Source organism: Pseudoalteromonas sp. APC 3893, from assembly GCF_030408095.1.
Taxonomy (GTDB): Bacteria; Pseudomonadota; Gammaproteobacteria; order Enterobacterales; family Alteromonadaceae; genus Pseudoalteromonas.
Genome location: NZ_JASDCD010000012.1, coordinates 57672 through 142780, shown reverse-complemented (window position 1 = coordinate 142780; position 85109 = coordinate 57672). Strand labels below are relative to the sequence as shown.

Below are 85109 nucleotides of genomic sequence, written 5' to 3'. Positions count from 1 at the left end.
ATCGATGCGCGGTACGGGTATAAATCACACATAATAATAAGCCAGCTCCCGCAGGAAAACTGGCATGAGATGATAGGAGAATCAACTCATGCTGACGCCATTTTAGATAGGCTAATTCATGGTTCGATTAAGTTGAATTTAAAAGGAGAATCGATACGAAAACAGTTAAATAAATTGACTGATGATGATCAGTTAAGCTAATTTAAAAACGGCTCTACAAAATGATAAATCAAGTGATCAAAGCTGATGAGAATCGGTGATCAAAGTCATGAGAATGCGCAGTCATGGTTTTCCTTATTTAATTCAATTAGCTAAGTAAAAAAGCTAAATGTTGATTTTAACTCCCTGTACATTTTGTTATTTCAACAATTATATCTAATATCTGGCTATGTAGGTCAGATAAATACATATCTTACGTTTTATTTAACGAAGAATATGTTGCAGGTCTAGTAAAGGGGCAGGTTGAATTTAAATTAATTGAAAAATATAAGTTATAGATTATTTTTGGCTGATGGCTGATGGCTGATGGCTGATGGCTGATGGCTGATGGCTGATGGCTGATGGCTGATGGCTGATGGCTGATGGCTGATGGCTGATGGCCCATAAATTGATGAACTTTATGTTGAGAAAACGCCCCGCCAAAATATCCTAATGGCGGGGCGTTTGTGGTTTTTCGTGTGGAAAATAGCGCCAGCCCACACGAACTAGAACAAAAGCCCTTTTAAGCGTAGCGGTTCTAGCCCGTAACATAATGTCATTTATGGGGGGGTATTTTGATTGCATTTTTTATCCTGGAAAGCAACCGGCTTTCACTTTAATGATTGCAAAATGTATGTTTTATCCTGGCTTTGTTATGTTGTTTTGATTGCAAAATATGCTCTGCCGGTTTATCCTGGCTGTTCATTATGATTGCAAAGGATACTAAAATGGCTATTACATACCGCCCAAATGATGAAGTTATTAATGAACTTGAGCGCCTAAAGGGTAGGCTAAATATTAATACTTCGACTAAGTTAATTGATTTTCTGATACTCGAATATCAAAAAACACAAACTGAAATTAGTAATTTAAAGGCTGATAATTACCGATTACGTAATCAACTCGATGATAAAAATGATGCCATTGATGATTTCAAAACTGCATTTAATAGGCTCATGGATTAATTTCACATGGCGACAGCCGATAGCGAAGCGGAAACCTAACCCATCTAAATCATATCGATATTGTTTTGGCTGCACTGGCTAAAGCAATATCACTAAATTAAATCGCCCCTCTGATAAACCAATCCCATATTTGAAATAAAACCGATGTACCGAAATAGGCACAGCTGTTTAAGAGTCCACATACTTTAATAGTGGACTCTAGTCTCATTTTGACATTCTTTATATCTCATTAAATATATAAAACATGCGCAATGCATTGTTTTATATATTTATTTTTGTTTTTTAAATTGGTTTTTATTTTGCTTTAAAGTAAAGACAAAATAAATACATATTCAATACAAAATAAAGTCAACGTATATACAAATATATTGACTTACTAAATCTAAGTGTTATTTTGTATATACATTGTAAGTATTAATTGGGTAGTATCCATGTCTGAAAAAACAACTTTGTGTAATTTTAGGGTTAACTCAAAGCTTAAAAACGATTTTTCTGAGCTGTGTAAAGCGAGTCATTCAAACATCAGTAATGAACTCCGGGGCTTTATCAATCGATCTGTTCTATCTGGTAGGCTTAATTATGATTCACCTTCATTATCGTCTTACGGTAAATCGGCAAATCATTCACAAAAATCTAGAGCAGTTTCTGCCTTGAGTAATATAACCCAACTCAATAAGTATCGAGGGCAAAATGAACAACCATCGGTTGAGCCTGATACTACAAATGATTTCTATCAAGAGGATTTTGAACTGGATTCTAGTTGCAATTTTAAGCTAGATTCAGAGTTAAAAGAGGGCTTTTTGATGCTTTTTCCTAACACTAAATTAAGTGCTGAGTTAAAGCGATTCATGAGTCATATTGTACGTAGTAGTAAGTAAGATTGCCCATACAGGTGCTGGAACACCTGCATAGGCTAAACACATTAAAACTTGAGGATTTAACATGTCTAATAACAATACCATTTTACCAAATACAAGCAACATAGCGCCAGCTCACGAGGACGCTATCCATAAATTAATTTCATGCGAAAATATTAAGAATTTGGCCGCTTCACACTCCGAATTGTGTAATGGCATTTATGCCGTCCTAAATGGTGGTTCTGACTTCACTGAAATAGAGCCTTTATTCCATCGCTTGATAGACCAATCATCAGAAATTGAATCGCTAATTAACGTTAAATTATCGCTTGAATCAGAACATGTAAATTAATATGGGAGGGGCCCGCGACGCGGGAGGGCCTTGTATTAATTACGTGTTTTACTATGAACCGGTATCAATATTATTTCCTGTTCATATCTGTCAAATTTGATAATAAAGTAATCCGCCAAGCGAAGCCTGAGCGTAGCGGGTTACTTTTTTAGCAGTTATTAAATTCCTTCCTAAAAAGCTTTATTCTGCCATTTTATAAATTAGCCCTTAACAGACAGCCAGAAAGGCGAGCTCCGAGCCTCTGACTGCCTGTAAGGGCTTTTAAATAAACATTTAATATCTACTACCACTAACAACCCATAAATTGATGAACTTTATGTTGAGAAAACGCCCCGCCAAAATATCCTAATGGCGGGGCGTTTGTGGTTTTTCGTGTGGAAAATAGCGCCAGCCCACACGAACTAGAACAAAAGCCCTTTTAAGCGTAGCGGTTCTAGCCCGTAACATAATGTCATTTATGGGGGGGTATTTTGATTGCATTTTTTATCCTGGAAAGCAACCGGCTTTCACTTTAATGATTGCAAAATGTATGTTTTATCCTGGCTTTGTTATGTTGTTTTGATTGCAAAATATGCTCTGCCGGTTTATCCTGGCTGTTCATTATGATTGCAAAGGATACTAAAATGGCTATTACATACCGCCCAAATGATGAAGTTATTAATGAACTTGAGCGCCTAAAGGGTAGGCTAAATATTAATACTTCGACTAAGTTAATTGATTTTCTGATACTCGAATATCAAAAAACACAAACTGAAATTAGTAATTTAAAGGCTGATAATTACCGATTACGTAATCAACTCGATGATAAAAATGATGCCATTGATGATTTCAAAACTGCATTTAATAGGCTCATGGATTAATTTCACATGGCGACAGCCGATAGCGAAGCGGAAACCTAACCCATCTAAATCATATCGATATTGTTTTGGCTGCACTGGCTAAAGCAATATCACTAAATTAAATCGCCCCTCTGATAAACCAATCCCATATTTGAAATAAAACCGATGTACCGAAATAGGCACAGCTGTTTAAGAGTCCACATACTTTAATAGTGGACTCTAGTCTCATTTTGACATTCTTTATATCTCATTAAATATATAAAACATGCGCAATGCATTGTTTTATATATTTATTTTTGTTTTTTAAATTGGTTTTTATTTTGCTTTAAAGTAAAGACAAAATAAATACATATTCAATACAAAATAAAGTCAACGTATATACAAATATATTGACTTACTAAATCTAAGTGTTATTTTGTATATACATTGTAAGTATTAATTGGGTAGTATCCATGTCTGAAAAAACAACTTTGTGTAATTTTAGGGTTAACTCAAAGCTTAAAAACGATTTTTCTGAGCTGTGTAAAGCGAGTCATTCAAACATCAGTAATGAACTCCGGGGCTTTATCAATCGATCTGTTCTATCTGGTAGGCTTAATTATGATTCACCTTCATTATCGTCTTACGGTAAATCGGCAAATCATTCACAAAAATCTAGAGCAGTTTCTGCCTTGAGTAATATAACCCAACTCAATAAGTATCGAGGGCAAAATGAACAACCATCGGTTGAGCCTGATACTACAAATGATTTCTATCAAGAGGATTTTGAACTGGATTCTAGTTGCAATTTTAAGCTAGATTCAGAGTTAAAAGAGGGCTTTTTGATGCTTTTTCCTAACACTAAATTAAGTGCTGAGTTAAAGCGATTCATGAGTCATATTGTACGTAGTAGTAAGTAAGATTGCCCATACAGGTGCTGGAACACCTGCATAGGCTAAACACATTAAAACTTGAGGATTTAACATGTCTAATAACAATACCATTTTACCAAATACAAGCAACATAGCGCCAGCTCACGAGGACGCTATCCATAAATTAATTTCATGCGAAAATATTAAGAATTTGGCCGCTTCACACTCCGAATTGTGTAATGGCATTTATGCCGTCCTAAATGGTGGTTCTGACTTCACTGAAATAGAGCCTTTATTCCATCGCTTGATAGACCAATCATCAGAAATTGAATCGCTAATTAACGTTAAATTATCGCTTGAATCAGAACATGTAAATTAATATGGGAGGGGCCCGCGACGCGGGAGGGCCTTGTATTAATTACGTGTTTTACTATGAACCGGTATCAATATTATTTCCTGTTCATATCTGTCAAATTTGATAATAAAGTAATCCGCCAAGCGAAGCCTGAGCGTAGCGGGTTACTTTTTTAGCAGTTATTAAATTCCTTCCTAAAAAGCTTTATTCTGCCATTTTATAAATTAGCCCTTAACAGACAGCCAGAAAGGCGAGCTCCGAGCCTCTGACTGCCTGTAAGGGCTTTTAAATAAACATTTAATATCTACTACCACTAACAACCCATAAATTACGTTATGTTAAATTACGTTAAGTAAATTAAAGTGGGCGTAATCCATACAAACTAGCCCACTTTTAGAAGGGTTTTAAATGTTTAGTTTAGCTCAGAATCTACCCAAAACTTAGTGCCTTTTAATACAGCTTGTAATGCCAGGCCATTTTCGGTTAATGAATAAACAGTTACTTGATCTGCAATGGCTTCTGCCACTATAGCTCCACCTTGATCTTGGTATTTCGCTGCTGCATCGGCATTTCCACCAAAGGCCCAACCATGTTCAACAAAACGGTTTAGTGCAGCTTGATCATGAAAAACCATAACTACATTAAAATCTTTTACACCTAAACCAAGCCCTAAACCGGCTTCACCCATATTCATATAGGTTGATTTACCTGTTAAGTTATTTTTTACTACACCATAACCACCACCAAAGCTGGCAAGCACAACATTTACATTCGCGTTATCGAATACAGCATAACCTGCAGAACCAGCTATTTGCTGTTTTACATCGGGCTTTTCTGTATATAATTTAGCTAACGTATCAGCACGCATATTTTGTACTAAAGTGCGTTTTTCACTTGGTGAAGCGCTACCTGTTGTAGCACACCCAGATAATACTAAAATTAGAGCAGCTAAACTTAAAACAATAAACTTTTTCATATGCTTTCCTTAAATACCGACAACAGCAAAGAGATAATTAATAATTTAGAACTGCTTAATGTCCAATACTAGACAGTATCGGACTTTAAGATTAAACTGTAACTAATTTATTTTAATAGAAATTAGCTCAATATGCTTGTTGCTTTGGTCGATACATTAAAACAATTACGGTATCAAATTGCTCATCTCGAAGATGATACTTTGCAATCTGAATACCCAGAACTTGCCACCTTTATACAGCAAGTTGGCTTGACTGTCGCTGAATCAAAAGTTGAGTTGGTATTTTTATACCAATTTTTATATGTATATGGCCGTAAATCCGAAGCAACCTATAACCGATTTAGAAATGAACTTGAACGGTTTTATTTATGGTCTTGGCTAATCGCTGAAAAATCAGTTTTCGAATTAAGACGTGAAGATATTGAAAGCTATGTAGATTTTATGGTTGAGCCAGATCCTGCTTGGTCAACTACTTCAGTGCAATGGCGCTATAAAGACGAGCAAGGAATACGCAGGTTAAACGAAAACTGGCGCCCTTTTATGCGTAAAGAATCCATTGCTAGCCAACAAACCTTAGCTGCAATGTTCACCGCCCTGAATGTATTTTATAAATTTGCAATTTTAGAAGAAAAGACATTTGCTAACTTTGTTCCTGTAGTTAAAAAAAATAGCCCTTACTTAGTTGTGCAATCGCAAATTAAAATACCAGATACGCTAAGTGACATTCAATGGGAGTATGTATTCGGTGTTACGCGCGACAAATGTGAACAGCAACCAGACTTTGAAAGAAATCTTTTTACTTTAGCCTGCTTAAAAGGATTATATTTACGGATTTCAGAATTATCAGAGCGTCCACAATGGTCACCTGTAATGTCACACTTTTGGCAAGATAACGATGGCTTCTGGTTTTTACGAATAATGGGTAAAGGTAATAAATTAAGAGACGTTACACTTAGTGAAGATTTTATTGAATATTTAAAGCGCTATCGACTTTATCGTGGTTTAACTGCCCTTCCCCGCGTTGATGAGTCAGATCCATTGGTGCATAAAATTCGTGGTCAAGGTGGGATGACTGTTAGGCAAATACGTCGGTTAGTTCAACAAAGTTTTGATTTAGCAAAGCAATCTTTATTAGAAGATGGTTTTACTGATGATGCAGAACAATTAGAGTCGGCTACTGCTCACTGGCTACGCCATACTGGTGCTACTCATGATGCTCAAACTCGGCCTTTAAAACATTTATCTGAAGATTTAGGTCATGCAAAAATAGCGACGACTGATCAAATTTATATTCAAACAAATATAAAAGAACGTGCGAAATCTGGTATTAAAAGGAAAATTTGATGGAATACTTTGTATTGGCAAGTGTCGGCTTGGCTTTTTTAGCCTATTCGATTTCTATTAGACAGCTTGAAATTGTCGAAGTAACTGGCCCTATGTTTTTTGTTTTAGTTGGAATGCTGATTGCGTTTTTTATACCTGAAGCTCCAAACGAATCAAAATACTTGAGTGCTGATCTGGATAAGTTATTACCTTTAATAGAATTAACTTTGAGCATTTTTTTATTTACTGATGCAGCAAAAACTAAACTTTCTGTTTTAAAACATAGCTTTCAATACCCTAGCCTATTATTGTTTTTAGCCTTACCTCTGACTTTATTTTCAGGGATTACGGTTGCGAGCTTTATGTTTACAGAGTTAACTTTAGTGCAAGCTGCGTTAGTTGCGATTATTTTAACACCAACAGATGCAGCATTAAGTAAGGGTTTATTAAATAGTAAACAAGTGCCAGAAAAAATACGTGAAGGAATTAATACTGAAAGCGGTTTAAATGATGGTTTGTGTGTTCCTGTATTTTTACTTTTAATGCTATTAGCACAAGAACCTGAAAAATCATTTTCAATTTTATCAGTTGCAGAGATATTTGTTCGGGAACTTGGCCTTGCACTATTTATTGCATTCACAGCCATGGCTGTGTTTATTCCTCTAATTAAGTTTGCCATGCAACGACATTATTTTTCGAATAACACCAGCCCTTTTTTGGTTATTGGTATGGCGATGGCAATTTTTTCTATTGCCCAAAGTGTTCATAGTAGTGGCTTTATAGCTGTATTTGTAGCAGGATTAATTTTTGATAGATTTACAGAGCAAGACTTAAGAGAAAAGCTTGTTGAAGACAGTGAACACATTGCCGATTTTACTGGATTACTAATTTGGTGTTTGTTTGGTTTTGTTTGTAGTTATTTAGTTTTCCCAAAACTGAATTGGCAGATAGCTTTGTTTGCAATATTAAGTGTTACTGCTTTGCGCATTATACCTGTGATGCTTAGTTTGCAATTTACAAATTTAAAAATTAAAGATCGTTTTACCTTCGCTTGGTTTGGCCCGAGAGGTTTAGCATCAATCGTATTTACTATGATGATAATTGACACGCAAATTGAAAATAAATTACAGGTTGCGACTATCGCGATGACAACAATTTTATTTAGTGTATTTATTCATGGCATGAGTACCAAGCCAATTGCTGACAGTTATAAAAAATAAATTTAATTTAAAAGCGGTAAGTAAAGTATTACCGCTTTTAAAATTACTTATAGTATTTGAGCGAGTAACTCAATGGGATGTTTTGGTTTAAACTTTTCATAACGCTTAACCTGGCTACGACACGAAAAACCGGTTGCAAGTAATTGTTCAGGTTTGTTCTTTTTGATAACAGTTTGCCAACTCATTTCATAAAGTGCCCGTGAGTTACTTTGGTTTTGTGCTTCGTGGCCATAGGTTCCTGCCATGCCACAACATCCTGTTGTAGTTGTATTTAATGACAAACGTAAATCAGAAAATATATTTTGCCAAACATTAGCTGCTTTTGGTATGGCTGTTGTTTCTGTGCAGTGGCTTAATAAAGTAAACTGTGTGTCGTTTGTGATTTTATTTGCCAATGGTTTGAATGACTGAGTTGCTAACCATTCATGAGCAAGTAAAACTTCAAAGTCACCACGTAGTTCACCTAATATAGAATTATATTCATCGCGATAGCACATAACTAAAGATGCATCTAAACCAACAAGTGGAGCGTTAATTTCAGATAATGAATTTAAAAATTGCGCAGCATTTTTTGCAGTGCGTTTAAATTCATTTAAAAAACCTTTAACGTGCTGTGGTTTACCATTTGGTTTAAACGGTAATAAAATTGGTTTTTTGCCAAGCGCTATGATCACCTTAATAAAGCTCTCTACTAATTCTGCTTCATAAAAACTGGTAAATGGATCTTGAACAATTAATACATATTCATTTTGTTCTGCACTAGAAAGTGCTGATAGTTTTTCAAAATTAAAATTATGCGCTTTACCTATACGTTTTGTTAAACGTGGCGAGCTTAGTGTTGGAGTATCTACATAGCCAACCGTTTTTTTTATTAAAGACGAAACCAATTTTGTATTTACAATTGGGTTTATAACTTTTGAAAATGATGCCATCACCGGAGCACTGTTTTCAATGTTGGCTACAAGGTAATCTTTAAGTGGCCTTGCATAATAACTATGATAATAATTTAAAAACCGTGATCTAAATGTTGGCACATCAACTTTTATTGGGCACGCGGTAGTACATGCTTTACAAGCTAAACACTCATCCATTGATTCTTTTACTTCGTGAGAAAAATCATAAACGCCTTTATTTTTATTGCGGTTATGTTGATAGCGTTCCCACCAAGTGATCACTTCACCTTCATTAAGTTGCTTTTCTACTTCGAGTAAATCAATGTCTTTAGATTCTTGTAAACGTAACCACTCGCGCATTAAACTTGCACGCCCTTTAGGCGAATTGCGACGGTCTCCAGTTACTTTGTACGATGGGCACATCGGTGATTTTTCATCGTAATTAAAGCAAATGCCATTACCGTTGCAGGTCATAGCATTGTTAAAACTGGTTTTTACATCAACCGATATTTGCTTATCGAACCACGAACGCTTTTGTCCATCAACACTGACAAGTGAGTCTTCACTTTCAATAGGAGTACATATTTTACCGGGGTTTATCCGATTATGCGGATCAAAAGCAGCTTTTATGATGCGTAATTGTTTAAACAGGTGATCACCAAAAAATTCAGGACCATATTCACTGCGGTAGCCTTTGCCGTGCTCGCCCCACATTAGCCCGCCATATTTTGCAGTGAGTTTTACTACATCATCAGATATTACACGTAATAACTGTTCTTGTTTTGGGTCACACATATCTAGCGCTGGACGTACATGCAATACCCCCGCGTCCACATGGCCAAACATACCATATTGTAAGTTATGGCTATCGAGCAACGCTCTAAATTCGACGATAAAATCAGCTAAATTTTCAGGTGGGACAGCAGTATCTTCTGCAAAGGCCAATGGTTTTTGTGAGCCTTTAACATTGCCAAGTAAGCCGACTGATTTTTTTCGCATACCGTAAATTTTTAGAATGTCGGTCTTATCACTGGTTAGTTGATATCCAATAACACCATTAGTTTGATTTTTGACACATTCATCTAGTAAACGGCACAAGGTGTCTACTTTATCTTTGATATCTTTAGGCGAGACTGCATTAAACTCAACCATGTTGAGCCCTTGCATATCTTTATTTTCAACATCTGTTATTAAGTCCGATACTGAATGCCATACAATATCTTGTCGTGCTAAGTTCAGAACTTTACTATCGACCGTTTCTACTGATGTGGCACGGGCTTCGACTAAAAAAGGAGAATGGCGTAGCGCAGAATCAAAACTATCATATTTAATATTTATTAGGGTTTTGAATTCGGCGATCGATGTGATGTTAAGTTTTGCTTCAGTAACAATACCGAGTGACCCTTCAGAACCGGTGATCAAACGACTCATATCAAAAGTTTGTAAGTCATCACTTAGCACATGCTCTAGGTCATACCCGGTTAAAAACCTATTTAAACGAGGAAATTTTTGTAATATAGAATCACGGTTATCCAAACAAACATTTAATACAGTGGCGTATAAATTACCAATGACGGTGTCTTGCTCAGCAATTAATTTTGCTTTATCAATGGCGATTGGGTTTGTAGTCATTTGTGTGCCATCGACCAAAAAGGTGGTTAAGCCTAAAACATGGTCACTTGTTTTACCATAAACGAGAGAACCTTGGCCTGACGCGTCAGTATTAACCATGCCACCTATTGTTGCGCGATTACTGGTCGATAAATCTGGGGCAAAGAAAAAACCATATGGGCGTAAAAAGTCATTAAGTTGATCTTTTATTACACCGGTTTGCACACGAACCCAGCCTTCATCTGTATTTATTTCTAAAATCTCACGCATGTAACGAGATAAATCAACAACAATGCCAGGCGTTAAAGATTGGCCATTAGTTCCTGTTCCTCCACCGCGTGGGCCGAAGGTTAATGACAGGAATGGATCTTGTGCAGCAGTTTGGAGGGCTATTTGAATATCTTTTTCAGATTTAGGAAAAATCACCCCCTGTGGAATTTGCTGATAGATACTGTTGTCGGTTGATGCAGTAAGGCGTGTACCATAAGTTGCATCCGTATCTCCGGAAAATCCCTTGTTAGTGATTGTTTCTAAATAACTTACTACTAATTCGCTGGCGCTATCTTGTTGACTTATTGTTGCTATCATGACGGTGATAAATTAAGACATTTGTTACATTATACCATGCAAATAGCGATAGAAAATTGATGTTTTTACAGTTTGTAACACTCTTTTTATCGTATTTAGCCGTGTATTAATTATACTCAATTTAGTGAATTGAATGACGAGTTATAAAATATGAAAAAATGTTTGTTAATTTTACTTGGTAGCTTTTTCATGCTGCTAGGATTGTTTTTTGCGGTTGTGCCTGGTCCATCATTAATACTTTTTATTGCGGGCTTAATGTGTTTTTCGTTTTACTACCCTAAAGCACGGCATTACCTAAGTTTATGCCAGAAAGCGTTAACAAAATCATGCGCATTTTTAGACAAAAAATTAGCTCGCTAATTTAATAAAAATAATTGAGTAAACAAAAATGCCAGCAATATAGCTGGCATTTTTTATCAATATAATGGATTAACTTGCTAGTTTTTTAGCAAGGTATAACCATGTTTCAAGCACTGTATCTGGGTTAAGAGAAACAGAATCTATACCCTGCTCTACTAACCATGCAGCAAAGTCTTCATGGTCAGATGGGCCTTGGCCACAAATACCCACGTATTTACCTTTTGCTTTGGCAGTTTGAATAGCCATAGATAAAAGCTTTTTAATAGCTGGATTACGCTCATCGAAAAGGTGTGCTATTAAGCCTGAATCTCGGTCTAGTCCAAGCGTTAACTGGGTTAAATCGTTAGAACCGATAGAAAAACCATCAAAGTGTTCTAAAAATTCTTCAGCTAAAAGTGCATTAGAAGGAAGTTCACACATCATGATTACTTTTAAGCCATTTTCGCCACGTTTAAGGCCATGCTCTTCAAGTAATTCAATTACACGTTTACCTTCTTCAAGAGTACGTACGAATGGGATCATGATTTCTATGTTTGTCATGTCCATTTGATTGCGAACACGTTTTATTGCTTCACATTCAAGAGCAAAACAGTCGCGGAAATCTTCCGAGATATAACGCGCAGCACCACGAAAACCAATCATTGGGTTTTCTTCTTCTGGCTCGTATTGTTGTCCGCCAACTAAGTTTGCGTATTCGTTTGATTTAAAATCAGACATTCGAACAATTACACGCTCTGGTGCAAAAGCACAACCTAGTGTTGAAATACCTTCAACAAGTTTAGAAATATAAAACTCTACTGGCGAATCATAGCCGGCAATCATGTCGGTAATTTCTTCTTTTAATGCATCAGTTTGAGCATCAAAATTAAGCAGTGCCTTAGGGTGAACGCCAATCATACGATTAATGATAAACTCAACACGGGCTAAACCAACACCAGCGTGCGGTAAGCGTGCAAAGTCAAATGCGCGATCTGGGTTACCAACATTCATCATAATTTTCATTGGTAATTCTGGCATTTTATCTACACGTGAAGTGAGGACTTCAAAATCTAAAATACCTTCGTAGATGAAACCGGTATCACCTTCAGCACAAGAAACAGTAACTTCTTGCCCAGCTGTGATTAGGTCGGTAGCATTACCACACCCCACTACTGCTGGAATACCAAGTTCACGTGCAATAATTGCAGCATGACATGTACGACCACCACGATTTGTAACAATCGCTGCAGCACGCTTCATGATTGGTTCCCAATCTGGATCTGTCATATCAGTGACTAAGATATCGCCTACTTGTACCTGATCCATTTCATCGATTGAATTCAATACACGAACGGTTCCTGAACCAATCTTATGGCCTATGGCGCGCCCTTCAACAACAACATTGCTGCTGCCGTTTAATTGGAAGCGCTCCATTACGTTTGTGTCTTCGTTTGAACGAACTGTTTCTGGACGCGCTTGAACGATATATAGTTTACCGTCGTTACCGTCTTTGGCCCACTCGATATCCATCGCGCGGCCGTAATGTTTTTCAATGATCACAGCTTGCTTAGCAAGTTCTTCTACTTCAGCATCTGTTATTGAGAATTTGTTAGAAAGTGCGTTATCAACATCTACAATTTCAACTTGCTTGCCATGAGCTTCATCATCTGAATAAATCATTTGAATAGCTTTAGAACCGATATTACGGCGTACAACTGAAGGCTTACCTTTAGCAAGAGTTGGTTTGTGTACATAAAATTCGTCAGGGTTAACTGCACCCTGTACAACCATTTCACCTAAACCATAGCTTGATGTTACAAAAACAACATCTTCAAAACCAGATTCAGTATCAATACTGAACATTACACCTGATGCTGATTTATCTGAACGAACCATGCGCTGGATACCCGCAGATAAAGCAACGCCACGATGATCATATCCTTGGTGTACACGGTATGAAATTGCACGATCATTAAATAAAGAAGCGAATACATGTTTAATGGCGACCATTACGGAGTCTATACCACGAACATTTAAGAAGGTTTCTTGCTGACCTGCAAATGATGCATCAGGCATATCTTCGGCAGTTGCAGATGAACGAACTGCGAATGAAACATCAGCTGCTGTATCGCCGTGGAGTTGGCTATAAGCTTCGCGGATTGCTTGGTCTAAATTAGGTTGGAATGGTGTGTCGATAATCCATTGGCGGATATCTGCACCTACTTTAGCTAGGGTGTTTACATCATCAACATCAAGTGTGTCTAAGATGTCATGGATTTTTGCATTGAGTCCTGATTGTTCTAAAAACTCATTAAAAGCGTCAGCAGTTGTTGCAAAACCACCAGGGACTTGCACACCAGCGTTAGCTAGGTTTGAAATCATTTCACCGAGTGAGGCATTTTTACCACCAACACGTGGAACATCTTGCATACCAAGCTCTTGATACCAGAGAACGTATTCTTGCACGGGATCTTTCTCCAAAAAAACAAATTGTAGTATTAACTGTGAGAGTTAAGAAAGAAAACCTTCTAAAAAGGTCACCTTCATTCTACACTGGCAACAGTCCTTACGTAAACCGTATAGGGGCTCAATTTACTACAATAGGTAATAAAAAGGTTAATATGAGAACTGCATTTTATATTTCTGATGGCACAGCCATTACTTCAGAGGTATTTGGCCATGCGACACTGTCGCTATTTCCGGTCGAATTTAATCATAAAACAATCCCGTTCGTAGAAACAGAACAAAAAGCGAACGAAGTTAGACAGTTAATAGATAAAACAGCTCAACGAGATGGCGAGCAGCCTTTTGTGTTTTATACTTTTGTAAATCATGAATTGAGTGAAATTATTAGTTCTTCGTGCGCTGTTTGTTATGATTTTTTATCAACTTACAGTGATAAAATAGGTAAAGAGTTAAATGTTGCGCCAGTCCCAAAAGTCCACCGAACACATTCAATGCATGAAAAAAGCTATGATTTCAGGATTGATGCAGTCAATTATGCATTAACAAATGATGATGGTGCCAATATAAAAAATTATGCTGAGGCAGATATTATATTAGTTGGTGTTAGTCGAAGTGGTAAAACGCCGACTAGTTTATATCTTGCGTTGCAATTCGGTATTAAAGCAGCAAATTACCCTTTAACTGAAGACGATTTAGAAACAGGCAAATTACCCGAATGTTTAACCGCTTATAAGCATAAACTATTTGGTTTAACAATTGACCCTGTTCGACTCGCCGATATAAGACAAAGGCGAATGGCTAATTCGAAATACGCTTCGTTAAAACAATGTAGAATTGAAGTACGTGAAGTTGAGATGCTGTATAAAAAACATAAACTGGCTTATTTAAACTCTACCCACCACTCTGTTGAAGAAATTTCAGCTAAGATTATATCTGATACGAACCTTGAGCGACGTAAGTACTAACTTATTTAATTTCAAGTACAGATATCGGACATAAAAAAAGCCACTTCAAAGTGGCTTTTTACTTTTGAAAAATATTATTTACGTGCGTCTTTTAGTAAGTCAGCTACTAAAAAGCCAAGCTCTAAAACTTGATCTGCGTTCAAACGTGGGTCACATTGAGTACGATAGCGTTGTGCTAAGTCATCATCAGATAGACCATAAGCACCACCGGTACATTCAGTTACGTGTTGACCTGTCATCTCTAGGTGAACACCGCCTGCATATGAACCTTCAGCTTTATGAACAGCAAAGAACTGACTGATCTCACGCAGGATATTATCAAAACTACGGGTTTTATAACCAGATGTCGCTTTTTCAGTATTGCCGTGCATTGGATCTGAGCTCCAAATTACTTTGCGACCTTCCTGTTGTACTTTACGTACAAGCGCTGGTAGTTTTTCTGGCAGTACGTCTGCACCCATACGCGTTATAAGTGTAAGGCGACCTGGAATATTATCTGGGTTTACTGCATCAATTAAACGGATAAGTTCATCTGGGTCCATACCTGGGCCAACTTTGACGCCAATTGGGTTTTTAATCCCTTTGAAGAACTCAATATGTGCGTGGTCAAGCTGACGAGTACGTTCACCAATCCAAACAAAGTGAGCAGAACAATCATACCAGTCACCTGATAGATGATCACGACGTGTAAGTGCTTCTTCATAACCTAGCAATAATGCTTCATGAGACGTATATAAGTCTGTTTCTTTTAAGCTTGGGGCGATTGATGAGTTAATACCACATACTTCCATGAACTCTAATGCATCTTGTATTTTATCAGCAAGCTGTTGGTATTTAGCTTTTAATGGATTTGCTGCAACAAAGCCCATGTTCCAACGGTTAACTTGATGTAGATCAGCTAGGCCACCTTGAGCAAACGCACGAAGTAAGTTAAGGGTTGCTGCACTGTGATGATAAGCCGTCATTAGACGTTGAGGATCTGGAATACGTGCTTGTTCAGTAAACTCGAAGTTATTAATGATATCACCACGGTACGATGGTAATGATATGCCATTAATTGTTTCCATATCGGCTGAACGCGGCTTCGCGTATTGACCCGCCATACGCGCAATTTTAACTACCGGACATTTCCCACCATACGTGAGAACAACTGCCATCTGTAAAATTGTTTTAAATGTGTCACGAATATTGGCTGCATTAAAATCACTAAAAGATTCTGCGCAATCACCACCTTGAAGTAAAAAGGCACGACCTTCACACACATCTTCTAGTTGTTTAAAAAGGCTACGTGTTTCTTCAGCAAATACTAAAGGTGGTGCACTTTTTAACTGCCCTTCAACTGTTTTAAGGGCTTCTTGATCTGGGTACTGTGGCTGCTGAAGTATAGGGAGTTCTCTCCAGCTATTTGGGTTCCACGACTGCATAAAATTTCCTCATTCCTACTATTACCTGATAAACAGAAATTAACGTATGCAGCCCCCCTGTTCAAGGACTATATTCGCGTATTATCAATTATTTAGTTATGAGATAAATTAAAAGGTAGTTTTAAACTCTTCTTAAATCGTCAATCGGGTTTAATTAGTGATTTTGATTAAGTTAAGGCTATGATATTAAACCCTTAAATTTATACTTGTAGTGCACATATGTTTCTACGGAGATGAGTTTTATTTTAACGCCCATAAAGAACACATCATACTTATACCGTGGTTGAGTGTAACCTTAACTGTACAGTTGGATTTAAATTAATTTATTAAGAAATGGAATGCGTATGATTTTTGTGGTAATGGGCTGGTTATTCGAAACGCATATAGACAAATAACGAGTGAAAAAAAGGTCTTTCAGTCGAAGTCTACGAGTTCATTTATATATGTAACACACGAGTTAATTTGAACTGCAGACTTAGGCAGCACTAAAATTGCTTATTAATTTTAAATTATGTGACATCTAACTCATATCACAAAGTAACACCTATCAACACATCTTTTAGTTGAATAAATATAGTTTCAACATTAGAGTTGCTCTAGCGTAACCTTAAAGGTTATTGGATCTCAAGAAAACTTAAAGTTGCACTCTGTTAATGATCAAATAGTTGCGCCAATAAAACATGACCAAAACAAAACTCACGTGCAGATTAACCAAATTACAAATTCTACTCCATTGTCTCGCTATCGTTTCTCTATTAAAGCTGTATTAAAAATCTTCACTTACCCACAGCTATACATGATGAATTCTCGATGGCTTTTATAGGTCGCTTTACTGCTATTAGTTCTGCTGCTATCGAGTTGCATGTTACCTTGACCTATTTAACAAACAACCTTGTTAAATAGACGTCAACTTTGATGTTGAAACTGAGCGAGCCTTTTTACCTCGCAGACAAACGTTTAAAGATACGTTATTACTTACTGACATAGAGTGCTTTGAACAAGTATCTCAAGATGGCGGGTACTTTTGTCAGAGAAAATAAAAACGTCAAGCAATCGTTTCATCTGTTTATTCCGTGGGTATAGAGCCCAAAGAAATTAAACTCAATACGTTTCTTTATAAATTCGTAAGCCAGCGAGTTGAATTAACAGTACGCTCAAAGAAGACTAGACCAGAGGTACAGACTTATCTATTTTCCAGATTTTTTTTTACTAATTTAAAAGAAGCTATCACACGAGATCCTCATATCCCCAAATTATTGGTTTGGTAGAGCATATTGCAAACACTGAACAAGCGTCATATCTTCCAAAGTGCAGTAATGATGTTTAAGTGTCTGATTTCGATATTAAGAGCGAGTAAGTCCAGTTGTCTATAGTCACCGTATACTTAAGTTGCTAGCGGTAATCCATCGAAAAAGAGAGTAATATTTACCATTTTAAATAGGCAGTTACACGAACAATATTCCTTAATAAAAATGTTGATGTAAAACATTCCACCTTAATCCCATAAGCTCTACTATATGACCATACACAACTATAACCAAGAGAAAGAACACATCATACTTATAACTAATATATATATAAACTTAGCATTAGAGTAAACTAAACATAAAATAACCAAGGAATAGACAAGAAACTAATAAATGGTAAACTATAGATATCTATTTAGTATGATGTGTTCTTATGGTTACTAAAATACAAATTCGAAGTCAGTTTGATTTATTAAATGACCTTACTAATTTATTTATAGAAGATTTAAAAAAGTGTGAGTATTCCAAAGCTGAGTTTTATCAGTTACCGGAAATAGAAAGTCATGATGAAAAGATAGTTCCTCATACTATACAAGTAACAAAGCAATCAGGTGAAATTGCACACAGGTCAATTTTAAACTCCTTTTCTGATGTATATAAAAAGTCAGGTTTTAGTTCCCGTGTTCTCAAACGTCACCCAGGATTATTAGTATTGAAAAATGCCAATAAAGAAGACCTTGTTGCACGTATCCAACAGTTAAATAAAGCTAAGGCGGCTTTTAAGGAATGTATATTATCGATCGATAATAATGATGCTCGATTTGAAGCAGTGCATAATGCCGTTCCAAATTTAATTACACTTGCAGCATATAGAAAGGTTCACTTTGAACACGAGTCCCCTTTTTCGGTTCGTTTTACTTGGATGCACAAGCATGCGACTAAAACATTAACAAAAAAAATGGCTTTAGCAATGCTCGAAAAGTCAGCCGGTTATTCGAACCCTCGGATGATCGATCAACATAGTTGGCAAGCGCTTGTTGCTCAAGAACAAGTCCGAGTTGCAAGTTTGGGTGATAAAGAAAAACTAAGAATCCGTAGGCCAACAAGAGTAAGTCCACAGGTAAATGTGAGATACACAGCGCAGAATAGATATCATGTCAGTGCAGCATTACCCTTTATTTTAATAAATCCAGAACCAGATGTTAAACTCGGCACTCTCCCAAATTATATAAAACCCGAAAATCACCCAAGAAAAAAAGAGTATGATTTTTTAGTTGATAGACTTTACTTGGAGCAAGTACCTGATTGATTAAAAGCTATTTAACGCTTATTTCATTATGTTAAATAGCGTTTTTTAGTGCTCTTTTGCTGTTACTGCTACAAGCAATAAAGCTAATTAGCTTTATTAATACAAAAAAGCCTTTAGTAAAAACTAAAGGCTTTAAAAATTAATTATCTTCGACTATTTCTTCAATTTTATCTTCATCGATCAAAACTGCATTTTCTACAATTCGTTTACCGCCTTGTATCTCAATACGTTTATTTTGTTTATTAAGAGTAAGAATTTCATCGCAGAATTGATCAGAAGGGTGCATCTCATAAGTATAATCAATAATGTTCCCCGTTTTATCATCTTTAACATTAGTAATACTGTATTCTGAAATCGCACCTTTCTCGATTAAATCTTTCATCGTGGTCGTCATATCGCGACGTAACGCTTTTAATTTATTTTCAGTAATATCATCCGTTGAATAAATCGAACCGTATTTTTCCATAATTGATAATAGTCTAAAATGATATGTCTTGCCTGGGGCAGCATAACGCCAGAGGTGGTATAAACGCAGCATCATCCAACGTGACAACCCACGCTTTAATTCTTGAGCACTATTAAAATAGTAACCTTTATATTCTAAGTTATCTATCATGTTATGAACAAATGCATTAAGGCAAGCAACACATTTGACATTACCGCCCTGCCCTTTCTTACCACTAAAGTGCAATGATGATAAAAAATTCATATTCGACTCGTAAAACGAATCATCAATATCTGTATTTTTTGTATCTGTCGCTGAATATTTAAAGGATAGTTTAGAGCCTTGTAAAGCTTCTAATGCTTCTTTAATTTGAGGATACGGCATTGATTGGCCAACAGCTTTTAATTCTTGCGCTAATTCGTTCATCGAAAAAACCACAGCATATTGAATACCGGACTTAAAATTTATTTTAACGATTTTTCCTTTTGAAGCTAACCGGATAAGTGCTCGTTCAACTTTTTCTTCACGATCAGATGGCCAAACTAAAAACTCAACATCTTCACCATCTTTTCGAGAGCTCACAACAGCCGGTGTTATTTTTATTTCACCATCATATAAAATACCATCGACTTTTTCAGAAATTTTACGCGTAATAATTGTTTTCTTAGGGGCTTCTTCTAGAGGTAACTTTTTATGACCAGAACGAACAAAACGTCCCCATAAATCATAATGGTTAAATGTATTCGAATACGCTCGCAATCCATGTGCTGCATTCTCAATTGAAATGCGGACATCTTTATTATCAGTAAATAAAGCTAAGCTTTCATTATCGATTGCACTTTCCACCCCGTGGATTTGACCCCGTAAAGTATCGGGCAAGTTATCTACCGAGATGTTAACCTTTCGGCTCATTGTTCTTATTTCCAAATTTTATTGCGACAGCTAATAACAACACATATCACGGGAAAAGTTAAATGTTTAAGTTAGTATAAATTTGATCCAAGTTTAAAATATATATTCAGATCACTATTTAACTAACTATAAGTGTGAATCACTTTATAGAGATCAGTTTTTTACTAAGTTGATAGCTTCAAACCGAGATTTTACTAACTCAGTTGTATTTTTGTCCAGCAAAAGCGTTTTTTTTATCAAAAGTACACGACAATTATAGCTGATTTTTATTCTGCCTGTGTATAAATATGATTTGAGTTAGGATAGATCTGATCTGTACTTGCTACAGATCAGATCTATACTAATTAAATACCCTATTCTAACAATTCAGCAGTGCATAACTTGTTATTTTACTTAGTAAAAAACTGATCTACGAACCACTTTGTGTGACTAACTCTGTGTTTAAGTTGTGCATAAAGTAAGTGATGAATTATTAGTTAGTAATATTGTGATCTGTTAGTTACTAAAGATCTGATCTTAACTAAGTATAAACCTGATCTAATTTTTTCGCTATTATTTATAAAAATCATACTGTTAGGTAATCTATTTTAACTCTTAACCTTTACTACCTTATATTTTAACCACTTTTAAACTTCTTTATTTATACTAAGCAATCTTAAATTTCCAAATTAAGTTTTTAATGTCTTCTATTTAAAACACATGTCGCCATAAATACTTGTTTACAGCAATTTGAATGGACATTATACTTATAACCTAACTTTGAGGAATAAAGCATGTCAATTCATAATAATGCCTTAGCCACTTATCGGCTTTTAAAAGCAACAGCAGAAGTTGCAGAAAAATCTTTAGAAGGACGTATCCAGCATTATCGTGCTCATTTAAAATCAGAAGAAAAAGAGTTACGTACTTATACTCAAAAAGCAGCCGCTGATCTTTTAGGTTGTAATAACAGGACATTGAAGCGTCGTCATGATAATGGTGATTTTGATGAATTGAACATCAAACGTGGTGCTAACGGTCATTATGCTTACACTTTAGTAAATATCTTTGCTATGGCAGATATCATGGATATTCAACCTGATCACCGTAATGCCGATGATAAATTACAAGTTATTGTTATAAACTCTCTCAAAGGTGGTTGTGGTAAAACAACAAGCATGGTTAATATTGCAGCTGCTTTAGCTACTACTAATATTAAACGGTATCGCATTGGTATCATTGATTTAGATCCGCAAGGTTCCTCTTCTAGTTTTTTTCCTCCAAGCGAACCAGATCCAATCACGGTTGGTGATTTAATGCGTGACTGCATTGAGCTAGATGAAGGTGAAACATGGCCACAACTGGTTTCTAATTCTTTTTTACCTACTCACATTCCAAACATTAGAATGCTACCCTCTGGCATGGATGACTTTTATTTTGAGCATGAAACGGCAACATTATTAAAAGACAGCTCCAGTTATGATAAAACTCGCCATTATCATAAATTACTAGAAAAAGTGATTGAACCAGTAAAAGATCAATTTGATATCATTCTAATTGATACTGCACCATCACTTAATTTCATGTTTTACAATGCTTTAATGTCATCTACAGCCATGTTAATACCAGTTCATCCAGAGGCTGTTGATTTCGATGCTAATAATAAATATCTAAAACGCTTAGGTGAAATTTATCACACTGTTGCATCATTAGGTCATGAAGGTTGGGACTTTATGCAATTCTTAGTGACTAATTACGTAAAAGGTAATCATTCACAGCGCGATATTGTAAAAGATGTGCGTAGTGCTTTTGGTCGTCAAGTAATGAGTTATCCAATTAATCATAGTTCTGCAATTACAGCTAGTTCATCATCTTTTAATACCATCTTTGATCAAAAAGCTTCAGATAGCCTCGCAAGCCGAGAATCCCTACTTCGCGCTCAAGAAAATATCAAAGATGTTGTAGATGAGTTAGAAATGTTGATCCGTTCTAATTGGAAATCTACTGAATCACAATTAAAAAATCCTAAGTAAGGTAGTTAATAAAAATGGCTAAAAAACGTAAAAATGACACCAGCTTGGATCCCTTTGCTACCTCAATTGGTAACAGTAATCTTGATGAGTTATTAGAGCAAGCAAGTGCAGGCGATGTTATAAAAATGCCTGCACCAAGTGATCCTTCACGGTTGATTACATTAATTTGTAAAGTAATCCCCCACGATGAAATCAAAAAAACAACTAAAGTTTATGGTAAAAATCGTCGTGTCCAAGCGCTATTAAACGAAAAGTCAGTCGCTGATATACTCCCTGCAATTGCACAAGATGGGCGTAACCAACATCCTGCATTATGTTGGGATAAAGGTGATGAAACTCTTGTATTAGCAGGTTCACGCCGCCGTATGGCTTGTATCCTAAGTAATGCTGATTATATGGTACTTAGCTCTGCTGATTTTACTGATTTGGATGCTAGAATTTTAGCTGTTTCTTCGGATCAATATATTGCACCGAGTCTCTGGGAATTAGGCCAAGCGTATCAATTAACGAAAGATGAGTTGATTGAGCAAGGTAAAAAGGGCTCATATCGCGAAATAGCAGCCATCGAAGGTGTATCTCATACTGCCGTTGCTGATGCAATCAAAGCTTTCGAAAAGCTCCCTGAGAGCGTTCTATCACTCTATCCTACTGCTAATCATGTTGGCCGTGAGGTTGCAAAAAAACTCATTGCAGCAAAGGAGCGTGATGAGAATACATTTAATACCTTAGTGATAGAGTTATCCAATGATACAAATCTGACTCAAATAGAGGGAGATGATAAACGCGCACTGGCTATAACTAAATTACTAACTGCAGAGCCTCATGCTGAGCAACGTAAAGAAGCCCTTCTTGAAAATGATTTTATCACTGTTCAACGCAACCTAAAAAGTGGGGATCTATCTATAAAAATAGATAATAAAGTTATGACAGACAGACGTTTAGAACAGCTAACTAAACTTCTTAAAGCATTTAATTAGTTAATAAAATACTGATCTGAGATCATGCTTTTGTTAGTAAAAATATGATCTCAATACTTAATCTAGTTGGTAAAATAATGATCTCTTCTACTACCAAGCAGCTATTTAAACCTCTTAGATCATTATTTTACTAACAAAATACACGCTATTACCATTTTAATCGTATTTTCCTCTCGTACTTAGTAAAAATTTGATCTGTACAGCCTCCTTTTTGTTATTAACTTGTATATAACTTGTGTGTTTCTTGTCTGTTATTTTTAATGTTTCCATTATTTTGCCATAAACCGATTTTTTACTAACTTATCTACTCCAACCAGTTTGAATTAGTACTTTAATGCTTTTTCTCCACTGCGATAAATCATATACTGGGAGAATTACTTTTTATTTACACTGCCCTAGGCGCTATGTCTGCTAATTTATCAAAATCTGACCTACTTGCTATTTTTGAAGAGATCAAACAAGAGCAAGCAACTTTGTTTCCTCTTTCAGAACGGTTTATTAAGCAACTATTTAAACCGCAGGTTCTTGCACAAGCAAAAGAGTATTTGGCAAATGGTCAAATCAATTGGTTAGAGCATAATAACGATTTTTCAGTTATTGATTCCTCTATGTTCGGAAACAAAGGAAGTACCTTTACCCAACATATTGAAATTAATAAGTTAGCGAATGGCTTTTCAGTTGACTGTCATTGTTCATGTAATGCAAAAACTAATTGTCGGCATTTAGCCGCTGTACTACTAAAACTTAAAATTGATAATTCTGGTGAATATGGCCAAGATTATATTATGAATGATTGGTTTGATGAGCTTAAAAAAATTAAGCTAACTCAGTCAGACATAGCAAAAAACGTTTTATTATTTGTTCTTGATGTTGATGCGTCTAAAGTTGTGTTAACACCAAAAATAGCCGCTGCTTCTAGTGATCATAATTATACTTTAGGGAGAAATCTAACTGATCAACAACTTAATAGTTTTGTTACTCCCACAGATCTCCTTGAAAGTGATTTTAGACTTTATAGTTGGATCCGCTCACAAAATGCGCTCGGAAGCCTCGAGCTCAAAGGTCAGTGGGGGTTCGCTGCGTTGCAACAACTTATTGCAACCCAAAGATTGTTTTTTGGTCGTACGCGAAACTCAATCAAGCCCGATGCGGCTGTTGATTTAAATTTTGCTTGGTCTGAATCATCAGAACTTATGCAACTGATAGTAAATATTCATAATAAAGATTCATGGCTGCTATTAAAAACGACACCACCTACTTATCTTGATACTGACACATTAAAGATTGGTCGTATTCGCACACCTCTCAGCGGTGAGGAAGTTGCTCATATTCAGTCTATCCCTGCCATACATAAAGATAATTTGGCCCGTGTTTATAAACAATTAACTTCTAATTTTGGTGATGGTGTTATTCCGGATTATCAGCGCTCAGCCCAGAAAAAGCTAAAACGCCATACAGAAACCCAAGCTGTAATTGAAGTTGAAAACAGCAGCAATCAGTTTAACTTGTATCTGCAATTTAATTATCAGGGCAAATGCTACCCCCCCAATTCTGCACCTAGTAATGTTTTAAATACTGCTGTCGAAAACACGGTCGTTACTGAATTAATTAACTTAGGTTTTGAGTACTGTAAAGGGCCTTTACAAAGTAAGTTTATATTTAATAAGCAAAGTCTTATATATCAGCACTGGTTTAAATACGAGGTTATTCCTAGTTTAAAGTTACGAGGGTGGAAGGTAGTTGATCAAAAGCTAGTGATAAAAAAGTCACGTATCCCTGTCTCACTTGATCTTAAACGTGGAAAAGGGCATCAAGTAGTTAGTAAAATTTTGATCTCTAAATCTAAAGCGGCTACTGTCCTTGCGAATGAAAACCCTGATTTTCAATCTTTAAACAGACAAAGTGATCAGTTTTTCTATTTTTCTAGTGGTAAAAGTTTTGCTGTTATAGATAAGAATACGTTTAACACCCTCAAAGACTTCATTAAACGCTTTGAGTTTATTAAAACACGGGATGAACTACTAATACCATTGTCTTTTTTGCCTCAATTAATGGCGTTAGATTGTTTAACCGTAAATTTAGTGGATGATAATTTAGAATCTTATCTTAGTGAACTTGAACACTCAAATAGCATAAAAAACAAGCCTCTCTCAGGCCTCAATGACGGGGTTATATTACGCGACTATCAGCAGCAAGGGGTTGATTGGCTAGAGTTTTTGAAACGGCATAAATTAGGCGGCATTCTTGCTGACGATATGGGGCTTGGCAAAACATTGCAAGTTATTGCTTTCTTAGCTAATTCAAAGAAAAAAGTGCAAGCTGGACCTACACTTATTGTTTGTCCTACAAGTCTAGTAAGTAACTGGCAAAATGAAATCGAAAAATTTACCAGTAGTTTAAAAATTACCACAATCTTTGGTGCTTCACGTATAGAGCAATTACAGCATCTCGCACAGTCAGATTGCATATTAACGACTTACCCTTTATTAAAGAGGGATATAGCGTATTACACCCCATTATATTTTGAAAATATCATTCTTGATGAAGCGCAATACATTAAAAATGACAGTGCTCAAGTTTCTCGTTTAGTAAAGCGATTGAACGCTGATTTTAAATTGTGCTTAAGTGGGACACCTATTGAGAATAATTTATTTGAACTTAAATCGTTACTCGATTTTGCCATGAGTTCTTTACTTGGCTCTGTAAACCATTTTAAGCAGCACTTTCAAGTCCCTATTGAGCGTGATGGCGATAACGATAGAGCTAATGAGTTAAAATCTCTTATAATGCCTTTTATCTTACGCCGAACTAAAGCTGAGGTTGCCCAAGAGTTACCTCTTAAAACTGAGCTAGTAAAAGAGTTTGAGTTTGAAGCACAACAAAAATCAATGTATGAAGGGATCACTAATTCATTAGAAGAGAAAATGATAAACTTATTTGCTGTTCAAGGTGTGCAAAAGAGCAAGCTAGCATTCTTAGAAGCACTATTAAAGCTTAGGCAAGTATGCTGTCATCCCAGACTAGTAGAACCTCAAACGCAAGCTGGTAGTGCTAAGCTGGAATGGCTAAGTAAACATCTGCCAATTATGTTAGCGCAGGGACGTAAGGTCATTATTTTTAGTCAGTTCACATCTGTACTAGATATAGTTGCTGAGCAACTTAACTATTTAGAGATTAAATATAGTTTACTGACTGGTCAAACACGTCACAGAGAAAAAGTTATTGATGAGTTTACACAAGGTAATACATCTGTATTTCTCATCAGCCTGAAAGCAGGCGGTACAGGTCTTAATCTTACTCAAGCCGATACAGTTATACATTTTGATCCCTGGTGGAACCCAGCTGTTGAAAAGCAAGCAACAGATCGAGCATATCGTATTGGTCAAACGAACCCTGTATTTGTTTATAAGTTAATAATGGCTAATTCAATTGAGCAAAAAGTGTTTAGAATGCAGCAAGAAAAGCAAGCATTAGTTGATGCACTATTTACTGATAAATCAATGAGTTTTACTAGTTTTGATGAAAGCCAAATGTTGTCACTAATTAAACAATAAAGTTTTTTGTTTATTTTTTTGAACTAAATAAGGATTTGATCGTCTACTATGATGCGTGTGGTTAAATTGCAGTTTACCCATGCATCATGTTGATTTCCCTATTTCGTTACTAATTTAGTAATATTGAGCCAGCTCACTTTGAGCTGGCTTTTTTTATGCCTGGGTAAAATAAGCGCGCTAGTGTGTTAATTTGATCTTTTATCAATTTTTTTTGAACTAACTTAAATTGTGGGCGTCTACTATAATGCGTGTGGTTAAATTGCAGTTTACCTATGCATCATGTTGATTTCCCCGTTTAGTTACTTATTTTAGTAATATTGAGCCAGCTCACTTTGAGCTGGCTTTTTTTATGCCTGGGTAAAATAAGCGCGCTAGTGTGTTAATTTGATCTTTTATAAATTTTTTTTGAACTAACTTAAATTGTGGGCGTCTACTTTATTGTGCGTGGTTAAATTGCAGTTTACACAGGCATCATGTTGATTTCCCCATTTAGTTACTTATTTTAGTAATATTGAGCCAGCTCACTTTGAGCTGGCTTTTTTTATGCCTGGGTAAAATAAGCGCGCTAGTGTGTTAATTTGATCTTTTATCAATTTTTTTTGAACTAACTTAAATTGTGGGCGTCTACTTTATTGTGCGTGGTTAAATTGCAGTTTACTCAGGCATCATGTTGATTTCCCCATTTAGTTACTTTTTTAGTAATATTGAGCCAGCTCACTTTGAGCTGGTTTTTTTATGCTTATGGAAAATAAGCCTCTACTTAAGAGGCTTGGTCTTTAGCAAAGTTAATTACCTTTTTTACTTATCCCTTTCACATACGTTTGCTGTAATAGCACGTAATATTTATTTGCTATTTTTCTTTCTAAAATATTGTTATCTAACCGCAGTTTTATGCGAAGAAAACCGCAAATGCAATTATATGTTAATTTTTTGTGTTTTATTTTTGTTGGGTTGTGTCTATTCTTGGTAATTCATTGTAATATCAATAGTTAGATATATACCTCATCATTTGATTTAAGGTATTGATAATGGCTTATTTAATTAATAAAAATACAAGTGAATATTGTTTTTTATACGCACATCATAGTTTTGGGCGTTTCCAATATTCTGTCGATACACTTGTGAATGACTTAAGCGTGTCAAAAATCCACGCTATCATAGAGTGGTTAAACGGTAAGTGGTATATCAAAGATTTGAGCCTTAACGGCACTTGGTTAAACCATAAGCGTTTGGCCAAAGATGAAAGTGAAGAGTTAAGCGTAGGTGACAAAATTTACTTCGCAGGTAACTCTGACACGACTTACATTGTAAAAGATTTAAGTGCTCCTGCAGATCAGTTAATAAAATTAGATGATGAGCAAAATAAAACCGCTGAATCAATTAAGCTTAAACACTATCATCTGCTACCTGAATCACAACCAGACAGCGCTGTGATTTATCAAAAAGAGACAGGGCAATGGTTGCTGGAATCGTTAGAAAACTCACTACATGATAGCCAAAAGGTATTAGAAGATAAGAGTATTATTTCATTAGGGCATAACAATTGGATGTTTTTATCTAGTCACTTAGAAGTGACAACTCAAATGAGTTCAGTACCACAGTTGTATATTAGTGACTTAGATTTTATTTTTAACCTTAGTTTGGATGAAGAAACATCAGAATTAAAAATTCAGCATCATACAAATAATAAAGATTATGACCTGCATGTACGCTGTCATCACTATCTAACCTTAAATTTAGCGCGGTATAGAGCGCAAGATGCTAAAAAAGGGGTATTGCCTGCAAACCAGGGGTGGGTTAATACGGAGCAATTAGTGAAAGATTTAGGCGTCGACATGCGCTATTTAAATATACAGATACATCGTGCTCGCAAACAATTTTCAGAAGTTTTAACAAATGTTCATGACGCTGAAAATATAATAGAAAGACAACTGCGAAAAGTACGGTTTGCTGGTGCATCCTTTACAATTTATAAAGGGTGCGAATTAGAGAGTACCTCGGATGTCGTTAGAGCATGAAACAGTATTAAAATTTAATAAGGTCATCACTAACTATAAATTAATAAAATTACTTAACCAAGGAGGAATGGGAAGTGTGTATCTTGCGGAAGATACACGTTTAAAGCGCTATGTTGCGATCAAATTGTTAAAACCAACGGAGCATTTAATAAATCATAGCGACCCACTTATAGAGGCACAGCTTCTAGCTCGCTTGAACCATCCAAATATAGTACAAGTGCACGATGTACTGTTGTATGAGCAGCAAATATGTATTGTTATGGAGTACCTCAAAGGTAAAACTTTACTTCAATTTCAGCATCAGCATATTACAACGCTCGACGAAAAGCTTAACTTATTACAGCAGCTGTGCGCGGGGTTAGTTCATGCGCATAGTCAGGGCGTAATGCATTGTGATCTGAAGCCCGGCAATATACTAATCGACAATCATGAATTAAAAATAACTGACTTTGGTATTGCTACGTTACAGAATAACCCTCTAAAAGAGCAAAGTTTAGAATCTAGCTTTGGTAGCGCGAGTGCGATGTCGCCTGAGCAATTAAATAAACAGCCCTTAGATTTTCGCAGTGACTTATTTTCGTTTGGCATGCTGGCATTTTTGTTTGTTAGTGGCCGACATCCATTCGGAGAAGGTGCTGCACAAACACTTGCTAATAATATAGCTAATGGGGAAGCGCTAAATGCACATGAAATTATTCCTAAGCTACCAAATGAGTTATGTGATTTATTAAACCAACTTTTACAACGAAAAAAAGAGCTTCGCCCCGTCGATGCCAAACAGGTTGCACGCAAGTTGCAAGATGTTGTTATTGCGATTAAACAACAAGAAATCCTAGCACAAGATACTGTTCCAATAGAGCAGTTCGCTATACAAAAAAAATCTTTTTTAACCCCCGCTTTTTGGTTTGCCGTATCTGTGATTGCCTTGGTAGCGGTTGGATTAACTTATAAACTCAATGAGCCACCAAATGAACATTATGTTGCATTTTTACCGCCTGTAATAAAAGCACAATCAATGCTTAATGCGGATCTTGATATGGTAAAAGCGACAATTGATGATGCTGTAAGGCAAGGTATAATAAATAGTAAGCACTTACATTTAATTTCTCGAGATGAAGTTGACACAATTGTAACGGGTGAAAATAAACAGCTTAATTTAACTGCTCAGCTTAATAAACTAAGTCAAGCTACAGGTTTGCAAGAAGCTATTAGTTCAGAACTTAACTGCACTCAGCTGCAGTGTTACTTAACGCTTGTTCGTTTAGAGGCACCAAACTGGACAGTAAAAGCGCGTAAACAATGGCCTATTATTGTGGACAACTACAGCCAAATGTATCAATCAAGTAGACAGCAGTTAACCGCGCTTTTTCCTGATTTTGATAGTAAATATTTAACCTTATCTGAGCTAAGTGATACCGTACAAATTGAGCATATTGCGCTCTTTCAAAAGGTTCAGCAAGTTGAGCTACACTCAGAACAGTTATTTATACGTATTACCGAAGCGATTGAACTTACCCCGCAACTGTATGCTAATTATGAGCTATTGCGGGAAGTTGCACTGAGTTTGTATCAACTCTCGCAGCAAAAGCGATATTTAGATATTGCTAGTAAGCTGCTGTTTAATGCGCCTTCTGAATATCAAAACACCCCTGCATTTGCTAAAAATGCCATGCTTATTGCGATAGCAAAGCAGGATTGGGTAGCTGCGGAGCAGTATTTAACTAAAGCAAAACAAGTAGGTGCTAGCACATTAACGCTTTACGAATTAAAAGGGATGTTATATCTACAACAAGACCAACTGCTTGAGGCACAGCAAGTATTTGAACTGGCGTTAAAAATACGGCCTAACCTTATAATAAAACAAAATTTGGCGCTTGTGTTGTGGTGGCAAGGTAAAATAGCTGAGGCTAAGCAATTACTCGACGAAGTAATAATCATAAGTCCAAATAATTACATGGCAAACCAACTGCTCGCAGATATTGCACTCACCGAAGGAGCATTGAGCATTGCAATAGATCAATATAATCAGGCAATTGCCATTAAGCCCGAAAGCACTGATTTAAGTAATTTAAGCATTGCTTATTCATTAAAAGGAGAGTTCGAACAAGCGTTACAGGTCGCGCAGCATGCCGTTGATATTAACCCTGAGCATATAGGTTTTAGGCTAAATTTAGCTGATATTGAAAAAGCACTCGGACTTAGTGAATCTTACCCTGCTAATTATTTAAAGGTGATAGAACTTACTCAGAGTCAGCAAACATTGGATAGCTATTTAGAATCCGCCCAAGCGTATAGCCAGTTGGGCGAAGCAAAACGTGCATTACAGGCATTAAATAAAGCCATTAGTATTGCATCTGATCATTATGAATATGTATTTACGGCTGCGTTAGTGTACAGCGTAATAGGTGAGTACCAATCTGCGTTAATGTATATAGAAAAATCATTAGAGATAGGTTATCACCCAATGTGGTTCAAGCTACCTTGGTTTAAACCATGGTGCCAAAAAGAAGGGTTTATCAGCTTGATGCAGCAATATGACCCTTCTTTTAATTGTGGTAGCGGCTTAAATTAAAGTGTAGCACCGGGTCTACGTACTATAATTTTAGGATCCTGCGACATATAAATTTTATTTGTCGGCAGATGTTTAGCAGTATACCTAAATGAGATAGGTAAATATTGAGTATGTTCACCTTCGGTGACTTCAACAACTTTATCTAAGTTGTCTTTATCTACACCATTAAATTCGTAAGTTGGTACTACTTGGGTTACGCGTAAAATCAACGTGTCTCCATCCGTAATTTCTGTTGATATATTATATTGGCAGTTACTATCAGCACCACAATATTCAACGCCATTACCATAAAATTCCCAATCAGTGGCAACAGAAGGGTCTAGTTGAATAATTAATTCAACATATTGTTTGCCTTCAGTACTTTTTGATACACCTTGTTTTGCGTTATCAAATAAAACACTTAACTCCTCCGTTGGGTTTGTTTCATTATCAAAAAACGTTAGCCAGTTCTCATTAACGTGAGGTAACACTGTTAGGGTTTTAACTGAAAAGTAATTATCTGGTTGGCATTGAACTTCAATATTTGGAGTTTGAATATCATTCATGTGATCGGTCCTTGTATAAGGGAGTCATTGTAATTACAGCAGCTAACTTTATGTTTGTTAACTTACATTATTTGCTACATAACCTAGGATTAGGTTTATTTGCTTTAGTGTAGAAGATATTTTTTATAAAACGAAACTAAAAACATTATTTGTAATGCTGTGTAATATTTTTTCGCTGCAATAAAATAGTAAAAATACCTATCTTGGCATTTTCAGATTCGCTATGATGAATTGTCTTTTGGTTAATGAAGTTTATTTATGTATTTACAGATACTTACAAATTTTGATTGGGTTAGTGTTGGCGTAGGTTTTACAGCCAGTGCTATGCTTTTCAGTGTAATTGGGGCTGCGCGACGCAAACGTCTTTACACCGAGCTTAACGAGCAACAGCAACAGCTTGCCTTATTACAAACTCAATATAATGAAAAGCAGCAACAATATGCGGCATTAGTTGATGAGCAAAATTTACTTGAGCAAAGCTACCAAGAGCAAAGAGATGAAGCGCAGCATTTTAAAACCCGCTTTAGTGAACAAGAGAAACAAAGTCAGCAATATAATCATTATTGGCGTAAAGCTGAAGCTGATTTAACCTCATTACGTAGTGAGTTTAATGCTCGAGATGTAGAGCTTAATTCTTTACGGACTGTGCTTGAACAAAAACAAACTCATTTTGAGCAGCAGCTACAACATATAAAAGACAGTAAAGAACAGCTCAAAAAAGAATTCGAGAATTTGGCTAATCAAATCCTTGAAGACAAATCGCAAAAATTTAAAACCCTCAATCAAGAGAGTATTGAACAACTATTAAAGCCTGTGCAAGGTGAGCTTAAAGGTTTTCGCGATAAGCTTGAATCTATTCATGTTGAAGACTCAAAGCAACGTGAAGCACTTAAAATTGAGCTACTGCATTTACAAGCTAAAAGCCAAGCAGTTACCGAGCAAGCAGATAAGCTCAGTAATGCGCTACAAGGGCAAAAGAAAACCCAAGGTAATTGGGGCGAGTTAATGCTTGAAAACGTGTTAGACAGCGCGGGGCTGCGAGCCGGAACCGATTATGAACGAGAGGTTTCGTTTAATACTGAAGACGGTCGTTTGCGCCCAGATGTAGTAGTGTATTTACCCCAAGGGCGCCACTTAGTTATTGATGCTAAAACATCGTTAAATGCCTATACACGCTTTGTTAATGCAGATGATGATATACAAGCTCAGCAAGCGATTAAAGAGCATGTGGAGGCGGTTAAAGCCCGTATTAATGAACTAGCAAGTAAATCATATGACCGTTTACCTGGGCTTAACTCTCCAGAGGTGGTGATCATGTTTGTGCCGATAGAGTCCGCCTTTGTTGAAGCACTAAAATATCAAAGTGATATTTACCAACAAGCTATTGAACAAAATATCTTGGTTGCGACACCCACTACCCTTCTAACTAGTTTAAATATAGTTAAACAACTTTGGCGTTTTGAAGAGCAAACTAAATACTCAAAAGAGCTGGCAAACCGCGCGGAACGTTTTTACAGCAAACTTAATGGCTTTTTAACCAGTATGGAAGGCGTTGGTAAACAGTTAGATAAAGCCAAAGAAAGCTATGATAAAGCGTTTTCTCAGTTATATCGTGGTAAAGGAAACTTAATTAAGCAAGCCTCTGAGTTTAAAGAACTTGGTGTTTCAGTGCAAAAAGAACTCCCTAAAGAAAGTGTTGAACGGGCGCAATTAGAGCTGGATTGATCTAAAGTTTTCATTAAAAGGGCTCAAAATGAACATAGGGATATATATTTACGATGATGCTGAAGTGTTGGATTTTTCAGGCCCATTTGAAGTATTTAGTACTGCTAAACGCTTGGCAAATAATAACTGGCAGGTGTTTTTTGTGGCTGAGAAAAACAAACCAGTACTTGCGCGTGCAGGCTTCAGTGTAAACCCCCATTACAGTTTTGCAGATCACCCCGCTATTGATTTGTTAATCGTTGTTGGTGGTGTGCATACTCATGAGCTTGAAAAACCAGCTGTAATAAGCTGGATACGAAAAAACGCAGGCACTGCTACTAAAGTTGCTTCTGTGTGTACGGGAGCATTTTTATTAGCCAGAGCTGATTTACTCAATGGTCTAACGGTTACTACGCATTGGGAAGATCAAACTGATCTTGCCAATATGTTCCCAAATCTAAATATGATCGCAAATAAGCGTTGGGTGTCACAAGGTAAATTTACCACCTCTGGCGGAATTTCTGCAGGTATTGATATGAGCTTACAATTGGTTGCTGAGTTAGTAAGCCCTGAACATGCAGAGCTTACAGCAAGGCAAATGGACTACCAGTGGCATAAAAACACTTAGCCCTCTGGTAGCTGCTGTTGAATAAAAGCGTTTAGGTAATCACGTAAACAAACCGATTTTTTACTAAGTAAACGCCCACTTGGCCAAATAGCAAAAATCTCCCTTGGTAGACTTTGCCAAGCTGGTAAAACTCTGACTAACTCGCCCGTTTTAAGCTCGTTTATAATTTCAAATCGCGGTAGTAACCCTACACCTTGATGATCACATAGTTGATATTTCACAAACCCTGTATCGTTATAAATGCTACTAAAGCGGCACATATGCGTATAACTGGCGCGTGTTTGGTTATTGGTGAGTGGCCAACTATTTCTTAGTGTTGTACCAATTAAACGATGTTGTTTAAGATCACTCGGTTCTTTGAGTGCTTGTGAATTAGCTAAATAGCTTGGCGTAGCCACTAAAATAGAATCTGCTTGTCCGAGCTTTTTTTGTTGTAATAATGAATCCGCTTGTGGACCTATCCGTAGGGCTAAATCGGCTTGGCTTTTTATTATATCTTCAAGCTGATTACTCAAAATTAGCTCTAATTGAATATCAGGGTACGCTTTAGTGAACGCCAACCACATTGGCCTTAAAAAACCATGGCAAATATTAAGTGGCGCAAGTACTTTGAGCTTACCGCTTAGTTGCTCTTTTTGTTGATTGAGTTGATGACTGGTTTGTTCAAACTGCTCAACTAAACTTGCGTAGCTTTGGTAATAAACCTGCCCTTGTTGAGTTAGTGTGCATTGGCGCGCAGAGCGATGCAGCAGCTTTTGCCCAAGCCGAGATTCAAGGCGTTGTAAACGCCGTGTAACGGTTGCCGCAGGGAGCGATAAGTACTCCCCTGCTTGCGACAACCCACCCTGTTGCACTATGTGCACAAACAACACAATATCGTCTAACATGATTCCACTTTTGCAATTTAAGTTTGATTTATTTGCTATATCTAACATTTTTGCAAGTGATTATCATGGTTTATATTATAAATTTGCTTATTTAAGCTTTAATATGAGGAATCAAAATGGACGCAAATCATTGGCATGAACGTTGGGAAAAAAATGAAATCGGTTTTCACGAAGGTGAAGTAAACCAGTATTTAGATCGTTATTTTACTAAGTTAAATTTACAGCAAGGTGATACTGTTTTTGTTCCTCTGTGTGGTAAAACTTACGATATTCATTATTTGTTAAACAAGGGAATAAAAGTAGTTGGTGCTGAATTAAGTGAAATTGCTATTTCACAGCTATTTAGTGATTTATCGCTTACCCCCACAATTACCAAGCATAATGAGCTTCTATGTTATAACGCAGCAGAGCTTACTGTTTGGGTTGGTGATATTTTTAACGTTACCAAGTCGCTATTATCTAAAGTTGATGCGATATATGATCGCGCAGCGCTTGTTGCCCTCCCCCATGAAATGAGAGATAACTACAGCCAACACCTTATTGAAATAACAGGCAATGCGCCGCAGCTTCTAGCAGTATTTGAATACGATCAAAACGAAGTAGCAGGTCCTCCATTTAGTGTTGTAGCGAGTGAAATACAAGCACTTTATGCAGCGTATTATAAGCTTAACTTACTGTGTGAAGAGCCTGTTGCAGGTGGATTAAAGGGGAAAGTGAGTGCTAATAATGTAATTTGGTACTTAACCTAATGCAATGATCAACTTTTCAGTTGTGAGATAATTAAAGTTCATCGCTTTTGAGCTTAATCTTATTTATATTGCGACAAACGTTCAGATCTTAAACGTATTTTTTGTTAAAGTAAGCTTATTGCAAGACATCTTTAACAATAACAAAAGCATTACCTTACTTTAGGATCTCCACATGAAACTACTTAAATCCTCGGCTTTAGTACTGTCGGTACTCGCCGGGCTTTCGTTATCAGGCTGCTCTGTAACGCAAAATACCACAGGGAGTACAGCAATGAGCCAAGTTAGTAATCCACTTACCCTTGAGCAAATCTATAAAGATAAATACTTCAAAGCACAGCGTAATACTTACTTTAAATGGTTAGACGATGGCACCGGTTACACAGTGCTTGAAGAGCGTGAAAGCGAAAAAGATAAAAATAACGACGCTGAGAATGCCAAAGCTGATGACGAAAAAGAACACGGCGTAAAAGGTAACGATATCGTATTTTACAATGCCGATGGCACGGGTCGTAAAGTTCTAGTTGAGTTTGAAAGGCTACTGCCAGAAGGCGCAGACGAGCCATTTGCAATCGAAAGCTACCAATGGTCAAAAGACGGTAAATGGCTCATGGTATTTACCAATAGTGAGCAAGTTTGGCGTTCACGCAGCCGCGGGGATTTTTGGTTACTCAACCTTGAAACCAATCAATTACAGCAATTAGGTGGCGCAGACGTTGAACCAACTAAGCTCATGTTTGCTAAGTTCTCGCCAGATAGCTCAAAAGTAGCGTACGTGCGTGATAACAATATTTATATGCAAGCGGTTGGCAGTAATGACGTAACAGCACTGACAACAGATGGCAGCGCCACCATTGTTAATGGCAACTTTGATTGGGTTTACGAAGAAGAGTTCACCATTGCTGATGGCTTTCGTTGGAGCCCAGATAATAAATCAATAGCTTATTGGCAGCTTGATACCAGTGATGTTAAATTTTTCACTATGATCAACAACACCGATGAGCTCTACCCTACTCTAAAAGAATTCCCTTATCCTAAAGCCGGTGAAACTAACTCAGCAGTACGTGTTGGTGTGGTAAGTCTTGCTGACAAACAAACGCGCTGGGCAAATCTCGAAGGTGATAATCGCGATCGCTATATTCCGCGTATTAGCTGGGCAGGCACAGGCGATGAATTAATGATCCAAGATTTAAATCGTCCACAAAGTCACAACAAGGTATGGTTATTTGACTGGCAAAATCAGCAATTGACTAAAATTTTAGAAGACAAAGACGATGCCTTTATTGAGTGGTTTTATAAAGCTAACTGGTCAAAAGACGGCAAATTCTTTATTTGGCACAGCGAACGTGACGGCTGGCGTCATCTTTATCGTGTATCGCGAGACGGCAAAACCATTATTGACCTAACCCCTGGCGATTACGATATTGTTGATATGCTTACTATCAATGAAGAAAAAAATGTCATGTATTTTATTGCCTCGCCAGAGAACCCTGGCCAGCGCTATTTATATCGCACGCCACTTGATGGTAGCAGCAAACCTGTGCGTGTAACCCCTACTGAGTTTGAAGGCTCTAACAGCTATTACATGTCTAGAGATGCCTCATGGGCTATGCACAGCTATTCTAAATTTGGCACCCCACCGACGAAAGAAATCATTAAAGTGAGCAATCACAGTAATGTAAAAACCTTAGTTGAAAATAACGAGCTAAAAGAAAAGCTCGCTGAGCAAAGCTTACCAAGTCACGAATTTTTCAAAGTGAATGCGCAGGATGGCACCGAGCTTGACGGCTATATAATGTTCCCAGAGAACATGGATAAAAGTAAAAAGTACCCGATTGTTTTTTACGTATACGGTGAACCGTGGGGCTCAACAGTGCAAGACCGCTATGAAGGCAATAGTTACTTGTATAAATCACTATTAACGCAAAAAGGTTTTATTGTCGCATCGGTTGATAACCGCGGTACGCGTGCACCAAAAGGCCGTGATTGGCGCAAATCGATTTATAAAAAAATCGGCTCAATTACCGTGCAAGACCAAGTTGATGCGCTAGATGTCATGGCCAAACGTTGGGATGTAATAGACACCGACCGTGTTGGCGTGTGGGGACACTCAGGGGGCGGCAGTTCAACCCTTAACTTATTGTTCCGCCATGGCGATAAATTTAAAGTGGGTATAGCCTCAGCGCCAGTGCCAGACATTCGTTTATACGACACTATTTACCAAGAGCGTTACGCGGGTAACCCAAATACCGACCCAGAGAGCTACGATAACACCTCGCCAATTACGTTCGCGAAAAACCTAACTGGTAAGCTATTGCTTATTCACGGCACAGGCGATGACAACGTGCATTACCAAGGCTCAGAGCGTTTAATTGACGAACTTGTTAAGCACAACAAACAGTTTGAGTTTTTCTCATACCCTAACCGCTCACACAGCCTACGTGAAGGTAAAGGCACCACTTTGCATTATCACACCATGATGGCCGAGTTTTTTGAAAAGAACTTATTGGATAAGTGATTAGATTAGTTAGTTTAGAGACTAAAAAGCCAGCATAACTATGCTGGCTCTACTATTTTTTGCTGGGGTTGATCTTAATTACTTGAACCACCACCGATACAGTTAATTTTTCTATTCATTATTACTCCCCCTTTCATGTTTAGTGTTTTATTACTCTATTGATACCTATACTAGCGTGACTTTTCTTTAAATGCTAGCTAGTTTTTCTTGACCACCAAAATATGACAGATTGATATGGAAATATTCCATTCGCATGATCCCAGTGATAAGTACCTGAATCTGGATCATTGGAAATGACTTCTAAGGGCTGTGAATTATTAATTTTTGCATCAATATCTAAGTTATCAATAGCACTTGTAACTCTTAGAGTCATACCATCAGAAGGTATTAATGATGCCCACAATTCAGAGTCTGTATCTCTTTTAACTAGCTGACCCTGCATATTTACTCTAATTCGGTCTCCAGCTTTAAGTTTTACTTTTACTTCGATATAGACTTGGTGTTCATCATCTCTGTTTTCACATTCATATTTTTGCCCATCGCACTGGAAGGAAGTAATTTTTGTATATCTGCTGTATTTTTTGTCTACAGAGGCTTCTAAGCCAAAATGTACTTTCTGGTGAATCGCTCTATTTGAGATGTTTTCTAATTCATAAGAAGATGACACCATACAAAGAAAGTGATCATTAGAATCTTCAAGCTCCTTAATTATGTAATCTACAGTATACCTGCGTCTAATTACATCTGATTTTAGTAAGGACTCCTCAACTTCGTTAAAAATTACACTAGGAAGAGATCTACCATATATTGCCTTGAATAAGTTTTCTTTTATTTCTGATACAGCTTGTTTTGTTTGTGACTCTCTATGCTCAGATGATATTTTTTCAACAGTTATTGATAAAATTACACCAGCTATCATTGCTGAGCCAATACTAGTTAATATAGAGTACCAAACATTATTGTTATCTAAAATCTGGTTAGTTAGTACTAACATTAACAATGAGATTAAAGTGAGGATGATGATTAGTCCATGATCGTTTAAAGTTTTCCTCATTGCTTTCCCTAGAAATGTTTCGAATTACTTTATTTTATGAGTTAGTTTTGATTTGGGCAAATTTTAAATCTCATAATTATTGCTTAATCATTTAGTTTCTTCACTGATTCCATAGTCCTATTTTGAAAGATCAAAAACCATTATTATCTTGAAGCTGCTCCATAAGTTGCCTACCAGCATAAACATCGAGTGATCTATTATTCATGGCCAGCCACCATGTTTTGGATTTGCGTTATTAATTTACTTTTAGCCTTTTCATCGTGTTGAGGTATGACAACGTCTATTTTTACCTCTAAACCTAACGCTTCCATTAAATCGAACGCGCGGCCAATTGATAACGAACCTGTGCCATTTTCAAAGTCACTTACCGTATTGATACTAATACCGGAGAAGTCCCCCGCTGTTCTTTGATCAAGTTTTTGGCTTTTTCTCACTATACTCGCCAATTTACCTAATTGTTTTGCTGACTTTATTGTGACTTCCATTACCAACTCTATTATTCACAGTGTTTTGTGAATAATAGATAAAAATGTAAAAGAAAGCTAATAATTCACAATTTTTTGTGAATTATAGCGGGAAACAACTAAACATAGAGAAAATTCACACTATTCTGTGAATTACTATAGGGATAATCATGGAGTGGCCTAAATTCACAATAAACTGTGAATTTATCTCACTACAAGCTAACAGCTCTTTATCTACCCAACAACCCTTCTACCCATTCTAAAACTAGGCGGGTATCTCGGGTTTGAAAACGGTGTTTATTCGGTATGTAGTAACAAAACTCAGATTCAACTGCATGAGTATTAAAGTGTTTAAGTAACTCGGTATTTAATAATCGTTGTACTAGCGTGGTTGAACAAAATACCAGTCCTGAGCCTGTCATAGCTTCTTGAATGCCAAACAGCTCTTGGTCAAAGGTTTTAATAATAAATAACGTAGGGTCTAAGTTGTTTTGAGTAAACCAATGTTTAAGTGGTGGCTCGCTTAGAGCATTGTTTTTCCATTTTGTGGTATAGAGCGTAATGGGGCCATTTTGCCAAGGCACATCGGTGGCTTTGTATGAGCCAAATACGTTAAATTGCTCGGTTTTTATAATGTCGTCGGCGTTAATATTGTGCCGTTCGCTAAAACGAATAGGTAAGGTGTGGGATTGTTTATCAACGGCTTCACTGGTTGATATATCTACTTCAAGGTCTGGATGGTTAATCGATAATTCCTGTAATGCGGGAATTAAGCGCAGTGCGGCCAGTGATGAGGTGGTGGTTACTTTAACGGCTCTGCCTGTGGCTTGCACAGTTGCCAGCGCTTGCTTGATGCGGTTAAAGCCGTCACTCGTGGCCGCACTTAAATATTCCCCGGTTGGTGTGAGGGCTACCTTTCTAACTTGGCGGTAAAATAGATCCACATTTAAACGACTTTCAAGGTTATTTACATGATGTGAAATCGCGGTTGGCGTGATGGATAGTTCATCCGCGGCGGCTTTGAAACTGCCTAAACGTGCCGCAGCTTCAAAGGCTTTAAGCGCTTGTAGTGAAACTTGCATAAGTGATATTCACAAATAATGAAATTAATTATAGATGAGTATAACTTACTTATGGCTGAGGTTAACTCGTTTGTGAAAAAACACTATTAGTTAGATGATTGTTGCACACTTACTAACAGGATAAACTGTATGACTACCCTACTTCACATTGATGCAAGCGTAAGAGCTGCTAAAAACGACAACCCAAGCCACGATTCAATCTCTAAAAATATTGCTAAGTGTTTTACAGATAACTTTGCAGAGCACCAAGCTATAGATGAGTATATTTATCGTGATGTGGGTGTGAACCCGCCGCCTTTTATTACTCAAGACTGGATCGGCGCGGTATTTACCCCAGAGAATAAAAAGACAGCTGAGCAACTACAGTTATTGGCGTTGTCAGACACATTAATCGCTGAAATTGCAGCCGCTGATATTATTGTGATTTCCTCGCCTATGTATAACTACGGTATGCCAGCGCAGCTAAAGGCGTGGTTTGATCAAGTTGTGAGGATCAATAAAACCTTTGATTTTGATCTTTCCCGTGGCGACTTCCCGCTACAGCCTTTGTTAGGTGGTAAAACATTAGTTGTGATCACTTCAACCGGTGAGTTTGGTTTTGAGCAAGGCGGCATACGTGAGCATATGAGTCACTTAGTGCCGCACTTACGGACGTTGAGCAAATATTTAGGCGTGAGCACTATTTATGAAATTGCCTCAGAGTATCAAGAATTTGCCGATGAGCGTCATCAACAATCGTTGAGTAACGCTTATAGTCAAGCAATAGCACTTGCGCAGAATATTAGTTATGGAATGACTTAATCGAGCAAATACCACACTTGTTAGTGTGGTATTTATAAGCAAAATGTAATGGGGGTTTACAAATATAGGCCTACCTGTGGCAAATTTAAATTTTTAGTGACAGGCTTACGACAAAACGGCGGCCAAATTCTTCCACTTTCATTAATGAGCTGGTGTTGTCAGTTTTGGCGCTGCGAGTAAGAGTTTCGTTGGTGGCATTAAATACATCTAAGCGAAGACTCGCACTGGTTGAGTAAAACCAACTAAAACTTAAGTCGGTGCTGATGTAATCTTCAACATAGATATCAGCGTTATTACTGATGTCTCGCTGCTCTAAAAAGTCACTACGATAGTTTATATTGATTGCGGCTTGCCACTTATCATCACTGACCAAAAAGCGCAGGTTACCAGTCCAATCCGAGACCCCTTCAACATCAAAATTATTTTCATCAGGAGTTATAACATCAGCATTTGTTATATAAGTAAGGTTTGCTGATAATTGGCTTTGTAAAAACCATGGACTGTATAGGGGGAGTTGCCATTGTGAACTAGCCTGTAAACCATTTACAGTCGCTTTGCCATCGTTAGTCTGTTGTAGGGAAATATAATCTAGCCCTTGATAGTTAATCGTTTTAGTTTGTTCAACTATAAAATTATCCATATTATGGTTAAAAGCTAGTAGCTGTAAGTTTAAATCCTCTGGTAACCAATTAACTGAAAGTGTGCTGGTATTAGCAATAACAGGCTCTAAATTTGGGTTACCCAGCTCGGCATAAGGTAAACCACCGGAGTTAACATGTAGTTTGGGGTTAAGATCCGAGTAATTCGGCCGGTTAACAGAGCGGCTATAACTTGTTCGCCACTGCCAATATGTTGATGGTTGCCATTTAATATTGATTGAAGGTAACCAAGAGTTATGATGATGATTTTTATTTAAAGGTGTTAATTCACCATCAGTTGTAAGTTGAGCACCTTGTGTTTCATTTAATGTATCACTGTAACGTAGCCCTGCGTTTAAAGTAACGTTTGCTAATTGCCACTGTGAAGATAAATACCCTTCATTTGATTCAAAACTAACTTGATAGCTATTAAGGTAGTCGCTATCAGTAATATTATTAAACGGTAAATTGATATCATAGAGCTGCAATAAATCGCTTTTTGGGATCAACCACGACTGCACTTTTGAATTAATAAAACTAGCGCTAAAGCCATGTTGAATTGGCTCCAGCCAGCGGCCATCTAATTTAGGTAGATCGTTTAAAGACTGGGCGCCTAAACTAATATCTCTGCGAGTATAACTATACTGTTGTGTTGAACTTAAAAAGCCAAATTGTAAATGCTGAAAACCAGAGTCAGTTGAACTTTCCCAGCTGCCATCAATTCCCCATTCACTCACTTGATTAAGTACATTGATAGTACGTTTACTCATTTGATTGATATGTGAATAGCTATTAACAAGACCTAAATTACGGCTAAAGCTATAGTCATTTACAGAATCAGTTTGTAAATCAACGTAGGCATCCATAGGGGAAAGTGCAGCATGCACTCTCGTGATGGGCTCTTTGGTTTCGCTTTTTGCTTCGCTACGGCTATAAAAAGGAGAAAGAGTTAATGGTATCTGCTCATTTGGTTGCCAGTGTGCATCTACTTGCAGCGTTTGATTAGCATAATATAACTTAGACTCTTCACGGCTGGTTTTAGCATTTACATTACTAAAAAAGAACTCATTTATACTATTTAATGGTGTTGAAACCTCTGCAATTGCATTTTGACTTTGAGGGTTGATCCCTAGTCTATGCTCATCAAACGAAAAGTCAGTATCGGACCTAAACCAAAGTGTATTGAGTGTTAAATGATCTGAAGCTTGCCATGCTAAAGCGCCGTAATAAGTGGCGCGAGTGCGATCTTCGTTTTCGATGGTTATTGCTAAACCGTCTGTCGGTACTAAAGTGTTATCGTCTAATTCTGACCACTGGTATTTACTCGGAGCACCACTATTATCACCCCAGTGCCAGCTTTCAAACTGATATTGGCGCTGTAAGCGATTTTCGTAGTTCATTTTGAAAATAACACCTATGTTGTCGCTTTTGCCATTTGCGGTTAAACCGAAGCTCGGTTGAAAATTACGATCGCCTTCTAAAGTTGCTGCGGTTAACATGACTTGTAAGTTATTTTCTTCATATGCCAGCGGATCATCGCTCAATAAGTTTACAGTTGCCCCAATAGCACCACTTGGCAAGCTCGACTCTGCTGTTTTATACACGGTAATATTTGAGAATAGCCCTGCGCTGAAAATATCAAATCGATGTTGTTGCCCATACTGATTTGAGTTGCGCACGTTTTCAGTATTAGCTAGGCGGCGACCATTAAAAAGCGTTAATTGATATTCAGCGCCTAGCCCCATAGCATTGATGTTAAGTGCTTCACCGCGATCACGAGTAATGCTTAATCCCGGTACAGCTTGTAATGCTTCGGCTAGGTTTTCAGCGGGTAATTGTGTCAGCATAGCGCCAATAGCAACTTCACTCTCCCCAGCATAATCACTTTTTACTTGTTGCGCATAACTCACTGCCTGCTGGTAATTAGTATTGTAGGTGTCTGCAGAGGAAGCTTTGGGTAATTGCTCGGTCACTGTAACTTCTTCTAGAAACTTAGCTTTTGTCGCTGACGAAGGTGCTTTATTTACTACTACTGTTGTTTTGAAAATAACGATACCCGCGGGTGTTTTTTCCCAGTTTAATTGGTGAGGTTTCAGTAGTTGATTTAGTGTACTTTCGAGAGTTGTAACTTGGATTGGTTTTTGCGCTAGCCCTTTGAGTAATTGGCTATCGTAGATTAATGCTGTATTAGATTGCTCAGATAAAAGGGTAAGTTGCTCTATTAAACTTGAGCCCGTTGTTGCCTTTGTTGTAAAACTAAGACCCAAAAGTGCTACACATAATAAACTGCTTATACGTAACATCTATGAACGGCCTTTCAATTTCATTAAACCCTAAGTGTGAAGAATTTAGATGAACAATTTATGACAGCACCCATAATTTGAGGGTAAATAGAACCAGCTGATTACTCTATGGGGCTCAAAACTACACTGTCGTCAAAACTATTGATTTTGAGTTGATTTAATTGCGCTATTAATGTCGCTGCGCCCACAACATCTGCGGTTTTAAAACGCCCGCTAACACGCAGTTGGGCATCAACATTATTTAACACTAAAGGTTTGTCGGTATAACGATTGAGCTGAAAAATAGCATCGTTGATAGTTACATTCTCTAAATCTAGCCAGCCAAGTTGCCAGTCAGGTTGGGTTGCATTAAATGTAGTAACAACAATATTATTATCGATGACGCGTGCACGCTGGCCTTTAACTAATTCTACTTGTTTTGAATTATTTTCAGTATTAACCGCGACTTTGCCGTGAAAGACATCTATGGTTGTTTCTCGTAGGGTTTTATCAACATTAAAAGCAGTACCCAATACACTAATTGTTGCGTTTCCTGTTTTAATCGTAAATGGACGTTGTTCATCACGCTTTACTGAAAAGTATGCTTCACCTTTGCTCAAAGTAGCTTGTCTGGTTTTATCGTTCTCATTAAACTGTAAATCAGTTTGCGTATTTAATGCGACCTCTGTGCCATCCGATAAAGTAATGTCAGACGCTTTTGTTGCAAAAAACTGCTGCGCTGCAACAAGTGTTGATGCTTGTGGTGTTGCTGGATCACTTAAGTGAGTTAAGCCAATAAATGCCATAATTAAAGATGCAGCAACCGCACTACCCCACACTAATAAGGGGCTCTTTTTACGCGGTGTTATTGCCGTAGGCTCATTCAACTTTTGCTGTGAATCTGCTTTTTGTAATGCTTGAATGAGTGCCGTATCTTGCCAAATTGCTTTTTCAAGCTGCTCATTACTTTCATCGTCAGGTTTGAATGGGGTATGCATTAAATTTCTCTATCTGTCTTTATTACTAATATAACGACTTAACATGCTCTAAGGGGACAATTAGTCGGCGATAAATGCGCTGATAGCATCTTTAAGCATATCCATAGCGCGTGAGATATGCTTTTTTACCGCTTCTTCAGATAGACCTAAGCTTTGCGATATTTGCTGGCGGCTCTCTCCATGTAAGCGTCTACGAATAAACACATCTCGGCGCAGCGCAGGCATTTGCGCCAATACTTGCTGATAAACCTGAAGTCGCTGCTCATGTTCCAGTAAGCTTTCTAGGGAAAGATCATTACTTTGAGGTTCATGCTCTAGGCTCTCAGGAGATTTTTTTTGTTCACGATGATGGTCAACGACTAAGTGATGTGCCATGCGATAGCCATAAGCTAATGGGTTATCTATATGCGCAGTACATTCAATTTTTAATGCTTTCATTAGCAGTTTTTGAAATAAGTCATCAGCATCGGCATCTTCACCAACGCCACGACGAAAAAAACTTTTCAATGCATCTTGGTTGGCAATAAAGCATTTTACAAGTGGTCGATTTTGTTGGCCTTGTTCGCTTATTAGTGATGGCGATGTCTGTGTTTGCAACATTGTTTTTATCGTTATCTATAAGATTAGTTTTTTAATAGACGCTAATACTAGAGCAAAGGTGACACCATTTTTATGATGTTTTAATTACACTTTTATGATGCTGGTGTCGTAAAAGCGACACAAAAACTTCATCGAATAAATACGTCCCCTATTAATTTTAAGCTACGTCATTAGGAGCGAAATCAATTTAAAGTCGTAACACATATAACAGGAACAACATGATGACTAAGCGAGTTTTTACATTATCACCTTTAGCACTAGCATTAAGCGCATTGTTTGTCGCACCTGCATTTGCACAAGATACTGAAAATGAAGAACAAGCGATGGAGCAAATCGTCGTAACGGGTAGCTATATTAAAAGTTTAGAAAAAGCGATAGATTTAAAGCGCGAGAATATCGGTTTTTCAGATTCAATCGTGGCGTCAGATATTGCTGATTTCCCAGAGCAAAATTTAGCTGAAGCATTACAACGTATGCCAGGTGTAACCATTGAGCGTAACAAGGGATTAGGCCAAAAAGTTAATGTACGTAGCTTACCGAGCGAGTTTACCTTTGTATCAATTAATAATCTTGCTACCGCCTCTGGTAGTGGTGGCCGAGATGTTGAGTTTGATATGTTCGCTTCTGAGATTATTCAAAGTGTTACGGTGAAAAAATCGCCGACGGCTGTTGATGAAGAAGGCGGTATTGCGGGCTCTGTTGCAATTACAACGGCACGGCCATTTGATTATGAAGGACGCAAATTAGTGGCATCCGTTGAAGGTGCTTATAATGAAATCTCAGAACAAACAGATCCTAAATTTTCATTTCTAGCCAGTGATACGTTTGGTGATTGGGGGGCGCTTGCTTCGATAGCTTACTCAGAGCGAACAAACAGAACAGATAGTAACTCAGGTATCGATTTTCGTCCGCTTTCACGCTGGTTAGAAAAATCAGGTTCATCGCAATGGCAATCAGATCAAGCAGCTGATGTACTTGAGCGAGATACGGGAATTACGATTAATGATCGTTTCGACAGCGATGAAACCAGTCGAGTGGTGTTTTTAAACAAAGTAGGCGATCGTTCCTATTTAACCGAGCAAGAAAAGTGGGGCGCAACGCTTTCATTACAATATAAACCAAGTAGTGAATTTAGCTTAACTTTTGATGGCCTCCTGGGTAATTTTGACGATCATGAGGATGAATACGATGCTGCTGCCTATGCGGCTTCAAGTATTAGTTCTTTAGAACGTGTTAATCAATATGATAGTTCAACCTCAAGTGATTATGGCATTACTGTTTTAACCGATGTTGATTATGCAGCGACTCAACATGAATTTTTAAGTAAAGAAAACAGCAGTGATACAGACTACCAACAATTTAGCATTGCTATGGATTGGTTAGTCGGCGAGTGGGATATTAATGGCTTATTTGGCTACAGTGGTGCAGATAAATCAATTGAGTCGACAAACTTAAAGCACACAGCCTATCGAGCAACTCGTTCGCGTTATACGAGTACCGGTGCAGAGACTATTCCAAGTAATAGCGCAGATACTTTTGATATGTATAATTCTCCAGAAGCTTATTTATTTGATTACAATGAAGTTAATCGTGAGGCTATTTCAGATGATAAATATGCTGCGCAACTAGACTTTACTCGCCAGTTAAATTTAGAGTTTTTCCCTGCGTTAACCAAAGTGCAATTTGGTGCACGGTACACTGATAAATCAAAAGAGCGTAATTACGGTTCTAATCGAGTAACCGGTCCATCAGCAGGTGATTCTTCTTGGGTTGGTACGCGTACCTTAGCTGATAGTGAACTGACAAGTATTACAGATCTGGTAAATGGTGGTGAGTACTTATCTGAAGTGCCATCAAAGCAAGGTTGGAGTCAGGTTTCAAACAGTTATGCCCGCGAGCAACTTAGATACGAAGGTTTTGGGGTAGATTTTGAGCCAGACCAATACTATCAAGTAGAAGAGAAAACAACGGCAATTTACGCAATGGCTGACTTTGCTTTTGATATAGGTGATATGCCGGCAACGCTTAATACAGGCGTGCGCTATATTGATACCGATGTAAATTCATCAGGTTATCATCAGGTTCAAAATGATGACGGTACAACAAATTATACCTCAGAGCCTGTTTCAAAAAGTGGTAACTACACCGACTTACTGCCAAGTATTAACTTTACCCTTGAACTTAATGATGACCTAGTTCTGCGAGCCGCGGCATCTGAAACACTTATGCGCCCTGCTCTCACTGATATTGCCTATAAACGCACTGTGAGTTTGAGTGAATTTAAATACCGTGATGGTAATCCTGACCTACAACCAACTTATGCCGACCAATGGGAAGTGGGCCTTGAATGGTATTTAGAAGAAGGAGGATTACTTGCTGTTTCATATTTTGAAAAAGAAATTGAAGGTGTTGTTCGTGAATCTCTCACCGGTGTAGTTGAAGGTGTGACTAAGTACAATGATAACGGTACTGTTGATGGTGTTTATGACTTTGATGTCTATCAAAAAGTGAATGCTGAGGGCTCGTATGATGTTAGCGGTATTGAGTTTATCGCGCAAATTCCATTTGTTCGTTTTCACAACATGTTAGATGGATTTGGTATTAACGCAAACTACACGACATTAGATAATTCATTAACGGGTGCATCTGATTTAGGTATTCCAACACCGCCAGAAGGCCTCGCTGATGAAACCTATAACCTGACTTTTTATTATGAGAATGAGAGCTTTGATGCGCGTATTTCATATAACTACAAAGACAAGTATGTTGAGTATATTGAGCGTGATATGTACCCAGTTTATCGTGATGCTTACGGGCAAACAGATATTTCATTAGGTTACAATATTAATGACTCTATGAAGGTAACGCTTGAAGGGATTAATATCACTGACGAAGAAACCACAGGTTATACTCTTGATCCTGCTTTCCCGACTATGTATGAGTTCTCTGGTCGACGTGTATCGTTAGGCTTTAGAGCTATTTTTTAATTATAAAAACTTATATTGCTGGGAGTCTGTACGCTCTCGGCTTTTTTGTTTTAAATATGATAGCAGGGCATTTTTATGAAGTTATTGCTACCTTTAATACTGTGCATAGTTACTACAACATTACATGCTACTCCACTAAGTAATACGCAAATAGCCTTTGTGCCGGATATTCATTTTCATGATATTTATGGTGATTTTTCAACAGAAGGGTTTGAAGGCATTGAATTAGGTAAAGCAGAAAAGCCTGTAAGTATTCGTAGTATGCAGGCGCAGATCCATTCAACCCGTTTATTTAATGAAAACTACTTTGCACTAATTGCCACATTAGATGACATTGCGGCTAAGGGAGTAAAGTTGGTCGCCTTACCAGGGGATTTTACTGATGACGGTCAACCAGTACATTTACAGGGCTTAAAAACTATTCTTGATGGCTACGCCAAAAAACATGGTATGCGTTTTTTTGCTATTCCAGGTAATCATGATCCCGTTAAACCGTTTAAAAGCGCAGGCGGTAAAGCTGACTTTTTGGGATTGGAAGGTCAGCAAGTGGGTATTTACTCAACGGATCACCCGCGTTGTGAACATACCTCCATAGATAACAACTCTCTAGTGTGCAGCGATAAAATAGCCCATGCAGGGTATAAAGAAATCGTTGAAATAATGGGAGCATTTGGCTTGTTACCTGATAACCGTGACTTACTGTGGGAAACCCCTTTTGGTAAAGTAGCTTCCCTAGACGAACGTCGTTACACACAATGCGTAAAAAACGACAAAACCAGTTGCAAGCAAGTTCCCGATACGAGTTATTTAGTTGAGCCTGTGAAGGGACTTTGGTTGCTTGCTATAGATGCTAATGTCTATATCCCGCAGTTTAAAAATGGCACTATGGTTTTTCAAGGTTCAGGTAATGCAGGTTATAACAAGGTACTGACTGAGAAACCTTTTTTATTAGATTGGATCACGAAAGTGGTTAAGCGTGCTAAGCAGCAAAATAAAACCTTGATAGCTTTTAGCCACTTTCCGATGGGGGAGTTTTATGATGGCCAAACGCAGTCGATTAAATCATTATTTGGTGATTCGGCTTTTCAGTTAGCTAGAGAGCCTAGTATTGATACCCGAAAATTACTTGCCGAAACAGGTTTAAAACTGCACATCGGCGGGCATATGCATATGAATGACACGTTCGTTATTGAAAGCGAACATAACACCTTATTTAATATTCAAGCACCCTCTATCGCGGCGTACCGCCCTGCTTATAAGTTAGTTACACTTAATAATCAGTTGGCAAAGGTCGATACTATTACGATTGATAATGTTGCACAGTTTGATTTGTTGTTTAGTGCTTATCATAAAGAACATGATTATCTGCTGAAAAACGCCCCAGAACAGCAGTGGAATAACCGAATTTTGACAGCCAAAAGTTACCATAGTTACAGCAAAATGCACTTACAAGCTTTGGCAAAATGGCGGTTTATTCCTAGGGAGTGGCCGCAAGGTTTTCGTGAGCAAGTGCTGAATATGTCGTTGTTAGAGATTACAGCTTTGTTTAATATTGATATTCAACTACCAAAAGCACAACGACAAGGCTTGCAGACTAAAAGCGTACTCGATTTCATCATTGATTTTTATTTGGTGCGAAATGCTGGCACCCTCGCTTTTACTGATATATCGCAAGCTACGCAGCACATCTACCAAACAATGACCAATATATTAAATAACAATACAGGGTGTAATGTTAGCAGCGATACTAAAGGTGAAAACATTTGTCAGCTAAAATCAGCCCTAACTCAAGCATTCAGTATTTACGATAATCTTAATCATGCGCTACCAGATAAATGCTTAATTATTGATATGTCTGAAAATAAACCATTGCAAAACTGTGCTGTGGATACTGTAACGCCATAACTGCGGCTTAATTATCGGGATTATGTAATGGGGGTTTACAGTTTTCGGTATATGTTGTTATAAATAAAAAAGCGCGAGAGTGTTAACTCTCGCACAGTTCTTAAAACTAGCTTAGTGCTTTAATTAAATATCAAAGCGGTCAGCGTTCATTACTTTAACCCACGCTTGAACAAAGTCTTTTACAAAGCGCTCTTTGTTATCGTCTTGGGCGTAAAACTCGGCAAGCGCTCGTAAAATAGAGTTTGAACCAAACACTAAGTCAATGCGGCTTGCTGTCCACTTAGTGTTACCTGAGCTACGATCTACAATGTTAAAAGTAGTTTTGCTTGCAGGCTCCCAGCGATTATCCATGTCGGTGAGATTTACAAAAAAGTCATTGCTTAATGTACCCACATTATCTGTGAATACACCGTGCTGAGTGCCACCGTAGTTAGTGCCAAGCATACGCATACCGCCAATAAGTACAGTCACTTCTGGTGCGGTTAAACCCATTAGTTGGCTGCGCTCTAGTAGTAGCTCCTCAGCTGATACAACATAGTCTTGTTTTTGCCAATTTCTAAAACCATCGTGAATTGGTTCAAGCACATCGAACGACTCTGCATCGGTTATTTCGTCTGTTGCATCACCACGGCCAGGGGCAAATGGTACGGTAATATCAACGCCCGCTGCTTTTGCCGCTTGTTCAACGGCGGCAGTACCACCGAGTACGATTAAATCTGCTAAACTAACTGGTTTGCTTAAGCCTGCTTGCACTGTTTCAAGTGCGCTTAATACTTTTGCCAAGCGCTCAGGCTCATTACCTTGCCAATCTTTTTGTGGGGCTAGGCGAATGCGTGCGCCATTGGCGCCACCACGATGATCTGAACCACGATAAGTACGTGCGCTGTCCCATGCGGTGCTGATCAAGTCACTGGCACTGATACCACAATTCAAAAGTTTAGATTTTAGTTCACTCACTTCGCTATCAGATAAAGTGTAATCGACACTTGGGATCGGATCTTGCCAAATAAGATCTTCGCTTGGCACATCAGCACCAAGGTAGCGTGATTTAGGGCCTAAGTCACGATGGGTTAGTTTAAACCACGCTCGTGCAAATACGTCGCTAAAATACTCAAAATCATCGTTAAAGCGCTCAATGATTTTGCGATAAGCCGGATCCATTTTCATTGCCATATCGGCATCAGTCATAATTGGATTTAAGCGAATTGATGGGTCTTCAACATCAACAGGTCTATCTTCTTCTTTAATATTTACAGGTTCCCATTGCCATGCTCCAGCAGGGCTTTTGGTGAGCTCCCAATCATAGTTTAATAGCAAGTAACAAAAGCCATTATCCCACTTAGTTGGATGTGTAGTCCACGCACCTTCGATACCTGAAGTCATGGTATCGCGGCCAATACCGCGTGAGTTATGATTGTTCCAGCCAAGACCTTGTTCAAATACATCGGCGGCTTCTGGCTCTGGGCCCACATTTTCTTCACTGCCGTTACCATGAGTTTTACCTACGGTATGACCGCCGACCGTGAGCGCTGCGGTTTCTTCGTCATCCATTGCCATGCGGGCAAAGGTTTCGCGAACTTGCTGTGCTGTTTTAAGTGGATCGGGTTGACCGTTTACACCCTCAGGGTTTACGTAAATTAAGCCCATTTGCACGGCCGCTAATGGGTTTTCCATAGAGTCTGGTTTTGCTACGTTGTCATAACGTTCATCACTCGGGGCAAGCCATTCTTTTTCAGCGCCCCAATAAACGTCTTTTTCAGGGTGCCAAATATCTTCGCGACCACCGGCAAAACCAAAGGTTTTTAAGCCCATTGATTCATAGGCCATGTTACCGGCTAAAATAATTAAATCAGCCCAGGATAATTTATTACCGTATTTTTTCTTGATAGGCCATAGTAAGCGGCGGGCTTTATCAAGATTGGCGTTATCAGGCCATGAGTTTAATGGCGCAAAACGCTGGTTTGCAGTGCCACCGCCGCCACGGCCATCAGCTAAACGATAAGATCCCGCTGAGTGCCACGCCATGCGGATCATTAAACCACCATAGTGGCCCCAATCAGCTGGCCACCATGCTTGGCTTTGAGTCATCAGGTTTTTTAAATCGTTTTTTACCGCTTCAAGGTCTAACTTTTTAAACTCTTCGGCATAATTAAAATCATCGTCGTATGGATTGGTCTTTGTGTCGTGTTGATGAAGAATGTCTAAATTTAACGCGTTTGGCCACCAATCAGTATTGGAATTAGACGCTTGTGTATTGCTACCGTGCATGATTGGGCATTTACCCGCACCTGAATTGCTCATTTTTAGCTCCTGTATCGGAATAAAAAACTCTACTTATTTAAACCATATCAAAAAAGCTTAGTTAGAAGTCTTAAACCTACTATCTAAGTTAATGTGTGATTAGCTTGTTTTAATAAAGTTTAGTTAATAGTTTCAATATAGAGTATAGATGGATAAAAACTAGCTTCAGAACAGGGTTTAAAGCGATTGAAGCCATCTATAAATTAGATGCTGTTGTTTATAAATCTTTAATATTAATCCAATTGTTTAAAGAAAAATGTTACTTTCTATACAGCTGTTAAAATAAGGTGGAAAATGCATGATTGACTTTATTGCTGTTTTTATTACTTTTTTTGCTGTTATTGACCCCATAGGCACGGTGCCTGTATTTGTTGCTGTGACCGAAAAATACGATGCGAAAACCAAGCGACGTATTGCACTTTTGGCGACATTAGCTTCGGCTGCAGTGCTAATCTTTTTTGTTGTTATTGGCGAAATAATCTTAAAAGCCTTATCTATTCCTTTACCTGCGTTTCAAATCTCAGGGGGAATTGTTTTATTTCTATTTGCATTGAGTATGATATTTGGTGATAGCAAACCCGAGGAGGAGCTCAAGCTGTTTGTTAAATCGGATAAACAAACCGCTATTTACCCTATTGCTGTTCCCTCAATTGCCAGTCCTGGCGCCATTTTAACCGCTGTATTGTTAACCGAAAACGCTATTTTTAGTATTTGGGAGCAATTGCAAACAGCATTAGTTATGTTGTTGGTTTTGACCGTGGTTTATGTATTAATGCTGCTTTCTGGCTATATCAGTAAAGTAATTGGCAGCAGTGGCGCCAGCGTGATTAGCCGTGTGATGGGGCTAATTTTGTCAGCGATTGCTACAACAAATATACTTACGGGGTTTACCGAATACTTTAAATTAGTTTCAATGTAGCTCAAGAAGAGAGTATCTACAGATTCTAAGTTATTTTATAAAAGACTACATTTTAAGGATTGTTGTGATTACAAAATTACCCCGTTGGGTGGAATATGGCTCTTTCATATTAGCGTTAGTTGCAGGTCTGGTTAATGCAATTGGCTTGTTAGGGTTTAAACACCAATCAGTCTCACATTTATCTGGAACTGCGACTTCATTGGGTACAGGGGTTATTAATGTAAGTTTCAGTGATGTGTCACAGCTTGCTTTTATTTTATTAAGCTTTGTTTGTGGCTCAATGATTTCAGGATTCTTTATCCGTAGTGGCTCGCTTAAACTAGGTCATAATTACAGTGGTCTATTAGCGTTTGAAGCATTATTGTTATTTGTTTCTGTTTATTTCCTCGCAAATAATTTGATATACGGACATTACTTGGCATCGGCTGCATGTGGTTTACAAAATGCTTTAGCGACAACCTTTAGTGGTGCCATTGTTAGAACAACCCATGTAACGGGGATTTTTACTGACTTAGGCATAATGATTGGCGCAAGATTACGTGGTGAGGCATTCGATAAAAGAAAAGCGCTGCTCTTTATATTGATAATTACAGGGTTTATTTTGGGCGGAACAGTAGGCGCGTATTTTTTTAATATGCTTGGATTTAATGCGTTATTTATCCCTGCGAGTATTTGTGTATTTTTAGCTTTATCTTATTCAATTTATAGTGCCAGGTTTAAACACTCAATAAACAAGGGCTAATGTGAAACGTTTTCTTTCGCTTTTATTATTGCTTATTAGTTTTAGCATAAGTGCAGAACACGCTTATCAAATTCCTCGAAGTTCAGTGCTTGAGGTGACTGATCACACTATAAAGCTTAAATACTCCTTATCTATTAAGTTACCGCGTAGTTACAGTAACAAGCCAAACCGCACCTATCCTGTTATTTACTTACTTGATGCACCTTATGCCTTTGAGCTAGCCTCAGGTGCTACACGCTTTCCCATGAACAGCGCTAAAATGGATGAAGCGATACTGGTGGGGATTGGTTATTCACATGGTTCAAAAGGTGCATCTAGCCGAATTAGAGATTACACGCCAAGCAAAGCAAAGGATTGGCGGCTAGAGACAGGTAAAGCCGCACAACATATTACTTTTATTGCTGATGTGGTGTTTGAGCATATCAACGCTAACTATCGAGTTAAGCCAAACCACCGTACTTTAGTCGGAAATTCATTGGGAGGTTTATTTGCCACTCATGTGCTTTTTACGCAGCCAGACTTATTTAGCAGCTATATTATTGGGAGTCCGTCGGTGTGGTTTGATGATGAGGCGATCTTATCTCAGCTAATTACTGCGCCAAAGCAACCAACTAAAGTATATATATCGGTTGGTAGTAAAGAAACGCAAGAGTTTGGCGAAGGTCAAAATATGGTTGCAGGAGCTAACAAGCTTGCGGCTAAAATACGTCAAAGAGACAGTAAGCATATTCAGTTGAAGATAAATATTATTGATGGGGCTAAACATAGTACGGCATTTCCAACAACGCTAATTCAAGGACTAGGGTCTGTTTATCTTTGCGGATTAAAATTTGTTCAAACTAGGGGCGGTTTAATCGCGGCGCGAGGTTTGTAACCTAGTGGGCTAAGTCAAAACCGAGCAACAAAGAGTAAATCGCCCCTAGGCAGAACCCGAAGGGCAGCGCCTGTTTGGTATTGATGCTGCGTTATCGCCTATTTATGGGGAATAACCACACCACATAGGCGCTGCCTTGCCTAAACACCAAACAGGCTGCTGCAAATTTAACCTTGAAAGGTAAACAGACCCTAGATTGGTTGTATGGAAAATAATTAAAGCAGCTAAGTACAGCTGCTTTGAATCGTTATTATCCTTTTATGGCGATCGCTATTTCGACCTCTGAGTCATTTTTATAATATTCAAAGTCGCTAGTATAGGTGCGTTGGTGTGCACAATCTTCACTACTAAAATATTGCCAAATTTCACCCCATAAGTCGATAACAGCATCAGGCATTTCGCCTTTCCCATTGAATACTAAATAACGGCTTTCTTTAGTGGCAACGTTTATTGAATCCGCTACTTTAATATTTTTATCATCACAACAGGCTATGACATCAAAGTCACCTGTCATATCCGTTTCATAATTTGTATAAACACCATAAACCTTTGTATCAGCGGTGAGTTTTGGACCATACTTTTGGCCAAATGTTTGCCATAAATTTGCTATTTTTGCCGTGTCGGTATTCATTTCATTAGCATTACATGTGCGCACTTTTAACCCTGTTAGGCTCATACTTTTAAGTTGCTTTATTTGCATACCGGCTATCCTTTTATGTGAGTTCACATATCAACTTAACAGAAATAACAGCAAAGGTTTAATTTATCGGTTTAGTATTTATGGTTTTAATAGCATCAATTACAGTGTGCATACGTTTAGCTAGTGGCCGATTTCGATGGTGGCACACGAAAATAGATTCGCTAATTGGGTTGGCAAGGTGGTGAACCTTAATGAGGTCCGATTTATTAAAAGCACCAACAGCATGAGCGGGTAAGACCGTGAAGCCAAAGCCGAGGCTAACAGGTTCTAAAATTAAGCTGATTTGGTTTGAAAACCCAGTACGCTTAATTTGACCAATATGTTCAAACTCTGGGTAGTTTTCGCTTAGCAATAGTTGGGCGTGGTGTTTTGCATCTGGGTGGCTAATAAATCCGAGGTCGCATAAAGCTTGCCAGGTCGGCGATTCGCAAGTGACTGGAGTTATTAACAAAAGTGCTTCTTGACCAATTTTGTGGCTGGTGACTTCGCTCAAAGTCGGGGCTTGGGTTAAAAAGCCTATATCTGCAATGTGGTTTGCAACAGCCTGCTCAACACTTTCATTTGGGGCGAAGCGATAATCTATCGTTAAATCTTTGTGCTTAGCTTGCAAACTAAGTAACTGAGCATAAAATTTCAATCCACAACTGCCAGGAGACTGGACCTTAACATCGCCACTGTAAGGGGAGTCGTTATGCAACTCGCGCTCTAAAAATTGCCACTCTTTAAGTAGCTGGCTACCTTTTTTATACAGACTTTGTCCTTGAGCGGTCAAGCTGAATTGTTTACCGTGACGCTCTAGCAGTTCGCAGTCAAGTTGTTGCTCAAGCTTTTTAATATGTTGGCTCACACCTGACTGAGTCATATATAAGCGCTCGCTAGTACGCGTAAAGTGATTTACTTCAACAAGTGTGCAAAAAGTGTGTAGCCAAACAGGATTTATCATTACATTTTGTACTTATAATTATGTTAAATGATAATTTTACTTAATGACTGGGTGTTCGTAAAGTGGCCTTTCTGGTATTTTACATGCAATAGGAGCACAACTTATGAGTAATGTTTATCCACGTAATTTTTCACATATTGGTATTTCGGTACCAGATCTTGAAAAAGCCGTAGAGTTTTACACCCAAGTTTTAGGTTGGTATTTAATAATGAAACCAACTGAAATAGTGGAAGATGATAGCGCAATAGGTGAAATGTGCACGGACGTATTCGGTGCGAACTGGGAAAAATTCCGCATCGCGCATCTATCAACAGGTGATCGTATTGGTGTGGAATTATTTGAATTTAAAAACCAAGAAAACCCAGAAGATAACTTTGAATATTGGAAAACGGGTATCTTTCATTTTTGTGTACAAGATCCTAATGTTGAAGAATTGGCCGACCGTATAGTTGCAGCTGGCGGTAAGAAGCGCATGGCTGAGCCTCGCTATTATTACCCGGGTGAAAAGCCATATCGTATGATTTATATGGAAGACCCATTTGGGAATATCTTAGAAATCTATAGCCATAGTTATGAACTTATATACAGCGAAGGTGCCTATTAAGCTAAGTTTGCTTGTAGCCTCATATTCAGATCATTATTTTACTAGGTAAAATTTTGATCTGAGAGTTCATACGCAATTATTTTTATTGTCTCAAATACGAATCACTATCTTTTCTGAACCCAAAATATATAATACCCTTTTTATTCGTTTCCCATTATGGATTTTAAGGGATTATTTATGCATGCCCAATCACAAAAAAACAGCCAGTCATTCATATTGATGGATAAAATTAAACAATATTATCAATCATATGCATATCAGCTTTCAGTTATTTCTCGGTTTTTTGCGGCCATTGTAGGTGGCTACGTATTTACCAGTGTGTTTACTGCTTTATTGAGTCTGATTTTACCGCTTAAAAAATCAGATGCAGTACTTTTGAGTATCAGTCTGACTATTTTTGTCTATAGCTGTGTATTTATTTGGGTCTTTGCTGTTAAGTCATTAAAAACCATTTGGATCACTATTTTACTAACATCATCAGCATGCGGGTTAAGCATTGCCTTATTAAAGGGTTGGTTATGAAAGAGAGTTTTTTTCGCTCCATGACATGGATGCATACTTGGGTTGGTTTACTGGTGTGCTGGTTACTGTATTTAATCTTTTTTGCTGGCACGATTAGTTTTTTTCGTGATGAGGTTACTTTATGGAATCAACCTGCACTTCACAATGCACAAGCGCCACAGGAACGTATATCACTACAACGACAGCAAATTATCGCAGGTGTCGATTACTTAAAAACTGCCGCTCCAGAGTCTAATCGGTGGGGAATATATCTTCCTCAAGAACGTGAATCTCAATTAATTTATGCCTACGAAAAACCCCGTCCAGAAGGCAAGCGTTTTGGTGGTTGGCAAGAGCATTATATTAATCCAAAAACAGGGGAATCATTACAGCAACCCAGAGAAACCAAAGGTGGTAACTTCTTTTATCGGCTGCATTTTGACCTGCATTATATTGATGTACGCACGGCACGATGGATAGTCTGCTTTGCAAGTTTATTTATGTTGGTTGCGCTTATCTCGGGGGTTGTTATTCATAAGCGTATTTTTAAAGATATGTTTAGCTTTAGAAAAAACAAAGGCAGCCGAAGTTGGCTTGATAGTCACAATGTATCGTCAGTTTTAGCCTTACCTTTTCATATAATGATAACTTATACAGGGTTGATAACCTTAATATTTATGTTATTTCCTTATCCTGCTATGACTGCTTATGAAGATGGCATACGTGGTTTGTTTAACGATGTTACCCCGACTAACGTACGTACTAAATCAAGTGATGAGCCAGCCCCATTAACGGCAGTAGAGAGTGTTTTAGATCAAGTTTATACTAACTGGCCTAATGCAGATCTTACTCAGTTTGCTATTAAAGATCCAAATAAAACGTCGGCAACAATGACGGTTCGCGCCTCAACAGGTACACATGTTCGCGACCAAACCCCTACGCTGCTGTTTAATGGTGTTGATGGTAGCTTAATAGCCAAAAGTGTTGATGAGTTTAGTAGCACAGAAGTGTTTTATGATTCCCTTACAGCTTTACATACTGGCCGCTTAGCAAATCCCTTACTACGTTGGTTATATTTTTTATGCGGTGTCGCAGGCTGTGTCATGATAGCGACCGGTTGTATTATGTGGGCTAAACGAATTCGTGAGCGAATGAAAAAAGATCAGCGTCCATCATTTGGCTTAAAGCTGGTTGAAGGGTTAAACCTTGCAACCTTAATGGGCTTGCCGCTTGCGACAAGTGTATTCTTTCTTGCCAACCGATTGCTACCTATTAACATGATAGAGCGTGCTGATAAAGAAATACTGGCGTTCTTTGTTACTTGGTTAGCTGTTGCCTTATTCGCTTTATTTAAGCGGGCAAAACAGCAGTGGATTCTACTTGCTTGGGTTAATAGTATTGCGTGTATAAGTATTCCAATAGTAAATGCACTCACCACTAATGGAAACATCATCAGCTACTTACTGAATGGTCAATGGGCGCTGTTCAGCTTTGATTTAGTGTGCTTAATAAGTGCAGTGTTGTTTATCGTTCAGGTCAAAAAATTACGTACTCACCGCCAAGCCAGCGTATCAAATGTGCGTCCTAGCCGTGTTGCTAAAAACAAGCTAAGGGAGCAAAGTGCATGAGTGAACTATTACAATTTAGCTTATGTTTATTGGCATTTAATTGTTTTGCCTTAGCAAAATTCAATCATTATCGCGATGTTTTCAAAGTTAGACCAACACAAAAGCAGAGTAATCAGTTTGTAATTGCCGCTTGGATCAGTATTTTACTAAGCTTGGTGTTAAGCGTGGTTGAACATAAAGGATATGGTGGATTACTTTTTTGTGGTTACATGGCTTTAAGTGTCTTATTACTAATGATTTTTTATAGTTTTAAAGCCTCATGGGTAAAGTTTATGAGTGTTATAAATATTACTACAATTTTTCTCAGTGGGTTATATATCAGCGTTTTTTAGCATTAGTTAGTAAAAATCTGATCTGCCATAAATTAAACGATGCAGAGATAAAAAAGGCAAGCCAATGTGGCTTGCCGTTATATCCAAAATCTGGGTATAAATAGTGGGGATACTCATGTCAACATATAGAATAAAAGCTAGTTACTCTATGGCGTAAATATTAGCCTGTGATCGTGTCATAATTATTGCTTTGAGGTTACACTTTTAATACAAGCTGAGTCTTGTAAAGGGGCTTTACGGTTACTTATTTTGCTCAACCCAAATTAATGAATCAGTATCAAAACCTCGTTGTTTGGCTGCTTTTATAAAATCATCTTTACGCTCTTGGGAAATACTTGGTGTGCGCGATAAGAGCCAAAGATAGTCAGTGTTATAACCAGATACATAAGCATACTGGTAATACTGTTTATCCATTTTAAACACCACATATGAGCTGTAGAACGGACCAAAAAACGATACTTTTAAGTGGCCAATATCTGATTCATCAACAAATTTAGCTTTTCCCTGTGCTTCGCTCCACTGTTGTTCTTCGTCGTTAAAGCCTTTATTTAAAACTGTAACAGAGCCATCTTCGTTGAGTGAGTATTGCGCGGTTATATTATTTAAGCCACGTTCAAACGAGTGATCTAACCGAGCTATCTCGTACCATTTACCTTGATAACGCTCAAGCGAAAAGTTATCTACCGGTGTTATATTTTGCGGCAAGCCAGTACACGCTGCAAGCAGTAAAGTGCAGAACAAAATTAAACTCAGGGTGATAGATTTCATCATAAATTTATAAAGACCTTAATAGCAAAAAAAGTTATACGTAGGTTAGCTTTAAAAAGTTCACTTATTACTGGCTGTTAGTTTAGCTGTGCGATAGGATCAATTTTTTACTAACAAGTGCATAATTAAATGAAAATATGGGTCGATGCCGATGCGTGTCCAGTGGTTATTAAAGAAATATTATTTCGTGCTGCTGAGCGTACGCAAACTGAAACAATTTTAGTCGCAAATCATGCAATGCGAACTCCACCATCTAAGTATATTAGCCGTGTGCAAGTTTCGTCTGGTTTTGATGTCGCTGATGATGAAATAGTAAAGCGTGTTGCTGCCAATGATTTGGTGATCACAGGTGATATACCATTGGCATCTGAAGTTATCGATAATGGCGCACAAGCTCTTAATCCGCGTGGTGAGTTGTACACAGCTGAAAATATTCGGTCATTACTCAATGTGCGTGATTTTATGGACACTATGCGTTCAAGTGGTGTTGAAATGAATGGCGGGCCACCTCCTCTTAGCCAAAGCGACCGACAAAATTTTGCTAATAATTTAGACCGTATTTTGGCGCAAAATAAATGAATGCCTGCCAAAATATAGGCTTTGGCGATCATAACTTTCGCGTTGCAGTTTACATTGCCAAGCCCCCACCTATGCCAGAATATACACATATGAATGGCTTATACCCGCTAATAAATGAGCAGATTAATACCATAAATCAAGCGTGTGGTAATGGTTGGCGAAAAGTATTTAATGTATACGCAAAGGTGCTGTTTGCTTTGCCAAGTGAGTATTATTGTTTTGCTAAGCAAACACATACTTGGCAGCAATATCGCGATCAATTTTTACTGCAAAAATTTAGTCAGACCGCGCTGGTCTTTAGCCCTCCTAAGCTGAGTGCAGGTAATACCTTGCATATTATTGCTGGTCGCACCCATGCAAAAAACTTATTGAATCAAGGCTTATTAGCAGCAGAACTTGATTGGTTAGATGACGAATTTGCAATTGATAAAGCCAATAAGCTCATTGTGTGTCCGTACTTTGACTACCGCCAGCTAAGTAATATAAAGATAGCTAGGCTTAGCCAATTAGTAGCTAATTGTTTCGAGAGTAGCTAATCTTAGGTTATCTACTTTTTGATTAGTCAATTTAATGAAAATACTTGTAGTTGATGATATGCCATTAATGCGACATGTATTAATTAACATGCTTCGTAAATTAAACTTCCATGAGATTGTTGAGGCCACCGATGGTATTCAAGCTTTTAGATTAATGCAGCAACAGCACTTTGATTTAGTGATCACCGATTTACACATGCCAAAAATGGATGGTAAAGCGTTACTCACTCGTATTCGCGATAATGAGCAATTGAATGAAATCCCTGTCTTAATGGTCACTTGTGAAGATAATAAAAAATCAATTAAAGAAATTATAGCGGCTAAAGTTTCTGGCTTTATTGTAAAGCCATTTAATTTAAATACGTTAGAGAGCCAACTTAAAAAAATAGTGAAGTAAAGTGGCATAAGTAAAGTTGCCCATAAACTTAAAAAGGGTGGCCGCCCATCATCCACGTAATCTTGCTTTAGCAGATATCGCTGAATCAGTTCGAATTACAACCCTACCATCATGACTCTTAGTCCAATTTAATGCCCTTGCTAAATAAACTTAAGTTAATAGAGGTTATTAGTAGCGAGAAATACAGTTTATGTAACCATTTCTTCTTTTAAATAAATGAGACTTACTGTTGAGGTCGTCTCTTTATCTTTTTTTTTAAGACGGTATTTTGATGAAAAGTGTAAATTAGCCTAATTGATTGTTGCTAAAATTCAGTCTAGCTAAGCATCCCGCATCACGTTAAGATGGGTTAAATTTAAAACAATAAGAACTAGAATGAATGTTAAATAAAACCAATGCATTAATATACTTATTAGCCTTTAGCAGTGGCTTTTCAATAATGGGGATTGAACTTTTAGGTGGGCGTATATTGGCGCCTTATTTTGGTAGTAGTGTTCATATTTGGGGCAGTATTATTACCGTGTTTATGCTGAGCTTATCGTTTGGTTATTTACTCGGAGGCAAACTTTCAATAAAACAGCCCTCATTAACTAAATACGGCCTGATATTTTTAATCGCTAGTATTATGGTACTGCCCATAGCGCTGTTTGCAGAGCCCATAATGGAGTTCATTTTTGCTCATGTTGAAGATAGCCGCTATGGTTCATTACTTGCCTCTACTGCACTGTTTTTTGTTCCCACCATTATTTTAGGTATGATCTCGCCCTACTCTGTGCGTTTATTAGTAACCGACAGCGAACGCAGCGGCCAAGTGGCTGGCGGTTTATATTTTGTAAGCACCTTGGGCAGTGCTCTAGGCACTATAATCACCTCTTTTTATATGGTATTGGCGTTTGATGTAAATACGATCATTATAGGCTTTGCCAGCTTTATTGGTTGCTTAGGTCTACTCGCAATTGTGATTGATTCAATCGCTAAGAAGGAGCCCGTTTATGCGTAATTACTTTCACCTAATTACGGTTTTAGTTTTATTCGCAAGTGCGCCGACAATGGCTGATATTATTCATAAGGAACGTTCACTTTATCGCAATATTTTAGTTGAAGAAACTGGTGACTTACGGTGTTTAAAATTTGACGAAAAAACCCGTAAAAGCAGTCAAAGTTGCATGTACATCAGTAAACCGAAAGAGCTGGTTTTTAATTATACTAAGCTGACTTTTGCTAGCTTACTGATGATTGATAATCCGCAAAACGTGCTCATTATTGGCCTTGGGGGCGGTACTCTATCAAACGTAATACATGAGCTGTACCCTGAGGCCGCTATTGAAAATATTGAAATAGACCCTGCGGTAATCAAAGTTGCCAGAGATTATTTTGATTTTATTGAAACCGATAATGTCACAGCAAAAGTGCAAGACGGACGTATTTTTATAAAACGGGCGGCACTTAAAAAAGCACAATATGATTGGATTATTCTTGACGCGTTTAATGGTGATTACATCCCCGAGCACCTGTTAACGAAAGAGTTTTTCCAAGAGATAAAAAGTGTACTTGCGCCGGGTGGGATTGTGGCTGCAAATACCTTTTCATCTAGCAAACTATATCAGCACGAATCAGCAACTTACCATGCCGTTTTTGGTGACTTTATCAATGTTACAACTGAAAAAAACAGTAACCGTATCATTTTAGCTGGGTTTAAGAGCGCCCCTTCACAGCAAGCAATAACTAAGCGGGCTGAGCAGCTAAGCCCGTTATTATCTCCGTATAACATTGACATTAAAGCCATCAGTCAAGGTATGAAGTCTACTTATAACAATCAAGACTGGCCTAGCGACACCAAAGTATTAACCGATCAATACTCCCCTGCTAATTTACTTAATTTTTAATGATTTAACCTCGAAAGATTATAAGATCTAAAGCCGATGAAAGTCGGCTTATTTCATAGGTTGAATAAGCCTTTTCGTACCTGATGAACTTGCAGTTTATTACGTGACTACTATTTACTTTAAATATTTAGTAGTCATTTGACTAACGCCCCTCAAATAATACACAAAACACTGTGACATTTACTTAGCATGCTAAGTAATGTTAAACTAGTTAGCATGCTAACTAAGTGAGACCTGTATGACCTTACCCCTTCCCTTTCATGAGACTTTAGATTTATCTTTATGCGGCAATATGGGCCGCGTGCATCGCTTATGCCGTGAAGCTGTAACAGCAGCAGTCGAGCCTTTGGGATTAACGCAGTCTCGTTGGACTGCGATGATCCATCTAAACCATCTACCTGATGGTGCAACTCAACAGCAGTTAGCCCACAGCTTAGGGATTGAAATGCCCTCACTTACGCGAACAGTAAAGCAGCTTGAGCAACAACAGCTGATCACTCGACGTGTTGATATTGACGATAAACGAAGTCGAAAAATTTACTTCACTGAGCAAGGCCAACACTTACTCACTACACTTAAAGTACTCATCACTGATGTTAAGCAACAGTTATACGCAGGGCTTAGCACAGAGCAATTAGACACAATGGCTCATGGACTCTTACAAATGGAAGAAAACGCACGCCGTTGCTTTACACGTTTAAATGAAAAGGGGTAAGTGATGACGCCTGATCAAAAATTTGCCCGTTATGTCAAAATATCCTTAGTTGGATTTATTCTACTTTTCGCTTATTTTGTGATTGCAGATATGTATTTACCCGTGACTCCCCAAGCACGTGTTTTTCATCCTGTTGTACAAGTAACACCTCAAGTCAGCGGGCGAGTTAATAAAGTATTAGTTAATAATAATCAATTGGTAAACCGTGGCGAGGTACTGTTTTTAATTGAGCCGGCCCCTTTTAAATTAGCGGTTGAGCAAGCAGAGCTCACCTATGCGGATGCTCAACTGCAAAATCAACGCTTCGACAGTAATGTAAAAGCCATTGAAGCTCAACTAGCAGCTGCGAATGCGCATCTGCATGAGCAGAAATTGTTGTTTGACCGCAGTGAATCATTACTTAAAAAGCGCTCTATATCTGAACAAGAATATGAAACTATTAGTGCTAATTTTCAATCAAGCAGAGCAAATGTTGCCGCAGTTGAGGCGCAGCTAACGGAGGCAAAGCTTGCTCGTGGCCAAGTTGGGAATGAAAATCTTGCATTACGTCATGCGCAAAATTTACTTGCTCAAGCCAAGCTAAACTTGTCTTATAGTCAAGTAAGTGCTGATGTGGATGGTAAAGTAGCTAATTTACAAGTTAGTAACGGTACCTATGCCAATAAAGGCCAGCCCATGCTCGCCATTGTGGCGAATAAAGCGGATTTAGTTGCTGACTTTAGAGAAAAATCATTAAGCCAATTCAGCCTAAAAAGCGCTGCAAAAGTAACGTTTGACGCTTTACCAGGTCAAGTGTTCGATGGTGTTATTAGTTCATTTGAAGCTGGGGTGAGCGATGGTCAGATCAACGCAAATGGCTTATTAAGCAGTACTGAAAGTAGTAATCGCTGGGTGAGAGATGCCCAGCGCCAGCGTATTCATATCGAGTTACAACAGCCGCAACTGCTTAGCCAATTACCCAGTGGTGCTCGGGCGACAGTTCAGCTTGTACCTGAGTCAACCATTGGTCAGTGGTGCGCCAGTGCGCAAATTCGGTTAATTAGTCTACTTCACTTTATTTATTAGGCAAGGCAGTATGACAGCACCTTCTCTGGATAAAAATGGCTTGAGGCAAGCGCTACGAATTGCTGGCGGCAGCGCGCTTGGATTTAGTTTATGTAAACTAATGAACTGGCCTAATGGCATTTTTTTTACCGTGTATCCGATGCTATTACTTGGTTTGGTGCCAATTTTAAACGGCCATATTATCCGCCAGTTTTTTGCTAGTGCGGCGTTTAGCGCATTTTTTGTATTAGTGGTGCAAGGGTTGTTTTCACACTTACCTGTGGTGATGACTCTACTAAGTTTTTTCGCTTTTGCTTTTTTGTTTTATCAAATGAGTCGTGGTGTTAACTTTTTGTTTGGTGCGCTGGGCGTGGTTGGTTTATCTATTCAGCTTCACTTCTCAAGTTATGTGGGTAATGGCACGAGTATTTATCCGCTTATTATAAGTAACGGTTTAGCCGTGTTAGTAACAGTTTTGACCGCGGTATTAATGCATTTTGTGTTTCCAGATGTCGCTCCACGTCAGGCCCAGGAGCGGCCAAGTAAAGCGATAGAGAGTGTGCGTCATGAAGTATTGCTGTGTTCAAGTGTTGCGACCTTATCGTTTGTGACTTTTCAAATATTTGATTTACAAGATTCAATTTCAGCGCAAGCAGCCTCGATTTTAATTTTGTTTCCGCTATGTTGGAAAGCTGCGGGTATGGCTGGCTGGCAACGAGCAATCGGCACGTTAATTGGCTGTAATTTGGCGTTGGTGTCGCAGTTGTTTTTATACAATTACACGGATATTTTATTGTTTCCTGCGTTAATACTATGGACTTTAACTCTTATATTTAGTCGTTATCATATTGTTGGCGGGGGGATCCCAGGTGTTGGTTTTGGCATTATTACCACCTTTGGGATTTTATTTGGTCAATCACTCGGCCCCGGACAAGACTTAGTTTACAGCGCTTTATATCGCTTTTCATCAGTGTCGGTGGCTATTTTAATAAGCTTATGTGCGGTGTATATTATGCACCATATTCTTAATCGTTTTAAGGTAACTCGCCATCATACGTTTGATTAACTCCTTTATAAGTAATAACGGCCTTAACCAACTCCTTATGCGCTAAGGCTGTTATTAAATTTTGATAGTAAAGCTACTTACTGGACCGTTGCGTCAAACTTATCTTCAACACATCGACTGTATGCGCCTTTGCTAAGTGCAAAGTAAGGTGTTTGATATGGCACAAGTTTACATTCAAAACTCTTACCATCAGGGCGGTATTGCTGCCAAGTCCAGTCTTCATCCCAGTGAATGTTTAGCGCCCCAGAGCCGTCGTTAGTAAAGCTGTCTTGGTTGCTACAATTAAGTACTTCGTTTGCTTCGATAGGTACGTTTAAATACGCAGCAAACTGCTCATAATAGGCAATACGATTAAGAGCTTGAGGCTTATCGTAGCCGTGGCCGCATTCTATACCGCCATTAATAATATTAATTGTTGCACCAAAGCCAGGGCTAATACCACGCGCTGTGTCTGTTTCATTAGGCACCCATGAACCATCTATGACCGACATCATGTCTGGTTTTGGTGGTTGCGGATAAACAAAAAAGAATACCGCAGAAGCTAAATTTAACCAGGTATCAGCCACGAGTTCAGGGTTGTTAAGTAATATACTAACATCACCGAACATAGCGTCTGAAAATGGCCCATAGTTGTAGTTGTACGACAGCTGCTTAGCTCCTCGGCCAAAGTACTTTAGGTATAAGCCTTGTTCATCGGTGCCACAAGGCCACGTTTGCCCTTGCCATGTTGAAGGTGCGCATGAGTTATTGTAACCACACCCTGCACTGGTTTCACTGCAACCTGCTTCACGAATAAAGTACAGGCCTTGACGCCATTGCGGGATGGCAGAATGCGGGTCGTGGCCGCCAGTTTCTTGAGTAAAGTGGGCAAACATAGTGGCGAGTGCTTTACGGCATACCGCCTCTGCTTTTTGCTCTGTTTCATAGTCATCACAGAATGCGGGGAATTTAGCCACGGCTTGTAAAAATTTACGGTAAGTATATTCCGGCGCGCGATCTGGAAATAAAAACTCAAAGCTTGCTTGGTCAATTATCGACTCTAAACGCTTTACATTGGCAGGGTTTGCAGCACGAAGTGGCGCGACAGCTTCGACGCTGGTGTTATCAAGCTTGCGAATGGTGTTTTTCACTTTGTTAAACAGTGGTGATGATGTTTTGTGTTGTTCAGTGTCAGCTATAATTGCAGCATCAATAAAATAGCCGCCGTTTGGGTTAATAGTGACGCCTGTTTCATACGGGTCGCCAGACGGTGGAGTGACAGGTGGTTCTACAGGCGGCTCTGTTGGCGGTTCAACGGGGGGCTCAACACTCGTATCACAGGGGGTTGAATCAAGTTGCGCAGCCCATGCTCCCCACTGAGAAGCGCCAGGCTCTTCACCTGGGTTTGCCCACCACTTTGCTTGATATAAAGTGTTTGCGTAGCAAACTTCACTTCCGCCAGTATATGATTTATCAACTTGCCAAACGTCAGCAGCATGGCTTTGCCAGGGTATGATAGACAGCGCTGTCATAGCGCTGAAGATAATCGATTTATTAAAATTCATCAGTGATCCTAAAATGAGGGGTTACGATACTTCATAATGAATTTCCATTATAGGCACATATAAACTTAACAATCAATTAACAAGGTGGGCGGCTTACATAAGCGTTTGTTGGTTAGATTTTGCATTTATTTACGGGGTATTAGCCACAAGGTTAAAGCGCCGGCTAAAATTCCCCAAAATGCAGAGCCAACAGAAAATAAGCTAAGATCAGACGCTGTAACTAAAAAAGTGATCATGGCGGCTTCTGTATAATAACTGTCAGATAATGCTTGTTGTAAACTTGAAGCAATCGTAGTGAATAGTGCAATACCTGCCAGTGCTAAAATGAGCGCCTGCGGTAAACTGGCCACTAAACCTGCGGTTATACGATTTATTAATTGATCAGGAAGTTGCATGAAAACCTTTTTATTCAATCGGTTATACGTCTAGTTATACATATTTATTTCACAATTACTAGCATCAATGAAATTGTTAGTGTTCACAGCGACCAGATCAATGTAAACATTAACAAAAATTAATGTTCTCTCCACCTTGCGGGCGTGCACTCTCAAGTAAAGTAATGCTCATACACAAGGTAGAACAATTAATTATGTTTGGAGCTAGATATGAAAAACCAGCACACACGTCATCTTATTAAGGTGCTTTCATTAAGCGCAATAACACTTGCATTATCAGCATGTGGCAGCAACAGTTCAGAAAATTCATCAATAATGCCTGAAACAACAACGCCAGAAACGGCCAAATTACCGAGTGTGTTAATCGGCGCAGTATCAGCTATATCAAGTTCCTCTATTACGGTTAACCAACGTGAACTACCTGCTGCGAGTGCAGAAATAGAAATTGATGGCGTGAATGGAAATTTAAGCCAACTACAAGTCGGTATGATTGTTGAAGCAGAGACTAACGGCGCTCAAGTAACGGAGATTGACTATGATCCTAATTTTAAAGGTCCTGTACTTATCGAAAATGGTATGGCTAGTATTGCCGGTGTGATACTTGAAGGGTTTGATAGTACTTTAGTCAATAATGGTGACCTCGTTGAAGTAAGCGGCTTTAATAGTGCATTTAATACCTTAACGGTAACTTATCAACAAGCTATTACTAACAGCTTAACAGAGCTTGAAGTTGAAGGTGTCATTACGCAATTAGATACTCAACTACGCACTTTTCAGTTAGGTAATATCACTATTAATTACCAACAAGCTGAAGTTGATGGTCTTATTAGTAATGGTCAATTTGTAGAAGTTGAAGGCATTATGCAAGCGCAGCAGTTAATAGCGAGTGAAGTTGACGCTGAACGCCAAAATGATTTTGATGATAATATCGACACAGAACTAAATGGTAAAATTACATTCATTAATAATAACTCAACGCTGATGACTATAAATGGACAATGGCAAGTAAGCTTAACTGAACAAACACGTTATGAAGATGGCACTGTTAATGATTTAGTTGTTGGTGCACTTGTAGAAGTTGAAGCTTTATATCAACAACAAAGTGATTTATTTATGGCTCAAGAAGTCGACTTTGAATCAGGTTCGAGTGATTCAACAACGATAAATAAGGAGTTTTCTGTTGCTGGAGTTGCAAGTTTCAATGAAGGTATCGTAACAATTAATAATTATCAATTTACACTCAGTAACCAAACAGTATTTGACGATGGCTTAACTCAAGCAACTATTAATGGTCAGTTTCTTGAATTAGAAGGAATTATCACCGATGATATTAATATTGTTAGTGAAGTTGAGTTAATGGATGCCAATGATTCACTTAGCTTAACTGGGTATGTAATTACACAAAGCGAACAATCTAGACTTTGGGGTTATGTTAGCGAAGACAATTCACTTAACGCTTATGCCGACCAATATGCAGAGGTAGAATGTGAATTAGTTAGTGGCAATCAAGTACGAGCTTGTCGTCTCGACGATTAACTGTAAAAAATTAAAATAGCAGCGTATCTTGCGCTGCTATTTTTGAGGTTTATGATGAAAAAAGTACTATTATTCAGTTTGTTATTTGTCTCATCGATAAGTAGTGCTAAAAGCTCTGCGATATATGAAAAATTGCACCATGCTAAATCAGCCAAACCAACGGCTATTTTAGAAAAAGTAGAAGATAAGTATAAGAGCGAAGCGGTCATTGTAGAGTTTGAACTTGAGTTTGAAAAAGGTAAAACGACCTACGAAGTCACGTTATATCAGGCTAACCGAAATCGCTTTATTGAATTATTGTTAGATAAAGATGGCGACTTAATTGAGTTAGAGTATGAAGCGCCAGAACTTGATGAGCAAGAAGAGATTGCCGCCGCAGATATTATGCAAAAAAAAGGCTATACCATGCAGTTATTAGTGGCAAAACTGAATGACTCAAACGAACACTACTTAATTGAAGCCCAGTTAGAGCAAGATATGGGGATTACTTATATGGTGGCCACATTTGTTAATGAGCGTGGACGTCATAAAAAAGCAATTGATTTAACCACAGGTAAAGATTTACCTTTACTAAGGTGGGGAAATTAATGAAGTTATTATTGGTTGAAGACGATAAGCAAAACCGTGACTTTTTATATAAAGCGTTTAGTGAACAAGGTTATACTGTTGATACTGCAGCTGATGGTCAACAAGGATTACTGTTAGCAACGTGCGAAGATCACGATATAATTGTATTAGACCGAATGTTACCCAAGCTAAATGGAATACAAGTGTTAGCCGCATTAAGAGCGACGGGTAAAACGACCCCTGTTTTGATTTTATCAGCCCTAGATAAAGTAGACGACCGTGTAACCGGTTTAAAAGCAGGCGGTGATGATTATTTAATTAAACCTTTTGCGTTTTCTGAGTTAGCAATCAGGGTCGAGAACCTTATTAAACGGCACACGGCGCAGCAGCCTCTTAGCACACAGTTAAGCCTAGCGAATTTACACTTAGACTATGCAAACCATAAAGCCGATGTTGACAATCAGACGCTAAGCTTACAACCAAAAGAGTTTAAATTATTGCGCTTTTTACTTGAACATCCTGACAAGTTAGTTACCCGTACATTATTATTTGAATCGGTTTGGGAGTACCATTTTGATCCGGGTACAAATGTCATTGATGTGCATATAGCTAGGCTTCGTAAAAAACTACAGGAATTGAATGCATTAGTTTGTATCGAAACTATTCGTGGTGTTGGTTACCGCCTTACCAAAGAGCAGATAAATGCCAATTAAAGACTCAGCTTGGCGTCAAATTGACCCACGTAGTAGCTCTGTGTGGCGGTTAACCTTAGGGTTTGCAGTGATAATGTCGGTCATGCTAGTGCTGACCGTAGTCTTAATTTATCAATTATTATTAGGCGAACAAAACCGTCAAGTTGAACGGCGCCTTACTGCAGAAAAATTACGTATAGAAGGCTTAGCGAATGAATTCTCTTCAAGTAGCTTTTATTCTCAATTAGACGTGTTCCGTAATGAAAGTGAATTGCTACTTTTTTGGCATAGTGACGGCGAACAAAGCCAGCAGTTAAGCTTTTTACCTGAAGATATTCCGGCTTTACCTAAAACCATTGTTTTTCCTGTATTAGATACGCAACGTGGACAAATTCGTTTATTAACGACTGGGATTGTCCATACTTCTCATGGTGATATTGTTTTAGCGACCGCGACTGAGAATTTACAGCAACTTATTATTGAATTTAAAACCGTTGCATTTTGGGCGTGCCTAATTAGTTTATTATTAACGGGTCTATTTGGTTATATATTTGCTAGAAGACACTTACGCAGAGTGCATTATTTTAATAGCACGGCAGAAAAAGTACAAAATGGTGATTTATCTGCTCGCATCAGTCACAAACAAAAAGGTGATGAATTTGACAAACTTGGTGCGCATATCAATACGATGCTCGATGCCGTCGAAGACAACTTTGCTTTAGTACAAGGGATTACCGATAACATTGCTCATGATTTAAAAACTCCGCTGACTCGCTTAAGATTAAACTTAGAGCAGCAAGCTGCCCACTTCCCAGAAATAGGTTTAGAAATAGAGCAACTTGATACTATTATCAATACGTTTGATGCAATGCTTAAACTAACTCGTTTAGAACATGGCAAGTTTCCGCTTAATTTACAGCGCATTGATTGTCAGTTATTGGCCGAAGACCTTATTGATATGTTACAGCCAAGTGCTGATTGTAATAAACAACAAATTAAACTTTATTCTACAGCCCCTTTGATTTTACAAGGCGACAAAAATTTATTATTTCAGGCACTTTTTAATTTACTTGATAACGCAATTAAATATGCAGGTATTGATGCCTGCATTTCAATTACCATTGATGCAAGCTCTTTGAGCATTAGCGATGATGGCTCAGGGGTTGAAAAAGCGCAACTAAGTCAACTCACGAAACGCTTTTATCGTGGCGACCCTGCGCGTCAGTATGAAGGATTTGGTTTAGGGCTTGCGACCGTTAAAGCTATTTGTGATAGGCACAATCTATTGCTCGATTTAACCAGCAATAGTGGTGGCTTTTGCGCCACCATCACGGACAACTCTGATTAAAACACACCTACTTAAGCGCTGGCCACAATGTACTACCATCGCCATCAATCTTGCTAAGAAGCTGAATCCCTAATATTTTTGTAATCATAGGGTAAATATCAAGGTTATTGACTTCGTTTAATGTTATACCTTCTTTAAACGCTGGCCCCATGGCAATAAAAGTCGCAGCCATATCATCTGTGTATGCAAATCCATGTGTGCCCAAATAATCCACTTTCCCTTGATTTGAAAACACCTTAGGTGCAGTTGTTTGTAAAATAATGTCGCCAGTACGACCATTATTTTGGTAATGATACTGCGCTCGCTGGCTATCAGTTAACACTGTGTAGCGACCTTTTGCGGCTTTGTTTAAGCGCTCTTTGTACGTGCTTATATCTGCTGCTGTGGTGTTCTCATTGGCATAAATTAGCACCCGCGGACCGGTGTTTTTAACCATAAATTTATCATCGCTGGGTAAGCTACTGATGGCAATGCTCTGCTCTGGTGCAACGGCGCTCATGCCATGATCAGAGACAATAACTAAGTTTACGCCTTGTTCCAGCTCATCAAGGCGCTGTTGTAGTTGGCCCATCAGTGCATCTACTTCATGAACCGCTTGTTTTGTTTGCTCAGCATCTGGCCCATATTTGTGGCCCATGCTATCCACCAATGAAAAGTAGCTAACCACTAAACGAGGCCGTTGCGCTTTAGGCAATGTTAACCACTGTACTATTTGATCAACGCGGTTTTGATAATCGCTATGTTTTGAATAATGGTAATAATAATCGGGTAGCATACCATTAAAGCGCGCATCTGATTCTGGCCAAAAATAGGTGGCTGACTTTAAGCCCTGCATTGAGGCCAGATTCCACAGTGGAATGCCGTTAAACCAAGTGCTGTCGTCTTTGCCTTTACCCATGCTATAGCATTCATTTCGTTCGCTGTCGCAAAAACGGTTATCTACAACACCATGGTTGATAGGCAGCAGCCCAGTAATTATTGATAAATGATTTGGGAAGGTTTTAGTTGGATACACTGGGCGCATTTTACGGCCTCGCACCCCCTGCTCCGCTATTTTAGCAATGTTTTTAGCATTATGTTTTTCGATGTAATCCCAACGAAAGCCATCAAGGGAAATGAGTACAACAGTTTGCTCATCACTGGCGTTTAAATCGAGGCTGGTTATAGCGATAAAAACAAAAATTAAGCTTAATAAACGCATTAGTATTCCTAGTTAAATTTATTTATACGATTGGTTATGGTGTCATATTCTTTACGGAATTTAGCAATCGTTTTTTTCAATTTGCTGACAATGCTGTATTTTAATTCCATGTGAATTTACTGACGAGTTAGAGCGATATTTAAGTTTTGTTCACCGGCATCTAGTTGATGCCATCTGCGATATGTCTTGTAGCCCGGCGCAGACACTTGAATATCATAACTACCAGATTTAAGAATCATTCCCTGTTTATATTTAGGGCCAATATTCATAATGCGTACAGTAAAGTTTGTGGCATTACTTTGCACTGTTAGTTTTGTTTTTTGTGCAACCACATAGTTGCGTTTTTGCTGCTGTTTAGCGCTTAAATTTGTAGCGTCATGACGCAAAATATCTACTTTTGCTAAGGCATGGCTTAGTGGACTGAATTGTTGGTACAGATGGAAATGTTCTTCAAATTTCAATCCTAGTGGATGTAATAAAGGTTGGGCATGTAAAGTCCAACGAATGGCATAGCTAAATGCGGGGTTGCTCGATTCATCGACTTTTTCTAAAAAGTAATTAACGGGGCTTTGTGTATCCTTAGTAAAGCTATTTGAGACAAACATAACAGGCACAATTAAGATAATTGCTGGCATTAATAGCTTGTTTAACAGCGCTATAACTGAAAACCCTTGTTTAGTTTGGGCTGGTATAATGAGCTGCCATAGTTTGAGCGGTAACTTGCTAAATGTTAAGCAAATTAAAAACAGTGATAACGACATTGAAATAGGCGGAATTACGACAGAGCGTAATGCTTGTTTGCCATATTGCGCATATTCACCACCATCCGCAAATTTACCTTGTGAACCAGTTAGCATCGTCATGTATTTGTCTGCTCGTTTAGCTACATTTGGGTCAAGTACATGCTCCTTAAAGTTTTTTTTATTCCAATCTGCGCGAATACCTTTAACATATAAGTCGCCCATTCGATCTGCGATTCTAGCCTGAATTTGTGGATCTAATTGAAATTGAACCCAGCTTAAGTTGGGCTCAAGTGATAACTTACGCTGAGCCATTTCTTGGCGCCATGAGGCGTTAGCTTGCGCTGTTACTTTAGTATGTACGGCGGCTGCAAATGTAGAACGTTGCGCAATACTCCAATTATCAGGTAATTGGAGCCCTTTACTTTTAAAGTGAGAGCGTAGCTTTTTAGCTGTCGTTTCATGGCTTCTAAACACCATTAAATCGTCTATTGTAAAAGGGTAGCCCGTCTCTTTCTCAAACATATTATGAAAATTAGGGTGCTGTAAAAAACGCACTTGATAATGATCCGGGTCGTCGGTGTATTTATAACGTTTGTCTTTTAACCCGCCATCACCTCCAGTGGCTAAACTGGCCGCTTGTAGTGCTGTATAAACACCGCCAGTTAACACTCCCATCAATATGCTTCCTGCGGCATTTTCAGTCGCTGATATACTTTCAACAATGAGCCAATAATCAGGCTCAATATAGCCTAAGCCAGCCTTCAATATGTTGCTTCTATAATCAGCACTTGCACGTTCATAGCAACGGTTACGACGATCTTTCTCACTGCTTTTATCATAACGGTCTGAGCACTTATTGATACGCTCGTGGTAATCATATATTTTGGGACCGTATTTTTGTGCTCGTGCCGACGCCTTTGCAATATGGGCTTTTTGAGCTTTTTGGTATTGCCCCCAACCATCATTGATTTCTTGTTCTACTTGTTGCCAATACCCTTGCTCACGCTCATCGATAGTGGCTAATGTATGGTTATATTTTTTACTGCCCTTGGCATATGATTTATATTTTTCTACGAGCTCATCATAGAGCTGACTGTAATCGTGGTAATGTTTATCGAAGTCTTGGTATGCTTTTTTTTGTACAAAGGCCGCAATAATTTTGCGTTTGTCTTGTTCAATATTGTCTGAAAGCGCTGCATCACTGTAGAGCAAGCCACCAAAGAGAGCGAGAAAGGTTAAGTTTTCTGAGCTTTTTAAATCAGCAGAGTCATAATCTAACCCATTCACCTTTATTGTATTCATCGCTAAGGCATCTCTAAGCGCTGCACTGTAAGTAGCAAATTGCCGTTGCTCTGCTGTCGAAGGCTCAATTAGCGTTTTTTCTATGACATATTTTTGGCCGTAGAATACAACAGGCCAAACTAAACATAACAGCGCGGCTAATGAAATCATCCCTCGGCCAAATTTAGCAACCCATGGTTTTGGTAAAAAATCAGCCAATAATAGCGATACACCGATTCCCGACACTGCCCGACCATAAATTTCTAGGTGTTCTAAGTCTTTGGCATCTGGTGTTCCTAAACCAACTAGCGACACTAATTGGGAATTAAATATTGCCTCAGGAATAAGGTATAAGGTAGCAAGTATGAGTAATAAATAGCGCCACCAAAATGGTTTTGTGTTTTTTTTCATTATTTAAGCTTATTGTTTTTTACGAAGCTCTAGTTCAATCACAGGGTCTGTTTCTAAACTAAAATCTTCGTCTGTTTCTCGATTACCAATGTCAAAGTTTGGCGCAGGTGTTGCTTGTTTTGTCTTCGGTGTATAAGACTGGGTTGATGTTGACTTAAGTTTATTACCAACCGCAGGATAGAGCTGATTGCGAGCATAACTTGCTAAATTATCTAAACGCTCTAAATCTAGGTCAATTGGCATGCTGGCAATTAATTTAGCGTCAATATCATCGGTGTAAACGGGCTTTACAGGCGGCAACTCAAATACAGAACAAAACCCGTAAACAGTGTCATCAATAATGACTGAATCTGGACGAAGCTGTTTAGGTTGCGCTAATAAACTCTTTTCGTGGTAATCATGGCCATTGATGGAGTAGGTGGCTAGAGAGATCCCTTGGCGTTGAGCTGTACGTTTTAACACTGTGGCTGATTGTTTGTAGTGGCGTATATCCAGTACATAACCAAAATTGCGTTTGAGCTGCTTTTTAAGTTTATCTAACTTTAAGGGATTGTCATAGCGAGTAACACGATGCCGACGGCTACCAAATGCCTGTATACTTTCAAGCTGTTCTTTATTACGCTCATAAATAGGATCGCTTCCTGCCCCTCTTTTTAAGTCCGCAGCTAGTTTTTGTAGTGAGGCTTTTGCGGGCGATTGAATATACGCTAAGTAAATATCTGGATTTATATCTCGCATTCGAATTAGATTACGCATCTCTAAGCTACTAAAAAAATAATTGCCAGTGCCAATATATTTGTGGGCTAAGTAATCGAGCATTTTTAAGTTATCGATACCAGCACGAGACTTTATTTCAATATTTATGCTTTGTCCGGGCTTACGTGCATGTGAAAAGGCAGAGGCTAAAGCATTAAATGATGGCGGTACGTTGCCGGTAAGCATTCCTGTTTCTTGGTCACGCTCTCGTAAATACCCCCACTCTTTTTCATAACGAATAGACTCTATTTTGCGTTGTTTATTGTCTGTAGTGCCTGTCTCTCGCCCGGTGCGTGCATCATGATGAACTACCCATACTTTATCACGCGTTACACGAACATCTATTTCAATCACGTCAAAATTATTGTCTATTGCATCAAGCACAGCGTTAATCGAGTTTTCTGGATACCTGATAGAACCACGATGGCTTTGTAATTGAAAGTTATTGCACTGGCGTTGCCCTGTGTAATTTATGTTGCCAATACTGGTTTCATAAAACCCTCTAGCAGCCAATACTTTAGCACGGGCTTCTAATGCTTTAACTTCAGTTGTTGTGAGGGGCTGAGCTTGCTCTGAGGGCGTGCTCTGACAAGCCGTCAAAAGCACACAACTAATGAGTGTGTGTATTAAAAGGCACTGCCTAAAGAGAGTTTTTTGCGTCATGCATGTATAAAGCCGTAAAAAGGCTGTCCTTATATGAATAGAAAAGTAATCAAAATGAATAATATATTAACGAGTGGGTAAGATTAAAGTAATAACTCAAATAAATTCAAATATTTTAATTTATGATACAAGCTGTTAGATTAAAACTATGTAAAAAAAGGAACTGCTATGATCGACTTTCGAAAAAAAATAACGCCTGCACGTGAGCTGCGCTCGACTGCTAATTTACACACGGCGCTGGAAAGCGATCGAGGCCGAATAATTAATAGCGCGGCAATCCGTCGATTACAACAAAAAACCCAAGTATTTCCGTTAGAACGCAATGCAGCTGTGCGTTCAAGACTCACTCACTCTCTTGAAGTGCAACAAGTTGGTCGGTTTATTGTACAGCGTATATTTCATTATTTAACGCAGCAACAGCAACGAGAGTTTGGGCTAATCGATTTAGAACGGCCACTTGAAAGCCTGGTTGAAATGGCCTGTTTGATGCACGATATAGGCAACCCACCGTTCGGGCACTTTGGTGAAGCAGCAATTAACCAATGGTTTCAAACTCACCTTGATAGTATTACTCCAGAACGTTGCAAAACTCCCAATACTGGAATTAGCGTTATTTTTAAGCATTTACGCGATGATATTCAAAACTTTGAAGGGAATGCCCAAGGGATCAGAATCGTTCATTCATTATTGTCACTTAATTTAACCTATAGCCAAACGGCTGGAATTTTAAAATATACGCGCCCTGCAAGTATGGCAATGTGTGATACCCCAAAAGATAAACACTATTTAATGAAAAAGGTTGGGTATTACTTTAGTGAAAAACCATTTATTGAAGCCTTACAAAATGAACTTGAGATCAATCAATATTGCCGTCATCCAGCCAGTTATATCATGGAGGCTGCTGATGACATTTCCTATTGTTTAGCTGATATAGAAGACGCTGTTGAAAAAGATATTATAAGTGTGGAATCGTTATGCGAAAAATTAAAACAGCAATACAAACGCACGCTAATAAATTTAACAATTGATGATACTGAACACTTAAACTTTGCAGAAAAAGCCATTGATTATGCTTATAGCAAAGCAAGTGAGCAGCCTTATAACTTTAATAGTGAATTTTTTATTTATTTAAGAGTTTCGCTAATGCATCCTCTTGTGAATCATGCGGCTAAACGCTTTATTGAACATATTGATACAATTTATCATGGTGATTTTAATCAGGCGTTACTAGAAGATAACAGCTATCTGCACGCAGTAACTAAAACTTTAAAGCAGGTCGCCTTAGAGCATGTATTTTGTCATCAAGAAGTAGGGAAACTAGAGCTGCAAGGCTATCGTATAATTACAGGATTGCTTGATTGTTACAAACCATTATTAGCGCTCAATAGTGATGCATTTAAACGAGTGATAAAAGGTGATCCGCAGTTTTTAATTGAATCAAGGTTAATTAAAAAACTATCTAAAAAACATTTAAACAGTTACCAAAAAGCCATTGATAATTTAACTGGCGAGCCAGATCATTATTCAGCCTATGAGTTTTATTTTCGTTGCCGATTAATTCAAGATTACATTAGCGGCATGACAGATCAATTTGCTTATGACGAATACCGCTCGTTAATGGTGATTGAGTAGATTAATTTTCATAGTGATATTACACTAAAGTCACTGTGTTATATCTGTGATGTAAATTAATAATGGCTTTAGTTACTCGACTTTTTTTATTCGCTCTTTGTATTTGTAGTTTTAGTAGCGCTGCAAAATACAGTGAAGCTATGTGTATTTTGTATAAACAACAAATGCAGCAATACAGTGACGACAAAAGTAGTCGTAGTTATCGTAATGCGAAACGTGATTTTGACAAAAATTGCAGTAATCCACCTGTGGGAAAAAACACACAGCAGCTATTAAATCAGCCTGAAAAAACTCTCAGTAACGAGTCTGAAAATATTCAAACAGAATCGGCACTCAATATTGAGTCACTAACAAACACTGTAAACCCCCTTGACACTGTCGCTCAAGATGAAGAGCTAAAACGCAAACAAACTGATAAACCTGTAGAGCTTGAAAAACTAGATATAACACAGGAAGTTGCTGAGCCGGCTCAATTGCCTGATCAGGAGGTTGCTCAGCCGCAAGTTGCTGCTAATACTCAGCTACAACAAGGCAGCATTGAGCCAGTCGCAGCTGAGGAAAAAATCACTGCACCGGCGAAAAAGTTTGTGGCGCCACCCGTTGTGCCTGTAGAAGAGTCAACATCTTTAATGACCCCTCTTTTAATTATTGTTCTGGTATTGTTAATAGCGGGCTTGGTGCTATACAAGTTGCGTATGAGAAAGCAAACGAATGAGCTAAGTAGTGCTGAGGTAAAGGCTACGCCACCTGAAATAAAGCCTAACAAAAAGGTTGATAAACCGCTTATAAAACCAACGTCTGTGCCTGAGCAAAATCTACAAAATGATGAGGTTGCTGTTGCAGCTAAAAGAACGGATGTTGCTGATACTGACACTGTTAAAGCAACACAGGAAAGTATAAATAATGACTTTGCTAAACCTACTTTCAAAAGTGAGCATAACTTTAAAGAGCCTGAAGTACGTACTTTCGACCCCAACGCGCCTTTACCTGGTCAAAAACCACAGGTTGAGGCCTATGTAACACATAAAGAGCCTACGGATGCGGATGAGCTTTGTTTAATACAAAATCCGACTGGGCCAAGTGAAGTAGACAGCACAAAGTTAGAGATTGATATTAAAGTTCAGTTAGAAGCTGAAAGTGAATCAGATAAATCGTCACTAAACCGCAGCAGTGAGCCGTCAACGACTCAAGCAGACGAGCTCTCAGTATCACAATCTGAGCCTAATGAAACCCAGCCTGCCGAGTCAGCAGAAAAACTAGCCGATGATGAAAATGAAATTGTCAAAGCGCTATCTGCACTTAATAATGAATTAGAAGCGGAGAAAAATACGGATAACAAAAAAATTTCAGAGGCAGCTGATGAGTTACATAATACAAGTTCCACTCAACAGCAAGGGGCATCTAAAAACCCATTTTCTAATTTATCTTTAGATCCAACTTGGGATCCTAATTCGACAGAAAAACCAAAGATAGAACCCAAAAAGAAAGCACCAAAATCAGCACAGTTAATAGCCGCAGAAGAGCGGGCTAAACAATTAAAAACGGATGATCAGTAATCAAAGTAGATACGCTGGTTAGGCTGTTAGTTTGGCTGAACCAGCAAGGCTTCATCGTTTTAACCTCAATTCTCAATATATTTCATTTGTGTAAACTTGGTTTGTTGCCAGCAAAAGTACACTTGCAATAAGGCAATCAATAATGCCCCCTACAGCTATTATTATAATGGCTCTTTTACTAAGTAATGGATTTGTTTGAGCTCGTAACATTGCTCCATTTAGTACCAGTTGTATAGTGATCTCAAAGACAGAAGATTGCTGTTGGGTTGTTTAGTGAGCTGTAAACAATGAAGGAACGGTGGGTTAGGCTTTGCCTTAACATTTTAAACATAATTATCAATTAGTGACACCACCCGATGAAAAGACCTTAATTGTCGAAGTCGTTATCACGGATATTTGTTTATCGGCACCTGTTGCAAGTAGCCGGTGTAGTTTTCAAGCCAGTGGATTAAGCTGGTAAAGGTATCAGCGAAGGCTGCAGGTAGTGGACAAACGAAGGACAAATGGAATGAAAAACTAAAATCTTTAATGTTTGTGAGGGATGTTAAAACCATCGCCCTCTAGTTGGGTAAATGGTTTTAAAAATGCTTTAATGCAGACTTAATAAGAGTAATTGATAATGCAATAAGCGACTTTCTATATTGATTAACGCTTATGTGTTACATAACCACTAAACCCAAGTGCTTTAAAATACAGCTTCCCAACACTAAAGCGAGTTTCATCGAGCAAATCAGCCAAGCGGATTCTATCAAGCGGATAAAACTCGTGTTCAAAGTTATGCTTCATACGCTCTACCCCGATGTCTGTTAAGCCCAGTTGTTGACATAAGCTAAATTGTGCATCACGCTCAAAACTGGTTTCTGGGCGCATTAAGTCAGCTAAATATAGGTTACTTTGCGGCTTTAATTGTTTAGCTATCGCCTTGAACATGTCTTTTTTATCGCCATTATCTGGTAAGAAATGCATTACAAACAGGCACAATGCAGCATCCACAGCCTCATTTAACTCAGTAATATCCCCAGCGTGTACATTTACTCTTTCACTAATACCTAAATCAGAAAACCGCTGTTGACCAATATTCAGCATATCGGTTGAAATATCTTGCGCAGTAAAACGCCATGTTGAATTGATTTTAGCAAGCTCAGCAATCTCTTTACCTGTGCCTGAACCTACCACTAAAATATGTGCGTTATCGCCCAAAGTTGCACTTAACTGCGCGGCTGTTGTGCTGTGCAGTAAATCATAACCAGGAATTAACCGAGTGATACGAGAATCGTATTCACTGGCTTCTTCTTGTGTAAATGTTGGCATAGTCTAGTTCCTTTAAATTATAGAAATAGTTGAATACCCGCCAGGTTTTTTTGCTACATGAACCTGGTTTGCAACGCGTTCAGTCATTTGCGATACATGGGATATTACGCCCACTTTTCGCCCTTGTGCTTGTAATGAATCTAGTGTATCCATCGCAATACTGAGTGTTTCACTGTCTAACGTACCAAACCCTTCATCAATAAACAAAGAGTTAATACTAACTTTGTTTGATGACAATGATGCTAGGCCTAATGCTAAAGCAAGCGATACTAAAAATGACTCTCCTCCAGAGAGCGTATTAACAGAGCGTTGTTCATCGGCCATATCACGGTCGATAATTGCAATATCAAGTGTCTGAGATATCGATGTTAGTTCGTAGCGTTTATTGAGCGTGGTTAAGTGGCTATTAGCGTAATGCAGCAGTATTTTTAAGGTTTGTATTTGCGCTAAGTTGCGCATTTTTTTACCTTCTTTATCTCCGATTACCTTATTCAATAGATGCCATTGTTCGAGTTGTTTTTGTAACGTATTAAGCTCGTTTTGTTTAGTGTGCAATGCTTTAGCGTTTTGATGGTGTTGCTCAAGCACGGTATTTGTTTCAAGCTGGGTTTTATGCAGTGCAGTTTGTGCTTGTGTGAGGTCAGTTAATTGCGTTAATAGTGCCTGCTCTGTTTGTGCTGGTTTATTGCTATTTTGATGTTGTGTGTTGGTATTTTGTTGCTGTTTTAGCACAGCATTTGCATCTACTAAGGCTTGGGTTAATTGTTCATGTTGTTTTAACTGAGCTTTGATTTCATCGTTACTTATAGTTAGTAAAAATGTGATCTGTTCTTCAGTTGCCTCATTATATTGACGTTTAAAATCAGCAAACCACAGCTTATACCGCTCATCTAGTTTCGTTTGCTCTTGGTTATTCTCAAGTAGGCGTTGCTGGTAATTTTTAACTGTTATTGCTTGTTCATCACGTTGCTTAACGGCGTTATCATGAGCTTGCTGGCTTTGGGTAAGGTGTGCTTGGCATTGTTCGAGTTGCGCGGTCAGGTTTGCTTGGTATTGATCTGCGCTTATTTGTTGATTATTAAATAGTTCAAGACGCTCTGATTGCACGCTATTGTGTTGTTGTTCTAGTTTAGTTAACTCATCATTTAAGGCTGCTAACGTGCTTTGAGAATGACTAATAAGCGGCGTAAGGTGTTGTATTTTTTGTTCTGTGCTCTCAAGGTGTTTCTGATTTTGCTCAAGCTGCTGTTGGGTTTGTTGGTAATGCTCAACCTGCTGATTTAAATCAGTGAGATCGAGGGATTGGTTTTGCAGTTGTTGCCAAAATTCAGTGTCAGCAAATTGCGTGTTTAAGCTTGCTGTCAGCTCAGTTAATTGTTCACTTAGCTCACTGTGTTTGTGACCAAGCTGACCATGTTGATAGGTTAAATCAGCATGTTTGCTGCGTATCTGTTGTTCGGTTTCTTGCTCTGTTTGAAGTATATTTTGCAACTGCTTTAGCTTTTCTTGCATAGTGCGCTGTTGTTTTTGCAGCTCAAAACTTTGGGCTTTTTGCTCACTTAATTGCTGGTAACGAGTGTCTAATTGCTCACTCGTTAAGTCATTAAGCTCACTGCGCATACCTTGCATGGTGTTTTTTATTTCTTGCTGTTTAGCTTTGGCATTGTCTATAGCTTGCCCCAGCTGCGCGTGCTTAGAGGCTAAAACAGCGTGCTGGGTTTGCTGTTCATGAAGTTGTGTTTGTATTAATTCATAATGTTGTTTTGCATTTGTATAATCGCTTTCAAAGTCGGCTATTAAACTAGTGAACTGAGGATTTTGATCAGCAGCA

At 38.3% G+C, this 85109-nt stretch carries 68 protein-coding genes and 1 pseudogene (1 of these 69 only partly in view); 45 read left to right on the top strand and 24 right to left on the bottom strand.

Annotated elements, in window-relative coordinates; translation table 11 throughout:
• The 7 genes from QMA12_RS14340 to QMA12_RS14310 all read left to right on the top strand — a co-directional run.
• The coding region (locus QMA12_RS14340; RefSeq protein WP_290209534.1) for an ATP-binding protein at window positions 1–201 on the top strand (201 nt) is incomplete at its 5' end.
• A gap of 725 nt (window positions 202–926) precedes the next feature.
• Window positions 927–1163: a hypothetical protein gene (locus QMA12_RS14335; protein WP_154902857.1), complete on the top strand. Its 237-nt coding sequence runs from the start codon at window positions 927–929 to the stop codon at window positions 1161–1163.
• A gap of 431 nt (window positions 1164–1594) precedes the next feature.
• Entirely contained in the window at window positions 1595–2041 is a 447-nt protein-coding gene (locus QMA12_RS14330; protein ID WP_290210417.1) for a hypothetical protein, read from the top strand.
• 64 nt (window positions 2042–2105) lie between these two features.
• Window positions 2106–2372 (top strand): hypothetical protein, encoded by a 267-nt coding sequence (locus QMA12_RS14325; RefSeq protein WP_273604813.1) that lies wholly within the window; start codon window positions 2106–2108, stop codon window positions 2370–2372.
• A gap of 623 nt (window positions 2373–2995) precedes the next feature.
• Window positions 2996–3232 carry a hypothetical protein gene (locus QMA12_RS14320; protein WP_154902857.1) on the top strand — a complete coding sequence of 79 codons (237 nt, stop codon included), beginning with the start codon at window positions 2996–2998 and terminating at the stop codon, window positions 3230–3232.
• A gap of 431 nt (window positions 3233–3663) precedes the next feature.
• Window positions 3664–4110 (top strand): hypothetical protein, encoded by a 447-nt coding sequence (locus QMA12_RS14315; RefSeq protein ID WP_290210417.1) that lies wholly within the window; start codon window positions 3664–3666, stop codon window positions 4108–4110.
• A gap of 64 nt (window positions 4111–4174) precedes the next feature.
• A complete protein-coding gene (locus QMA12_RS14310; protein ID WP_273604813.1) occupies window positions 4175–4441 on the top strand; it encodes a hypothetical protein in 267 nt (88 codons plus the stop codon).
• 388 nt (window positions 4442–4829) lie between these two features.
• Here QMA12_RS14310 and QMA12_RS14305 read toward each other — a convergent pair whose 3' ends face one another.
• On the bottom strand, window positions 4830–5393 hold the full coding sequence (locus QMA12_RS14305; protein ID WP_290210416.1) for a YSC84-related protein: 564 nt from the start codon (window positions 5391–5393) through the stop codon (window positions 4830–4832).
• A gap of 132 nt (window positions 5394–5525) precedes the next feature.
• Here QMA12_RS14305 and QMA12_RS14300 point away from each other — a divergent pair, with 132 nt between their 5' ends.
• The gene (locus QMA12_RS14300; protein ID WP_087534467.1) at window positions 5526–6737 is read left to right on the top strand and encodes a tyrosine-type recombinase/integrase; all 1212 of its coding nucleotides are present in this window, start codon (window positions 5526–5528) and stop codon (window positions 6735–6737) included.
• Complete coding sequence (locus QMA12_RS14295) at window positions 6737–7936, top strand: cation:proton antiporter (protein WP_290210415.1); 1200 nt, start codon at window positions 6737–6739, stop codon at window positions 7934–7936. Before QMA12_RS14300 ends, QMA12_RS14295 begins: the two co-directional genes overlap by 1 nt.
• Window positions 7937–7983: 47 nt before the next feature.
• Here the strand turns inward: QMA12_RS14295 and QMA12_RS14290 are convergent, their stop codons facing one another.
• Window positions 7984–11028: an FAD-binding and (Fe-S)-binding domain-containing protein gene (locus QMA12_RS14290; RefSeq protein WP_290210414.1), complete on the bottom strand. Its 3045-nt coding sequence runs from the start codon at window positions 11026–11028 to the stop codon at window positions 7984–7986.
• 150 nt (window positions 11029–11178) lie between these two features.
• Here QMA12_RS14290 and QMA12_RS14285 point away from each other — a divergent pair, with 150 nt between their 5' ends.
• A complete protein-coding gene (locus QMA12_RS14285; protein ID WP_290210413.1) occupies window positions 11179–11388 on the top strand; it encodes a PGPGW domain-containing protein in 210 nt (69 codons plus the stop codon).
• Window positions 11389–11457: 69 nt separating this feature from the next.
• Here the strand turns inward: QMA12_RS14285 and ppsA are convergent, their stop codons facing one another.
• The gene (ppsA, locus tag QMA12_RS14280; protein WP_290210412.1) at window positions 11458–13833 is read right to left on the bottom strand and encodes a phosphoenolpyruvate synthase; all 2376 of its coding nucleotides are present in this window, start codon (window positions 13831–13833) and stop codon (window positions 11458–11460) included.
• 155 nt (window positions 13834–13988) lie between these two features.
• Here ppsA and QMA12_RS14275 point away from each other — a divergent pair, with 155 nt between their 5' ends.
• Complete coding sequence (locus QMA12_RS14275; RefSeq protein WP_087534472.1) at window positions 13989–14798, top strand: pyruvate, water dikinase regulatory protein; 810 nt, start codon at window positions 13989–13991, stop codon at window positions 14796–14798.
• 74 nt (window positions 14799–14872) lie between these two features.
• Here QMA12_RS14275 and QMA12_RS14270 read toward each other — a convergent pair whose 3' ends face one another.
• Window positions 14873–16222: a class II 3-deoxy-7-phosphoheptulonate synthase gene (locus QMA12_RS14270; RefSeq protein ID WP_087534473.1), complete on the bottom strand. Its 1350-nt coding sequence runs from the start codon at window positions 16220–16222 to the stop codon at window positions 14873–14875.
• A gap of 1680 nt (window positions 16223–17902) precedes the next feature.
• Here QMA12_RS14270 and QMA12_RS14265 point away from each other — a divergent pair.
• Window positions 17903–18778, top strand: a complete 876-nt coding sequence (locus tag QMA12_RS14265) for a DNA replication terminus site-binding protein (protein WP_290210411.1) — start codon at window positions 17903–17905, stop codon at window positions 18776–18778.
• Between the two features lie 139 nt (window positions 18779–18917).
• Here the strand turns inward: QMA12_RS14265 and QMA12_RS14260 are convergent, their stop codons facing one another.
• Window positions 18918–20135, bottom strand: a complete 1218-nt coding sequence (locus QMA12_RS14260; protein WP_087534475.1) for a replication protein A — start codon at window positions 20133–20135, stop codon at window positions 18918–18920.
• 773 nt (window positions 20136–20908) lie between these two features.
• Between QMA12_RS14260 and QMA12_RS14255 the strand changes: the two genes are divergently transcribed.
• The 5 genes from QMA12_RS14255 (at window position 20909) to QMA12_RS14235 (ending at window position 31268) form a co-directional block, all read left to right on the top strand.
• A complete protein-coding gene (locus QMA12_RS14255; protein ID WP_087534476.1) occupies window positions 20909–22147 on the top strand; it encodes an AAA family ATPase in 1239 nt (412 codons plus the stop codon).
• A 14-nt stretch (window positions 22148–22161) separates the two neighbouring features.
• Window positions 22162–23124: a transcriptional regulator gene (locus tag QMA12_RS14250; RefSeq protein ID WP_087534477.1), complete on the top strand. Its 963-nt coding sequence runs from the start codon at window positions 22162–22164 to the stop codon at window positions 23122–23124.
• Window positions 23125–23528: 404 nt separating this feature from the next.
• A complete protein-coding gene (locus QMA12_RS14245) occupies window positions 23529–26678 on the top strand; it encodes a DEAD/DEAH box helicase (protein ID WP_087534478.1) in 3150 nt (1049 codons plus the stop codon).
• Window positions 26679–27706: 1028 nt separating this feature from the next.
• A complete protein-coding gene (locus QMA12_RS14240; RefSeq protein WP_290210410.1) occupies window positions 27707–28696 on the top strand; it encodes an FHA domain-containing protein in 990 nt (329 codons plus the stop codon).
• Window positions 28680–31268 (top strand): serine/threonine-protein kinase, encoded by a 2589-nt coding sequence (locus tag QMA12_RS14235; protein WP_290210409.1) that lies wholly within the window; start codon window positions 28680–28682, stop codon window positions 31266–31268. The genes QMA12_RS14240 and QMA12_RS14235 overlap by 17 nt, the downstream gene beginning before the upstream one ends.
• On the opposite strand, the gene QMA12_RS14230 is transcribed toward QMA12_RS14235, so the two are convergent.
• The gene (locus QMA12_RS14230) at window positions 31265–31813 is read right to left on the bottom strand and encodes a hypothetical protein (protein WP_290210408.1); all 549 of its coding nucleotides are present in this window, start codon (window positions 31811–31813) and stop codon (window positions 31265–31267) included. The genes QMA12_RS14235 and QMA12_RS14230 overlap by 4 nt on opposite strands.
• Before the next feature lie 258 nt (window positions 31814–32071).
• Here QMA12_RS14230 and rmuC point away from each other — a divergent pair, with 258 nt between their 5' ends.
• Together rmuC and QMA12_RS14220 are read left to right on the top strand one after the other, a co-directional pair.
• Window positions 32072–33538, top strand: coding sequence for a DNA recombination protein RmuC (rmuC, locus tag QMA12_RS14225; RefSeq protein WP_290210407.1), 1467 nt, complete (start codon window positions 32072–32074; stop codon window positions 33536–33538).
• Window positions 33539–33566: 28 nt separating this feature from the next.
• A complete protein-coding gene (locus QMA12_RS14220; RefSeq protein ID WP_290210406.1) occupies window positions 33567–34145 on the top strand; it encodes a DJ-1/PfpI family protein in 579 nt (192 codons plus the stop codon).
• Here the strand turns inward: QMA12_RS14220 and QMA12_RS14215 are convergent.
• Window positions 34142–35032: a LysR family transcriptional regulator gene (locus tag QMA12_RS14215; protein ID WP_290210405.1), complete on the bottom strand. Its 891-nt coding sequence runs from the start codon at window positions 35030–35032 to the stop codon at window positions 34142–34144. The genes QMA12_RS14220 and QMA12_RS14215 overlap by 4 nt on opposite strands.
• Before the next feature lie 116 nt (window positions 35033–35148).
• On the opposite strand from QMA12_RS14215, the gene tmpT reads away from it, so the two are divergent.
• Together tmpT and QMA12_RS14205 are read left to right on the top strand one after the other, a co-directional pair.
• Window positions 35149–35781: a thiopurine S-methyltransferase gene (tmpT, locus tag QMA12_RS14210; RefSeq protein WP_087534105.1), complete on the top strand. Its 633-nt coding sequence runs from the start codon at window positions 35149–35151 to the stop codon at window positions 35779–35781.
• A 172-nt stretch (window positions 35782–35953) separates the two neighbouring features.
• Entirely contained in the window at window positions 35954–38296 is a 2343-nt protein-coding gene (locus QMA12_RS14205) for a S9 family peptidase (protein ID WP_290210404.1), read from the top strand.
• Between the two features lie 193 nt (window positions 38297–38489).
• Here the strand turns inward: QMA12_RS14205 and QMA12_RS14200 are convergent, their stop codons facing one another.
• The 3 genes from QMA12_RS14200 to QMA12_RS14190 form a co-directional block, all read right to left on the bottom strand.
• Window positions 38490–39350, bottom strand: a complete 861-nt coding sequence (locus tag QMA12_RS14200; protein WP_290210403.1) for a hypothetical protein — start codon at window positions 39348–39350, stop codon at window positions 38490–38492.
• Window positions 39351–39547: 197 nt separating this feature from the next.
• Entirely contained in the window at window positions 39548–39835 is a 288-nt protein-coding gene (locus QMA12_RS14195) for a helix-turn-helix domain-containing protein (RefSeq protein ID WP_290210402.1), read from the bottom strand.
• Window positions 39836–40044: 209 nt separating this feature from the next.
• The gene (locus tag QMA12_RS14190) at window positions 40045–40896 is read right to left on the bottom strand and encodes a LysR family transcriptional regulator (RefSeq protein WP_290210401.1); all 852 of its coding nucleotides are present in this window, start codon (window positions 40894–40896) and stop codon (window positions 40045–40047) included.
• Between the two features lie 129 nt (window positions 40897–41025).
• Between QMA12_RS14190 and QMA12_RS14185 the strand changes: the two genes are divergently transcribed.
• Entirely contained in the window at window positions 41026–41697 is a 672-nt protein-coding gene (locus QMA12_RS14185) for an NAD(P)H-dependent oxidoreductase (RefSeq protein ID WP_290210400.1), read from the top strand.
• An 85-nt stretch (window positions 41698–41782) separates the two neighbouring features.
• On the opposite strand, the gene QMA12_RS14180 is transcribed toward QMA12_RS14185, so the two are convergent.
• The 3 genes from QMA12_RS14180 to QMA12_RS14170 form a co-directional block, all read right to left on the bottom strand.
• Window positions 41783–44638, bottom strand: a complete 2856-nt coding sequence (locus tag QMA12_RS14180) for a TonB-dependent receptor (protein ID WP_290210399.1) — start codon at window positions 44636–44638, stop codon at window positions 41783–41785.
• A gap of 101 nt (window positions 44639–44739) precedes the next feature.
• A complete protein-coding gene (locus QMA12_RS14175; protein WP_290210398.1) occupies window positions 44740–45615 on the bottom strand; it encodes a FecR domain-containing protein in 876 nt (291 codons plus the stop codon).
• A 60-nt stretch (window positions 45616–45675) separates the two neighbouring features.
• On the bottom strand, window positions 45676–46215 hold the full coding sequence (locus tag QMA12_RS14170; RefSeq protein ID WP_290210397.1) for a sigma-70 family RNA polymerase sigma factor: 540 nt from the start codon (window positions 46213–46215) through the stop codon (window positions 45676–45678).
• Window positions 46216–46433: 218 nt separating this feature from the next.
• Between QMA12_RS14170 and QMA12_RS14165 the strand changes: the two genes are divergently transcribed.
• Both QMA12_RS14165 and QMA12_RS14160 read left to right on the top strand, forming a co-directional pair.
• The gene (locus QMA12_RS14165; protein ID WP_290210396.1) at window positions 46434–49202 is read left to right on the top strand and encodes a TonB-dependent receptor; all 2769 of its coding nucleotides are present in this window, start codon (window positions 46434–46436) and stop codon (window positions 49200–49202) included.
• 75 nt (window positions 49203–49277) lie between these two features.
• A complete protein-coding gene (locus QMA12_RS14160) occupies window positions 49278–51107 on the top strand; it encodes a metallophosphoesterase (protein WP_290210395.1) in 1830 nt (609 codons plus the stop codon).
• A 123-nt stretch (window positions 51108–51230) separates the two neighbouring features.
• Here QMA12_RS14160 and katG read toward each other — a convergent pair whose 3' ends face one another.
• The gene (gene katG / locus QMA12_RS14155; protein WP_290210394.1) at window positions 51231–53408 is read right to left on the bottom strand and encodes a catalase/peroxidase HPI; all 2178 of its coding nucleotides are present in this window, start codon (window positions 53406–53408) and stop codon (window positions 51231–51233) included.
• Between the two features lie 298 nt (window positions 53409–53706).
• On the opposite strand from katG, the gene QMA12_RS14150 reads away from it, so the two are divergent.
• The 3 genes from QMA12_RS14150 to QMA12_RS14140 all read left to right on the top strand — a co-directional run bounded on the left by QMA12_RS14150 (window position 53707) and on the right by QMA12_RS14140 (window position 55943).
• The gene (locus QMA12_RS14150) at window positions 53707–54327 is read left to right on the top strand and encodes a MarC family protein (protein ID WP_087534091.1); all 621 of its coding nucleotides are present in this window, start codon (window positions 53707–53709) and stop codon (window positions 54325–54327) included.
• Between the two features lie 64 nt (window positions 54328–54391).
• Window positions 54392–55069 (top strand): YoaK family protein, encoded by a 678-nt coding sequence (locus tag QMA12_RS14145; protein ID WP_290210393.1) that lies wholly within the window; start codon window positions 54392–54394, stop codon window positions 55067–55069.
• A gap of 1 nt (window position 55070) precedes the next feature.
• Entirely contained in the window at window positions 55071–55943 is an 873-nt protein-coding gene (locus QMA12_RS14140) for an alpha/beta hydrolase-fold protein (protein WP_290210392.1), read from the top strand.
• Window positions 55944–56193: 250 nt separating this feature from the next.
• Here the strand turns inward: QMA12_RS14140 and QMA12_RS14135 are convergent, their stop codons facing one another.
• Both QMA12_RS14135 and QMA12_RS14130 read right to left on the bottom strand, forming a co-directional pair.
• Window positions 56194–56643, bottom strand: coding sequence for a GyrI-like domain-containing protein (locus QMA12_RS14135; RefSeq protein WP_087534088.1), 450 nt, complete (start codon window positions 56641–56643; stop codon window positions 56194–56196).
• Between the two features lie 58 nt (window positions 56644–56701).
• Window positions 56702–57586 (bottom strand): LysR family transcriptional regulator, encoded by an 885-nt coding sequence (locus tag QMA12_RS14130; protein ID WP_087534087.1) that lies wholly within the window; start codon window positions 57584–57586, stop codon window positions 56702–56704.
• Window positions 57587–57689: 103 nt separating this feature from the next.
• Between QMA12_RS14130 and QMA12_RS14125 the strand changes: the two genes are divergently transcribed.
• From QMA12_RS14125 to QMA12_RS14110, 4 genes are all read left to right on the top strand, one after another.
• A complete protein-coding gene (locus tag QMA12_RS14125; protein ID WP_087534086.1) occupies window positions 57690–58190 on the top strand; it encodes a lactoylglutathione lyase family protein in 501 nt (166 codons plus the stop codon).
• Between the two features lie 177 nt (window positions 58191–58367).
• Window positions 58368–58712, top strand: a complete 345-nt coding sequence (locus QMA12_RS14120) for a hypothetical protein (RefSeq protein WP_087534085.1) — start codon at window positions 58368–58370, stop codon at window positions 58710–58712.
• Complete coding sequence (locus QMA12_RS14115; protein WP_290210391.1) at window positions 58709–60319, top strand: PepSY-associated TM helix domain-containing protein; 1611 nt, start codon at window positions 58709–58711, stop codon at window positions 60317–60319. The genes QMA12_RS14120 and QMA12_RS14115 overlap by 4 nt, the downstream gene beginning before the upstream one ends.
• Window positions 60316–60651 carry a DUF3325 domain-containing protein gene (locus tag QMA12_RS14110; RefSeq protein WP_087534083.1) on the top strand — a complete coding sequence of 112 codons (336 nt, stop codon included), beginning with the start codon at window positions 60316–60318 and terminating at the stop codon, window positions 60649–60651. The genes QMA12_RS14115 and QMA12_RS14110 overlap by 4 nt, the downstream gene beginning before the upstream one ends.
• A gap of 240 nt (window positions 60652–60891) precedes the next feature.
• Here the strand turns inward: QMA12_RS14110 and QMA12_RS14105 are convergent, their stop codons facing one another.
• Window positions 60892–61419 (bottom strand): lipocalin family protein, encoded by a 528-nt coding sequence (locus QMA12_RS14105; RefSeq protein ID WP_087534089.1) that lies wholly within the window; start codon window positions 61417–61419, stop codon window positions 60892–60894.
• Between the two features lie 129 nt (window positions 61420–61548).
• On the opposite strand from QMA12_RS14105, the gene QMA12_RS14100 reads away from it, so the two are divergent.
• The 8 genes from QMA12_RS14100 (at window position 61549) to QMA12_RS14065 (ending at window position 67642) form a co-directional block, all read left to right on the top strand.
• Window positions 61549–61998, top strand: coding sequence for a YaiI/YqxD family protein (locus tag QMA12_RS14100; RefSeq protein WP_087534082.1), 450 nt, complete (start codon window positions 61549–61551; stop codon window positions 61996–61998).
• Entirely contained in the window at window positions 61995–62534 is a 540-nt protein-coding gene (locus QMA12_RS14095) for a hypothetical protein (protein ID WP_290210390.1), read from the top strand. The genes QMA12_RS14100 and QMA12_RS14095 overlap by 4 nt, the downstream gene beginning before the upstream one ends.
• A gap of 34 nt (window positions 62535–62568) precedes the next feature.
• Window positions 62569–62931 carry a response regulator gene (locus QMA12_RS14090; protein ID WP_290210389.1) on the top strand — a complete coding sequence of 121 codons (363 nt, stop codon included), beginning with the start codon at window positions 62569–62571 and terminating at the stop codon, window positions 62929–62931.
• Between the two features lie 379 nt (window positions 62932–63310).
• Window positions 63311–63931 (top strand): fused MFS/spermidine synthase, encoded by a 621-nt coding sequence (locus QMA12_RS14085; RefSeq protein WP_087533605.1) that lies wholly within the window; start codon window positions 63311–63313, stop codon window positions 63929–63931.
• Window positions 63924–64817, top strand: coding sequence for a fused MFS/spermidine synthase (locus QMA12_RS14080; protein WP_087533604.1), 894 nt, complete (start codon window positions 63924–63926; stop codon window positions 64815–64817). The genes QMA12_RS14085 and QMA12_RS14080 overlap by 8 nt, the downstream gene beginning before the upstream one ends.
• Before the next feature lie 238 nt (window positions 64818–65055).
• Complete coding sequence (locus QMA12_RS14075; RefSeq protein ID WP_087533603.1) at window positions 65056–65532, top strand: MarR family transcriptional regulator; 477 nt, start codon at window positions 65056–65058, stop codon at window positions 65530–65532.
• Between the two features lie 3 nt (window positions 65533–65535).
• Window positions 65536–66597 carry an HlyD family secretion protein gene (locus QMA12_RS14070; protein ID WP_290210388.1) on the top strand — a complete coding sequence of 354 codons (1062 nt, stop codon included), beginning with the start codon at window positions 65536–65538 and terminating at the stop codon, window positions 66595–66597.
• Between the two features lie 10 nt (window positions 66598–66607).
• Complete coding sequence (locus QMA12_RS14065; protein ID WP_290210387.1) at window positions 66608–67642, top strand: DUF2955 domain-containing protein; 1035 nt, start codon at window positions 66608–66610, stop codon at window positions 67640–67642.
• 77 nt (window positions 67643–67719) lie between these two features.
• Here QMA12_RS14065 and QMA12_RS14060 read toward each other — a convergent pair whose 3' ends face one another.
• On the bottom strand, window positions 67720–69186 hold the full coding sequence (locus QMA12_RS14060) for a glycoside hydrolase family 19 protein (protein WP_290210386.1): 1467 nt from the start codon (window positions 69184–69186) through the stop codon (window positions 67720–67722).
• 125 nt (window positions 69187–69311) lie between these two features.
• A pseudogene (locus QMA12_RS14055) lies at window positions 69312–69542 on the bottom strand (benzoate/H(+) symporter BenE family transporter); the annotation flags it as partial.
• A 249-nt stretch (window positions 69543–69791) separates the two neighbouring features.
• On the opposite strand from QMA12_RS14055, the gene QMA12_RS14050 reads away from it, so the two are divergent.
• From QMA12_RS14050 to QMA12_RS14035, 4 genes are read left to right on the top strand one after another with little or no spacing between them, the layout of a single operon-like run.
• Window positions 69792–71117 (top strand): DUF5666 domain-containing protein, encoded by a 1326-nt coding sequence (locus QMA12_RS14050; RefSeq protein ID WP_290210385.1) that lies wholly within the window; start codon window positions 69792–69794, stop codon window positions 71115–71117.
• A gap of 51 nt (window positions 71118–71168) precedes the next feature.
• Window positions 71169–71705, top strand: a complete 537-nt coding sequence (locus QMA12_RS14045; RefSeq protein WP_176372564.1) for a hypothetical protein — start codon at window positions 71169–71171, stop codon at window positions 71703–71705.
• A complete protein-coding gene (locus tag QMA12_RS14040) occupies window positions 71705–72397 on the top strand; it encodes a response regulator transcription factor (RefSeq protein WP_087533597.1) in 693 nt (230 codons plus the stop codon). The genes QMA12_RS14045 and QMA12_RS14040 overlap by 1 nt, the downstream gene beginning before the upstream one ends.
• Window positions 72387–73724 (top strand): ATP-binding protein, encoded by a 1338-nt coding sequence (locus tag QMA12_RS14035; protein WP_087533596.1) that lies wholly within the window; start codon window positions 72387–72389, stop codon window positions 73722–73724. The genes QMA12_RS14040 and QMA12_RS14035 overlap by 11 nt, the downstream gene beginning before the upstream one ends.
• 7 nt (window positions 73725–73731) lie before the next feature.
• Here the strand turns inward: QMA12_RS14035 and QMA12_RS14030 are convergent, their stop codons facing one another.
• The 3 genes from QMA12_RS14030 to QMA12_RS14020 all read right to left on the bottom strand — a co-directional run bounded on the left by QMA12_RS14030 (window position 73732) and on the right by QMA12_RS14020 (window position 78722).
• Window positions 73732–74925, bottom strand: a complete 1194-nt coding sequence (locus QMA12_RS14030; protein ID WP_087533595.1) for an ectonucleotide pyrophosphatase/phosphodiesterase — start codon at window positions 74923–74925, stop codon at window positions 73732–73734.
• A 116-nt stretch (window positions 74926–75041) separates the two neighbouring features.
• Window positions 75042–77360, bottom strand: a complete 2319-nt coding sequence (locus tag QMA12_RS14025; RefSeq protein WP_290210384.1) for a PEGA domain-containing protein — start codon at window positions 77358–77360, stop codon at window positions 75042–75044.
• Between the two features lie 9 nt (window positions 77361–77369).
• Window positions 77370–78722 (bottom strand): glycerophosphodiester phosphodiesterase family protein, encoded by a 1353-nt coding sequence (locus QMA12_RS14020; RefSeq protein ID WP_290210383.1) that lies wholly within the window; start codon window positions 78720–78722, stop codon window positions 77370–77372.
• A gap of 225 nt (window positions 78723–78947) precedes the next feature.
• Here QMA12_RS14020 and dgt point away from each other — a divergent pair, with 225 nt between their 5' ends.
• A complete protein-coding gene (dgt, locus tag QMA12_RS14015; protein WP_087533592.1) occupies window positions 78948–80411 on the top strand; it encodes a dGTPase in 1464 nt (487 codons plus the stop codon).
• A 62-nt stretch (window positions 80412–80473) separates the two neighbouring features.
• Complete coding sequence (locus QMA12_RS14010; protein WP_290210382.1) at window positions 80474–81967, top strand: hypothetical protein; 1494 nt, start codon at window positions 80474–80476, stop codon at window positions 81965–81967.
• 645 nt (window positions 81968–82612) lie between these two features.
• Here QMA12_RS14010 and QMA12_RS14005 read toward each other — a convergent pair.
• The gene (locus tag QMA12_RS14005) at window positions 82613–83278 is read right to left on the bottom strand and encodes a class I SAM-dependent methyltransferase (protein WP_290210381.1); all 666 of its coding nucleotides are present in this window, start codon (window positions 83276–83278) and stop codon (window positions 82613–82615) included.
• A 12-nt stretch (window positions 83279–83290) separates the two neighbouring features.
• Window positions 83291–85109: the 3' end of an AAA family ATPase gene (locus tag QMA12_RS14000; protein ID WP_290210380.1), read on the bottom strand. 1832 nt of this gene lie beyond the right edge of the window; the window shows 1819 of its 3651 coding nt (coding positions 1833–3651); its start codon lies off the right edge, out of view; it ends in the stop codon at window positions 83291–83293.

Excerpts from the sequence above, each read along its gene's own strand:
- QMA12_RS14235 (WP_290210409.1), top strand. The coding sequence starts at position 28,680 with ATGTCGTTAGAGCATGAAACAGTATTAAAATTTAATAAGGTCATCACT.
- QMA12_RS14270 (WP_087534473.1), bottom strand. The coding sequence starts at position 16,222 with ATGCAGTCGTGGAACCCAAATAGCTGGAGAGAACTCCCTATACTTCAG.
- QMA12_RS14260 (WP_087534475.1), bottom strand. The coding sequence starts at position 20,135 with ATGAGCCGAAAGGTTAACATCTCGGTAGATAACTTGCCCGATACTTTA.
- QMA12_RS14105 (WP_087534089.1), bottom strand. The coding sequence starts at position 61,419 with ATGAAATCTATCACCCTGAGTTTAATTTTGTTCTGCACTTTACTGCTT.
- QMA12_RS14180 (WP_290210399.1), bottom strand. The coding sequence starts at position 44,638 with ATGTTACGTATAAGCAGTTTATTATGTGTAGCACTTTTGGGTCTTAGT.
- QMA12_RS14150 (WP_087534091.1), top strand. The coding sequence starts at position 53,707 with ATGATTGACTTTATTGCTGTTTTTATTACTTTTTTTGCTGTTATTGAC.
- QMA12_RS14125 (WP_087534086.1), top strand. The coding sequence starts at position 57,690 with ATGAGTAATGTTTATCCACGTAATTTTTCACATATTGGTATTTCGGTA.
- QMA12_RS14130 (WP_087534087.1), bottom strand. The coding sequence starts at position 57,586 with ATGATAAATCCTGTTTGGCTACACACTTTTTGCACACTTGTTGAAGTA.
- QMA12_RS14175 (WP_290210398.1), bottom strand. The coding sequence starts at position 45,615 with ATGCATACCCCATTCAAACCTGACGATGAAAGTAATGAGCAGCTTGAA.
- QMA12_RS14230 (WP_290210408.1), bottom strand. The coding sequence starts at position 31,813 with ATGAATGATATTCAAACTCCAAATATTGAAGTTCAATGCCAACCAGAT.
- QMA12_RS14075 (WP_087533603.1), top strand. The coding sequence starts at position 65,056 with ATGACCTTACCCCTTCCCTTTCATGAGACTTTAGATTTATCTTTATGC.
- QMA12_RS14170 (WP_290210397.1), bottom strand. The coding sequence starts at position 46,215 with ATGTTGCAAACACAGACATCGCCATCACTAATAAGCGAACAAGGCCAA.
- QMA12_RS14330 (WP_290210417.1), top strand. The coding sequence starts at position 1,595 with ATGTCTGAAAAAACAACTTTGTGTAATTTTAGGGTTAACTCAAAGCTT.
- QMA12_RS14100 (WP_087534082.1), top strand. The coding sequence starts at position 61,549 with ATGAAAATATGGGTCGATGCCGATGCGTGTCCAGTGGTTATTAAAGAA.
- QMA12_RS14045 (WP_176372564.1), top strand. The coding sequence starts at position 71,169 with ATGATGAAAAAAGTACTATTATTCAGTTTGTTATTTGTCTCATCGATA.
- QMA12_RS14115 (WP_290210391.1), top strand. The coding sequence starts at position 58,709 with ATGAAAGAGAGTTTTTTTCGCTCCATGACATGGATGCATACTTGGGTT.
- QMA12_RS14060 (WP_290210386.1), bottom strand. The coding sequence starts at position 69,186 with ATGAATTTTAATAAATCGATTATCTTCAGCGCTATGACAGCGCTGTCT.
- QMA12_RS14195 (WP_290210402.1), bottom strand. The coding sequence starts at position 39,835 with ATGGAAGTCACAATAAAGTCAGCAAAACAATTAGGTAAATTGGCGAGT.
- QMA12_RS14080 (WP_087533604.1), top strand. The coding sequence starts at position 63,924 with ATGCGTAATTACTTTCACCTAATTACGGTTTTAGTTTTATTCGCAAGT.
- QMA12_RS14035 (WP_087533596.1), top strand. The coding sequence starts at position 72,387 with ATGCCAATTAAAGACTCAGCTTGGCGTCAAATTGACCCACGTAGTAGC.
- QMA12_RS14300 (WP_087534467.1), top strand. The coding sequence starts at position 5,526 with ATGCTTGTTGCTTTGGTCGATACATTAAAACAATTACGGTATCAAATT.
- QMA12_RS14310 (WP_273604813.1), top strand. The coding sequence starts at position 4,175 with ATGTCTAATAACAATACCATTTTACCAAATACAAGCAACATAGCGCCA.
- QMA12_RS14295 (WP_290210415.1), top strand. The coding sequence starts at position 6,737 with ATGGAATACTTTGTATTGGCAAGTGTCGGCTTGGCTTTTTTAGCCTAT.
- QMA12_RS14120 (WP_087534085.1), top strand. The coding sequence starts at position 58,368 with ATGCATGCCCAATCACAAAAAAACAGCCAGTCATTCATATTGATGGAT.
- QMA12_RS14285 (WP_290210413.1), top strand. The coding sequence starts at position 11,179 with ATGAAAAAATGTTTGTTAATTTTACTTGGTAGCTTTTTCATGCTGCTA.
- QMA12_RS14025 (WP_290210384.1), bottom strand. The coding sequence starts at position 77,360 with ATGAAAAAAAACACAAAACCATTTTGGTGGCGCTATTTATTACTCATA.
- QMA12_RS14165 (WP_290210396.1), top strand. The coding sequence starts at position 46,434 with ATGATGACTAAGCGAGTTTTTACATTATCACCTTTAGCACTAGCATTA.
- QMA12_RS14050 (WP_290210385.1), top strand. The coding sequence starts at position 69,792 with ATGAAAAACCAGCACACACGTCATCTTATTAAGGTGCTTTCATTAAGC.
- QMA12_RS14290 (WP_290210414.1), bottom strand. The coding sequence starts at position 11,028 with ATGATAGCAACAATAAGTCAACAAGATAGCGCCAGCGAATTAGTAGTA.
- QMA12_RS14010 (WP_290210382.1), top strand. The coding sequence starts at position 80,474 with ATGGCTTTAGTTACTCGACTTTTTTTATTCGCTCTTTGTATTTGTAGT.
- QMA12_RS14090 (WP_290210389.1), top strand. The coding sequence starts at position 62,569 with ATGAAAATACTTGTAGTTGATGATATGCCATTAATGCGACATGTATTA.
- QMA12_RS14205 (WP_290210404.1), top strand. The coding sequence starts at position 35,954 with ATGAAACTACTTAAATCCTCGGCTTTAGTACTGTCGGTACTCGCCGGG.
- QMA12_RS14070 (WP_290210388.1), top strand. The coding sequence starts at position 65,536 with ATGACGCCTGATCAAAAATTTGCCCGTTATGTCAAAATATCCTTAGTT.
- QMA12_RS14275 (WP_087534472.1), top strand. The coding sequence starts at position 13,989 with ATGAGAACTGCATTTTATATTTCTGATGGCACAGCCATTACTTCAGAG.
- QMA12_RS14185 (WP_290210400.1), top strand. The coding sequence starts at position 41,026 with ATGACTACCCTACTTCACATTGATGCAAGCGTAAGAGCTGCTAAAAAC.
- QMA12_RS14200 (WP_290210403.1), bottom strand. The coding sequence starts at position 39,350 with ATGAGGAAAACTTTAAACGATCATGGACTAATCATCATCCTCACTTTA.
- QMA12_RS14315 (WP_290210417.1), top strand. The coding sequence starts at position 3,664 with ATGTCTGAAAAAACAACTTTGTGTAATTTTAGGGTTAACTCAAAGCTT.
- QMA12_RS14040 (WP_087533597.1), top strand. The coding sequence starts at position 71,705 with ATGAAGTTATTATTGGTTGAAGACGATAAGCAAAACCGTGACTTTTTA.
- QMA12_RS14160 (WP_290210395.1), top strand. The coding sequence starts at position 49,278 with ATGAAGTTATTGCTACCTTTAATACTGTGCATAGTTACTACAACATTA.
- QMA12_RS14255 (WP_087534476.1), top strand. The coding sequence starts at position 20,909 with ATGTCAATTCATAATAATGCCTTAGCCACTTATCGGCTTTTAAAAGCA.
- QMA12_RS14110 (WP_087534083.1), top strand. The coding sequence starts at position 60,316 with ATGAGTGAACTATTACAATTTAGCTTATGTTTATTGGCATTTAATTGT.
- QMA12_RS14325 (WP_273604813.1), top strand. The coding sequence starts at position 2,106 with ATGTCTAATAACAATACCATTTTACCAAATACAAGCAACATAGCGCCA.
- QMA12_RS14250 (WP_087534477.1), top strand. The coding sequence starts at position 22,162 with ATGGCTAAAAAACGTAAAAATGACACCAGCTTGGATCCCTTTGCTACC.
- QMA12_RS14085 (WP_087533605.1), top strand. The coding sequence starts at position 63,311 with ATGTTAAATAAAACCAATGCATTAATATACTTATTAGCCTTTAGCAGT.
- QMA12_RS14065 (WP_290210387.1), top strand. The coding sequence starts at position 66,608 with ATGACAGCACCTTCTCTGGATAAAAATGGCTTGAGGCAAGCGCTACGA.
- katG (WP_290210394.1), bottom strand. The coding sequence starts at position 53,408 with ATGAGCAATTCAGGTGCGGGTAAATGCCCAATCATGCACGGTAGCAAT.
- QMA12_RS14245 (WP_087534478.1), top strand. The coding sequence starts at position 23,529 with ATGTCTGCTAATTTATCAAAATCTGACCTACTTGCTATTTTTGAAGAG.
- rmuC (WP_290210407.1), top strand. The coding sequence starts at position 32,072 with ATGTATTTACAGATACTTACAAATTTTGATTGGGTTAGTGTTGGCGTA.
- QMA12_RS14030 (WP_087533595.1), bottom strand. The coding sequence starts at position 74,925 with ATGCGTTTATTAAGCTTAATTTTTGTTTTTATCGCTATAACCAGCCTC.
- QMA12_RS14265 (WP_290210411.1), top strand. The coding sequence starts at position 17,903 with ATGGTTACTAAAATACAAATTCGAAGTCAGTTTGATTTATTAAATGAC.
- QMA12_RS14320 (WP_154902857.1), top strand. The coding sequence starts at position 2,996 with ATGGCTATTACATACCGCCCAAATGATGAAGTTATTAATGAACTTGAG.
- QMA12_RS14215 (WP_290210405.1), bottom strand. The coding sequence starts at position 35,032 with ATGTTAGACGATATTGTGTTGTTTGTGCACATAGTGCAACAGGGTGGG.
- tmpT (WP_087534105.1), top strand. The coding sequence starts at position 35,149 with ATGGACGCAAATCATTGGCATGAACGTTGGGAAAAAAATGAAATCGGT.
- QMA12_RS14095 (WP_290210390.1), top strand. The coding sequence starts at position 61,995 with ATGAATGCCTGCCAAAATATAGGCTTTGGCGATCATAACTTTCGCGTT.
- QMA12_RS14005 (WP_290210381.1), bottom strand. The coding sequence starts at position 83,278 with ATGCCAACATTTACACAAGAAGAAGCCAGTGAATACGATTCTCGTATC.
- QMA12_RS14190 (WP_290210401.1), bottom strand. The coding sequence starts at position 40,896 with ATGCAAGTTTCACTACAAGCGCTTAAAGCCTTTGAAGCTGCGGCACGT.
- QMA12_RS14240 (WP_290210410.1), top strand. The coding sequence starts at position 27,707 with ATGGCTTATTTAATTAATAAAAATACAAGTGAATATTGTTTTTTATAC.
- QMA12_RS14220 (WP_290210406.1), top strand. The coding sequence starts at position 33,567 with ATGAACATAGGGATATATATTTACGATGATGCTGAAGTGTTGGATTTT.
- QMA12_RS14335 (WP_154902857.1), top strand. The coding sequence starts at position 927 with ATGGCTATTACATACCGCCCAAATGATGAAGTTATTAATGAACTTGAG.
- dgt (WP_087533592.1), top strand. The coding sequence starts at position 78,948 with ATGATCGACTTTCGAAAAAAAATAACGCCTGCACGTGAGCTGCGCTCG.
- QMA12_RS14135 (WP_087534088.1), bottom strand. The coding sequence starts at position 56,643 with ATGCAAATAAAGCAACTTAAAAGTATGAGCCTAACAGGGTTAAAAGTG.
- QMA12_RS14305 (WP_290210416.1), bottom strand. The coding sequence starts at position 5,393 with ATGAAAAAGTTTATTGTTTTAAGTTTAGCTGCTCTAATTTTAGTATTA.